This window comes from Pseudomonas sp. S44 (assembly GCF_016624805.1).
GTDB lineage: Bacteria > Pseudomonadota > Gammaproteobacteria > Pseudomonadales > Pseudomonadaceae > Aquipseudomonas > Aquipseudomonas machongensis.
Window position 1 is genome coordinate 1 of the sequence record NZ_JACVTY010000016.1, and the last position, 115,343, is coordinate 115,343.

General features: G+C 62.9%; 98 protein-coding genes and 3 pseudogenes (1 of these 101 running past the window's edge). 40 read left to right on the top strand and 61 right to left on the bottom strand.

The window, feature by feature from the left end; all coding sequences use genetic code 11:
- The 5 genes and pseudogenes from IAE40_RS13800 to IAE40_RS13825 form a co-directional block, all read right to left on the bottom strand.
- On the bottom strand, positions 1-248 hold a 248-nt coding region (locus IAE40_RS13800; protein WP_200603375.1), incomplete at its 3' end, for a hypothetical protein.
- 724 nt (positions 249-972) lie between these two features.
- Positions 973-1,356, bottom strand: a pseudogene (locus IAE40_RS26085) (hemagglutinin repeat-containing protein); the annotation flags it as partial.
- Positions 1,357-1,428: 72 nt separating this feature from the next.
- Positions 1,429-1,674 (bottom strand): hypothetical protein, encoded by a 246-nt coding sequence (locus tag IAE40_RS13815; protein WP_155738197.1) that lies wholly within the window; start codon positions 1,672-1,674, stop codon positions 1,429-1,431.
- Positions 1,671-15,923, bottom strand: coding sequence for a two-partner secretion domain-containing protein (locus IAE40_RS13820; protein WP_200603376.1), 14,253 nt, complete (start codon positions 15,921-15,923; stop codon positions 1,671-1,673). The genes IAE40_RS13815 and IAE40_RS13820 overlap by 4 nt, the downstream gene beginning before the upstream one ends.
- Before the next feature lie 27 nt (positions 15,924-15,950).
- Positions 15,951-17,609: a ShlB/FhaC/HecB family hemolysin secretion/activation protein gene (locus tag IAE40_RS13825; protein ID WP_234465146.1), complete on the bottom strand. Its 1,659-nt coding sequence runs from the start codon at positions 17,607-17,609 to the stop codon at positions 15,951-15,953.
- Positions 17,610-17,805: 196 nt separating this feature from the next.
- On the opposite strand from IAE40_RS13825, the gene IAE40_RS13830 reads away from it, so the two are divergent.
- Complete coding sequence (locus IAE40_RS13830) at positions 17,806-18,078, top strand: hypothetical protein (protein WP_200603378.1); 273 nt, start codon at positions 17,806-17,808, stop codon at positions 18,076-18,078.
- Positions 18,079-18,258: 180 nt separating this feature from the next.
- On the opposite strand, the gene IAE40_RS13835 is transcribed toward IAE40_RS13830, so the two are convergent.
- Positions 18,259-19,581 (bottom strand): DEAD/DEAH box helicase, encoded by a 1,323-nt coding sequence (locus tag IAE40_RS13835; protein WP_065861475.1) that lies wholly within the window; start codon positions 19,579-19,581, stop codon positions 18,259-18,261.
- A 140-nt stretch (positions 19,582-19,721) separates the two neighbouring features.
- Between IAE40_RS13835 and IAE40_RS13840 the strand changes: the two genes are divergently transcribed.
- The 4 genes and pseudogenes from IAE40_RS13840 to IAE40_RS13855 form a co-directional block, all read left to right on the top strand.
- A complete protein-coding gene (locus tag IAE40_RS13840; protein ID WP_054893287.1) occupies positions 19,722-20,996 on the top strand; it encodes a mechanosensitive ion channel family protein in 1,275 nt (424 codons plus the stop codon).
- Positions 20,997-21,421: 425 nt separating this feature from the next.
- Positions 21,422-22,666 (top strand): MFS transporter, encoded by a 1,245-nt coding sequence (locus tag IAE40_RS13845; RefSeq protein WP_200603420.1) that lies wholly within the window; start codon positions 21,422-21,424, stop codon positions 22,664-22,666.
- Between the two features lie 7 nt (positions 22,667-22,673).
- Positions 22,674-23,927: an arsenic transporter gene (locus IAE40_RS13850; protein ID WP_200603379.1), complete on the top strand. Its 1,254-nt coding sequence runs from the start codon at positions 22,674-22,676 to the stop codon at positions 23,925-23,927.
- Positions 23,928-23,950: 23 nt separating this feature from the next.
- Positions 23,951-24,178, top strand: a pseudogene (locus tag IAE40_RS13855) (mechanosensitive ion channel family protein); the annotation flags it as partial.
- A gap of 134 nt (positions 24,179-24,312) precedes the next feature.
- On the opposite strand, the gene IAE40_RS13860 reads toward IAE40_RS13855, so the two are convergent.
- Entirely contained in the window at positions 24,313-24,534 is a 222-nt protein-coding gene (locus IAE40_RS13860) for a hypothetical protein (RefSeq protein WP_200603380.1), read from the bottom strand.
- An 865-nt stretch (positions 24,535-25,399) separates the two neighbouring features.
- On the opposite strand from IAE40_RS13860, the gene IAE40_RS13865 reads away from it, so the two are divergent.
- From IAE40_RS13865 to IAE40_RS13880, 4 genes are all read left to right on the top strand, one after another.
- A complete protein-coding gene (locus tag IAE40_RS13865; RefSeq protein ID WP_153772366.1) occupies positions 25,400-26,308 on the top strand; it encodes a hypothetical protein in 909 nt (302 codons plus the stop codon).
- On the top strand, positions 26,305-26,787 hold the full coding sequence (locus IAE40_RS13870; RefSeq protein ID WP_153772365.1) for a hypothetical protein: 483 nt from the start codon (positions 26,305-26,307) through the stop codon (positions 26,785-26,787). Before IAE40_RS13865 ends, IAE40_RS13870 begins: the two co-directional genes overlap by 4 nt.
- Entirely contained in the window at positions 26,774-28,822 is a 2,049-nt protein-coding gene (locus IAE40_RS13875; protein ID WP_153772364.1) for a hypothetical protein, read from the top strand. The genes IAE40_RS13870 and IAE40_RS13875 overlap by 14 nt, the downstream gene beginning before the upstream one ends.
- A gap of 268 nt (positions 28,823-29,090) precedes the next feature.
- Complete coding sequence (locus tag IAE40_RS13880; protein WP_234465147.1) at positions 29,091-29,660, top strand: hypothetical protein; 570 nt, start codon at positions 29,091-29,093, stop codon at positions 29,658-29,660.
- Between the two features lie 249 nt (positions 29,661-29,909).
- Here the strand turns inward: IAE40_RS13880 and IAE40_RS13885 are convergent, their stop codons facing one another.
- The 7 genes from IAE40_RS13885 to IAE40_RS13915 form a co-directional block, all read right to left on the bottom strand.
- Positions 29,910-30,179, bottom strand: a complete 270-nt coding sequence (locus tag IAE40_RS13885; protein ID WP_200603381.1) for a DUF3077 domain-containing protein — start codon at positions 30,177-30,179, stop codon at positions 29,910-29,912.
- A gap of 113 nt (positions 30,180-30,292) precedes the next feature.
- Positions 30,293-30,535: a hypothetical protein gene (locus IAE40_RS13890; protein WP_200603382.1), complete on the bottom strand. Its 243-nt coding sequence runs from the start codon at positions 30,533-30,535 to the stop codon at positions 30,293-30,295.
- A gap of 582 nt (positions 30,536-31,117) precedes the next feature.
- Positions 31,118-32,488: a chromate efflux transporter gene (gene chrA / locus IAE40_RS13895; protein WP_200603383.1), complete on the bottom strand. Its 1,371-nt coding sequence runs from the start codon at positions 32,486-32,488 to the stop codon at positions 31,118-31,120.
- Positions 32,481-33,422 carry a chromate resistance protein ChrB domain-containing protein gene (locus IAE40_RS13900; protein ID WP_200603384.1) on the bottom strand — a complete coding sequence of 314 codons (942 nt, stop codon included), beginning with the start codon at positions 33,420-33,422 and terminating at the stop codon, positions 32,481-32,483. Before IAE40_RS13900 ends, chrA begins: the two co-directional genes overlap by 8 nt.
- Before the next feature lie 402 nt (positions 33,423-33,824).
- Entirely contained in the window at positions 33,825-34,760 is a 936-nt protein-coding gene (locus tag IAE40_RS13905; RefSeq protein ID WP_200603385.1) for an AEC family transporter, read from the bottom strand.
- 7 nt (positions 34,761-34,767) lie between these two features.
- Positions 34,768-35,643 (bottom strand): carboxylate/amino acid/amine transporter, encoded by an 876-nt coding sequence (locus IAE40_RS13910; protein ID WP_200603386.1) that lies wholly within the window; start codon positions 35,641-35,643, stop codon positions 34,768-34,770.
- 331 nt (positions 35,644-35,974) lie between these two features.
- Positions 35,975-37,024: an NAD(P)H-dependent flavin oxidoreductase gene (locus IAE40_RS13915; RefSeq protein ID WP_200603387.1), complete on the bottom strand. Its 1,050-nt coding sequence runs from the start codon at positions 37,022-37,024 to the stop codon at positions 35,975-35,977.
- 263 nt (positions 37,025-37,287) lie between these two features.
- Here IAE40_RS13915 and IAE40_RS13920 point away from each other — a divergent pair, with 263 nt between their 5' ends.
- The gene (locus IAE40_RS13920; RefSeq protein ID WP_200603388.1) at positions 37,288-38,175 is read left to right on the top strand and encodes a LysR family transcriptional regulator; all 888 of its coding nucleotides are present in this window, start codon (positions 37,288-37,290) and stop codon (positions 38,173-38,175) included.
- A gap of 101 nt (positions 38,176-38,276) precedes the next feature.
- Here IAE40_RS13920 and IAE40_RS13925 read toward each other — a convergent pair whose 3' ends face one another.
- Complete coding sequence (locus IAE40_RS13925) at positions 38,277-38,876, bottom strand: FMN-dependent NADH-azoreductase (RefSeq protein WP_153772355.1); 600 nt, start codon at positions 38,874-38,876, stop codon at positions 38,277-38,279.
- Between the two features lie 110 nt (positions 38,877-38,986).
- Positions 38,987-39,301, bottom strand: coding sequence for a 3-phosphoglycerate kinase (locus IAE40_RS13930; RefSeq protein WP_200603389.1), 315 nt, complete (start codon positions 39,299-39,301; stop codon positions 38,987-38,989).
- A gap of 49 nt (positions 39,302-39,350) precedes the next feature.
- On the opposite strand from IAE40_RS13930, the gene IAE40_RS13935 reads away from it, so the two are divergent.
- The 4 genes from IAE40_RS13935 to IAE40_RS13950 are packed head-to-tail and all read left to right on the top strand — an operon-like array spanning position 39,351 to position 43,539.
- Positions 39,351-40,274: a LysR family transcriptional regulator gene (locus IAE40_RS13935; RefSeq protein ID WP_200603390.1), complete on the top strand. Its 924-nt coding sequence runs from the start codon at positions 39,351-39,353 to the stop codon at positions 40,272-40,274.
- 13 nt (positions 40,275-40,287) lie between these two features.
- Positions 40,288-41,100: an alpha/beta fold hydrolase gene (locus IAE40_RS13940; RefSeq protein ID WP_200603391.1), complete on the top strand. Its 813-nt coding sequence runs from the start codon at positions 40,288-40,290 to the stop codon at positions 41,098-41,100.
- Positions 41,094-41,651 carry a peptidylprolyl isomerase gene (locus IAE40_RS13945; RefSeq protein ID WP_200603392.1) on the top strand — a complete coding sequence of 186 codons (558 nt, stop codon included), beginning with the start codon at positions 41,094-41,096 and terminating at the stop codon, positions 41,649-41,651. The genes IAE40_RS13940 and IAE40_RS13945 overlap by 7 nt, the downstream gene beginning before the upstream one ends.
- A gap of 55 nt (positions 41,652-41,706) precedes the next feature.
- The gene (locus IAE40_RS13950; protein WP_153772351.1) at positions 41,707-43,539 is read left to right on the top strand and encodes an ABC transporter ATP-binding protein; all 1,833 of its coding nucleotides are present in this window, start codon (positions 41,707-41,709) and stop codon (positions 43,537-43,539) included.
- A gap of 87 nt (positions 43,540-43,626) precedes the next feature.
- Here IAE40_RS13950 and IAE40_RS13955 read toward each other — a convergent pair whose 3' ends face one another.
- Positions 43,627-44,754 carry a GNAT family N-acetyltransferase gene (locus tag IAE40_RS13955; protein WP_200603393.1) on the bottom strand — a complete coding sequence of 376 codons (1,128 nt, stop codon included), beginning with the start codon at positions 44,752-44,754 and terminating at the stop codon, positions 43,627-43,629.
- Between the two features lie 264 nt (positions 44,755-45,018).
- Between IAE40_RS13955 and IAE40_RS13960 the strand changes: the two genes are divergently transcribed.
- The gene (locus tag IAE40_RS13960) at positions 45,019-46,263 is read left to right on the top strand and encodes a putative porin (RefSeq protein ID WP_200603394.1); all 1,245 of its coding nucleotides are present in this window, start codon (positions 45,019-45,021) and stop codon (positions 46,261-46,263) included.
- A 126-nt stretch (positions 46,264-46,389) separates the two neighbouring features.
- Here the strand turns inward: IAE40_RS13960 and IAE40_RS13965 are convergent, their stop codons facing one another.
- The 3 genes from IAE40_RS13965 to IAE40_RS13975 all read right to left on the bottom strand — a co-directional run bounded on the left by IAE40_RS13965 (position 46,390) and on the right by IAE40_RS13975 (position 52,080).
- Entirely contained in the window at positions 46,390-47,511 is a 1,122-nt protein-coding gene (locus IAE40_RS13965; RefSeq protein WP_054893303.1) for a beta-ketoacyl-ACP synthase III, read from the bottom strand.
- 211 nt (positions 47,512-47,722) lie between these two features.
- Positions 47,723-51,628: an ATP-dependent RNA helicase HrpA gene (gene hrpA / locus IAE40_RS13970; RefSeq protein WP_200603395.1), complete on the bottom strand. Its 3,906-nt coding sequence runs from the start codon at positions 51,626-51,628 to the stop codon at positions 47,723-47,725.
- A gap of 203 nt (positions 51,629-51,831) precedes the next feature.
- Positions 51,832-52,080, bottom strand: a complete 249-nt coding sequence (locus IAE40_RS13975; protein WP_200603396.1) for a hypothetical protein — start codon at positions 52,078-52,080, stop codon at positions 51,832-51,834.
- 455 nt (positions 52,081-52,535) lie between these two features.
- On the opposite strand from IAE40_RS13975, the gene IAE40_RS13980 reads away from it, so the two are divergent.
- Together IAE40_RS13980 and IAE40_RS13985 are read left to right on the top strand one after the other, a co-directional pair.
- Positions 52,536-53,900, top strand: coding sequence for a glutamine synthetase family protein (locus tag IAE40_RS13980; RefSeq protein ID WP_054893306.1), 1,365 nt, complete (start codon positions 52,536-52,538; stop codon positions 53,898-53,900).
- A 31-nt stretch (positions 53,901-53,931) separates the two neighbouring features.
- On the top strand, positions 53,932-55,239 hold the full coding sequence (locus IAE40_RS13985; protein WP_063543710.1) for an NAD(P)/FAD-dependent oxidoreductase: 1,308 nt from the start codon (positions 53,932-53,934) through the stop codon (positions 55,237-55,239).
- Positions 55,240-55,281: 42 nt separating this feature from the next.
- Here IAE40_RS13985 and fadD1 read toward each other — a convergent pair whose 3' ends face one another.
- Both fadD1 and fadD2 read right to left on the bottom strand, forming a co-directional pair.
- Entirely contained in the window at positions 55,282-56,979 is a 1,698-nt protein-coding gene (gene fadD1 / locus IAE40_RS13990) for a long-chain-fatty-acid--CoA ligase FadD1 (RefSeq protein ID WP_186666884.1), read from the bottom strand.
- A 445-nt stretch (positions 56,980-57,424) separates the two neighbouring features.
- On the bottom strand, positions 57,425-59,113 hold the full coding sequence (fadD2, locus tag IAE40_RS13995; protein WP_063543708.1) for a long-chain-fatty-acid--CoA ligase FadD2: 1,689 nt from the start codon (positions 59,111-59,113) through the stop codon (positions 57,425-57,427).
- 201 nt (positions 59,114-59,314) lie between these two features.
- On the opposite strand from fadD2, the gene IAE40_RS14000 reads away from it, so the two are divergent.
- Together IAE40_RS14000 and IAE40_RS14005 are read left to right on the top strand one after the other, a co-directional pair.
- Positions 59,315-60,259, top strand: a complete 945-nt coding sequence (locus tag IAE40_RS14000) for an alpha/beta hydrolase (protein WP_054893310.1) — start codon at positions 59,315-59,317, stop codon at positions 60,257-60,259.
- 33 nt (positions 60,260-60,292) lie between these two features.
- Positions 60,293-60,763 (top strand): MaoC family dehydratase, encoded by a 471-nt coding sequence (locus IAE40_RS14005; RefSeq protein ID WP_054893311.1) that lies wholly within the window; start codon positions 60,293-60,295, stop codon positions 60,761-60,763.
- Between the two features lie 23 nt (positions 60,764-60,786).
- Here IAE40_RS14005 and IAE40_RS14010 read toward each other — a convergent pair whose 3' ends face one another.
- The 5 genes from IAE40_RS14010 to IAE40_RS14030 form a co-directional block, all read right to left on the bottom strand.
- Positions 60,787-62,034, bottom strand: coding sequence for an RNA polymerase sigma factor (locus IAE40_RS14010; RefSeq protein WP_200603397.1), 1,248 nt, complete (start codon positions 62,032-62,034; stop codon positions 60,787-60,789).
- Between the two features lie 42 nt (positions 62,035-62,076).
- On the bottom strand, positions 62,077-62,421 hold the full coding sequence (locus tag IAE40_RS14015) for a YciI family protein (protein WP_063543704.1): 345 nt from the start codon (positions 62,419-62,421) through the stop codon (positions 62,077-62,079).
- Positions 62,422-62,445: 24 nt separating this feature from the next.
- On the bottom strand, positions 62,446-62,871 hold the full coding sequence (locus IAE40_RS14020; RefSeq protein WP_197889920.1) for a YybH family protein: 426 nt from the start codon (positions 62,869-62,871) through the stop codon (positions 62,446-62,448).
- Positions 62,872-63,020: 149 nt separating this feature from the next.
- On the bottom strand, positions 63,021-63,353 hold the full coding sequence (locus IAE40_RS14025; RefSeq protein ID WP_197889922.1) for a type II toxin-antitoxin system HicB family antitoxin: 333 nt from the start codon (positions 63,351-63,353) through the stop codon (positions 63,021-63,023).
- Between the two features lie 90 nt (positions 63,354-63,443).
- Positions 63,444-64,397: a threonine dehydratase gene (locus tag IAE40_RS14030; RefSeq protein WP_200603398.1), complete on the bottom strand. Its 954-nt coding sequence runs from the start codon at positions 64,395-64,397 to the stop codon at positions 63,444-63,446.
- Between the two features lie 75 nt (positions 64,398-64,472).
- Between IAE40_RS14030 and IAE40_RS14035 the strand changes: the two genes are divergently transcribed.
- Positions 64,473-65,843, top strand: coding sequence for an aminotransferase-like domain-containing protein (locus IAE40_RS14035; RefSeq protein WP_197889933.1), 1,371 nt, complete (start codon positions 64,473-64,475; stop codon positions 65,841-65,843).
- A 3-nt stretch (positions 65,844-65,846) separates the two neighbouring features.
- On the opposite strand, the gene IAE40_RS14040 is transcribed toward IAE40_RS14035, so the two are convergent.
- On the bottom strand, positions 65,847-66,101 hold the full coding sequence (locus IAE40_RS14040; protein ID WP_054893315.1) for a DUF2790 domain-containing protein: 255 nt from the start codon (positions 66,099-66,101) through the stop codon (positions 65,847-65,849).
- Between the two features lie 221 nt (positions 66,102-66,322).
- Between IAE40_RS14040 and IAE40_RS14045 the strand changes: the two genes are divergently transcribed.
- Entirely contained in the window at positions 66,323-66,772 is a 450-nt protein-coding gene (locus IAE40_RS14045; RefSeq protein WP_200603399.1) for a GNAT family N-acetyltransferase, read from the top strand.
- Here IAE40_RS14045 and def read toward each other — a convergent pair.
- The 3 genes from def to IAE40_RS14060 all read right to left on the bottom strand — a co-directional run bounded on the left by def (position 66,727) and on the right by IAE40_RS14060 (position 68,584).
- Positions 66,727-67,263: a peptide deformylase gene (def, locus tag IAE40_RS14050; RefSeq protein ID WP_065861448.1), complete on the bottom strand. Its 537-nt coding sequence runs from the start codon at positions 67,261-67,263 to the stop codon at positions 66,727-66,729. The two genes, IAE40_RS14045 and def, sit on opposite strands and share 46 nt — an antisense overlap.
- Entirely contained in the window at positions 67,263-68,219 is a 957-nt protein-coding gene (locus tag IAE40_RS14055; protein ID WP_054893318.1) for a YihY/virulence factor BrkB family protein, read from the bottom strand. Before IAE40_RS14055 ends, def begins: the two co-directional genes overlap by 1 nt.
- A gap of 185 nt (positions 68,220-68,404) precedes the next feature.
- Positions 68,405-68,584, bottom strand: coding sequence for a CsbD family protein (locus IAE40_RS14060; RefSeq protein ID WP_063543694.1), 180 nt, complete (start codon positions 68,582-68,584; stop codon positions 68,405-68,407).
- Positions 68,585-68,801: 217 nt separating this feature from the next.
- Between IAE40_RS14060 and IAE40_RS14065 the strand changes: the two genes are divergently transcribed.
- Both IAE40_RS14065 and IAE40_RS14070 read left to right on the top strand, forming a co-directional pair.
- On the top strand, positions 68,802-70,274 hold the full coding sequence (locus tag IAE40_RS14065; RefSeq protein WP_200603400.1) for a right-handed parallel beta-helix repeat-containing protein: 1,473 nt from the start codon (positions 68,802-68,804) through the stop codon (positions 70,272-70,274).
- 126 nt (positions 70,275-70,400) lie between these two features.
- On the top strand, positions 70,401-70,781 hold the full coding sequence (locus IAE40_RS14070) for a hypothetical protein (RefSeq protein ID WP_200603401.1): 381 nt from the start codon (positions 70,401-70,403) through the stop codon (positions 70,779-70,781).
- Here IAE40_RS14070 and IAE40_RS14075 read toward each other — a convergent pair whose 3' ends face one another.
- Complete coding sequence (locus tag IAE40_RS14075) at positions 70,782-71,618, bottom strand: CvfB family protein (protein ID WP_200603402.1); 837 nt, start codon at positions 71,616-71,618, stop codon at positions 70,782-70,784.
- 124 nt (positions 71,619-71,742) lie between these two features.
- Here IAE40_RS14075 and IAE40_RS14080 point away from each other — a divergent pair, with 124 nt between their 5' ends.
- Complete coding sequence (locus IAE40_RS14080) at positions 71,743-72,603, top strand: DUF6279 family lipoprotein (RefSeq protein ID WP_197889939.1); 861 nt, start codon at positions 71,743-71,745, stop codon at positions 72,601-72,603.
- Positions 72,604-72,724: 121 nt separating this feature from the next.
- Here IAE40_RS14080 and aceK read toward each other — a convergent pair whose 3' ends face one another.
- Positions 72,725-74,440: a bifunctional isocitrate dehydrogenase kinase/phosphatase gene (aceK, locus tag IAE40_RS14085; RefSeq protein ID WP_200603403.1), complete on the bottom strand. Its 1,716-nt coding sequence runs from the start codon at positions 74,438-74,440 to the stop codon at positions 72,725-72,727.
- A 151-nt stretch (positions 74,441-74,591) separates the two neighbouring features.
- Here aceK and IAE40_RS14090 point away from each other — a divergent pair, with 151 nt between their 5' ends.
- Positions 74,592-75,467 carry a DMT family transporter gene (locus IAE40_RS14090; RefSeq protein ID WP_200603404.1) on the top strand — a complete coding sequence of 292 codons (876 nt, stop codon included), beginning with the start codon at positions 74,592-74,594 and terminating at the stop codon, positions 75,465-75,467.
- Between the two features lie 23 nt (positions 75,468-75,490).
- On the opposite strand, the gene IAE40_RS14095 is transcribed toward IAE40_RS14090, so the two are convergent.
- From IAE40_RS14095 to cysK, 4 genes are all read right to left on the bottom strand, one after another.
- Positions 75,491-76,372: a DMT family transporter gene (locus IAE40_RS14095; protein WP_200603405.1), complete on the bottom strand. Its 882-nt coding sequence runs from the start codon at positions 76,370-76,372 to the stop codon at positions 75,491-75,493.
- 113 nt (positions 76,373-76,485) lie between these two features.
- Positions 76,486-76,647 (bottom strand): hypothetical protein, encoded by a 162-nt coding sequence (locus IAE40_RS14100; RefSeq protein ID WP_234465148.1) that lies wholly within the window; start codon positions 76,645-76,647, stop codon positions 76,486-76,488.
- A 121-nt stretch (positions 76,648-76,768) separates the two neighbouring features.
- A complete protein-coding gene (locus IAE40_RS14105; protein WP_063543682.1) occupies positions 76,769-77,704 on the bottom strand; it encodes an aspartyl/asparaginyl beta-hydroxylase domain-containing protein in 936 nt (311 codons plus the stop codon).
- 164 nt (positions 77,705-77,868) lie between these two features.
- Entirely contained in the window at positions 77,869-78,843 is a 975-nt protein-coding gene (gene cysK / locus IAE40_RS14110) for a cysteine synthase A (RefSeq protein WP_063543680.1), read from the bottom strand.
- A gap of 135 nt (positions 78,844-78,978) precedes the next feature.
- On the opposite strand from cysK, the gene IAE40_RS14115 reads away from it, so the two are divergent.
- The 3 genes from IAE40_RS14115 to IAE40_RS14125 all read left to right on the top strand — a co-directional run bounded on the left by IAE40_RS14115 (position 78,979) and on the right by IAE40_RS14125 (position 82,298).
- Positions 78,979-80,052 (top strand): DUF748 domain-containing protein, encoded by a 1,074-nt coding sequence (locus IAE40_RS14115; RefSeq protein WP_054895019.1) that lies wholly within the window; start codon positions 78,979-78,981, stop codon positions 80,050-80,052.
- 211 nt (positions 80,053-80,263) lie between these two features.
- Entirely contained in the window at positions 80,264-81,109 is an 846-nt protein-coding gene (locus IAE40_RS14120; protein ID WP_054895020.1) for an AAA family ATPase, read from the top strand.
- Between the two features lie 10 nt (positions 81,110-81,119).
- On the top strand, positions 81,120-82,298 hold the full coding sequence (locus tag IAE40_RS14125; protein WP_054895021.1) for a vWA domain-containing protein: 1,179 nt from the start codon (positions 81,120-81,122) through the stop codon (positions 82,296-82,298).
- A 111-nt stretch (positions 82,299-82,409) separates the two neighbouring features.
- Here the strand turns inward: IAE40_RS14125 and IAE40_RS14130 are convergent, their stop codons facing one another.
- From IAE40_RS14130 to IAE40_RS14145, 4 genes are read right to left on the bottom strand one after another with little or no spacing between them, the layout of a single operon-like run.
- Complete coding sequence (locus IAE40_RS14130) at positions 82,410-83,327, bottom strand: biotin-dependent carboxyltransferase family protein (protein ID WP_200603406.1); 918 nt, start codon at positions 83,325-83,327, stop codon at positions 82,410-82,412.
- On the bottom strand, positions 83,324-84,019 hold the full coding sequence (gene pxpB, locus IAE40_RS14135) for a 5-oxoprolinase subunit PxpB (protein WP_200603407.1): 696 nt from the start codon (positions 84,017-84,019) through the stop codon (positions 83,324-83,326). Before pxpB ends, IAE40_RS14130 begins: the two co-directional genes overlap by 4 nt.
- Before the next feature lie 10 nt (positions 84,020-84,029).
- Positions 84,030-84,806, bottom strand: coding sequence for a 5-oxoprolinase subunit PxpA (locus tag IAE40_RS14140; protein WP_200603408.1), 777 nt, complete (start codon positions 84,804-84,806; stop codon positions 84,030-84,032).
- Between the two features lie 9 nt (positions 84,807-84,815).
- Positions 84,816-86,102, bottom strand: a complete 1,287-nt coding sequence (locus IAE40_RS14145) for an MFS transporter (protein WP_200603409.1) — start codon at positions 86,100-86,102, stop codon at positions 84,816-84,818.
- Positions 86,103-86,252: 150 nt separating this feature from the next.
- Between IAE40_RS14145 and IAE40_RS14150 the strand changes: the two genes are divergently transcribed.
- The gene (locus IAE40_RS14150; RefSeq protein WP_063543670.1) at positions 86,253-87,164 is read left to right on the top strand and encodes a LysR family transcriptional regulator; all 912 of its coding nucleotides are present in this window, start codon (positions 86,253-86,255) and stop codon (positions 87,162-87,164) included.
- 181 nt (positions 87,165-87,345) lie between these two features.
- Here the strand turns inward: IAE40_RS14150 and IAE40_RS14155 are convergent, their stop codons facing one another.
- The 3 genes from IAE40_RS14155 to IAE40_RS14165 are packed head-to-tail and all read right to left on the bottom strand — an operon-like array spanning position 87,346 to position 89,167.
- Positions 87,346-87,867 (bottom strand): DUF2937 family protein, encoded by a 522-nt coding sequence (locus IAE40_RS14155; protein WP_065861438.1) that lies wholly within the window; start codon positions 87,865-87,867, stop codon positions 87,346-87,348.
- A 9-nt stretch (positions 87,868-87,876) separates the two neighbouring features.
- Positions 87,877-88,644, bottom strand: a complete 768-nt coding sequence (locus IAE40_RS14160) for a class II glutamine amidotransferase (protein ID WP_054895027.1) — start codon at positions 88,642-88,644, stop codon at positions 87,877-87,879.
- 16 nt (positions 88,645-88,660) lie between these two features.
- Complete coding sequence (locus tag IAE40_RS14165) at positions 88,661-89,167, bottom strand: hypothetical protein (RefSeq protein WP_054895028.1); 507 nt, start codon at positions 89,165-89,167, stop codon at positions 88,661-88,663.
- A gap of 170 nt (positions 89,168-89,337) precedes the next feature.
- Between IAE40_RS14165 and IAE40_RS14170 the strand changes: the two genes are divergently transcribed.
- Together IAE40_RS14170 and IAE40_RS14175 are read left to right on the top strand one after the other, a co-directional pair.
- Complete coding sequence (locus tag IAE40_RS14170) at positions 89,338-91,380, top strand: S9 family peptidase (protein WP_200603410.1); 2,043 nt, start codon at positions 89,338-89,340, stop codon at positions 91,378-91,380.
- Positions 91,381-91,479: 99 nt separating this feature from the next.
- Positions 91,480-91,953, top strand: a complete 474-nt coding sequence (locus tag IAE40_RS14175) for a cyclic nucleotide-binding domain-containing protein (RefSeq protein WP_063543662.1) — start codon at positions 91,480-91,482, stop codon at positions 91,951-91,953.
- Here IAE40_RS14175 and IAE40_RS14180 read toward each other — a convergent pair.
- Positions 91,950-92,219, bottom strand: a complete 270-nt coding sequence (locus tag IAE40_RS14180) for a hypothetical protein (RefSeq protein ID WP_054895031.1) — start codon at positions 92,217-92,219, stop codon at positions 91,950-91,952. The two genes, IAE40_RS14175 and IAE40_RS14180, sit on opposite strands and share 4 nt — an antisense overlap.
- Positions 92,220-92,351: 132 nt before the next feature.
- Here IAE40_RS14180 and IAE40_RS14185 point away from each other — a divergent pair, with 132 nt between their 5' ends.
- Together IAE40_RS14185 and IAE40_RS14190 are read left to right on the top strand one after the other, a co-directional pair.
- Positions 92,352-92,723 (top strand): YajD family HNH nuclease, encoded by a 372-nt coding sequence (locus IAE40_RS14185; RefSeq protein ID WP_054895032.1) that lies wholly within the window; start codon positions 92,352-92,354, stop codon positions 92,721-92,723.
- A 73-nt stretch (positions 92,724-92,796) separates the two neighbouring features.
- Entirely contained in the window at positions 92,797-93,267 is a 471-nt protein-coding gene (locus IAE40_RS14190; protein WP_054895033.1) for an RNA methyltransferase, read from the top strand.
- A 33-nt stretch (positions 93,268-93,300) separates the two neighbouring features.
- Here the strand turns inward: IAE40_RS14190 and IAE40_RS14195 are convergent, their stop codons facing one another.
- From IAE40_RS14195 to IAE40_RS14220, 6 genes are all read right to left on the bottom strand, one after another.
- Positions 93,301-94,212, bottom strand: coding sequence for a DMT family transporter (locus IAE40_RS14195; protein WP_200603411.1), 912 nt, complete (start codon positions 94,210-94,212; stop codon positions 93,301-93,303).
- A 353-nt stretch (positions 94,213-94,565) separates the two neighbouring features.
- Complete coding sequence (locus IAE40_RS14200) at positions 94,566-96,056, bottom strand: aldehyde dehydrogenase (RefSeq protein ID WP_200603412.1); 1,491 nt, start codon at positions 96,054-96,056, stop codon at positions 94,566-94,568.
- 1 nt (position 96,057) lies between these two features.
- On the bottom strand, positions 96,058-96,960 hold the full coding sequence (locus IAE40_RS14205; protein ID WP_197889971.1) for a dihydrodipicolinate synthase family protein: 903 nt from the start codon (positions 96,958-96,960) through the stop codon (positions 96,058-96,060).
- A gap of 64 nt (positions 96,961-97,024) precedes the next feature.
- Positions 97,025-98,353: an MFS transporter gene (locus IAE40_RS14210; protein WP_197889973.1), complete on the bottom strand. Its 1,329-nt coding sequence runs from the start codon at positions 98,351-98,353 to the stop codon at positions 97,025-97,027.
- 186 nt (positions 98,354-98,539) lie between these two features.
- Positions 98,540-99,859, bottom strand: coding sequence for an NAD(P)/FAD-dependent oxidoreductase (locus IAE40_RS14215; protein WP_197889975.1), 1,320 nt, complete (start codon positions 99,857-99,859; stop codon positions 98,540-98,542).
- Between the two features lie 95 nt (positions 99,860-99,954).
- Complete coding sequence (locus IAE40_RS14220) at positions 99,955-100,677, bottom strand: GntR family transcriptional regulator (protein WP_153774407.1); 723 nt, start codon at positions 100,675-100,677, stop codon at positions 99,955-99,957.
- A 285-nt stretch (positions 100,678-100,962) separates the two neighbouring features.
- Between IAE40_RS14220 and IAE40_RS14225 the strand changes: the two genes are divergently transcribed.
- On the top strand, positions 100,963-101,304 hold the full coding sequence (locus tag IAE40_RS14225) for a YgaP family membrane protein (RefSeq protein ID WP_054895034.1): 342 nt from the start codon (positions 100,963-100,965) through the stop codon (positions 101,302-101,304).
- Positions 101,305-101,405: 101 nt separating this feature from the next.
- On the opposite strand, the gene IAE40_RS14230 is transcribed toward IAE40_RS14225, so the two are convergent.
- Positions 101,406-102,614 (bottom strand): hypothetical protein, encoded by a 1,209-nt coding sequence (locus IAE40_RS14230; RefSeq protein ID WP_200603413.1) that lies wholly within the window; start codon positions 102,612-102,614, stop codon positions 101,406-101,408.
- Between the two features lie 40 nt (positions 102,615-102,654).
- Positions 102,655-103,104 (bottom strand): YcgN family cysteine cluster protein, encoded by a 450-nt coding sequence (locus IAE40_RS14235; protein ID WP_197889979.1) that lies wholly within the window; start codon positions 103,102-103,104, stop codon positions 102,655-102,657.
- A 147-nt stretch (positions 103,105-103,251) separates the two neighbouring features.
- On the opposite strand from IAE40_RS14235, the gene IAE40_RS14240 reads away from it, so the two are divergent.
- Entirely contained in the window at positions 103,252-103,845 is a 594-nt protein-coding gene (locus tag IAE40_RS14240) for a nitroreductase family protein (RefSeq protein ID WP_054895037.1), read from the top strand.
- Between the two features lie 54 nt (positions 103,846-103,899).
- Here the strand turns inward: IAE40_RS14240 and IAE40_RS14245 are convergent, their stop codons facing one another.
- From IAE40_RS14245 to IAE40_RS14260, 4 genes are all read right to left on the bottom strand, one after another.
- Positions 103,900-104,832 (bottom strand): D-2-hydroxyacid dehydrogenase, encoded by a 933-nt coding sequence (locus tag IAE40_RS14245; protein ID WP_063543652.1) that lies wholly within the window; start codon positions 104,830-104,832, stop codon positions 103,900-103,902.
- A gap of 73 nt (positions 104,833-104,905) precedes the next feature.
- Positions 104,906-105,199, bottom strand: a complete 294-nt coding sequence (locus IAE40_RS14250; protein WP_065861425.1) for a YcgL domain-containing protein — start codon at positions 105,197-105,199, stop codon at positions 104,906-104,908.
- On the bottom strand, positions 105,196-106,329 hold the full coding sequence (rnd, locus tag IAE40_RS14255) for a ribonuclease D (protein ID WP_054895050.1): 1,134 nt from the start codon (positions 106,327-106,329) through the stop codon (positions 105,196-105,198). The genes IAE40_RS14250 and rnd overlap by 4 nt, the downstream gene beginning before the upstream one ends.
- A gap of 103 nt (positions 106,330-106,432) precedes the next feature.
- Entirely contained in the window at positions 106,433-108,070 is a 1,638-nt protein-coding gene (locus IAE40_RS14260) for a phosphoethanolamine transferase (protein WP_200603414.1), read from the bottom strand.
- 277 nt (positions 108,071-108,347) lie between these two features.
- Here IAE40_RS14260 and IAE40_RS14265 point away from each other — a divergent pair, with 277 nt between their 5' ends.
- Complete coding sequence (locus IAE40_RS14265; RefSeq protein WP_054895041.1) at positions 108,348-108,584, top strand: YdcH family protein; 237 nt, start codon at positions 108,348-108,350, stop codon at positions 108,582-108,584.
- A gap of 54 nt (positions 108,585-108,638) precedes the next feature.
- On the opposite strand, the gene IAE40_RS14270 is transcribed toward IAE40_RS14265, so the two are convergent.
- Positions 108,639-109,808, bottom strand: coding sequence for a trans-sulfuration enzyme family protein (locus IAE40_RS14270; protein WP_065861421.1), 1,170 nt, complete (start codon positions 109,806-109,808; stop codon positions 108,639-108,641).
- Between the two features lie 152 nt (positions 109,809-109,960).
- Here IAE40_RS14270 and IAE40_RS14275 point away from each other — a divergent pair, with 152 nt between their 5' ends.
- The 3 genes from IAE40_RS14275 to IAE40_RS14285 all read left to right on the top strand — a co-directional run bounded on the left by IAE40_RS14275 (position 109,961) and on the right by IAE40_RS14285 (position 112,486).
- Entirely contained in the window at positions 109,961-110,419 is a 459-nt protein-coding gene (locus IAE40_RS14275) for an Lrp/AsnC family transcriptional regulator (RefSeq protein WP_054895043.1), read from the top strand.
- Positions 110,420-110,563: 144 nt separating this feature from the next.
- Positions 110,564-111,568, top strand: coding sequence for a GTP 3',8-cyclase MoaA (gene moaA, locus IAE40_RS14280; RefSeq protein WP_081255212.1), 1,005 nt, complete (start codon positions 110,564-110,566; stop codon positions 111,566-111,568).
- A 21-nt stretch (positions 111,569-111,589) separates the two neighbouring features.
- A complete protein-coding gene (locus IAE40_RS14285) occupies positions 111,590-112,486 on the top strand; it encodes a bestrophin family protein (protein WP_200603415.1) in 897 nt (298 codons plus the stop codon).
- A 69-nt stretch (positions 112,487-112,555) separates the two neighbouring features.
- On the opposite strand, the pseudogene IAE40_RS14290 reads toward IAE40_RS14285, so the two are convergent.
- Positions 112,556-112,687, bottom strand: a pseudogene (locus tag IAE40_RS14290) (molybdenum cofactor biosynthesis protein); the annotation flags it as partial.
- A 181-nt stretch (positions 112,688-112,868) separates the two neighbouring features.
- Between IAE40_RS14290 and IAE40_RS14295 the strand changes: the two are divergent.
- On the top strand, positions 112,869-113,756 hold the full coding sequence (locus IAE40_RS14295; protein WP_197889987.1) for a LysR family transcriptional regulator: 888 nt from the start codon (positions 112,869-112,871) through the stop codon (positions 113,754-113,756).
- Between the two features lie 6 nt (positions 113,757-113,762).
- Here IAE40_RS14295 and IAE40_RS14300 read toward each other — a convergent pair whose 3' ends face one another.
- Positions 113,763-114,623 (bottom strand): alpha/beta fold hydrolase, encoded by an 861-nt coding sequence (locus IAE40_RS14300; protein ID WP_234465149.1) that lies wholly within the window; start codon positions 114,621-114,623, stop codon positions 113,763-113,765.
- 80 nt (positions 114,624-114,703) lie between these two features.
- Positions 114,704-115,343: the 3' portion of a LysR family transcriptional regulator gene (locus IAE40_RS14305; RefSeq protein WP_200603416.1), read on the bottom strand. The gene runs 251 nt beyond the window's last position; only the last 640 of its 891 coding nucleotides appear in the window; its start codon lies beyond the right edge, outside the window — the gene reads right to left on this strand; its stop codon occupies positions 114,704-114,706.

Below are 115,343 nucleotides of genomic sequence, written 5' to 3' on the forward strand. Positions count from 1 at the left end.
CTGCGCTTTTTTTTAACCTCTGCCACCTTTGACTTCACCCATATCCCTAAAGCGACTGGAACCCCGCAAGACAATCCAACAAGAATAGACTTATGAATCTCCTCCCAACCAAATACCCAATAATCAAACTTATAATAACCAATAATCGACCCTACAAGGTGCCCCAACACCCCAACTCCAAGAAAAAACAATACAGAATACACCAACAACATAGCCATCAACAAAAACCCAACTCTTTCCAGCTTCACTTTATATCTCCTACAGAACCGAGCTTGGTTACAGCACGTAGAGGCATACCTTTCACCGTTTCTCCTCTTTATCTCTGGAGGCTTTACGTTCTTTATGGTCTTTCAGCCGAGTCAGCCCCCATATGCCCACCGTAGCAAACACCGTGTAGATTAAAGCTCCAGGAACCAGCCGGAAAATTTCCGACCACTCAAACATCCAACTGCCTATCTTAAAAAAATTTATTGCCGCCCCTAGAACAACCCCCATAACACTCACTAGCATAAACCCTAAAAAACAGTAAAAAAACAGCAACAGAAAAGCCTGAAAACTTGATTTTGGCCTAATCATTTGCCCTCTCCCAAAGATCCCACTTTTCCTCCAGTGACTTCTGAAGTAACAGAACCAAACATATTACCTAAAACATCAGCCGAATTTCCTACGTATGGCTTCAGCTGGCCAGACACCACCTGCCCAGTTCTGAAACCCACTACCCCGCCTAATATTGCTCCCAGAAGTGAATACGTCGGATCTCCACCCCTGATCAAACTTACTAAATAAGAGCCACCCGCCCCAGCACCGAGAGTGAACCCTAACCCTCTGCCTTGAGTGGCCCCTCCAACAGTAGCGGCAATTGATGCATCCACGTAACTAAACGGCTTATCGGTTGATGGCTGATAACCGATATTTGCTCCGCCGGAAATTGCCGCACCTGATACGACACCTGCAACACCGGTCGCTGGCGCCACTCTCCTGATGCAAGTCCTTGACCGCCTCGAACGTCACCGCGCCGCCACCGTCAATGGTTAGGTCATTACCCGAGGCAAGCTTCGCCCCCTGGTACAACTGATCGCCGCCGCTCTTGAGCGTCAGGTCGCCACCGCTGCTAACTTCGCTGCCCAGCGCCTTGACGTCGGTGACTTAGTCGCGCTGGGTCTGCTTGCTGCCCCAGCCGTCTTTCTTGCTCATGTCGTACAGCGAGCACTGGCTGTCGTTGGCCGCAGCAGCCAGGGTCAGGTCGCGGCCGGCCTGCAGGGCCAGGTCGCGGCGTGCCTCGACTTCGCTGACAACCATGCTCAGGTCCTCGCCTGCTGTGGCGGTGAGGTTGCCGCCTGCGCTGATCTCGCTGCCGTACTACCCGCACGCGCCAGTTTTCATTGAGCCATATAGGTCAAGAAAATTCATGAGCAGCGATTATAAAGATCAACGCCCACGACCATCCTTCATATATGACAAAACACAAATTCCAACCCCAACCGGCACTGCATATGCAATCGCACCGGGAAGCTCTCCAGGAACATCAGACCAACCAAAACTCCACACTCCAAAATTGTAGTAATTAATTGACGAACCTAAAAACCTTGAAGCAACACCAACTAAAAAAAACGCACCTATTAAATATATAAATAGCAAAATGAACGCTTGCAACCTTGATCGAGGCTTAATCACTTCCCATCTCCTAACGAACCTATCTCACCACTTACTTTTTCAGACGCGAAGGCACCGATGGCGCTTCCAGTCACCTCTGCGGAGTTCTTGAGGTATGGCCTAAGCTTTCCTGTTAGAGTCTGACCAGTTTTTAGACCTGCTACACCGCCTAAAGCCGCTCCGAGGAGAGAGTATGTCGGCGACTCGCCTTTGATTAAACTACCCAAATAAGCTCCAACCACTCCTGCACTTAGGGTAAAACCTGCCCCGCGACCTTGAGTTGCACCACCCACAGTGGTAGCAATGGCGGCATCCACATAACTAAACGGCTTATCCGTAGACAATTGATAGCTAATGTTAGCACCACCGCCAATGACACCGCCCATCGCTGCGCCAGCTAGTCCTGCCGGAGGCGATAAAGCCGTGCCCAACACAGCTGGAGAATACACCCAACCAGCTACATAATCATGACCTGGGCCTTTGTACCCATCGCTTCTAGCCAAGGACTGGAGCGCATCAGAAATCTGCTCGGGTGTCTTGCCTTGCTCAGCCATATATGCTCCTAAGCTGGCAGCTTCCGCCCCCCAACTTCCCCCTGGATGTAAAAAGTCATTATAGCGCTGAGCGTTTCCAGCCACCCAACTGGCGGTTTCAGGGTTCCCATTACCCAGGGCTCCTGCCAAAACCCCAATAATCTGGGCGGTCGCCACCTTGAACTGGTCGTCCGTAGCAAACCGTGAATCGAGATACTTGCCTAGACCTGCACTTGTAGCCGCCGTGAGCCCCTGCGCTGCCGCACCTGCCAGTGCCCCTGTTTTGAAGTCTCCTCCCTTGGCGGATGACAGCGCACCACCCAAGACTGCGTGCATTAGGATTTTTTGTGCAGAGCCAGGACTGACGTTGAGATAATCAGCCAAATCGCCGACCTGTTTATTACCGAAGGCCGCCGCCAAATCCAATCCTTCAGACACAGCAGCAGCCCCAAGATTATCTTTGAAGCTGCCTCCATTTATCGCTGTGTTCACACTGCCAGCGACCAAAGCATGTGTGCTGCTACGAAGGATGTTCTGGCTGACCGAATTCCAATCCAACACACCAGAGCTATACCCTGGATTATTGATGCCATTGGCACTCAGAACCAACGGGCCGTCGGGATTCCACCCCGCAACTGCTGTGTCTATTCCACTCAAAATTCCGCTTGTCACCATCTGCGTAGCGTATCCCTTTATGGCCTTGCTGCTGGTTGCCGCTTTTAGGCCAGCACCAATGTCTCCACCACCGTTTATGGTTCCTACTGCAAAGTTACTGGCCATGGCACCTGCAAGAGGACCAAGGTAGACGCTCGCGACGATCGAAATAATCAGGGCGGGTGCTGCTCCCAGCCCTGAATTTTTGTAATCCCAACTGTCGTGAATTTCTTTTACTACGCGCCAATCCACTTGTCCGCTGGCCTCGGCCTGCTTGATCCACGCCAGCTGGGGTTCTGCTCGGACCATTGCATCAATCGTTTGGCTGACGGTGTTTTGGTCAATTTGCTTAATATCAATATTTATTTTGCCAGCGGCCCGAATCGCCAATTCCCCCTGGGTTACCATCAAGGTCTGGCGCAGCGTCTCATCAGTACTTCCCTTGCCTTTGGCGCTGGTCCACGCCAGATCCGACTTGCTCTTCTCGTGACTCTCCTGATGCAGGTCCTTGACGCCCTCGAACGTGATCGCCCCACCACTGGCCAAGGTCAGGTCTTCACCGCTATCAAGCTTCGCCGCCTGATAGCGCTGGTCGCCGCCGCTCGCCAGCGTAACAGCGCCTGCCGCCGAGACTTCGCTGCCAACATGCCGCACATCGGTGACTTCGTCGCGCTTGGTCTTCTTGCTGCCGAAGCTGCCTTTGCTCTTCTTGTCGTACAGGGAGTAGTCGCTATCTGTCTCGGCGAGCAACGACAGTTGCTCCCTGGCATACAGGTACGCCTCGTCCCCGGCACTCACGCGGCTGGAGATCAGCGTCAGGTCCTTGCCGGCGGTCAACGCAACATCGCCACCAGCCTTGACCGAAGTACCGACCTGGCTGACGTGGTCTTCCTGGCGGGTGACTTTCTTGGTCTTGCTGTAGAAGTTCGACTCGTTGGCCGCCGAGGCCAGGGTCAGGTTCTCCAGTGCATCGACCGCAACATTGCGCCCGGCCTCCAGGGTGCTGGCGATGGCGGTGAAATCGCGACCGGTACTCAAGGCCAGGTCGCCGCCTGCGGTCACCTGCGAGCCGTATTGCTGCGTGGTCTGCGTGCGGTAGTTGGAGCCTATCTGCGTGCTGTCGACCTGCTGCGCCGAGGTGATCAGCAGATCGCGCCCGGTGCGGATATCCAGGTCGGCTCCAGCACTCAATACACCGCCACTATTGATCAGGTCGCGACCAGCATGAATCGAAAGGTCATTGGCTGCCTCGATACGCGCGGCACTGTCGACGAAGTCAGCACGCTTGCTGTACGCACCGGCACCGCTGGCATGGCTGCTGACGCTGCGCTCGTTGACCACATCGCCGCTGAGGCTGGTGAGGCTGACGTCGCGGCCGCTGATCAGGCCGCCGGCACCATTGACGATGCGGTTGCCAGCCAGCAGGTCCAGACGGCTACCGGCCTCGATCAGGCCGCTGTTGTCGAGGTCGTGGCCGGCGCTGGCGGAGAGGTTGTTGCTGGCCCGCAAGGTGCCGCTGTTGTCCAGGTTCTGGCCGGCGACCAAGGTCAGGTCGTTGCCAGCGATCAGGGCGCCGTTGGGCGCCAGACGGTTGTTGGCGTGGGCCAGGTACAGCACCGGCACCAGCACCTGCTCGCCCATCACCTCGTGCTGTTCGAGCCAGACGATGTCGTGAGTCAGGGCGGCGACCTGCTCGGCGCTGAGGCTGACGCCGACCTGGAGATCGAGCTGGTTCTTGCTCGTCAGAGCGTTGTCCATCAGGTGGCGGTACAGGGCCTCGCCGTCGGCCTGGCCATCGATGAATTGCTGACCGGTGCGGGCGACCACCGCCTGCTGGATCAGACGCTGCTCGTAGAAGCCGTCGCCCAGGCGCTTCCAGCTCTGGTCAGGGTCGTAGCCGAGGTTGCCAAGCAGATAGTCCGAGCTCATGAACTGCTTGAGGTCGGTGAGTACCGGATTGGTCTCGATCAGATACTTGTGCGGCTGCGGGGTGCCAGTATTGGCCGGAACGCCCTGCACCCGCGGGATGCTCTGCGCCGCGGGCAGTGTCATGGCGGTGGAGACGGTGCTGGCGACGGTGGGGAGGGCCTGCTGGAGCGTCGGCGCGGCCACCGACGTCATTGCCGGGAGGCTGGTGTCGCGCGCAACGATGGTCTCGGTGGAGGGCTGGCCAAGCGTGATCGGCGTGCTCGGCCCAGGCTGTGCAGTGGACCAGTGCAACCCGTCGGCGGCCCCTCCTACCTGGCTCGACGTGCCTTGGCTGGCGGCCACTTCGCCGCTGCGGCTGGGCAGTGTACCCGGCCCCTGGGCCTGATCGATGGCCGCCACGCGCACGTTGGTGGCGCCCGGGTCCAGACCTGCGGCCTGACGCTGATGCGCCTGCAGGGCGCGGTCGCTGCCAGCGACGGCGGCCAGCTCGGCGAGGTCGACGCTGCGCCCCTGCACAAGCGGCGTGGGCTGCTGGCGCTGTTGCAGGTCGATGCTCGCGCTGCCCAGTTGCCACTGGGTCGGGACGCTGGACGTAGCGCTGGCCTTGGCCTGGTTGGCAGCCTGGGCGCTGAGGCGGAACAAGCCGTTCTGACCGGTAGGCAGGCTGAAGCCGGGCAGGCTCAGCGGGTTGACCTGCTGCTGGGCGAGGTCAGGCGGCAGTTGCTGATGAATCGTGACGATGGTCGGCTGGGTCGCGCCGGAGACTGTAGTGTCCGAAGACCGCTGGCTGATGGATGACGCGGTGTTCTGCACCACGATGTTGCTGATGTCGTTGCTGGCGGTCAGCCTTGCCTTGCCACCGGCCTGGATGATCGCAGGGGCCACGGGGGCGCCACCCTCGACCTTGATCTTGTCATCGATCCCGATGAACACACCCGGGTCGAACTTGTCGACCAAGGCCTTGAACGCCACCGGATCGAACGGCCCAGATTGCGGATGGGCCTGATCGTAGGCGGCCACCGCATCGATCATTTCGTAGAAGTAACGACCGGCGATCTTCACGTCCTTGCCGATCTGATGGCGGTCAGTCCCCGAAGCCGAACCGCCGGCCACATTGGAGATATTGGCACTGTCGATGGCCAGGTCGTTGACGGCGGAGATCAGGCTGAATTCGTTGTTCAGTGCAGTGCTGGCAATCGTCAGGTTACGGCCAGCCATCAGCATTGCCATGGGCGAATCTTCATGCACAACGGTGGAAACCGTCTGCGAGATGAACGCCGGCCCGCGCACCCACTTGCCGCCAGGGCGACCGCAATGCTGGACGCAGTAGATGCTGATCGAACCGCTGGTCACCTGCGTGTCCGAACGGAATTTTTCACGCTTGTTGATCACGCTGGCGGCCTGCAGGTCGATATCACCCGCCGCTTCGATACTGGCAGAGCTGTTGAGCACGCTGTTTGCCCGCGTTCCGCCCGTCACACCGCCGACCAGCAGATTGCCGAGGCTGTAGACATCGGCGTATTCGTTGCTGAAAGCGCCCACCTGAAGCCTCATGTTCTGGCCACTGAACATGAAACCACGGCTGCCATCGGCAGCCTGGACGTTGCGCAAGTCCTGGCTGACGACCGTCAAGTCCTGCGAGGCGGCCAGGGTACCGACGTTGGTCATGCTCCCGGCCAGCATTTCGAAGTTGCGTGCCGAGGTCAGGCGGCCTTGGTTGGACACTTGACCGGCTACTGCGATACGCGTGTTGTCGCCCCCGGCGATACTGCCGGTGACGCCAAGCTCTAGCTGCCCGGCATCGATGCCCAGTTGGCCAAGGCTGGCGATGCGACCATTACCGGCATAGCGTCCGCCAAGGTGCAGGTCGAGGCTGCCATCACTGATGATCCGGCCGTCGTTGAGCCAATTGCCGCCACTTCCCGACAGCCGCTGGGTCGCCAGCAACTGCCCGGAGGCTGTCTGGGTCAGCTCGCCGACGTTGAGCGTCAGCCGCGCGGCCTGCAGCACACTGCTGTTGGTCCAGCTGGCCGCCTCCAGGGTCAGGCCGCCAAGGGTGGCAATGTCACCGCCGGCATTGCTGAGGTTGGCCATGCCGATCTGCAGGTCGCCACTGCCACCGTGCAGCAGGCGGCCCTGCTGGTTGAGGAAGGTGCCGGCCTGCAGGTTGAAGTCCTGGCTGCCGATTTCAAGGGCGCCAGTGCGGTTGTCGAGCAGCCCGGTAACCTGCAGGCGGCTCTGGGCGCCGCCAAGGCTGCGCAATTGGCCGCCCTGGTTGTCGAGGGTGGCAGCGACCAGGCCCAGGCGGCTGTCACTTTCGATGATTCCTGCGCGGTTGTACAAAGCACCGCCAAGGGTCAAGTCCAGCGCTTGACCGGCGAGCTTGCCACCGGCGCTGTTGTCCAGCGCAGTCGCCTCGAGGGTGACCTGGCCCTGGCCGTAGAGCCCGCCATTACGGTTGTCCAACTGTTGAGTACGGATAACCAGAGGCCCTGCCTGCGCCGCCAGACGACCGCCCTGGTTGTTCAGGCCGCCGAGGGCATCGAGGTTGAGCTGGCTGGCCTGCAGCGTGCCGCCTTGGTCGTTGCGCAAAAGGCCAGCGACCTGCGCCTGCAAAAGCCCGTGAAGGCTGGCCAGCACACCGCCGCGGTTGTCCGTGCTGCTGGCCGACAGCGCCAGCGGGCCCTGCTGGGCGATCAGTTTGCCGCGCTGGTTGTCCAGCACTTGCTGCAGGCGCACATCGAGCGCCTGGCCGGCCTGTACCGCACCGCCCTGGTTGGTCAGGCTGGCGGCTTGCAGGCTGACGCTGGCGTCACGGCTGGAGATCAGGCCGTCCTGGTCGTTGGCCAGGGTGTCGGCGAGCGTCACGGCTACCGCGCCGTTGGCGGCCAGGGTGCCCTGGGCAGAGTTGTCCAGACGGCTGCCTGCCAACTGCAGGGTGCCCTGGCTGGCCAGTTGACCACCCTGGTTGAGCAGCGTCGCGTTGCCTAGCACCTGCAAGGCGCTGGTCGCGAGCAGCTGACCCTGGGCGTTGTTCAGCAGACTGGCCAGGTCCAGGCTGAGCAAGCTCTGGCTGATGACGTTGGCGCTGCGGTTGTCGAGGCTGGCGGCCTGGATGAGCAGGTCGCCACCGGCATCGATGCGGCCCTGACGGTTGTCCAGGGCGCCGAGCAGGTGCAGGCGCTGGAGTCCGCCGCTGGCCAGGTAGCCGCTACGGTTGTCCAGCGCAGCCGCGTTCAGGCGCAGCGCGCCCTGGCTGACCAGGGCGCCACCGCTGCTGTTGTCGAGGTTGGAAGTGACGCTCAGGTCCAGATCGCCGGCGCGACTGGAGAGCGTGCCCTGGTTGCGGTTGTCCAGGCTGTCGGCACTGACCGACAGGCCCTGCCAGCCGGAAACCAGGCCGCCCTGGTTGCTCAACACGCCGCTGCCGACACCCAGGCGCTGGGCCGAAATCAACCGGCCGCCGTCGTTGTTCAGGGTCCGTGCTGCCAGGTCGAAGCCCAGGTCGCTGGCGATCTCGCCACGCTGGTTATCCAGGTCGCGCAGGTTGGCCAAGGTCAGGGCACCCTTGGCGCGAATCAGCCCGTCGCGGTTGTTCAGGCCGCCGCCATCCAGGCCCAGCAGCAGGGCCAAGGTGCTGTCGCCGAGCAGGCGTCCGCCCTGCTGGCTGAACTGGCGTGCCTTGATCTGCAGCGCCGCGCCAGCGGAAAGTTCGCCCCCGTCGTTGTTGACGTCGGTGGCTGTCAGATCCAGACCTGCCTGGCTGTTGATCAAGCCTTTGTTGCCGTTGTCGAGTTGGCCAGTCACGAGGGTCAGTCGTTCTCTGGCAAGCAACTGACCGCCTTGGTTGGCCAGGCTCGCGCTGTTCAGCACGAGTGCGCGACCGGCATTGAGCAGCCCGCCACCCTGGTTGGCCAACTGACCGGCAACGTCCAGTTGCAGATCGCCGCGGCTGGTCAGCAGGCCCGCGCCGTTGTCCAGGCTGGCGGCGCTGACCGAGAGGCTGGCGGCGGCGATCTGGCCCTTGAGGTTGGCCAGGCTGCGCGCGACGATCAGGTTCAGGCCTTGGTTGCCGAGCAGGCGACCGTTGCCGTTGTCCAGTTCGGCGGCCGCCAGGGTGAAGGCGTTGGCACTGGAAATTTCACCGCCACGATTGTCGACCCGGCCAAGGCGCGTAAGCAGCAGTTGACCTGGGGTGTTGATCAGCCCGCCCTGGTTGTCGAGGGTGCCGCCGGCCAGATCGATTGCCACGCCGCTGGCGCTATAAAGCGTGCCGCCATGCTGGCGCAGGCTGCCGAGGTTGGCCTGCAAGGCCTGCTGACTGGTGATGCGTCCGCCACTGTTATCGAGCTGGGTAGCCTCGATGCGCAGGCGATCGGCACTGCTCAGGCGGGCGCCGGAAAGGTTGTCGACGCTGGCGGCGCTAATACTCAGCAGGCCCTTGGCGCTGACCGTACCAGCGTCGCGGTTGTCCAGGTGCGCCGCACTCAGTTCCAGGCCCGCGTCGCCCAGGATCTGTCCCCCGGCGTTGCCCAGCGTGCCCTGGCTGCGCAACAGCAGGTCGCCGGCACTGGACAGCACGCCATGATTGTTGTCGATGCTTGCGGCGCTGACGCTCAGCGTGCCGTCGCTGTCCAGACGCCCATTCTGGTTGAGCAGGCCGTCGTCCAGCTCGACACTCAGGTCGGCGCCGCTGCGCAGTGTGCCGCCGGCGTTGTCCAGCCGCGTGCCGGTGAGGGTCAGCGGCCCCACGCTGGACACCAGCCCCATGGCGTTGAGCAGAGTGTGCTGCTCGATGACCAGCGCGCCCTTGGCCAGGATCAAGCCAGCGCCGTTATCCAAGCGCTGCCCGCTCAGGCGCACTTCGCCCTGCCCGGAGACTTCGCCAGCGCGGTTGTCGAAGGCAGCGCTGTGCACGGTCAACAGGCTCTTGGCGGCGAGCAGGCCTTTGTCACGGTTATCGAGGGTGTCGGCCTGCAGGTTCAGCGTAGTGTCGCTGGCAATCTGGCCAGCCTGATTGTCCAGGCTGCCCAGGCGCGCTTGCAGACCCGATCTGGCAGACAACTGGCCTTTGCCGTTGAACACGCTGCCGGCCACCAGTAACAGCTTGCCGTCAGCCTGTAATGTGCCCGCTGCGTTGCCCAGCAGGCCGTCGACCTGCACCTGGAGATCGCCGCGGCTGCTGATCAGACCGGCGCCGTTGTCCAGGCCGGCAGCCTGCAACTGCAGGCTGCGCGCACTGACCAGGCCGCGCAGGTTGTCCATTTGCCGGGCGATGCGCAAGGTCAGGCTGGCGCCGGAGAGCAGCTTGCCACCGGTGTTGTCCAGACCGTCCGCGGCCAGCTCGAAGCCGACCAGACTGGAGATCTCGCCATCGCGGTTGTCGACCTGACCAAGGTTGTGCAGCAACAGGCTGCCCGGGCCGCGGATAAGCCCGGCACTGTTGTCCAGCACACCGCCGTTGAGGTCCAGGTTCAGGCCATCGAGGCTGAACAGTTCACCGCCGTGCTGATCGAGACCGCTGACGCTGGCCTGGACCTGACGTCCGGCCAAGGTGCCGGCCTGGTTGCCGACCTGCCCGGCGCGCACTTGCAGCAGTTGCCCACTGCTGATCAGGCCGCCCTGGCCGTTGCTCAAAGCACCGCTGCTCAGGCGATTGTCACCCTCGGCGGTGATGCGGCCGTGGTCACGGTTGTCGAGGCTGGCGCTGGCCAGTGTCAGCGCCGCGTCGGTCTCGATGGTGCCGCCGCGGTTGTCCAGCGCCTGGATGCCCGTGAGGGACAATTCACCATGGCTGGAAAGCTGGCCTGCCTGGTTGAGCAGTTGCCCGCCTTCCAGGATCAGGCGGCCAGCGCTGTCAAGGCGTCCGCCGCGGTTGTCCAGCAGCGCCTCGGTCAGTGGCACGCCGCTGTTGTCGAGCACCAGGCGCAGAGCCTGCCCGGCAGCGATCGAGCCGCCCTGGTTGTCTACCCGCGCAGCACGCAATTCGATCTGCTGGGCGAATACCAGCGCCGTATTGCGGTTGAGCAGGCGCTCGACGGTCAGGGCCAGACGCGTGCCGGCGATCAGCTTGCCACCGTCGCTGTTGTCCAGCTGTGTGCCGCCCAGAGTAGCCTGCGCCAGGCTGCTGAGCTGGCCACCACGGTTGTCGAGCATACCGACCTGCAGGTCGAGACCCGTGTTGCCGGCGATCAGGCCACCGCTTCGGTTGTCGGCATTATCGCCGTGCAGGGTGAGCCGACCTTCGGCGATCAACTCGCCACCCTGCTGCTGCAGGGTGGCAATACTGGCGTCGAGATTACCGCGAGTGGCGATACGGCCCCTGCTGTTGTCGACCTGGGCCAGGCGCAGATCAAGTGGCCCGCCGGCGCTGAGCAGGCCTTCGCGGTTGTCCAGCGCGGAACCTTGGTAATCCAGGCGGTCCTTGCTGCGCGTCACCCCCTGGCGGTTATCGAAGCGGTCGACCAGCAGTTGAAACAGGCTGTCGGCATGCAGCAGGCCAGCCTGATTATCGACGCTGTTCGCCTGCAGGCTGAGCAGTTGCTTGCCGGAGACGACGCCGCCACGGTTGTCCAGACGGCCCAGGGCCAGGTCGATCAGGCCACGGGCACGCAGTTCGCCAGCTTGGTTGTCGAACAGGCCGGTGCTGCGTACGTGCAGACTGCCGTCGCTGACCAGGCTGCCCTGCGCGCTGTTGTCCAGGCCCGCGCTCTCGACCTGCAAGGCGTTGCCGGCAGCCAGGGTACCGCCGCGGTTGTCCAGTGCGTCGCTCAGGGTCAGGGTCGTGCTGTCGTCGCCCAGTACGGCGCCATCCTGGTTGTCCAGGCTGGCAGCGCGAACCTGGGTCTGCCCGCTGCTGGACAGCTCGCCGCCGCGATTGTCTACCTCGGCAGCCACCTGCAGGTCCAGGCGTTGCCCGGCGCCGAGAGTGCCGTGCTGGTTATCCAGCGTGCCGGCCACCACCTGAAGCTGGTCGGCCTGTACCAGGCCCTGGGTATTGCGCAACTGTTGCGCCACACGGATGAGCAGTGCGTCATCGCTGATCAGTTGGCCGCCACCGTTGTCCAGACGCTGGGCGACCAGCTCGAAACTGCGCGCGCTGGAGATCTCGCCTGCGCGGTTGTCGACCTCGCCAAGCTGGCGCAACAGCAGTTGGCCGGCGGTGTGGATGAGGCCCTGACGGTTGTCGAGCCGCGCGCCGCGCATGTCGACGGTCAGGGCGGTGTCGCTGAGCAACTGTCCGCCGCCTCGCTGGTCGAGCCCGATGAGTTCGGCCAGCAGTGCACCCTGACTTGTGACGCGACCGCCGTTGCGGTTATCCAGATTGACGCCGATGAGGCTGAGGGTCGCGCCACTGGTAACGCGACCGGCCTGGGCGTTGCTCAGTTCAGCCAGTTCCAGGCGCAACGGGCCCTTGCCTTCGAACAGGCCGCTGGCACTGTTGTCCAGGCGCTGGCCAAGCAGCTCGATGCCGGCCTCGGCGCTGACCATGCCGCCCCGGTTGTCCACCTGACCGAGCACCAGGGTCAGGGCATTGCCACTGAGCAGACGCCCAGCGCGGTTGTCCAGGTACTCGCCGCTCAGGCTCAGGCCGGCCTTGCCCAGCAATCGCCCCTGGGCCTGGTTGTCGAGGCTGCCGGCGCTCAATTGCAACTGAGCGCCGGCTGCGAGCAGGCCGCCACGGTTGAGCAACCCGGCAGCGATACGGGCGCGCAGGCCCGCATCACTGGTCAGTTGCCCGGCGCTGTTGTCGAGGCTGCCGGCGTCGAGCGTCAGCGGCCCGCCGGCCTGCAACGTGCCGTTCCGGTTGTCCAGGTGCGTCGTCAACTGCAACTCGGCATCCTGCTCGACCTGCAACAGGCCCTGGCGGTTGTCCAGCTGGCCAAGTCGCGCATTCAGGTGCGCAGCACGCACTTCGCCCTGGCGGTTGTCGAGGCTTTCAGCCTGCAGGTCCAGGCGCTGAGTGGCGGCGAGCACTCCGGCGTTGTTGATCAGTGCCGTGCTGTGCAGATCGATGAGCGGTGCAGCCAGGCGCCCGCCGACGCTGTTGTCCAGGGCGCGAGCGATGCGCAAGGTGAGTGCTTGCTCGGAGAGCAGTTTGCCGCCCCGGTTGTCGAGGTTGTCAGCCAGCAGTTCGAACGCCCGCGCAGAGGAGATCTCGCCGCCGCGGTTGTCGACCTGAGCCAGTTGTCGAAGCAGCAACTGGCCAGGTGCATTGATCAGGCCGCCCTGGTTGTCGAGCAGACCGCCGCGCAGGTTCAGCAGCAGATCGGCTCCACTGAACACTTGCCCGGCGTTGTGCATTTGCGTGGCGCTGACCTGCAATCTCTGACCAGCATGCAGGCGCGCGGCAGTGCCGTTGTCCAGGCGTGCGGCATTCAGGCTCAGATGATCGGCGGCGTACAGTTGCCCACCGGTGTTGTCGAGGTCACCGCTGTCGATATTTGCCGACTGACCGGCGATCACGGCGCCACTGCGGTTGTCCAGCACAGCGGCGCTGGTCAGGGTCAGTGCCGCATCGGTCTGCACGCGACCGGCGCGGTTGTCGAGGCGGCCGAGGTGGGCATCGAGGGTCTGCCCGCCGAGGTTGCCGCGCTGGTTGTCGAGCGCGCCCTGAACGCTCAGGGTGAGCCCTTGACGGGCCTGCACACGGCCATCGAGGTTGAGCACGTCACCGGCGCTCAGGTCCAGCTGCTCGGCACTGATCAAGGCGCGACTGTTATCGAGTACGGCGGCGATACGCAGGATCAGCGCACCCTTGGACGACAGGCTGCCATCCTGGTTGTCGAGGCTGTCGGCGGCGAAGGTGAAACCGCTGCTGGCATGCATCTCGCCGTGACGGTTGTCCACGCTCGCCAGATTGCGCAACACCAACGCACCTGCACTGTGCAGGCGCCCGCCAGCGTTGTTCCAATGACCATGCAGCAGATCGAGGGTGAGTGCCTGATCGGCGTCCAGGCGCCCGCCTTCACTGTTGTCCAGACTGGCGCTGCTCAGGCTCAGGCTCTGCTGGCTGGTCATGCGTGCGCCACGGTTGTCCAGCGCGAGCGCCTGAACGTCGGCGGCCAGGACCGCGCTGGTCAGCCCGCCACGGTTGTCGAACCGGCCCTTGACCTGTGCAGCCAGGGTGCCACGCGCCTGCAGGGTACCCTGGCCATTGAGCAGTTCGGCGGCAGTGAGCGCCAGCCCTTGTGCCGCGATCAGGCCTGCGCCGTTGTTCAACTGCTCGACAATCGCCAGTTGCAGGTCGGCGCCGCTCAGCAACTTGCCACCGCGGTTATCCAGCTGGCGCGTGGCAAGCTGGTAGCCCTGCGCCGAGGAGATCTCGCCGGCGCGGTTGCCAACGCTGCCCAAGCCCAGCAGCCGCAGCGTACCAGGGCTGCTGATCAAGCCGCCGTCACTGTTCTCCAGGTGCCCGCCGCGCAGGTCCAGGCTCAACGCCTGGTCGGCGTGCAATTGGCCGCCGCCGCGCTGGTCGAGGCTGCCGGCCTGCACATCGAGCTGGCCAGTGCTGGCGATGCGTCCACCGTCACGGTTGACAAGGCTGCCCGCCTGCAGGCGCAGCTCACGGTCGGCGGCCAGGGTACCGGCGCGGTTATCCAGTGCGCTGCTGGCGGTCACAGCCAGTTCGCGGCCGGCACTGATACGCCCGCTGTCATTGTCCACCTGCTGCGCGGCAATGGCCTGGCGCTCGCCAGCGGCGAGCTGCCCGGCGCGGTTGCTGACCCGGGTGGCGGTGATCTGCTGGGCACGCGTGGCAACGACCTGCCCGCCCTGATCGTTGATCAGGCTGGCAGCCTGCACAGTCTGGTCGCGGCCTGCCAGAACGCGGCCCTGGGCGCTGTTGTCCAGCACACCGACGTGGCTGCGCAGGTCTTGGGCGGCGCTCAGCGTGCCGCCGCGGTTGTCCAGCGAGCCACGAATGTCGGCGTTCAGGTCACGGCTGGCAACGATGCTTTTGCCGGTATTGACCAGCGCACCAGCGGCCAGGTCGATATCGCCTTGGGTATTGCGGCTGCCGTCGGTGTTGACCCCGCTCTCGATCACGCCCAGGTTGCTCAGGCTGCCGGCAGCCTGGACCTGCAGCTTGCCGCCTGCGGTCAGCGCCTGACGATTGACCACTTCGGCACTGCTGAGCACTTCGACGCGCGACGCGCCATGAACCGGCCCCTGGAGATCGACACCTGCCGCCCGCACCACCACCGCGCCGCTGGCGCTGGCCTGGTTCAGGGTGAGCTGCCCGTTGGCATCGAGCTGGATGTCGCCGCCGCTGGCGGCCATCTGGCCATCGAGCTTGACCCCTACGCCGGCTTCGGTGCCCACCAGCTTGATGGCCCCGGCATACATGCCGCCCAGGGCAGAGCTGTCGATAGCCAGTGTCGGCTTGGCGCCACCCTCTTCGGCTCGAGCCGTCGCCGCGAGCGTTCGGGCATCGACATCGTTGCGTCCGGCGACGATATCCAGGCGCTTGGCCTGCAGCCCGGCATTGATCTGCGCACTGCGGGTGATGATCTCGAAGCGGTCAACGTTGCTGGCATTGAGCCCGGCACCTTCGATCGCCACGCTGCCCTGCTCCACCTGGTAGCGGGTCAATTGACCGTTGTCGATCACCGGCGTACCCGTAGTCAAGGTCACCTGGGGCGTGTTGATGAAGCCGCAGCCATTACAGCTGATGCCATGCGGGTTGGCGACGATGACATGGGCCGACTGCCCCGCCACCTCCGTATAGCCGCGTAGCTGGCTGGAGTTGGCGCCGTTGACTTCATTGAGGATGATGCTCGCCGCCGTGCCCTGCAGGTTGGGGTTGCCGACGATGATGCCGCCCAGTTGCGTCTGCTGCGTACGGCTGGTGGCGTTGTTGAGGATCAGCCCCTGCTGGCCGACGTTGTAATCGCTGAACTGGTTATGCGAGAGGCCACTGCCGTTGGGCGCGGCAATATTGACGATCGGCACGCCGTTGCCCGCCTGACCGACACTGGTATTGCCGCCGCTGACCATCACCCCTTCGGCAGCCTGCGCCCACAGTGGCTGCCAGAACATGACGTTGGCCAACAGAAAGGCCAGCGCGCGCTTGGACACACCGCAGAATTGCAGGCGGGGTTGCAGGCGCGCCGAAGGCTGGCGAACCAGGAAGGTGAAAAGGCGAACGTCCATGTGTTCTCTCGGGGCTCAAAGCACGAATCAGATGAAGAAATCGAGACGCAGGTATACCGGATGCTCCTTGTCGGGCAGGGCATCCGGGCGTTCGAGGCTGCGGGCAAAAGTCACACTGGCCGCCAGGTGACGGCCCCGGGCGAACAGCTCCAGCGAATGGCTGCTGGCACGGCCATGGCGGTCGCCGTTGTAGCGGTCGTTGCGGATCACACCCAGGTCGTAGCCCAGGCCCATCCCGTATTCGGCAATCACCGGCTGTGCGACGGACCAGGTCACCGGGCGCGTCCAGCGCAGGTCGCTGCGCCAGTAGGCGCCGCTGTCGCCGGACAGCGACTGGTCCTTGAAACCACGCACAGACGACAACCCGCCCAGGCTTATGCGCTGCGGGCTGAACAACACGTCCTCGCTGCGCTGGGCAGTAGCCAGGCTGGTAACGCTCAACTGCTCGCCGAATACCTCAAAGCCCTGCACGTAACTGACCGTCGCGGTGTACTTGCGATAGCGCGCCACCGGCTCGCCAGGTCGCGGATTGCCGTTGCCCTGGGCATCGAAGGCACCTATGCCCTCCTGCGTGCCCAGGTCGAGGTTGACGAAGGCCGTGCCCAGGCGCCGACCGTGGTTGATGCCGAACTGCGCTTCGCTCAGACGATTGCTGCTGGCTCGCAGCAGGCTGTCTTCGATGTAGTTGCGGGTGCGCAGATGGGCAACGCCCAGGTTGACCGAGGTCTTGCTCGTGGCGTCGCGATGCAGTACACGATCGACGCGCAATTGATGATTCTGGCTATCGCCGGTCTGTTTGAAGTCGAAGCCGTTGGCCTGGCCTACGGAGCGGTAGTCGGACGCGCTGTAGCTGTACGAGAAGTTCCACCAGCCCCAGGGCAGGCTGTAGGCCAGTACCCCGTTCTTCGCCCCCTTGGTGTGATCGCTGACCACATCGTGGGCACCGCGTAGCACCAACTGGTCGGCCAGGCCCAGCGGGCTGTCCCACTCGAAGCCTAGGTTGACCTGCTGCTCGCCGGTGCTGCGTTGGCCTTCGTTGTTGCGCGACAGCGAAGCCCGCCAGGGCTTCTGCGCCTGATTGCGTACGAGCACCTGACTGCCACCCACCGCCTCGCCAGGGACCAGCTCCATCTGCGCCTTGTTCGAAGGCAGACGGTTGAGCTGGTCGACCATCTGCTCGATCTCACGCAGGTTCAGACGCTCACCAGGCGCGCCGGGAAAAGCCATGGCCAGCTCCCGATCGCTCAGCCTGCTGTCGGGAGCTGCGCGCAAACTCTCCAGGCGCCCCTCTACCACCAACACCTGCAGGTGCCCGGTGGACAGGTCCTGCTGCGGCAAGTAGGCGCGGCTGGTCACTTGGCCACGATCCAGATAATGGTTGGTGATGACCTTGAGGAGCTCGTTGAGCTGGCTGACACCCAGGCACTGACCAATGAACGGCTTGAGCAGGCGCTCGCGCTCGGTCTCGGTGAGGCTGTCGGCACCCTTGAGGGTGATGGTGCGAATGGTGAAGCAGCGGCTGTCATCAGGCGCCGGTACGGCACTCGGCGGCGCCGTGCTGCCGGGCAGGTTGCGCAGCTCTTCGATGCGCCGCTGCTGCTCTTGCAGCAGGCGATCCTGGCGGTCACGTATAAGTTCCTGCTCCAGCGGCGAGGCCGCCAGGGCAGGCATGCTTGCAGTCAGCATGAGGATCGCGCTGAAAAGGCGTGTGCGAAACCCTGTCGCCATGTTCCAGTCCCTGGGCGGTGAAAAAGTGGGGACGGAGGATACAGAGATGGCCTTTTGACGTCAATTTGCCATCACATCAATGGCAAACGCCTACATGCTGAACCTTTGCTGGCCGACCAGACTCCACCGATAGACTGCACAAGGAGCAAGCGCCATGAACGTTATATGCCGCATCACCCTGCTCGTCACCCTGTCCTGCGCCCTGCCCGCCTGGGCCTGCACACCGGAAGAAGCCACGCAAAAGCGCGAGGAACTGGCCAAGCTGGTGACTCAGCTGACCGAGCAGAACCCGCAGAAGGCCAAGGAGATAAATGACGAGCTCCAGGGTATGGAGCTAGGGACGGCGAGCAAGGACTTGCCGGACAAATGCCAGCTGATCGACAAGCGGGTGAAGGAGTTGAAAGAGGCGGAGCAAAAGGCGGGCTGAATCAAGCAGCCTGACAGCCTTTGTGGGAGCGGGGTTCGGCGCCCCGACTTGTCCCGCGATCGGACGCGACACGGCCGCAAACCAGGCAGCCGGGATGTTTCTGGAACACCACGGTGACTGGGTTACGGCCGCTTCGCGCCCGATCGCGGCACAAGGCCGCACCCACAGGGGTGGGGGGCGTTATTCTGCCTTCGGCGTACGCTTCTTCAGCGGTGCCAGGCCATCGGAGCTGGCCAGCGGCGCGTTCGGGCGCGGCTTGGCGGTCGGTTTACGCTTGGCGGCGGTCTTCTTCTCGCCGGTCTTCTTGTCGACCTTTTTCTTCTTCGCGCCCACTGCCTTGCCCGAAGCCTTGACCTTCTTCGGCCCGCTGTAGGTGCCCTTGACCTCCTTGATGACGCGGCGCTCGAACTGCTGCTTGAGGTAGCGCTCGATGCTCGACATCAGGTTCCAGTCGTTGTGGGTGATCAGCGAGATCGCCAGGCCTTCGCCACCGGCACGGCCGGTACGACCCACACGGTGCACATACTCGTCACCACTGCGCGGCATGTCGAAGTTGATCACCAGGTCCAGGCCATCGATGTCCAGGCCACGGGCCGCCACGTCGGTGGCCACCAGCACCTTGGAGCTGCCCTGCTTGAAGCGCTCGATGGCCAGCTTGCGGTCCTTCTGGTCCTTCTCGCCGTGCAGGACGAAGGCCTTCACATCCTTGGCCACCAGGTGACCGTAAATGCGGTCGGCCAGGGCGCGGGTGTTGGTGAAGATGATCGCCTTGTCGAAGGTCTCGTTGGCCAGCAGCCACTGCACGATCGCTTCTTTATGCTGGTCGTGGTCGGCGGTGATGATCTGCTGACGGGTGCCTTCGGCCAGTTGCGAGACGCTGTTGAGCATCAGGTGCTCAGGGTCTTTCAATACCTTGCCGATGATGTCGCGCAGCGCCGCACCGCCGGTGGTGGCGGAGAACAGCAGGGTCTGCTCGCGGTTCTCGCACTCCTTGCACAGGCGCTCCATGTCTTCGGCAAAGCCCATGTCGAGCATGCGGTCGGCTTCGTCAAGGATCATCACCTGCACGTGAGAGAGGTCGAGGTTGCCGGCATTGAGCTGCTCGAGCAGGCGACCTGGGGTGCCGATCAGCACGTCCGGCACCTTGCGCAGCATCGCCGCCTGTTCCTTGAAGTCTTCACCGCCGGTGACCAGGCCGGACTTGATGTAGGTGAACTGCGAGAACAGTTGCACCTGCTTGAGGGTCTGCTGCGCCAGCTCGCGGGTCGGCAGCAGGATCAGCGCACGGATCTCGACCCGTGGCCCGCTCAGGTCGACCAGGCGGTTGAGCAGCGGCAGCACGAAGGCGGCGGTCTTGCCGCTGCCGGTCTGCGCCGTGACCCGCAGGTCACGCCCTTGCAGGGCCAGGGGAATGGCCGCCGCCTGCACCGGGGTCGGCTCGACAAATTTCAGCTCGGCCACGGCTTTGAGCAGGCGTTCGTGCAGGGCGAATTGGGAAAACACGGGTGTACCTCAGACAGATGCGGACAATTCGGTTGCATAGGGTAACGTTTTCCGCGGCTGTAGCCGAATATCTTTTGGCAACATTCGCGGTTTCCGCGCTCTAATGGCGCTCCGTTCGACCCACTGAATGCATTGATTACATGGATATCCAACGAATCTGGCACGACACCCTGGACCTCTGGGGCACCCTCGACCAACACCCAATGCTGCACGCCTCCCTCGGTGTGCTGGTCCTGCTGCTGGTCTCGCTGCTGGTCGGCCGCCTGGCGCGCTTCCTGCTGCTGCACAGCACCCGCCTGCTGGCCCGCCAGCCGCCGCTGCGCTGGCTCGACGACCTGCGCCACAACAAGGTCTTCCACCGCCTGGCGCAGACCACGCCGTCACTTATTCTGCAGTTCGGCCTGAAACTGGTGCCGGAGCTCTCGGCCACCGCCCAGCATTTTCTTGGCAACCTGGCCCTGGCCGTCACCCTGCTGTTCCTCACCCGCGCCCTGTCGTGCCTGCTCGACGGCCTGCTGGACATCTACGCCCGCACCGAACACGCCCGCACCCGCTCGATCAAGGGCTATGTGCAACTGGCGAAGATGGTGCTGTGGGTGTTCAGCGCCATCGTCATCGTCGCCACCCTGATCGACCGCTCGCCGCTGTTGCTGCTGTCGGGCCTGGGTGCGATGTCGGCGGTACTGCTGTTGGTATACAAGGACACCCTGCTGTCGTTCGTTGCCAGCGTGCAGTTGACCAGCAACGACATGCTCCACGTCGGCGACTGGATCGAAATGCCCCAGGTCGGCGCCGACGGTGATGTGATCGACATCACCCTGCACACGGTCAAGGTGCAGAACTTCGACAAGACCATCGTCTCCATCCCCACCTGGCGCCTGATGAGCGAGTCGTTCCGCAACTACCGCGGCATGCAGCAGTCTGGCGGGCGTCGCATCAAGCGCAGCCTGTTCATCGACGCCACCGGCGTGCGCTTTCTCACCCTCGAAGAAGAACAGCGCCTGGGCGGCGTACGCCTGCTCGGCGACTACCTGGCCACCAAGCGCAAGGAGCTGCACGACTGGAACGAAGCCCAGGGCCTGGTCGCCGAACTCTCGGCCAACCGCCGCAAGCTGACCAACATCGGCACCTTCCGCGCATTCGCCCTGGCGTACCTGAAGAACCATCCCGACGTGCACCCGAACATGACCTGCATGGTCCGCCAGATGCAGACCAGCGCCGAGGGTGTGCCGCTGGAGATCTACTGCTTTACCCGCACCACGGTGTGGGCCGAGTACGAGCGGATTCAGGGGGATATCTTCGATTACCTGCTGGCGGTGTTGCCGGAGTTTGGGTTGAGTCTGTATCAGCAGCCTAGCGGTAGTGATATGCGCTCAGGGCTGGCGGCGCGGGTTGAGCGGATGAGCGAGGCCTAAAAAGCGCTCCCCCTATGGATGCGGCGGTTCGGCGCCCCGACTTGCCCCGCGAAGGGGGCGCAAAGCGGCCCTCTGCAATGAAAAGCCGCATCCGATAGCCAATGGAAGCTCAAACTCTTGGGTTTCCACCTAAAAGCCGCATAGCAGCTCGCGCCTCCCTGCCAGTACCTCGCTTGCGCAACGCGTAGCCGCACTTATCGGTTGCCCCGTTTAAGCCGCAAATGATCTGCGTGCTGAGCGATCGTGTGCCGAACCATTTGAGCAAGTCCTATGTCAACGACAGAGCCGCGTACAGATAGGGGCGCGCTGGCCTACAGTGCAGGAAGTGCGTTGGACTGATGGGCATCAGACAGCTGCTTTATCAGGCCTGCGCGCGTCCAGTAACTGCCCATCGCGCTCCCCCCTTGTTTTTAGAGACTGCGTCCATGGAACACTCAAGCTGCGCCGCTTCGCACGACCGTGCCCTTGACTGGCTGAACTTCTTCCTGGCTGACGTGCGTGACGGACTCGGCCCCTACCTCGCCATCTATCTGCTTGCCGTGCACCAGTGGCAGCCGGCGAGCATTGGCCTGGTGATGAGCCTGGCAGGCATCGCTGCACTGGTGGCGCAAACTCCGGCTGGAGCCTTGATTGACCGCACGACAGCCAAACACGCGGTGGTCGTGACCGCCGCCGTGCTGGTGACCGGCAGCTGCCTGCTGCTGCCGTGGATTTCGTCGTTCGCCGGGGTGGCCTTGACCCAGACGATCGGTGCCATAGCAGGCTCGCTGTTCGCTCCGGCGATTGCCGCCATCTCGCTGGGCATCACAGGCCCCAAGGCCTTTACGCGAAGGGTGGGTCGCAACGAGACGTTCAACCATGCGGGCAATGCCTGCTCAGCATTGCTGGCCGGTGGCTTGGCGTATCTGTTCGGCCCGGTGGTGGTGTTCTATCTCATGGCGGTCATGACCGTAGCCAGCATCGTGGCGATGTGGCGTGTGCCAGCAGCCGCCATCGACCACCAGGTGGCTCGCGGCCTTGTCCATGGTCCGGGTTGTGCTGAAAACCTTGCCAGGTTCTGGGTCCTCCTGCACAACCGCACGCTCTTGGTATTCGCTGTGTGCTGCGCGTTGTTCCACTTGGCCAACGCGGCGATGCTGCCGCTGGTGAGCCAGAAGCTATCGCAAGTCGACCTGCGCTTGGCCACTCCACTCACATCCGCTTGCATCGTCGCAGCGCAGTTGGTGATGGTGCCGATGGCGCTGCTGGTAGGGGCAAAGGCCGAGACCTGGGGGCGCAGGCCGTTCCTTCTGGCCGGCTTTTTCATCCTACCGCTGCGCGGAGCCCTGTACGTGGCGTCCGACAACCCATTCTGGCTGGTTGGCGTGCAATTGCTCGATGGAATCGGCGCAGGCATCTTCGGAGCATTGTTCCCGATCGTGATCAAGGATTTGACCGAAGGCACCGGGCGCTTCAATTTCAGCCTTGGCGCGCTGACGGCGGTGTTCGGACTGGGCGCTGCGCTCAGCCCTGGGATTGCCGGGCTGGTTGTTCAAGCAGCCGGCTACGATGCGGCATTCCTGACCTTGGCCGGCATTGCCGCGGTCGCCTTCGCAATAGTGCTGATGGCGCTGCCGGAGACTCATCCGGGCGTCGCGCCATCGCCCCTGCCTACCCCTGCCGGAAACTAGACGCCTCATGCCTCACAGCGAAAACGCCCCGATCATCTGGACGATAGCCGCTCTGGCAACCTGCGGTGTCATCCTGCGCCCCTGGCGGATCCCGGAATACGTCTGGGCCATGGGCGGTGCGCTGCTACTGACAGGCCTGGGCCTGATCACACCGCGCAGCGCTCTGGCGGCAGTGGCCGAAGGCGGCGACGTGTACCTCTTCCTGATCGGCATGATGGTACTGGCCGAGCTTGCACGCCAGGAGGGGCTGTTCGACTGGCTGGCCCGCTACGCGGTCCGCCACGCCCGAGGTTCGGGGCAAAGGCTGTTCGACCTGGTATTTCTGGTGGGTACGCTGGTCACCGTGTTCCTGTCCAACGATGCAACGGCGGTGGTATTGACTCCCGCGGTGTATGCGGCGTGCAAGGCTGCCAAGGCCGAGCCTTTGCCCTACCTGTTGATCTGCGCCTTCATCGCCAACGCCGCCAGTTTCGTGCTGCCGATTTCCAACCCGGCCAATCTGGTAGTCTTCGGCAGCCAGATGCCCCCGCTACTGGAGTGGCTGAGGCAGTTCAGCTTGCCATCGCTTGCGGCAATCGCTGTGACCTATCTGGTGCTGCGCCTGACCCAACGCCGGCAGATCCGCCAACCGCTGACCCTGAATGTGGATAACCAGCCGCTGTCTCCGGGCGCCCGTCTATGCGCAGTGGGCATCGTGCTCACGGCAATTCTGCTGCTGGGAGCCTCAGCGCTGGACCGGGCACTAGGCCTGCCGACCTTCTGTGCAGGCGTGGCAACCACAGCACTGATCCACTTACGCCAGCGGCGTAGCCCGATGCCGGTGCTACGCCATGTGGCGTGGGGCGTGCTGCCGTTGGTGGCGGGCTTGTTCATACTGGTCGAAGCTGTCGCCCAGACCGGCCTGATAGTGCAGCTTGCCCAGGAGCTGGCTGCTCTGGCCGCAGACTCGACGATCGGGGCGAGTTGGGTGGGAGGCGTGGGCGTGGCCATCGCCAGCAACCTGATGAACAACTTGCCGACTGGACTGATAGCCGGGTCCATGGGTTCGCTGGTGCCCCTGCCGCAGCAGGTGACCGCTGCGCTGCTGATCGGCGTCGACCTGGGGCCGAACCTGTCGATTACCGGATCACTGGCCACCCTTTTGTGGTTGGTGGCGATCCGTCGCGAAGGGGCGCATGTCAGCGCCTGGAACTTTTTGCGCCTAGGGCTGCTGGTGATGCCTCCTGCACTTGCAGCAGCACTGCTGGCGCTTTGGGTGTGAGTCAGTGCGTACGTGCTCCCACGTCCTGCATGGTCCGCCAGATGCAGACCAGCGCCGAGGGTGTGCCGCTGGAGATCTGCTGCTTTACCCGCACCATGGTGTGGGCCGAGTACGAACGGATCCAGGGGGATAGCTTCGATTACCTGCCGGCGGTGTTGCCGGAGTTTGGGTTCAGTCTGTATCAGCAGCCTAGCGGTAGTGATATGCGCTCAGGGCTGGCAGCGCGGGTCGAGCGAATGAGCGAGGTCTGAAGCCCCTGTGGCGAACTTTGCGGGATCAACTGTCTTGTTCCGGCCCAATCCCTGTAGGGGCGGCGGTTCGGCGCCCCGACTTGTCCCGCGAAAGGGCCGCAAAGCGGCCCCCTGCAATCAAAAGCCAAGCATCACTAGCCAGGCTCTCCCACCAATTCAATCACCCTCCCACACTCCTCCGCCGTCAACCGACTGATGATGCGGATCGCCTGATGAATCCCCGCTGTACCTCGAACACCCAATTGCGGATTGTGCTCGCACTCCAGCAACTCATCCTGCTGAGCCAGGGCCTCGCCCAGTAGCTCCAGGGTCCACGCGTAAGATTGGATTGTGGAAAGCCGTTCATGGTCAGTCATGAGGCACCTGCTTCGCTTCGCGGGTGAGCGGGCTGTGAGGGAGGTAGAAACGATGGGATCGCGATACCGAAACCGGTAAGCAGTGGCGGAGCGCGAATGCGAGGATCCTCGACGGATGTGCAGTGGTCATGCATGAGTTCCTTTCGTTGTGGAACTGCCACCGCTCGCGGCCAAGCAAGTTGAGGTGGCAGCAGTACGCGGGTTGGCCGACCGGGACGAAAGGAGCCCGGCACACCCGAAGGTGTCCCGCGCACCACTGCCATGACTCGACATCACGGGCACAAAAAAAGCGCCTGCGATGACGATTTGGCGCTGATGCGCCTTTCGATTCCGACCGGCCAAGGTCGTATCGCCGATGCTTCGGCGACTGAGGGAATTTAGCTGGGTGTGGGGGATGGTGCAAGTTGGGAATGGTGAGGGAGAGAGGCGTATCGATACGAAAGTGATTGGATTCAATGGTTGGGCTGCTTTAGAGCCCCCCATCGCTCCCATTCATCTCCAAGTTTCGACCCCATTAAAAGGGCCTTGCAGAATGATGGAGGATGCTCAAAGGGCTTTACCTCATATGAGAAAGCTACCCTCTGGCGCATTGAGGTATGAAAGCCCCCAAAACCGGTCAATCTTGAACGACAGTTTTCGACCCATAGCTGCCTGTCAGCAGCTTAGTCAAAGAGCTTGTCGCATACGGCCCTTCTCGACTAATCTTGCATAATGGCATTGAGCCTGTTCCAGTTAATGAAATCATGAGTTATAGAGAATGGATTCTTCCAAACGCCAAAATACTTTCTATCAAATAAAAATCTCTAGCTCCTCTTTTGAGGCGTGCCATTTTACAGACCTATGTAGTCGGCATGACGGGTAATTTATGGAAATTAGTCCTAACAAAGTCTGGGAAAGAAAGGAATGGGAAGAGCATATAAATGATCTGCTCAGAATAAAGCATGGTCAAGAAAACTATGTCCCCATACCAGACCGGCATAATGGCGATGCTGGGATTGAAGGTTTTTCCTTTTGTGGCAATGCTTATCAAGCTTTTTGCCCGGAAGAGCTCTGCACCATGGAGCAGCTTTATGATAAGCAGCGCGATAAAATGACAACCGATATAAGCAAATTTATAGAAAATAAAAAAGGAACCTTGTCAAGCATACTGGGCGGAACGAAAATCAAACGTTGGATTCTGGTCGTACCTAATCACCTCTCGAAACATCTGAATGCCCATGCATCCGCTAAAACTGCCGAAGTTATCAAGGCTAAATTGGCTTACGTTGACAATAACGATTTTCATGTATTGGTTTGGGATAGAAATACATTTAAGAGTGAAGAGGCAGAGCTGCTCGAGCAGGGAGTTAGGGTTCTTAGGTTAGAGCGAGAGACGGTGTCTGATATTGAGGTCAATGCGTTCCAGACGGATAAGTCAGATTTTGTAAATAACGTAGAGGTAAAGCTAACCAAGCTAAAGCCAGCATCTCCTGCTCAAATTGAGAAAGCGAGAGATGTTATGCTTAAACAGGCGATCTACGCTCAAAATATGCTTGGAAACTTAAAGCAAGAATACCCAGAGTATCACTCTCAAATTGCCTCCGGGGTTATAGAGAGAGAGGAAAGGTTACATATCGAATATTTTGAAAGCCAACAGAAAAGTCCGGCCCAGCAAATAACTGCCCTCAAAGAAGTTTTAGCAAAAAAGAGTAAGCTCCACGAAGACAACTTAGACTGTATTGCTGCTGGAACGGTGGCTGACTGGCTTATGCGCTGTAATTTGGACTTTGAATGATGGATATTCTCGACACCGTACCAAGCAAAGTTGTCTTTCGCCAGAGCGGAACTCCAGTAGAGCCGGAATTCAGGCCGCTATGGAGGCTTTCTTTAATTGCGCTAATTTTGCTTAAGCTGAGCTCCGGAAACAAGGCTGGCGCCAAAAAAATACAAGCTCTTAGTTCCATAATTTCATCCAATGAAAAGCGCAAGAACTATTCCTCTGAGGTCCAAGATCTATTCACTAGTGTTAATGTTAGGTTTGACCCGCTTGTAGACCGAGCTATTGATATAGGGTTGGGTGAGGGGATTTTCGAGCTGGAGCCGTCGAAAAGTGTAAAACTGTCGGATAAGGGCATGGCTTTTGCAAAGGCAATCGATACAGACAAGGACGTTTTTATAAAGGAAAAGGAGTTTATGAAAAATTTCAGCAAATCTTTCTTTACCGACGCTGTCGTAGACAAACTCATATCTGGTGATTTCCGTGAGCAAGCTTAAGATAAATAGGCTGAAAATAATATCCAGAACAAACGAAGGGAATTTTGGTGCGGACATCCCTTTTTCATACGGCCTGAATATTATTAGAGCTGACAACACCCTCGGCAAATCCACCTGCGTTCAGAGTATTGTATACGCACTAGGATTAGAGGGCAACTTAGGCCCGAGTAGAAAGAGCCCTTTAAAGTCAGCTTTGACTACGAGACTAAAAAAAGCGGACGGATGCTATGCGCTAGTAACAGAATCAAAAATCTATCTAGAAATCTCCAATATTAACGGCAAGGTAATCACAGTCGCCAGGAGTAGTATAGAAGAGAAAAACAGAATTATATCGGTATATGAAAAATCGATTAACGAAATAAATTTCCTTTCCGACTCTACCTTCTCTGATTTCTTTGTTAGAGATCCAGGCTCGGCTGCTAGAGAGCGCGGGTTTCATAATTTTCTTGAGAAATTTCTTGATATAGAAGACCCCCAAGTTGTCAAGTACGATGGAAGCACTTGTCCACTTTATCTGGAATCGATATTTTCGGTAAATTATGTCGAGCAAACTAGGGGGTGGGGAGGGATCCTCAACGTGCTTCCAACTTATCTTGGCATTAAAGATCTGGCAAGTCGGGTTCTAGAATACAATCTAGCCTTAGATATTCAAGAAAACAATCGAAAGAGACAGCTGTTAGCTGTCAAGAAAAATGATCTTGAGGCTACTTGGGCACTATCTGTCGAGAGGCTAGTATCCGCAGCGAAGCAGGTATATGCATTCGCTGACTCGTCTATAAGTGATGAAATAGGAAAGCAAGATTCAGTAAACAGCACGACTAATCTCTATGTATTAGACCCTCAGTTACAAAAGATTAATCTTTTTGATCATCTTATTGCTCTGAAGTCGGAACTATTAGCCCTTAAGAAAGAGTCCACCTCAAGTGAAGGGCACGGTTTGAGAGTTCAAACACAAGAAAAAGAACTTGGCCTTTTAATGAATAGACTCTCAGAAGAGGAGTCCGCCATCTCAATATTGCTATCAGATATTGATATCAGCGAGGACTATGTACGTTCGATAGAAAAACGCATCTCGTCAGTTAAAGAAGGGCTACGAAAGTATCGAGATATAAAGAAGATACAAGAGTACGGATCTACTGAGAGCTTCAAGTTTTTGGAAGGCCAGTGCCCCACTTGCAATCAACCTATTCAAGACTCGTTGCTTCCTCACATGCACAATCAGTCAGCGCTAGGGATAGACGACAATATTAAATATTTGGAAAAGCAAGTATCTGTCTTCGAGTCTCTTAGGAAGGGCGAAGAGAACAAGGCCTTAGCTAAGAGAACTTTAATACTCAGGGCGCAAGACAGGGTCAATTTCACCAGATCTGAAATCCGTTCATTAAAAGAAAGCCTTATCGATGTTAAAGGTGCTCCATCAAGGGCGCAGCTCAGAAAGGAAATTTTACTAGAGGCAAAAGTAGAGGCTATCGAGAGAACCCTGAATATTGAGTCCGAAATCAAAGAAAAATTGATATCCACAAAGTTAGAATGGTCAAATGTAGCGGGTGCAATTTCTAAATTACCCTGGGATGGGTTTAGCCGAAATGACTATATAAAACTCAGTGTGCTAACTGAGCAATTTAAGGAAAATCTAAGCGACTTTGAATACAAAAGTACATCTATAGAAGACTTTGAGATCTCAAAGCGGACCTATAAGCCTGCTATTGACGACGTTGATCTGGGATCAGAGGCATCTGCGAGTGATAACATTCGAGTTATTTGGGCATATTTGTACTCCTTGCTGACGTTAGATTTTCATCTGAATGGGCTTACCACAAATCACTTAGGGGTGCTAATGCTGGACGAACCGCGCCAGCAAGAGACAAAAGAAGTCAATTTCAAAACTTTTATTGAGAGAGCATCTGAAACGCGTAGTATGGAGCGACAGGTCATAATTGCAACTAGCGAAAAACATGACGACTTGAAGAAAATGATTGAAGGATTGCCTGTTAATGTAATTGATTTCCAAGGACCTCTAATTTCTAAAATTTAAATCGGATATAATCATGAAGGCGAACGAGCGTCGCGCGGGCAAAGCAACGCTCTGCTGCTGCTTTGCGTCAGAGCACAATAACGACAGTAATTTTTTAGGCGAGAAAAACTGCCCAAAAAAGATATTGAGAGCCCGGGCATGCAGTATAGGACGTGCCGCTCTTAATTCTACCGAACGCAACCTGCCACTCACGATGCCAAATCTAGCCATAGCTAATTCATTTTGATTTAAGATCATCCAGTCACCCGCCTTTTGAGATGGAAAGAAAATGCAACTGCCCCTTCCCGAGACGATAAAGCGCACCACGCACCTGATTCAAAGCATGATGGGCTTTTGGAAGGAGGCTTACGGTTGGGCCCCAATCGAGGCAGCAGAACTGCTGAATAAATCGATGCTCGAATGGCAGAGTTCGCTGGCAGAGGAATTGTCAACATGGTGCGGTAGCTTGAGCGATGGCCAGCTCATTCTTGCCTGGGTCAACCTAGGTGCTTTAGTCGAAGGTCAGATGAAGCTATTTTTGTCTGTGTACTACAAGGAGTACCTGTCGGATGCTTGTGCCATAAAAAAGAAAAATGGAGCTATCGAAGATCCAGACGGAGTAACGCTGGAGCCGCTAATTCTCTTTTTCAGGCAAAAAATCTGGTCACCGGAGGAAGATTGGGAGCCATGGATTCGGATGGTTCAACAACGTAGAAATGCAATTCACGCTTTCAAGGCAAAAACTATCGGCACTACCGAAGAGCTACACACTGCATTAGAGAAACTCCTTGAGTTTGTGAGGTTTATAAACGGCCGGCTACCGTATCCCGATCCTAATTACGCTCCTCGAGAATACTGAGTGAACATCAAACTAACTTAAGGACGAAAGGTCGCTCTGGGTCGAGAGCAGTCACTTACGAGCAACCGCTATTCATCCAAAGCCACCGCGCGCGTCCAAGCCTATTTCAGACGCCCTAACTCCCCCGCATCCCGCGCAGGCCCCGCGATCACCGGCATAGCCGGTGCCATGCACCGCGGTGCTGCCATCGCGGGACCAGCCCGCTCCCACAACCAACCCAACCCAACTCCAGGTCCGATAAACCCGCTTTTACCGGCGCATCCCCAGCTCCGCATCGTCCATCAATGCCTTGGCCAAGGCACTCAGGTAATACGAAGCCCAGACCAGCTGCGGGTTCTCATCCATCACCCCACTCAAGGTCATGTCACGCACATACCCCATCAACTCCGATGCCTGCTCACGCGCTCGCTCGCATGGGATGCCCGGCTCGATGCAGAACAGCGGCTGGGTCATGCCCTTGCCTTGGTAGAACCGTGTTGTGCCGACGGTGGTGTTCGGTATGGTGTCGTTTCTATCCATCTCTTCATCTCCCTGAAAACCTCGATGCTCGCTGAACAACTCTGTTGTGAAAGTGGCGGTTCGGCGCTCCGACTTGCCCGCGAAGAGGCCAGCCCCGCCACATCCCATTCAACTCAGTGGGCCGTCTGCGGCTCTGCCGGCATCTGAATCTGTATCAAAGCCGACTCCAGCAAAATCCTCAGCGCGTCCATTTCATGAATGGCAGCCATTATCAGGAGCGAGACGGGTGACTTAGGTTGGAGGAGGACAGCTTGATGAGCCACGGTTTGCGCGCAGAGTGCGTACTCGGTGGCTTGGATGATGGTGTCTTCGAGGGAGTGATTATTGTGAGGTGGGTCGGGAACAACCTTCAGCATGACTACGTCCTTTCAGAGATGCGGTCACCTGCCTGCTGTCAAACAGAAGGGTGGCAGCTGTACGTGGGTTGACAGACCGGCGGACATAGCAAGTTCCGGCGCACGCAAGCGTGCCCGCACGTACAGCTGCCATAAAGGGAAGCTGCAAGCCATGTACCATCACAGCCTGTCAAAGCTGTGTCGTTGATGTGAACGACGCGCTGAGACTAGAGCGCTGCCCGAGGGGCCGCAACGGAAAAAAGGCGGTAGGAGTATCTTTGGGAAATGGACTACACGAAAGGCGCATTTTCTGATTTTCGAACAATGAAACACGCTTCTGATGAAGCCCAAGGCCTCCACCAAACACCGCCCCCACACACTCCGCCTGCTGTCAGTCGACTTACGATGCGGTGCGCTGTGGATCCCTGACGTACCAATTTGTAAAAACTCCTGACCGATCGTGTCCCTGGAGTGGATTATCGCTGACTGATTCAAAGGCCTCCAACTGCATGTAACGTCGTTGCAGGCACCATTCGTTGATCGTTCTGCTCCTGTGAACGTCGTTAAAAGACACCGCAACCGGCCTTACGGCCCCCTCCGGCTTCATAAACGCAACATGTGCACTGCCAGACCCGCCAGTGCGCAGGCAAACAGCACCTGTATCACACCGCGCTTGAAGCGAAACAAGGCAACTGCTGCAGCAACCGCGATCACCGCAGATGGCCAGTCGAACACCCCGCTGAAGCCCTTCGGCCAAAGCACGTGATAACCGAAAAACATGGCGAGATTCAGGATCACCCCCACTACTGCGGCCGTTATCCCCGTCAGCGGTGCGGTGAATTTCATCTCGTTGTGAGTTGACTCCACCACCGGGCCGCCAGCAAGGATGAAGATGAACGACGGCAGGAAGGTGAACCAGGTGACGAGGCTCGCGGCGACTGCGCCGGCAACGAAGGGGTGTTGCGCACCGAACATCGGATGCACGTAGCCTCCGACGAAGCCGACGAAGGCAACAACCATAATCAGTGGCCCAGGCGTGGTTTCCCCCAAGGCGAGGCCATCGATCATCTGGGTTGGTGTCAGCCAACCGTAGTGCCCGACAGCACCTTGGTAGACATAAGGCAGCACAGCGTACGCACCGCCAAAGGTCATCAGTGCAGCCTTGGTGAAGAACCAGCCCATCTGCGTCAGAGTGCCATCCCAGCCAAACGACAGCGTCAGCAGTCCCATGGGCAGGACCCATAGCCCAGCACCTATGAGCAGCAGGCGTAACAGATGCCCCAAGCTGAAACGGGCATGTTCAGGTGTCGGGGTATCGTCATCGATCAAGGCAGGGCCATAGCTGTTCTTCGCCCCCCCATGACCGCCACCGATCACGAATTTGCCTGGGGCGAAGCGACCACCTGCATAGCCGATGAGGGCTGCCGCCAGCACGATCAACGGGAACGGCACGTTAAGCGCGAAAATGGCTACGAACGAAGCACCGGCCATGGCCCACAGCCAACCATTCTTCAGGGCTCGCGATCCAATCCGATGGGCTGCGTGGACGACAATGGCCGTGACCGCCGGCTTGATGCCATAAAATATCCCCGCGACGATCGGAACCTCGCCAAAGGCGACGTAGATCCAGGACAAACCAATCAGGATGAACAGCGAAGGCAGCACGAACAATGCACCGGCAATCACCCCGCCCCAGGTTCGGTGCATGAGCCAACCGATGTAGGTGGCGAGCTGCTGCGCCTCAGGCCCTGGCAGCAACATGCAGTAGTTCAGCGCGTGCAGGAAGCGCTTCTCGCTGATCCATCGCCGGCGCTCAACCAGTTCCTGGTGCATGATGGAGATCTGCCCGGCGGGCCCACCAAAGCTGATGAAGCCCAACTTGAGCCAGAACAGGAAGGCTTCATACAAGCTGATCGGCTGCTGAGCCGATTGCGATGGCGGCTGTTCGCCCACTGCGGAGGTGGTCTCAACCATTTTGCGCTTCCTCACTCGCGAAAGCCGTCAGCAGGCCATCGAAGATGCCCCCGGCGACGGTTGTCAGTTGATCGTCATCGCCAATGCTCTCTCTCAGGCCGGCGAGAACACGCTCGATACCCGGTGCCTCGGCAGGTTGGTTGCCTCCCACATCCAGGTAGTGGACGACGCCTGCCAGGCGTGTCAGACCTGGCTGCTGAACGGCAAAGCTCTCGATGAGGGTTTCGAATGAAACCCGCTTGCCAACGTGGCTGAACCTGGCCCCGTCAAAATCAAAGCCGAGCGCTTCGCTTGGGCAGTCGCTGGGACTGTCCAACCAAATGAATTGAGCGTCGGCATCGATGAAGCGACGGATCAGCCAGGCACAGGCCAGCCGGTCCACCCACGGGCGTTTTCGCGTTGCCCATCGGCGACCCTGGTATTCGCTGCGCTCCAGCTGGTTGATGGCCTCATAGTGCGCACTCGGTTCATCGGAGGACAGTGCCCTGCTAATCGCGGTTTCAAGCTCCTGCAGGGCCGAATCAGCTTGAGCCTTGAGCGCGCCTGGGAAGAAGTCGATCGCCGCCAGCTGGCTGAAGGCCTTCCTGAGCTTGCGCACCTGCCGGGCTATCTGCAGCGCATTGTCCGGTGAGAGGTTAGCCCGGCAGCCTGCGATCTCCTCCAACAGCTTGGCGTACTCGTCGCTTCGGTCGAATAGCCCGCTGAAGCGCTCTTCGCGTTCAGACAACGACAGCAGAAATGCCGTGCCGTTGATGGCCAGCACATCTCGCTCCACGGCTTCGAATGTTTCGCGGCCCGCGCTTTGTTCGGGCAGCAGGTACACACCATCACGCAGCACAGCTGCACCAGAGGCCTTCAGGGTTCTCCAGGCACGCATACGCTCGGTGGCGTTGGCCGTTGGCAGCCCAAGGATCAGTAATGACCATAAAATCATGTAGAGATATCAACGTAAGTTGTACTTATCTCTACATTAAACGAGATTTATCCAAAAGCAATGGTATCCATCGAGCGTGCTGAACAGGATCGAAAGCTGTCAGTCACGAGCCACTACCCATCCGACACTGCCGCTCGCCTCCAAGCCTGTTCAGACTCTCGAAATCCCCGCATCCTGCGCCGGCCTCTGTAGGAGCGGGCTTGTCCCGCGATTGTTCGGCGCTCCGACTTGCCCGCGAAGAGGCCAGCCCCGCCACAGCCAATTCAACTCGGTGAGCCGTCTGCGGCTCTGTCGGCATCTGAATCTGTATCAAAGCCGACTCCAGCAAAATCCTCAGCGCTTCCATTTCATGAATGGCAGCCATTAACAGGAGCGAGACGAGCGGCGCCTTTTTCGTGTCTGTCAGCCCGCCACACCAAGCAGGTACATGAGCCCGGTCAGGGTCAGCAGCGAAGCCACCGTCGACAGCAGGATGGTGCGCGAAATGAGCCCCGCCTCGCGGTTGTAGTACTCGGCCAGCATGAACGGCCCGGTCCCGGTCGGCAGCGCCGCCAGCAGCACCGCCGAGGTCGCCCACATGGTCGGCAGGCTGAACACCTTGAAGGCCAGCACCCAGGTCAGCGCCGGTTGCCCGATCAACTTGAGCCCTACCAACGGCCAGGGGCTGGCCTGCGCGCCGCTGCGTTTCTGCGCCAGGAATGCTCCCAGCGACACCAGCGCGCAAGGCGTGGTGGCCAGGGCGAGCATGTCGAGAAAGTGCATCACTGGCTCGGCCAGGCCCAGGCCGGACATGGCCCAGGCGGCGCCGGCCAGTGGCGAAATCACCAGCGGATTCTTCGCCAGCGCCTTGGCCACCAGCAATACGGCGCGGCCGATCTGGCGTTCTTCCTGCAGGCCGATCTCGATCAGGGTCAGGGAGATCGCGAACACCAGGCAGACCACGATCAGCGACGAGATCAATGCCGGTTGCAACCCTGGCTGGCCGAACAGCAACAGGCACAGCGGGATGCCGATGTAACCGGTGTTGGCATAGCCTGCGCTCAGGCCATCGATGCTCGAAGCCACCAGGCTGTGGCCGCTATACAGGCGCCAAGCGAGGGTGATGAAGAACATTGCCAACGCACCGGCGCCGAAGGCGACGATGAAGCCGGGGTGCCAGATTTCGCTCCAGGTCGCGGTGGCGGTCACCTTGAACAGCAGCGCCGGCAAGCACAGCCAGACCACCATGCGGTTGATTTCGGCGGCGGCCTGTTCGCCGAGCTTGCCGGTCTTGCGGCACAGGTAGCCGACCAGGATCAGGGCGAAGATTGGCGCGACGATGACCAGGATGGTATGCATGGGCGCCTCAGGCCTTGCTGGCCAGCGCCGGGCTGCGGCGGTCGCCCAGGCGACTCAGCCACACCGAGGCGAGGATCACCGCACCGCCGATGAACAAACGCCCCAGCGGCTCATGCTGATTCCAGATCAGCAGGTTGAGCAGCAGGCCCACCGGCACGTGCAGGTTGTTCATCACCGCCAGGGTGCCGCCGGAAACCAGGCAGGCGCCCTTGTTCCACCAATACAACCCCAGCGCGGTCGGGCACAGGCCGAGGAACAGCAGCACCAGCCATTGCACGTCGGTGCTCGGCAGGTGCTGGGCGTTGCCGAACAGCAGGAAGGCCGGCAGCACGACGATCAGCGCGCCCAGGTAGAAGTAGCCAAAGCGCTTGTAGTGCGGCAGGTCGCTGGGGTGGCGGACGATCAGGTGACGGTACAGGACCTGCCCGGCGGCGTAGGTGAAGTTGGCCAGTTGCAGGAGCAGGAAGCCCATGAAGAACTCGCCGCTGATGCTGTCGAAGCGGATCACGGCGGCGCCGGCCACCGCGACCAGGGCCGCAAGCAGCGCCCAAGGGTTGAAGCGGCGGTTCAGTGCATCTTCGATGAGGGTGACGTGCAGCGGGGTGAGGATGGTGAACAGCAGCACTTCAGGCACGGTGAGCACGCGAAAGCTCAGGTACAGGCAGACATAAGTGATGCCGTACTGCAGCGCGCCGATCAGCAGCATCGAGCGCATGAAGCGCGGTTCGACCTGGCGCCAGCGGGTCAGCGGCAGGAACACCAGCCCTGCCAGCAGTACCCGCGCCAGCACGGCGAAGTAGCTGTCGACATGGCCGGCCAGGTATTCGCCGATCAGGCTGAAGGAAAACGCCTGGATCAGCGCGACGATAATCAGGTAGCCCATGGTTGCCTCTCGTGGATCAAGGCGGCGACCTTAGCGGGTACGGGGTGTTCTGGGCAACCGGGAGGAAGATGAAGATGCGGCGGTGGATGGCACCGGCTGTGCCGGTGTTCGCGGGCCCAGCCCGCTCCCACAACTCACATCCGTGGTTGCCACAGCGCTCTTGTAGGAGCGGGTTTACCCGCGAACACCGGCGAAGCCGGTGCCATCCACTGCGGCGACCTTTTCGCGGGCAAGTCGGAGCGCCGAACCGCCGCTTCCACAGGGGATTGGGCTGGTCTTTAAATTTTGAACAAGACAGTTCCACCACAGCCTTTCAGCCAGAGCTTGCCTGTCAGCGCTGCGCGTCGAGCTCGGCCATCAGCACTTCGACCAGCTGCTCTGCCGGCATGGCCCGCGCCCGATAGGCGCCGGTACCGGCCCATTGTGCAGCGAAGTCGCTGCAGCCCTGGGCAGTCGCCACGCTATTGAGCGCCTTGTTGGCATCGTAGGCGCGGGGATAATCCGGCACGCCCGCAGCGCTCTTCACCTCGAACGCGCGGTTGACCATACCCCGCGCAGGCCGTCCGGAAATTGCACTGGTGATCTGCGTCTGCCGCGCCCGTGGCCCGGTCAGCGCCTCACGATAGGCCGCGTTGGTCGCCGATTCCGGGCATAGCAAGAACGCTGTACCCAACTGCGCTGCACAGGCGCCCTGCGCGAACGCCTTGGCGATGTCTGCGCCGTCCATGATCCCGCCGGCCGCGATGATCGGCAGTTGCACGTGATCGGCCAGCACGCGTACCAGCGCCAGGGTGCTCAATTCATCATCATGTTCCTGGTCGAAGATTCCGCGGTGGCCGCCCGCTTCGTAACCCTGGGCGATCAGTGCATCGACCCCGGCTCGCTGTACCTGCAGCGCCTCCTCCACATTGGTCACGCAGGCCAGCAGCACGATACCGGCCGCCTTGAGCGCCTCGATGAACGACTGCGGCGGCAGGCCGAAATGAAAGCTCACCACTGCCGGCTTTTCTTCCAGCAGCATCTGCAGCATCTCGGGGTCTTCGACGAACGAGCGATAGATTTCCCGCAGGCCCTTCGGCGGCTGGGCGTGAAACTCGGCAAAGCGCGCTTCGAGCGCTTGCAGCCAGGCATCCTCGCGCACGTCATCTCGCAGTGCAGGGCGGTGGCAGAACAGATTCACGTTGAACGATGCTCGGGTCAGCGCGAAGGTTTCGCGTATGGACTGGCGAGCCTGCTCGACCGAGCACGCGCCGATCGCGATCGACCCCAAACCACCCGCATTCGATACCGCCGCCGCCAGCGCTGGCGTAGAAACGCCCGCCATGGGCGCCTGGATGATGGGGAAACGGATGTTCAGCAAAGCCTGGATGTCAGTGGTCATTGAGGTTGCTCATCATGGATTGCTCATCGCTGCCCAAGCGATGGCGGGGGGCTCATGGCGGGCGCGCGTGTCCGTTGGCGTGGAGCGAGCCCAGGGTTGACCTTAAGCGCACCCATGGATTTTCACAAATGATGATAAATGATGAGTTCCATCACTGATCGTGAAGCAGCAGACGGGACCGGTTGCCTCCAAGCCACTGGATAACCGTGCATGAAATGATGCATAAACATGCCATCAATCATAATCAGTGATAGGTAGACCTCATGGAAATGCGCCAGTTGAAGATTTTCTGCGCCGTGGCCGACCTGGGCAGTTTTACCGCGGCCGCAGCCAGGATCAACACCGTGCAATCCAACGTGACCATGCGCATCAAGGAGCTCGAGGCGGAGCTCAACCGCGAGCTTTTCATCCGCAGAAAATCCGGCGTCGTGCTCACGGCCGCGGGCGAGACGTTTCTCAGGTACGCACGGCGCATCCTGCAACTGACCGAAGAAAGCCGCAGCGCCCTGCTCGATACCGGCGTCCCCAACGGCCCGCTGCGCCTGGGCTCGATGGAGACCACCGCCGCCATTCGCCTGCCGAACATCCTCACCCGCTACCGCGAGCAGCATCCCGATGTGCAACTGTCGTTGCTTACCGGCACCACTGCCGAACTGATCAAGGCCATCGAGTCCCACCGGATCGATGGCGCTTTCGTCGGAGGGTTTCACCAGAATCCGATGCTTGCCCAGCAAGAGGTGTTCAGCGAGGAACTGGTGCTGGTCAGCAGCGACCAGTTCGATTCGCTCGACAGCTTGATGGCGCGAATGCCCTCGCAGACAGTGCTGGTGTTTCGCAGCGGCTGCTTCTACCGCTCTACCTTGGAGAACTGGTTCTACCGGGTTGGCCTGGTGCCCAACCAGATCATGGAGATGGGCACCCTGGATGGCATCCTTACCTGCGTGTCGGCCGGAATGGGCGTGACCCTGTTGCCCAGGTCGGTGACGCAGAACTGCAGCGTGCGCCATGCAATTCGCTGCCATGAACTGCCAGCGGAATTCTCCCGCGTGTCCACGGTATTCATCCGTCGCCAGGATTCGCTGCCGACTTCGGCGATGAGCGCCTTCATGGAGATGGCGCAGCAGCGCAGGGAAGTTGCGGATCTGCACTGAGCCTTGCGCGCAAAAAAAAGCCCGGTCATTCGCATGACCGGGCACATACACCCAAAGGAGCAACAGGTGTCAGGGTTGGGAATTCGTGGATGCCTCGCGCTTCAAGCCACTGCGGCCAGCTTCGCCTTGGCCTGGTTCAGGCCTTTCTCGTGGAAATCGCCACTCATGTTCAGGCCCTCGGCGTGAATGAAGTTCACCTCGTGGATCCCGATGAAGGCCATCACCTGGCGCAGGTAGGGTTCCTGGTGATCGCTGGTAGCGCCGGTATGGATGCCGCCACGGGCGGTCAGGACGATCGCACGCTTGCCGTTGAGCAGCCCCTGCGGCCCGGTCGGGGTGTACTTGAAGGTGATGCCGGCACGCAGCACATGGTCGAGCCAGGCCTTGAGGGTGCTGGGGATGGCGAAGTTGTACATGGGCGCGGCCATCACCAGTACGTCGGCGGCCAGCAACTCATCGGTCAGCTCGTTGGAACGGGCCAGCGCTTCGATTTCAGCCGCGCTGCGCTGCTCTTCGGGCTTCATCCAGCCACCGAGCAGGTTGGCGTCCAGGTGCGGCACCGGGTTGACCGCCAGGTCGCGGACCTTGATCTCGTCGGCAGGATGCGCCGCTTGCCACTGCTGGATGAAGTCGCGGGTCAGTTGACGGGAAACGGAATCCTGCTGGCGGGCGCTGCTTTCGATGATCAGTACGCGGGACATGGGGTGCCTCCATCGGCAAAAAGGGTTGCGATTCGATGGAGGTGAGATTAAGGCTTGACCTATCGATAAAAAAGCGTAAAAAGTGGGTTCAATCTATCGATTAATCTGTTTTATTCAGGTTTGCAGTTCAGGTCGATGCGCAGCTTGATGATCTGCCGGTTGAACTTGGCAGTGACGTCGACGCTCTTGCCGGCCGGCACATTGACCCGACGCACCCTGGGTGCTTCCGGGCCGTTGCGCATCGTGACCTTGCAGGCAGCCGGCACCTGCCCATAGTTGTTCAGGCTGATGCTGCCGATGTCGTAGGCAGTGTCGTACGCGGTGTAGTCGAGCTTGACCCCTTCGATCTCCTTTTGCACATCGATGGGATAGGCCATGGCGCTCAGGGGCAGGGACGTCAGCAGTACCGCAAACCATTTCTTCATTTCGCGCTCTCCTTGTAGTGAGCGCAGCTTAGGACAACAGGAGCCGAAGATGAAAGCGCCGCGCGTGACCCTGGATCAATGGCGGACCCTGCAGGCGGTCGTCGATCACGGCGGCTTCGCCCAGGCCGCCGAAGCCCTGCACCGCTCGCAATCCTCGGTGAGCTACACCGTGGCACGCATGCAGGAGCAACTGGGTGTGCCGCTGCTGCGTATCGACGGGCGCAAGGCAGTACTGACCGAGGCCGGCAGCGTGCTGCTGCGTCGCTCGCGGCAACTGGTCAAGCAAGCAAGCCAGCTCGAAGACCTGGCTCACCACATGGAACAGGGCTGGGAGGCCGAAGTGCGCCTGGTGGTCGATGCCGCCTACCCCAGCGCCCGCCTGGTGCGTGCGCTCAGCGCCTTCATGCCGCAAAGCCGCGGCTGCCGGGTGCGCCTGCGTGAAGAAGTGCTGTCCGGGGTCGAGGAAGTACTGCACGAAGGCATCGCCGACCTTGCCATCAGCAGCTTCAACATTCCCGGCTATCTGGGCGCCGAGCTGAGCGCGGTGGAGTTCATCGCCGTCGCCCACCCCGAGCACAGCCTGCACCGCCTGGGCCGAGAGATCACGTTCCAGGACCTGGAAAGCCAGTTGCAGGTGGTGATCCGCGACTCTGGCCGCAGCCAGCCACGCGACGTCGGTTGGCTAGGCGCCGAACAACGCTGGACCGTCGGCAGCCTGGGCACCGCGGCGACCTTCGTCGGCAGTGGCCTGGGCTTTGCCTGGCTGCCCCGGCACATGATCGAACGCGAGCTGCGCGAGGGCCTGCTAAAGCCTCTGCCGCTCGATCAGGGTGGCAGTCGCCACCCGCTGTTCTACCTTTACTCGAGCAAGGAAAAGACCTTGGGTCCGGCCACGCAGATCCTCATCGAGCTGCTGCGCAATTTCGACACCGCGCCACTGGACGTGCCCTTCGCAGCCCCCCCGCAAGCCTGAGAGGACCGCGCCCATGGCCTGTTTCGAACGTGATGGATGCCTGCTGCACTATGAGGAACATGGCCAGGGCGAGCCCCTGGTACTGCTGCACGGGCTCGGTTCGAGCAGCCAGGACTGGGAACTGCAGGTCCCCGAGCTGAGCCGTCACTATCGGGTGATCCTGATGGACATCCGCGGCCACGGCCAGTCGGCCAAGCCTCGCCACGGCTACCAGATCAAGACCTTCAGCGAAGACTTGCTGGCCTTGCTCGACCATCTAAACACTGGCCCGGTGCACTTCGTGGGCTTGTCCATGGGCGGCATGGTCGGCTTTCAGTTTGCCGTCGACCATCCGCAGTGGCTGCGCAGCCTGTGCATCGTCAACAGCGCCCCCGAGGTCAAGCGCCACAATCTCGAACACTGGATCTGGTGGGCCAAGCGCTGGAGCCTGGCACGCCTGCTCAGCGTCGAGACGGTCGGCCAGGGCCTGGCCGCGCGCCTGTTTCCCAAGCCCGAGCAAGGCGAACTGCGCCGCAAGATGGCCGAGCGCTGGGCGCGCAATGACAAGCGCGCTTATCTCAAAAGTTTCGACGCCATCGTCGACTGGGGCGTGCAGGAACGCATCGGGCAGATCCAGTGTCCGACCCTGGTGATTGCCGCCGACCACGACTACACCCCGATACAGCAGAAAGAACGCTACGTTGCCCTGATGCCCCACGCGACACTGGCGGTCATCGAGGATTCGCGGCACGCTACGCCCCTGGACCAACCCGAGGTCTTCAACCAGACCCTGCTGCGCTTTCTCGCAGCCGCATCCACCTCTCAAGGATCATTGAGCCCATGCTGAAGAAACTCCTGCTCACCGCCTGCTCGTTCGCCTTCGCCGCCAGTGTCATGGCCTCCGACAAGACCCCTCACGTGCTGCTGGACACCAGCTTCGGCCAGGTGGAGATCGAACTGAACGCCGAAAAAGCGCCGATCAGCACGAAGAACTTCCTGGCGTACGTCGACAGCGGCTTCTACAACAACACCATCTTCCACCGCGTGATCCCGGGCTTCATGGTCCAGGGCGGCGGCTTCACCGACCAGATGGTGCAGAAGAGCACCAATGATCCGATCCGAAACGAAGCCAGCAACGGCCTGCAGAACACTCGCGGTACGCTGTCGATGGCGCGCACCTCGGATCCGAACTCGGCCACCAGCCAGTTCTTCATCAACGTGGCCGACAACGATTTCCTCAACCCTGGTCGTGACCGTGGCTACGCGGTGTTCGGCAAGGTGACCAAGGGCATGGAGGTGGTCGACCAGATCGTCAACTCCCCCACCACCGTCAAGAAAGGCATGCGCGATGTACCGACCGATCCGGTCTACATCAAGTCGGCCAAACGTATCGACTGATCGCGGGTCTCACAGGATGTGAAGCCGCCCGCGAGCGGGATCAACAGGAGTTTCCATGCTGTACCGTCGCTTCGAGCAACTGATCGACATTTTCCGTGAGGCGCCCAGCGAGGCGCCGCCGAGCACGGTCTGGCCGTTCTACCTGTACTACCTGCGTCAGGTCTGGCCGAGCTTTCTCGCCTTGCTGGTGGTCGGCCTGGTCGCCTCGCTGATCGAGGTGGCGTTGTTCAGCTACCTGAGCCGGATCATCGACCTGGCCCAGGGCACGCCCAACATCAACTTCTTCAGCGAGCACAGCACCGAGCTGATCTGGATGCTGGTGGTCGTGCTGGTGCTGCGGCCGGTGTTCTTCGGCCTGCACGACCTGCTGGTGCACCAGACCATCAACCCGGGGATGACCAGCCTGATCCGCTGGCAGAACCACACCTATGTGCTCAAGCAGAGCCTGAACTTCTTCCAGAGCGACTTCGCCGGGCGCATCGCCCAGCGCATCATGCAGACCGGCAACTCGCTGCGCGACTCGGCGGTGCAGGCGGTGGATGCGCTGTGGCACGTGCTGATCTACGCGATCAGCTCGCTGGTGCTGTTCGCCGAGGCCGACTGGCGCCTGATGATTCCGCTGCTGGTATGGATCGTCGGCTATATCGCCGCGCTCTACTACTTCGTGCCACGGGTCAAGGAACGCTCGGTGGTGTCGTCTGACGCACGCTCCAAGCTCATGGGGCGGATCGTCGATGGCTACACCAACATCGCCACCCTCAAGCTGTTCGCCCACACCGACTACGAACAGCAGTACGCCCGCGAAGCGATCAGCGAGCAGACCGAGAAGACGCAACTGGCTTCACGGGTCATCACCAGCATGGATGTGGTCATCACCACCCTCAACGGCCTGCTGGTGGTCGCCACCACTGGCCTGGCACTGTGGTTGTGGAGCCAGTCGCTGATCAGCGTCGGCGCCATTGCCCTGGCCACCGGCCTGGTGATCCGTATCGTCAACATGTCCGGTTGGATCATGTGGGTGGTCAACGGCATCTTCGAGAACATCGGCATGGTCCAGGATGGCCTGCAGACCATTGCCCAGCCGGTTTCGGTCACCGACACGCCCAATGCCCCAGCATTGAAAGTAAGCCGTGGTGGTGTGCGCTTCGACGATGTGGACTTCCACTACGGCAAGGGTGGCAAGGTCATCGATGGGCTGAACCTGGATATTCGCCCGGGCGAGAAGATCGGCCTGATCGGCCCGTCCGGCGCGGGCAAGTCCACGCTCGTCAACCTGCTGCTGCGCCTGTACGACGTGCAGGGCGGACGCATCCTCATCGATGGCCAGGATATCGCCCAGGTCAACCAGGCCAGCCTGCGTGCGCAGATCGGCATGATCACCCAGGACACCTCGCTGCTGCACCGCTCGATCCGCGACAACCTGCTGTATGGCCGGCCGGACGCAAGCGACGAGGAAGTCTGGGAGGCGGTGCGCCGCGCCCGGGCTGACGAGTTCATCCCGCAGTTGTCCGACGCCCAGGGCCGCACCGGCTTCGACGCCCATGTGGGCGAGCGTGGGGTCAAGCTCTCCGGCGGCCAGCGCCAGCGCATCGCCATTGCCCGCGTGCTGCTGAAGAATGCGCCGATCCTGATCATGGATGAGGCAACCTCGGCGCTGGACTCGGAAGTCGAGGCGGCGATCCAGGAGAGCCTGGAAACCCTGATGCAGGGCAAGACTGTGATCGCCATCGCACACCGCCTGTCGACCATCGCCCGGATGGATCGGCTGGTGGTGCTGGAGAAGGGGCGTATCGTCGAGAGCGGCAGCCATGCCGAGCTGCTGGCTCAGCAGGGGTTGTACGCCCGGTTGTGGCATCACCAGACGGGCGGGTTCGTCGGAGTCGATTGATATCGCCTCAAGGGCCTTTTCGCGGGTAAACCCGCTCCCACAACCTGTGGGAGCGGGTTTACCCGCGAAGCATCCAACACAACCCGCTCACTCCTGCCGATAAGGCAACATCTCCCGTGCCTGCTCGGCATAGGCCCTCACTCCGTCTCGCTCCTGGGCCAGGAACTCATCCACCGCCCGCCGCAGCCCCGGATGGCGCAAGTAGTGCCACGAGCGCGTCAGCACCGGCTCGAATCCGCGAATCAGCTTGTGCTCCCCCTGGGCCCCAGCGTCGAACCGCTGCAACCCTTCGGCAATCGCATAATCCATGCCCTGGTAGAAGCAGGTCTCGAAATGCAGGCGGTCGAATTCGTCCAGGCAGCCCCAGTAGCGACCATAGAAACTGTCGCCTCCGACCAGGCTCAAGGCCATGGCCACGTCGCGGCCGCTCTGCCGTGCGACCACCACCCGCAGCGCCTCGGGCATGCGCTCGGCCAGCAGGCTGAAGAACTCGCGGGTCAGGTAGGGCGCACGTCGCCGCACCGCATAGGTGTTGGCATAGCAGCGGTAGACGAAATCCCAACGCGCCTGGTCAAGCTCATCGCCACGCAGCCACTGGAAGTCGATGCCCTGCCCGGCCACCTGTTCGCGCTCCTTGCGCATCTGCTTGCGCTTGCGCGAACTGAGGGTGTCGAGAAAGTCCTGAAAGTCCCGGTAACCACGGTTGCGCCAGTGGAACTGGCAGCCCAGGCGCTCCATCCAGCCCGGCTGGGCGAGCATTTGCTGGTCCAGGCCGCTGTCGGTGAAGTTGATGTGCGCACCGGACAGCTCACCCTTGACCAGGTACTCCGGCAACGCCTGCAACAACAGCAGGGCGTCAGCGGGGTCCGCGCTCAGCAGTCGTGGCCCGCTGACCGGGCTGAACGGCACTGCCCCGAGCAGCTTGGGGTAATAGGCGATACCCGCACGCTCACAGGCATCGGCCCAGCCATGGTCGAACACGTACTCACCGAACGAATGCCACTTACGGTAGGCCGGCAGTAACGCCCGCACCTCGCCGTCACGCTCCAGCACCAGGTGCTCGGCGGCCCAGCCGGTCTGGCGGCTGACGCTACCGCTGTCTTCCAGCGCACTGAGAAAAGCATGGCTGAGGAACGGCTGGCCGGCAGGCACCAGCGCGTCCCAGGACAGTGCCGGCAGATCACGCAGGTGGGCAAGGCTGTAGAGGCTGGTCACGACGTCGGCTCCCTGAACACAGGTCGCCAGTATCGCCAAAGGCGCCGGATCGCTCAAATGACGATGACTGTTCTTATAACCATGTGAGTAATTACTTAACAGCAGTGCCACTAAATAGACATTATTCTGTAATCCCCCCTCGCAATACTTGCGCCTGTTTTTCGGATGCCGAGAACCTGTCTAGTCAGGCCTTTTCCGGAGACATGCCAACTTGGGGGTGGGCGCACAAAAGCCTCCCCATACTTTTCCAATAGGGAGAACCTTATGCGTCTTGTTTCTACACTTACCGGAGTTAGCCTCACCGGCATGATGCTGGCCCTGAGCGCCCCGGCCAGTGCTGCAGTCGACGCCAAGCTGCTCGAAATGCTCCGCGCCAACGGCTCGATCAACCAGGCGCAGTACAGCGAACTGCAGGCCGATCTGGCAAAAGAAACCAAGGAAAAGGCCGACCAGAAGGCACAGTCCGAGCGCCTGAGCTCCTTCGAACAGAAAGTGGCATGGGCCGCCAAGACCCAGATCAAGGGTGACGTGCGCCTGCGTTACGAAGACGTCAACGTCGACAACCCACGCAGCGGCAGCGGCAACCAGGACCGCGAGCGCGTCCGTGCCCGCGTCGGCTTCTACAGCGAAATCAACCCGCAGGTCGACGCTGGCGTGCGTATCGCCACCGGCAGCAGCGCCGATGGCCGTTCGACCAACCAGAGCCTGGACAACTACTTCGAAAAGAAATCGCTGTGGGTCGACCTGGCCTACCTCGACTGGCACCCGACCGCCATCCCGAACCTGCACCTGATCGGCGGCAAGATGCAACAGCCTTGGGTGAGCATGGGCGACATCATCTGGGATAGCGACCTGAACCCTGAAGGTGTGGCTGTCACCTACAAGACCAACCTGGGCGGCGCCGAGCTGTTCGGTAGCGCCGGTCAGTACACCCTCAAGGACAACGTCGACGGCGACGGCGTGCAGTTCAAGCACGACGCCCAGCTGTACCACGGCCAGTTGGGTGCTCGCTTCGCACCGGTTGATACCCTCAAGGTCACCGTTGGCGGCAGCATCTACGGCTACGACAACGACAAGGAATCTGCCGCTCTGCGTCAGTTCGGCAACACCACCACCGAGTTCAACCTGGTGGAAGGCTTCGGTCAGATCGACTTCACCGGCTTCGCCATCCCGCTGGCAGCCTACGGTCAGTACGTGAAGAACACCGACAGCACCGACGGCGAAGACAAGGCCTGGCTGGCGGGTGTGAAGACCAAGCTCGGCGCCTGGAGCCTGGACTACAACTACCGCGACGTACAGCGCAACGCTGTGGTCAGCGCCTTCACCGACTCCGACTTCGGCAACGGCTTCACCGGTAACCGTGGTCACAAGTTCAAGGTCGGTTACGAAATCGACAAGAACTTCGCTGTCGGCGCGGCTTACCTGATGGCCAAGACCGACCGTTCGCAGCTGCCGAACACCGACGCGGACGTCGACACCCTGCAGGTCGACCTGGAAGCCAAGTTCTAAACGAACGCTCCCCTGCGTAGCTCAGCGGGAAGCGCCGACCCCATCCGGCGCTTCCCGCTTTTTTTCGTCTGCTGAAAATACAGCGGCCTTTTCACGGGCAAGCCCGCGAAAAGGCCGCCGCCGTTATCAGCGCTTGCGCAGAATCACACTACCAATCGAATACCCCGCCCCGAACGAGCTCAGCACCGCCACCGATCCTTGCTCCAGGTCATCCTGGTACAGGTGGAAGGCAATCACCGAGCCGGCCGAACTGGTGTTGGCATAACGGTCGAGAATCACCGGTGCCTCCTGCTCGCTCACCTCACGCCCCAGCAGCTTCTTGACGATCAGGTGGTTCATGCTCAGGTTGGCCTGGTGCAGCCAGAAGCGCTTGACGTCGGAAGGCTGCAGGTCGTTCTCGGCCAGGTGCTTGCCGATCAGCTCGGCGACCATCGGGCAGACTTCCTTGAACACCTTGCGTCCTTCCTGCACGAACAGCTTGTCGCGGGTGCCTTCACCCTCCTCCGCCGCACGGTTGAGGAAGCCGAAGTTGTTGCGGATGTTGTTGGAGAACGAGGTCAGCAGCTTGGTGCTGACGATGTCGAACTGATGCTTCGATGTGGCCTGGTCGGCGCGCTCGAGCAACACGGCAGTGGCGGCATCACCAAAGATGAAGTGGCTGTCGCGGTCACGGAAGTTCAGGTGGCCGGTGCAGATCTCCGGGTTGACCATCAGGATCGCCCGGGCCTGGCCGAGCTGAATGCTGTTGGCGGCGTTCTGGATACCGAAGGTGGCCGAGGAGCAGGCCACGTTCATGTCGAAGCCGAAGCCCTGGATACCCAAGGCCTGCTGCACTTCGATGGCGATCGCAGGATAGGCGCGCTGCAGGTTGGAACAGGCGACGATCACCCCATCGACGTCGGCAGCGGTACGACCGGCGCGCTCCAGCGCCTGGCGGGCTGCAGCCACGGCCATTTCGCAAAGAATGGAGTACTCGTCATTGGAGCGCTCGGGCAGGCGTGGCTTCATGCGCTGCGGGTCGAGGATGCCGGCCTTGTCCATGACGAAGCGGCTCTTGATGCCTGATGCCTTTTCGATGAACGCCGCGTCGGACAGCGGCGCCGGCTCGACCTCGCCACGCTCGATGGCGGCGGCGTTGTCTGCGTTGAACTGTTGCGACCAGGTGTTGAAGGATTCCACCAGTTCTTCGTTGGAGATGCTCTGGGCCGGGGTATACAGGCCGGTGCCGCTGATCACGACGTTGTGCACGGTCGTTCCTCTGGTCTGTGGCCTGCGCCTGGCGGGCGTTGGCCGGGATGGGCTGTGATTAATGGCACTTTAGTGCCAACTTGAGATCGTCAGCGAGGGCTGCGCCCTCGATCGCGGGGCAAGCCCGCTCCCACAAAGTGAGAGCGGGGTTGTCCCGCGATGGGCCGCAACGCGGCCCAAATTGCACCAATATTGCCACAACTCAAGGAATTTAGGCTTCCACCAAACTCCACTGCTTGCTCAATCGCTTATCGGAAACCGCCACTTTCGTCCCCAACTGCTGCGCGAACAGCGACACCCGGTATTCCTCCAGCAACCAGCGATACAGGGTCAGTTCGGCGTCACGCTTGCCCTCCTGGGCATGCTTGTCGGCGCGGGTCTTGTACTGCGTCCACAGGTTGCCCAGCTCGCCGCTCCAGACCCGGTCCTTCTGCACCTGCGAGCCCAGCTTCTCCAGGCGCAGCTCGATGGCCTTCAGATAGCGCGGCAGTTCCTTGAACCACTGCGACGGCGTCTCGCGCACGAAGCCTGGGTACACCAGGTTGCCCAGTTGCTGCTTGATATCGTTCAGCGCCACCGCCTGGCTCAGCTCGATCTTGCCCTTGAAGCGCTTCTGCAGGCCATGCCACAGCTTGAGCACTTCCAGGGTCTGGCGTGCCAGCCGCTCGGCATGCTCGGTCCAGTCGCCACGCTTGCGTTCAGCGAGCGAGGCCAGCGCGGCGCCGTCGCGCGGCAGTGGCGTCTCGCCTTCGAGCACACAGCTGTCGAGGCTGGCCAGCAGGATATCCTCGACCAGCGATTCGACCCGGCCCAGCTCGCGGTACAGCAGCCCCAGCTCGGTCAGCCCCGGCAGCTTGCCGCGCAGGAACTTGGCAGGCTCGGCCAGCTGTTGCAGCAACAGGCGCTGCAGCGCGCGGCGGTGCTGGAATTCGGCTTCGGCCTGGGTCGAGAAACGCCCCTCGCGCACCGCGCCGTTGTCTTCCACCAGTGCTGGATACACCGTCAGCGAAAGGCCGGCGATCTTCTGCTGGGCAGTCTGCGCCACCTGGGCGAAGGCCTTGGCCTGCACCGGCTGTTCGGTTTTCTCGCTACGTGGCAACGCCAGCGCGGCCTGGCTGGCAGCGGCGAAGCGCGCGGTCAGCTCGGCCAGGTCGCGGCCTTCGCCGAGGAACTTGCCCTGGCCGTCGACCACCTCGATGTTCATGCGCAGGTGTCCTTCGACCTGCCCCGCCGATTCGGCCCACGCCTCGTCCGAGACGCGCGCGCCGGTCATGCGCAACAGTTCCTGGCCCAGGGCCTGCGGCAAGGCGCCCTGGCCGAAGGTCATGCGCGACAACGCCGCCTTGACGAAGTCCGGCACCGGCACGAAGTTCTTGCGCAAGGCCTTGGGCAGATTGCGCACCAGGGCCACGCACTTGGCCTCCAGCAGCCCCGGCACCAGCCACTCCAGGCGTTCGCCCGGCAGGTTCGGCAACAAGGGCGCTGGCACCCGGACGGTGACACCGTCGCGCGGGTGATTGGGTTCGAAGTGATAGCTCAACGGCAGGCGCAGGTCGCCCACCTGCAGGTGGTCCGGGTACTGCGCGGCGGTGACTTCGCTGGCCTCACGGGCGAGCACGTCCTCTTCGCGCATGATCAGCAGGTTGGCGTCCTTCTGGCTGTTCATCCGATACCAGCTGTCGAAGGTCGCGGTCTGGTGGATCTCTTCCGGCAGGCGCGCCTCGTAGAAGGCGTACAGCGTCTCTTCGTCGGCCAGGATGTCACGACGGCGGGCCTTGGCTTCCAGCTCATCGAGCTGCTCGAGCAGGCGCTTGTTGGCCGACAGGCACTTGGCCCTGGACTGGATCTCGCCACCGACCAGCCCCTCGCGGATGAACAGCTCGCGCGAGGTCACCGGATCGATCGGACCGAAGTGCACCGGGCGTCGACCGACCAGGATCAACCCATACAGCGTGATCTGTTCATAGGCGACCACCTGCCCGCGCTTCTTCTCCCAGTGCGGCTCGAAATGGTTCTTCTTGATCAGGTGCCCGGCCAGCGGCTCGATCCAGTCCGGCTCGATCTTGGCGACCATGCGCGCATACAGCTTGGTGGTTTCCACCAGCTCGGCCGCCATCACCCACTGCGGGCGCTTACGGCCGATGCCGGACGAAGGGTGCACCCAGAAGCGTCGCTGGCGCGCGCCCTGGTAATCACCCTCTTCGGTCTTGTGGCCGATCTGGCTGAGGAGACCGCTGAGGATCGCCTTGTGCATGCGCTGGTAATCGGAGGCATCCTTGTTCACCGCCAGCTGCAGGTCACGGCAGATCAGCGACAGCTGGCGATGCGCATCACGCCACTCGCGCAGGCGCAGGTAGCTGAGGAAGTTCTTGCGGCACCAGTTGCGCAGCGGGTTGGCGGTCAGCGCCTGGCGCTGCTCCTCGAAGCCGCGCCACAGGTTGACCAGCGCGGCGAAGTCCGAATCGACATCTTTCCACTGCGCGTGCGCCTGGTCAGCGGCCTGCTGGCGCTCCGGCGGACGCTCGCGCGGGTCTTGTACCGACAGCGCACTGGCGACGATCAGCACTTCCTGCAGGCTGCCCTGGCGGGCACCTTCGAGCAGCATGCGGCCCAACCGCGGGTCGATCGGCAGGCGCGCCAACTGGCGGCCCAGCGGGGTGAGCTGGTTCTCGCGGTTGACCGCCGAGAGCTCCTGCAACAGGTTGAAGCCGTCGCTGATGGCCTTGCCATCCGGCGGCTCGATGAACGGAAACGCGTCGATCTCGCCCAGGCGCAGGTGCAGCATCTGCAGGATCACCGCCGCCAGGTTGGTGCGCAGGATCTCGGGGTCGGTGAACGCTGGGCGGCCGTTGAAATCATCTTCGCTGTAGAGACGGATGCAGATACCCGGCTCGACCCGCCCGCAACGGCCTTTACGCTGGTTGGCGCTGGCCTGCGACACCGCCTCGATGGGCAGGCGCTGGACCTTGGCGCGGTAGCTGTAGCGGCTGATGCGCGCGGTACCGCTGTCGATCACGTAGCGGATGCCCGGCACGGTCAGCGAGGTTTCGGCAACGTTGGTCGCCAGCACCACGCGTCGGCCACTGTGGGACTGGAAGATTTTCTGCTGCTCGGCCGGGGTCAGGCGCGCGTACAGCGGCAGGATCTCGGTGTGGCGCAGCTGCGCCTTGCGCAGGATCTCGGCGGCATCGCGAATCTCGCGTTCGCCGGGCAGGAACACCAGCACATCGCCCGGGCCCTTGCCCTGGCTGCGTTCGTGCTGGGCGATTTCATCCAGCGTGGCGAGGATCCCCTGGTCGACCGTGAGGTCGTCCTCGACCTGGTTGCCCTCCTCGTCCTGCTCGCTGGTCAGCGGGCGGTACCAGGTGTCCACCGGGTAGGTACGGCCGGACACCTCGATGATCGGCGCGCCATCGAAGTGCTTGGAGAAGCGCTCCAGGTCGATGGTCGCCGAGGTGATGATCAGCTTGAGGTCGGGGCGCCGGTGCAGCAGGGTCTTGAGGTAGCCGAGCAGGAAATCGATGTTCAGACTGCGCTCGTGGGCTTCGTCGACGATGATCGTGTCGTAGCGTTCGAGGAAGCGGTCGTGCTGGGTTTCGGCCAGCAGGATACCGTCGGTCATCAGCTTGACCAGGGTGTTGGAGTCGCTCTGGTCCTCGAAGCGCACCTGGTAACCGACCAGCGCCCCAAGGGGTGTGCCGAGCTCTTCGGCAACCCGCGTCGCCACGCTGCGCGCGGCGATCCGGCGCGGCTGGGTATGGGCGATCAGGCCATGACTGCCGCGGCCCAGCTCCAGGCAGATCTTCGGCAACTGGGTGGTCTTGCCGGAACCGGTTTCGCCAGCGATCACCAGCACCTGGTGCTCGGCCAGGGCTTTCTTGATCTCGTCGCGCTTGGCGGCGATGGGCAGGCTGTCGTCGTAGCGGATGCTCGGCACGCTCTGCTGGCGCGCGGTGACCTGGGCGCAGGACGCCTGGACCTTCTCCACCCACTGCGCCAGCTTGCCCTCGTCGGGGCGCTTGCGCAGCTCGTGCAGTTGCCGCCGCAGGCGATGGCGGTCGGCGATCATGGCGTGGTCGAGGTTTTGCAGCAGTTTGTCGATGGCGTGGTCAGTCATGGGGCTTTCTGATGATGCAGGTGAGCCTGCTTTTGCATGATCGGCATTCTTGAGGATGCGCGATTGTCGCAGATTTGGCGGTTCTCTGCTGCCTGTACCGGCCTCTTCGCAGGCGAGCCCGCTCCCACAAGGACTGAGCTGGTTATCAGATTTTGAACAAGACAGTTACCCCCTACGCGAGCGTGCACCCCGGCAATTTCCGATCAGCCCCGATCCCGTTCGAAATACCGCGAACGCTTGAACAGCAGTCGTGTGCCAGCCATCGTGAAAAAGACGGTCCAGATCAAACCGTCGAGCAACAGGTTTTCGTGCTTACCCAGTTTCGTGCAACTCGTAATCGCTGCTGCCATGAAAACCAGATACATGAACACTCGGAGCCTGCTAGACCGGAACAGCCAGTCGACGCCTACCGCGAGAATGCAGATGAAGCCAACTGCAAAGACGTCAGCCATCACTACCCCGGATTAAATGATCAGCATCAGGCTTCTGGACTGTGGCCCCCTATCCATTACGGTCTGAACACCTCGTAGGACTACTCCGAAACCCAATCACCAAGCGGCGCAAATGTTTAGCCAGCTCTGGAGTGAACGTCGCCATTCACTGCTTTAATCAACCTTACCCACCATGTGAGTATCCAGGGCATGATTCCCGACCCGATCACCGCGCCCCCGATGTCACGCCCTTCGCTGCCGAAGGTCAGGGCCCGCGCCGGTGAAAATCCGCTGGTCCACGTCATCCTCGCCTTCTGGGCCCTGTGGCACTGCCGCCATGCTCGCCCGCCGGATACCTCGCTCGCTGTCCATTGACGCCTACCGCAGCCCCGCGGCTGCCTGAATCCGTCCGACGCGCCGCGCCAACCCGCGGTGGTCTTGTGCGCCCCTGAACGACAGGGGCGCGAGCGAGCCCCATGCACTTTGCCAACCCCGAGCAAGCCCGCCGTTTCCTGGCCGAAAACCCCGACATCGACCTGATCGAACTGTTCATCCTCGACGCCAACGGCGTGCCGCGCGGCAAGCTGCTGCACCGTGACGAGCTGATGGCGGTGTATGAAAGCGGCCGGCCGCTGCCCAGCACCATCCTTGGCCTGACCCTCAATGGCGACGATGTGGAAAACTCGGGCCTGGTCTGGGATGTCGGTGACATCGACTGCCGCGCCTACCCCCTGGACGGCAGCCTGGTACGCCTGCCTTGGCGCCGGGTGCCGACCGCCGCGGTGCAGGTCAGCATGCACCCCAGCGAAGGCCTGCCCGCCAGCATTGCCGACCCGCGCCATGTCCTGCTGCGCACCATCGAGGCCCTGAAGGCCGACGGTTATCACCCGGTGATGGCCTGCGAGCTGGAGTTCTACCTGCTCGACCAGCAGCGCGATGCCCAGGGCCGCCCGCAACCGGCGCTCGACAGCGACGGCGGCCGACCACGCAGCACACAGGTTTATGGCCTGCGTGAGCTGGAACAGATCGAGCCCTTCCTCGCCGACCTGTATGCCGCCTGCAAGGCCCAGGGTATTCCGGCACGCACGGCGATTTCCGAGTATGCCCCCGGCCAGGTGGAAATCACCCTGGAACACGGCGATGCGCTGGCAGCGATGGACCAGGCCGTGCGCTACAAGCGCCTCGTCAAGGGCGTGGCCCATGCCCACGGCATGCAGGCCTGCTTCATGGCCAAGCCCTTCGCCCAGATCGCCGGCACCGGCATGCACATGCACCTGAGCCTGGCTGACAGCGAAGGCCGCAACCTGTTCGCCAGCGAAGACCCGGCCGGTACGCCGCTGCTGCGCCAGGCCGTGGCGGGCATGCTGCGCCACCTGCGCGATTCGCTGCTGCTGTTCTGCCCCAACGCCAACTCGTTCCGCCGCTTCCAGGCCAACAGTTATGCGCCGCTGGCGCCGACCTGGGGTGTCGACAACCGCACCGTGAGCCTGCGCGTACCCGGCGGCCCGGCACCCAGCCGACACATCGAGCACCGTATCTGCGGCGCCGATGCCAACCCTTATCTGGCTGCCGCGGCCATTCTCGCCGCCACGCACCAAGGCATTCGCGAACAACTGGACCCTGGCGCTCCGGTCGAGGGCAACGGCTATGCCCAGGCCACCGAGCACCTGCCCACCGACTGGCTCACCGCCCTCGATGCACTGGAGCACTCGGTTTGGGCTCGCGAAGCGCTGGGCGATGCGTTCCTCGGGGTATACCTGAAGGTCAAACGCGCCGAATACCGCCAGTTCATGGCCGAAGTCAGCGAACAGGACTGGCGCTGGTACCTGCACCAGGCCTGAGCCCTACCCTATTCAGAACAAGGAACATCCCATGAACGCAGCACTGAACAACGGCCCGGCCCAGCGCGCACCGTCCTACTACAGCGCCACCCTCAACGACCGGACCGAGTACCCGACGCTCAACGGCACCGAGCAGGTTGATGTGGCGATCATCGGTGGCGGCTTCACCGGCGTCGCCACCGCCGTGGAGCTGGCAGAGCGCGGCCTGAAGGTCGCCATCGTCGAGACCAACCGCATCGGCTGGGGCGCCAGCGGGCGCAATGGTGGCCAGGTGACTGGCAGCCTGTCCGGCGACGAGGCCATGCGCACCCAGATGCGTGACCGGCTCGGCAGCGAGGTAGACGATTTCATCTGGCACCTGCGCTGGCGCGGGCACCAGATCATCGAGCAGCGCGTGGCGCGCTACGGCATCCAGTGCGACCTCAAGCGCGGCCACCTGCATGCCGCAATGAAGCCGTCGCACCTGGAGGAACTGCGCGCCTTCGAAGCCGAGGCCCAGCGCCGTGGCATGGGCGACCAGGTGCAACTGCTCGACCGCCAGGGCATCTCGCGCCACCTGCAGAGCCCGCTGTACCTCGGGGCACTGAAGAATACGCGCAACCTGCACCTGCATCCGCTCAACCTGTGCCTGGGCGAGGCGCGGGCTGCGCACAGCCTCGGCGCGCTGATCTTCGAAAATTCGGAAGTGCTGGATATCGTCCACGGTCCGAGTCCGGCAGTGGTTACCGCCAATGGTCGAATCGAGGCGCGCCAGATCCTGCTGGCGGGCGATGTGTACCACAAGCTCGAGCAGCGCCAGCTCAAGGGCAAGATCTTCCCGGCCATGGGCGGGATCGTCACCACCGCGCCGCTGGGCGAGCTGGCCGAGCAGATCAACCCCGAGGACCTGGCGGTGTACGACTGTCGCTTCGTGCTCGACTACTACCGCCTGACCGCCGACAAGCGCCTGCTGTTCGGAGGTGGCGCCAACTATTCGGGGCGTGATTCGCGGGACATCGAAGCCGAGCTGCGCCCTTGCATCGAGCGCACCTTCCCGGCGCTCAAGGGCGTGCCGATCGAATTCAAGTGGAGCTGCGCCATGGGCATCGTGGTCAACCGCATCCCACAGCTGGGCAAGCTGTCGGACAACGTCTGGTACTGCCAGGGTTACTCCGGGCATGGCATCGCGACCAGCCACATCATGGGCGAGATCATGGCCGAGGCGTTGACCGGGACGCTGGAGAAGTTCGACACCTTTGCCGCGTGCAAGCACATCAAGGTGCCGATGGGGGATTTGCTGGGCAATCCGCTGCTGTCAGTGGGGATGTGGTACTACCAGATGCTGGAAAAGTTGCGCTGAAACCAAAACCGGCCCGCTCTTGCAGGAGCGGGCCGGTGTGAATCAGGCGATCTTCTTCAGCCCCAGCTTCTTCATCTCTTCGTCGCGCAACTCACGACGCAGGATCTTGCCGACGTTGGTGGTCGGCAGGGCATCGCGGAACTCGATGAACCGCGGCACCTTGTAGCCGGTGACGTTGGCACGCATGTGCTCCATCACCTGCTCCTTGGTCAGCGTGACACCCGGCTTGGCGACGATGAACATCTTGATCACCTCGCCCGACTTCTCGTCCGGCACGCCGATCGCGGCACACTGCAGCACGCCCGGCAGGGAGACCAGCACGTCTTCCAGCTCGTTGGGGTACACGTTGAAGCCCGAGACCAGGATCATGTCCTTCTTGCGGTCGACGATGCGCATGTAGCCGTCGGGCTGAATCACCGCGATGTCGCCGGTCTTCAGCCAGCCTTCGCTGTCGAGGATCTCGGCGGTGGCGTCTTCGCGCTGCCAGTAGCCCTTCATCACCTGCGGGCCCTTGATGCACAGCTCACCGACTTCTCCCAGCGGCAGTTCCTGGCCGCTGTCGTCGATGACCTTGCACAGGGTGGACGGCACCGGGATACCGATGGTGCCGATCTGGTTGGCTTCGGACGGGTTGACCGCCGCCACCGGGCTGGTCTCGGTCATGCCGTAGCCTTCGCAGATGGCGCAGCCGGTGACCGCCTTCCAGCGCTCGGCCACGCTCAGTTGCAGGGCCATGCCACCGGAAAGCGTCACCTTCAGCGCCGAGAAGTCCAGGCTGCGGAAGGTTTCGTTGTTGCACAGGGCGACGAACAGGGTGTTCAGCCCGACGAAACCGCTGAACTTCCACTTGCCCAGTTCCTTGACCATCGCCGGCAGGTCGCGCGGGTTGCTGATCAGCACGTTGTGGTTGCCGATCAGCATCATGGCCATGCAATGGAAGGTGAACGCATAGATGTGGTACAGCGGCAGCGGCGTGATGATGATCTCGGAGCCTTCCTGCAGGTTCGAGCCCATCAAGGCGCGGCACTGCAGCATGTTGGAGACCAGATTGCGGTGGGTCAGCATCGCGCCCTTGGCCACACCCGTAGTGCCGCCGGTGTATTGCAGCACAGCCACGTCATTGGCTTGCGGGCTGGCCTCGATGACCGGCTGGCCGCGGCCCTTGGCCAGTGCGTCGTTGAAGCGCACCGCCTGGGGCAGGCTGTAGGCCGGCACCATCTTCTTCACATACTTGATGACGCTGTTGATCAGCACGCGCTTGAGCGGTGGCAGCAGGTCGGCCACCTCGGTGACGATGACATGCTTGACCTGGGTCTTGGGCAGGACCTTCTCGACCAGGTGCGCCATGTTGGCCAGGCACACCACGGCCTTGGCACCGGAGTCGGTGAACTGATGCTCGAGTTCACGCGCGGTGTACAGCGGGTTGGTGTTGACCACGACCAGGCCGGCGCGCATGGCACCGAACACAGCGACGGGATATTGCAGTACATTGGGCAGTTGCACGGCGATGCGATCGCCGGGCTTGAGGTCGGTGTGCTGTTGCAGCCAGGCCGCGAAAGCGCCGGACAGGGTATACAGCTCGCCGTAGGTGAGGGTCTTGCCGAGGTTGCTGAACGCCGGTTTGTCGGCGAAGCGCTGGCAGGATTGCTTCAGTACGGCCTGGATGTTGGGGAATTCGTCAGGATTGATTTCCGCCGTAATTCCGGCTGGGTATTTATCCTTCCAAAAATGTTCGATCATGGAAGCCCACTCCTTTAGCAACAGCGAATTCTTCACGCGTCGATGCGTTTATTATTGATATGAGATGAAGGGATTCATTGCAAACCGCATCATCTGAAAGCGCGCCGAGAGTAACAGCTTTGCCTGGGGTCGCCTAGAGGGCTTAGCAAGCCTCAACAGTCACCAAAGTGACTCAATGAACTCTATAAGTCATTTCTAGAGTATTTAATCAAAATGTCGCATTGCGGTGCGTGCGGCAGTCGACTCGGTCCCTGTAGGAGCGGGCTTGTCCCGCGATCGGGCGCGAAGCGGCCGCAAGCCAGGCAGTCGAGATCGTCCTGATAAATCTCGGTGCCAGGTTCTACGGCCGCTTCGCGCCCGATCGCGGGACAAACCCGCTCCCACAGGGATTGGGCTGGACTTTAAATTCTGAGCAAGACAATTGCTCCCACAGATGCGCTGGATTTCAGGCGATGTCGCGCAACTCCCGACGCAGGATCTTGCCTACCGGCGTCATGGGCAGTGAATCGCGCAGCACGATGTGCTTGGGCACCTTGTAGCCGGTGAAGTTGGCCTTGCAGAAGGTCTTGAGCTCCTCGACGCTGACACCGCCCGCCCGAGGAACCACGAACAGTTTTACCGCTTCGCCGGAGCGTTCGTCGGGCACGCCGATCACCGCGCAACTGGCCACCTGCGGGTGGCCCATGACCACGTCCTCGATCTCGTTGGGATACACGTTGAAGCCCGAGACGATGATCATGTCCTTCTTGCGGTCGACGATGCGGGTGAAGCCGTCCGGGTCGATCACCGCGATGTCACCGGTCTTGAACCAGCCGTCGGCATCCAGCGCCTGGGCTGTCGCCTCCGGCTGTTGCCAATAGCCCTTCATCACCTGCGGCCCCTTGATGCACAGCTCGCCGCGTTCGCCCAGCGGCATCTCGTTGCCGTCGTCGTCGATGACCTTGAACGCGGTGCCGACCACCGGGATGCCCACCGTACCCAGCCGCGCCAGTTGCCCGTAGGGGTTGGTGCTCGCCACCGGTGAGGTTTCGGTCAGGCCGTAACCCTCGACGATGCGACAGCCGGTCAGGCTCTCCCAGCGCTCGGCGGTGGCCTTGACCAACGCTGTGCCGCCCGAGTTGGTGACCTTCAGCGCCGAGAAATCCAGCGACTTGAAGCCCGGGTTGTCCATCAGCGCGACGAACAAGGTGTTCAAGCCCAGCAATGCTGAAAAGCGCCACTTGCCCAGCTCCTTGATGAAGCCCGGAATGTCGCGCGGATTGGTGATCAGTACGTTGTGATTGCCCGTGACCATCATGCACATGCAATTCGCAGTGAAGGCATAGATGTGATACAGCGGTAGCGGCGCGATCATCACCTCCTGCCCTTCCTTGATCAGCGGCTGGCCGTCGGGCCCGTGCTGGGCGAAGCAGGCCAGCACCTGCAGCATGTTGGCGACCAGGTTGCCGTGGGTGAGCATCGCGCCCTTGGCCAGCCCCGTGGTGCCGCCGGTGTATTGCAATACGGCGACATCCTCGAGCGTCTGCACCACCGGCTTGTACGTGAGTTCACGGCCCTCGCGCAGTACCTGCTTGAACGACACGGCCTGGGGCAGGCGGTAGGCCGGCACCATCTTCTTCAGCTTGTCGACCACCGTGTTGACCAGCCAGCCCTTGGCGGCCGGCAGCAGGTCGCCCATCTTCGCCTCGATCAGGTATTCGATGCCGGTGTCGGGCAGCACCGTCTGCACGCGCTGGCCGAACATGTTCAGGTACACCAGCGCACGGGCGCCGGAATCCTTGAACTGGTGGCGCATCTCGCGCTCGGTGTACAGCGGGTTGGTGTTGACCACGATCAGCCCGGCGCGCATCGCGCCGAAGACGGCGATGGGGTATTGCAGGACATTGGGCATCTGCACGGCGATGCGATCACCGGGCTTGAGGTCGGTGTGCTGTTGCAACCAGGCCGCAAAGGCCGCCGAATGGCGCTCCAGCTCGGCATAACTGAGGGTGACGCCGAGGTTGCTGAACGCCGGGCGGTCGGCGAAGCGCTTGCAGGAACGCTCGAACACTTCGACGACGGATTTGTAAGCAGTGATGTCTATGGTGGAAGGCACGCCCGCCGGGCGCTTGTCATTCCAGAAGTCGGCTTGCATTTATTGTTGTTCCTCAGCCTGAACCGTCCATGACCTGATTGCCCAACGGCAAAAAGGCGTTGAGCCGACGTTAGCAGGTAAGCCGGAGGTGGCAAATACGCCAAGGCCTGCCATTAACATTGTGAATCTTATTTGTGCCCCTGCTGCAATCCTGGTCATTGTGCATACACTGAGCTCAATCCCGTGCACAAAGGATTTTCCATGGCCCACGACGCCTTCTGGCTGCCCGCCAGCGAGCACTGCAGTCTGTACGTCCACCAGTGGCTGCCGCAGACGCCGGTCAAGGCCGTGGTGCTGCTGGCCCATGGCATGGCCGAGCACGCCGGGCGCTACCGGCGCCTGGGCCATGCGCTGAACGATGCCGGCTTTGCCCTGTTCGCCCCTGATCTACGTGGCCACGGCCGCACCGCAGAGCTAGGTAGCCTCGGCCTGTTCGCCCACCACCACGGCTGGAACACGGTGGTCAACGACCTGGGCCTGCTCAGCCAGCACATCGGCCAGCAGTTCCCCGGCACGCCGCTGTTCCTGTTCGGCCACAGCATGGGCAGCTACATCGCTCAGGCGTACCTGCTGCACCACAGTGGCAGCCTGCATGGGGCGGTGCTCAGCGGCTCGAACTTCCAGCCGGCTGCGCTCTATCGCGCAGCACGCCTGATCGCCCGCCTGGAGGCCTGGCGCCAGGGGGTGGAGGGCAAGAGCGCGCTGATCGACTGGCTGTCGTTCGGCTCGTTCAACAAGGCCTTCAAACCCAACCGCACGGCGTTCGACTGGCTCAGCCGCGACCCGGCCGAGGTCGACGCCTACGTCGACGACCCGCTGTGCGGCTTTCGTTGCAGCAACCAGCTGTGGCTCGACCTGCTGCAAGGCCTGGCACAGATCAGCCAGCCGCGCCATCTGGCGCAGATCGATCCGAACCTGCCGATGCTGGTGATCGGCGGCGAATGTGATCCGGTCAGCGCTGGCAAGCGTCTCACCCACCTGGCCAACGCCCTGCGCGCGACCGGCAATCGCCATGTACAATTGCGCGTCTACCCGCAGGCACGCCACGAAGTGCTCAACGAAACCAATCGCGACGAGGTCACCCACGACATCATTGCCTGGCTGGAGCAGGCGCTGGCCCTTGGCCGCCCTGCCCGCAGCGAATGATGTGCACCACCTCGTCCCTCCAAGGAAGCCCTGATGACCCAGGTCACCAACACGCCCTACGAAGCCCTCGAAGTCGGCCAGAAAGCCAGCTATGAAAAATCGGTGGAAGAACGCGACATCCAGCTGTTCGCCGCCATGTCCGGTGACCACAACCCCGTGCACCTGGACGCCGAGTTCGCGGCCAAGAGCATGTTCCGCGAGCGCATCGCCCACGGCATGTTCAGCGGCGCACTGATCAGCGCTGCGGTTGCCTGCACCCTGCCAGGCCCCGGCACCATCTACCTGGGGCAGAAGATGAGCTTCCAGAAGCCGGTGAAGATTGGCGACACCCTGACCGTACGCCTGGAAATCCTCGAGAAGCTGCCCAAGTTCAAGGTGCGCATCGCCACCAACGTGTACAACCAGAACGACGAACTGGTAGTCGAGGGCGAGGCCGAGATCCTGGCACCCCGCAAGCAGCAGACGGTGGAGCTGGTATCGCCGCCGAACTTTGTTGCCGGCTGACCGAGCAGTATCCTGTCGCGGATCTACCTGCGACAGGGCTCCAACGCCCTGAGGCAGCGCTCGATATGCCGCCGCTCGGGTTCCTGGCGGGCCAGCGCCAGCGCCCTGACCCACGCCTCCCGGGCCTGCTGCACATGGCCCAGTTGCCCGTGCAACTGAGCCCGGGCCGCATGGGCCAGATGGTAGTCGAGCAACTCGCCCCGCCCCAGAATCGCCTCCACCTCTGCCAGGCCCGTCGCCGCGCCGTCACGACTGGCCAGCGCCACTGCGCGGTTGAGTTCGATCACAGGTGACGGCCAGTGCCGCAGCAGCACGTCATACAGGCCGACGATCTCTGCCCAGTCGGTCTCCTGGGCGCTGGCGGCCTCGGCATGCACCGCAGCGATCGCCGCCTGCACGCTGTAGGGCCCGATATCACGGCTGCCCAGCGCATGACGCACCAGGGCGCACCCCTCCTCGATCTGTGCCTTGTCCCACAGGCTACGGTCCTGCTGGTCGAGCAGCACCAGCTCGCCTTCGCCATCGGTGCGCGCCCGCAGCCGCGAGGCCTGCAACAGCATCAACGCCAGCAGGCCGAACACCTCCGGGTCTGGCAGCAATTGCGCCAGCAGCCGCCCCAGCCGGATCGCCTCGTCGCACAGGTCGCGCTGCACCAGGTCTTCCCCTGCCGATGCCGAATAGCCTTCGTTGAACACCAGGTAAATCACCCGCAACACACTTTCCAGGCGCTCGGCCAGTTCGCCCATCGCGGGCACCTGGTAGGGAATCCGTGCATCGCGGATCTTGGCCTTGGCCCGCACGATGCGCTGGGCGATGGTCGAGGGCGACTGCAGGAACGCGCGGGCGATCTGCTCGGTGGTCAGGTCGCACACCTCACGCAGGGTCAAAGGCACCTGGGCATCGGCGGACAACGCCGGGTGGCAACAGGTGAAGATCAAGCGCAAACGGTCGTCAGCGAGCAGTTCCTCCTCGCTCGGATCCTGCGCCGGGTCTTCGAGTTGCATGATCAGCTGTGCCTGCGAACGGTCGAAACGGGCGCGGCGGCGCAAGGCATCGATGGCCTTGAAACGCCCGGCCGAGACCAGCCAGGCCCGCGGGTTGGCCGGCATGCCGTCGCGCTGCCAGCGTTCGACGGCAATGAAGAAGGCATCATGCAGGGCCTCCTCGGCGAGGTCGAAATCACCCAACAGACGGATCAGGGTCGCCAGGATGCGCCGCGAGTCGCGGCGGTAGATAACCTCGACCTGGGCATGCAGCTCATCACCCGTCATCGTGTTGCGGTCCGCGGCGTCATCTTGGCTGACCTCCCGTCATCAGGGTTGCAGTTCGCGCACCGGCCTCACTTCGACACTGCCGACCCGCGCCGCCGGAATACCTTTGGCGATGTTCAGTGCCTCGTTAAGGTCGCGGGCATCGACCAGGTAGAAGCCGGCCAGTTGCTCCTTGGTTTCCGCAAAGGGCCCGTCGGTCAGGCTCATCTTGCCAGCGCGCATGCGCACGGTGGTGGCCGTCTGCACCGGCTTGAGCGCCTCGGCCGCAAGCATCCGCCCTGAGCCGTGCAGGGACTCGGCGTAAGCCATGCACTCGGCGTCTTCGGGGCTGTCGGGCAGGCTGTGCAACAGCCCCTCGTCACAATAGACCAGGCACAGGTATTTCATGATCGTCTCCAGCTGACGGGCGGTTCAGGGCTTGAGGTCGAAGCGAGCCTTCTGGGTTTCCATGTCGAACGGTGCCGACCAGTGCTCATGGATCACCTGCCAGCGCCCTGCACTACGACGATAGCCCACCGTGACGCGCATGAAGCCGCACTGGCTTTCATCGTCGGCCGGGCCGCAGCGGTTGAGCCAATGCGCCAGGGCCAGGTCGCCATCGGCCTGAACGTCCAGCTCGGCCACCTCGAAGACCATCGGACCGGTGCAAAAGCCCATGCACATTTCCCAATGCGCCTGGTAGGCAGCCTTGCCCTTGAATTGCAGGGCCTGAATGGCGTCGAAGGCAACGATGTCATCGGCATAGGGCGCGACGATGGCCGGCAGGTCGCGCTCGCGCACAGCCTGGATCCAGCCTTCGATGAGTTGACGGATTTCGGTTTCGGCGGCGGTATTCATGGGGAAGCCTCCAGCAGGTCATCAGTGGGTGGCGCCGAGTGTTTGCGGCGCCTTCACTGATGGTCGACTGGGGATGGGAGGAATCGACAACGCTGGAAAACTTTTTGCGGTTTTCCGTTATCGGCCTGTGCCGACGGGCCTTCGCAGGTTCAAGCCCGCGCCGCCTGCTCGAACACTTCGTCGGCCCATTGGTTGAGACTCTTGCCTGCAGCTCGCGCTGCGACACTTGCGGCAGCGTGCACTTCAGGACGAATACGCAGCATCACTTTGCCGGAGGCCGGTTTTTCCGGGGCAATGCCCTGCTCGGCACAATCCGCCAGATAATCTTCCAAGGCTTGAGCGAAAGCTTCGTGCAACGCAGGCACCGAGCTTGCGTGAAAGCTGATGATGTCACGCATCCCCAGTACACGGCCGACGAACAGGTCGTCGCGGTCGTCGTAATCGATGCGGGCAACATAGCCCTTGTAGCGCATGCAACTCATATCCCAACTCCCGCCCTATAGAAAGTGCTATCAAATTAAGATATCACCACTCTCGCCGATACTGATTCAGGATTTTTCGTTGCGCACTCTCTACCCAGCCAACACCTGCGCATAACGCGCGCGGTCCACGTTGGCCCCGCTCAACACCACCGCAACCCTCCTGCCCTGCTGGCGTTCGCGCTCCTGCAACAGTGCGGCCAGCGCTGCGGCGCCCGCGCCTTCGGCGGTGTTGTGGGTGGTCTCGTGGTAGAGGCGCATGGCCTGGGCGATTTCGTCATCGCTCACCCGCACGATCCGCGCGGCATGCTCGCGCACCAGGGCGAAGGCCTCCGGGTGCGGCACGCGGCAGGCCATGCCGTCGGCAAAGGTGTCGGCGGTGGCCGTGGTGACGATACGCCCCAGCTCGAAGCTCTGTGCATAGGCATCCGCGGCGCTGGACACCACGCCAACGATCTCGGTCCGCAGCCCCAGGAGGTTGCGCGCCTGGATCAGCCCGCAGATGCCCGAACCCATGCCGATCGGCACATACACGGTGTCGAGCTCCGACACGGCCTCGAACAGCTCCAGCGCATAGGTCGCCACGCCGCGTACCAGCTCCGGGTGGAACGAGGGCACCATCCGGTAGCCGCGCTGTTCAGCCAGCTGGGCGGCGTACTCACGGGCCACGTCGAAATCGACACCGTGCTCGATCAGTTCCGCACCCAGCGCACGCATGGCGGCGTTCTTCTCCCGCGAGTTGCCTTCGGGCACCACGATCACCAGCGGCAAGCCTGCCTGGCGCGCCGCCAGGGCCATGCTCTGGCCGTGATTGCCGCGGGTGGCGGTGACCAGCCCCGGAGGCACATCACCGCTGGCCAGCAGCGAGCGCACATAGACCAGCCCGCCGCGCACCTTGAATGCGCCAGTCGGCGCATGGTTCTCATGCTTGACCCACAGTTGGCAGCCGACCCGCTCGGCGAGCAACGGCCAGACGTGCTGTGGCGTCGCAGGCACATGCTGGTGAACGAAATCAGCGGCTTCGCGCAGCGCTGTGAGGTCGAACATGGCGATCATCCTTCATCGAGGGCAGTTGCGACGATCCTGAGCGCCGGGCATTGTATGGGTCAAACCTTATATTGCATGGGTAGCAATTTCGTGTGGACCCCGGAACTGATCGACGACGCCCAACCCCGCTACCTGGCACTGGTCGATGCCATCGCCGCCGCCATCGAACGCGGTGAGCTCAAGGTAGGGGAACGCCTGCCGCCACAACGGCGCCTGGCCTGGAAGCTGGGGCTCAACCCGAGCACCACCCAGCAGGCTTATCGCGAAGCTGCCGCGCGACATCTGGTGGCCGGCGAAGTCGGGCGAGGTACCTACGTATTGGCGGGTAGCAAGGAAGCAACGCTGTTTCGCCTCAAGCAGCACGACCGGCATTCGTCGCTGATCGACCTGTCGACCAACGTACCCGTGGCCGATCCGCACCCGCACGACCTGCAGCACAGCCTCCAGGCATTGCTGCAGGCGGACGACCTCAACCTGCTCGATCACTACCTCGATCATGACCAGTTGCTGCTCGCTCGTCTGCACGGCGCACGCTGGCTGGCCCAGCGCGGGCTGACGCTGGGCGCTGACGACCTGCTGCTGTGCGGCGGCGCCCAGCAAGGGCTGGCCTGTGTGCTGCAGTCGCTGTGCCAGCCTGGCGAGGCGGTCATGGTCGAAGCCCTGACCGCACCAGGGATAAAGGCTGCGTGCCGCCAGTTGCGCCTGCCAGTGCATGGCGTGGCCCTGGATCACCAAGGGCTGCGCCCGGATGAGCTCGACCGGGTGACGCGGGCCACCGGCGCCAAGGTGCTGGTGACCACACCCACCCTGCACAACCCCACCGGGGCGTGCATGGGCGACAGCCGTCGCCAGGCCGTCGCCGAGGTGGTGAAGCGCCACGGCCTGCGGGTGATCGAGGACGATGTCTATGGCGCGCTGAGCGAGCGGGCGCCCTTGTACCCCTTGCTCGACGGTCAGGGGATACTCGTCAGCAGCTTGTCCAAGACGGTCGCGGCGGGGCTGCGCCTGGGCTGGATCGCCGCACCGGCATCGGTGCTGGAACACATCGACCCGCATGCCCGGGCCACGCACTGGCCGGTATCACCGCTGAACCTGCGCATCGCCTGCCAATGGATCGCCAATGGCACAGCCGCGCGGCGACTGGCTTGGCAACGGGAGGAAATCGGGGAGCGCTGGCGCCTGGCGCGGCGGGTATTCGGTGAAGCGATGCGTGCTCAGGATGAACCCTCGCCGCATGTCTGGGTGAACACCCCAGGGCCTGCTGAAGCTTTGGTAGGGGCGTGCCGGGCACGGGGGGTCGAAGTGGTGCCGGCCAGTGTCTTCGCGGTGGGGGGCGATGAAGTGAGGGCAGTGCGGATCAGCCTGTCGGCCGCCACCAGCCGCGCGCAGCTCAAGCAAGGGCTGGACGTCGTGCGCGCGGTACTTGGCGAGCTGGCAGGCAGATAGCACTCACCCCTGCTGGCAACCCTCGCCCATGGCTCGGTACTGAATGGTGTGCACCTGACCCTGATGATCTTCATAGGTCATGGTTGCCGGCACCACCTCGCAGACATCGGGGATGGTCGACAGATTGATCACCCGCTTGATATCCAGGTTCATCGAGTAATCGTACTGCACCGGGGGCTGGGTCTGGGTGGTCTTGGCCTCGTCCGCGAGGGCGAGCGAAGACATCCCGACCAATGCAAGAATGAGTAATGTTTTCATGAGTCTGTGGCCTTGAAAGCAATCACGTTGATCGATTGACTTCTTATGCCGTCACTGGCGCGGAGAAGTTGTCATCGTCGGCGATGACACGAAGCACCGATCCCGCATCGTCGTACTGCAGAAGGGATGAGTGAAATTCTACGCCCGCCACCGAATACTTGAACCCTGCAGTCGGATATTCACCCTTGCCAGATTTGCAACAATCTGCGACAAAGCCCCCCATGACCCTGCCCGAATTCCTCCCGCTCTGCCGCTCGCAGCGCCGCCTGCTCGACCACTTCTACCGCCAGCACGGCTCGCGCATGCGCGCCAGTGCAGAGGGCCAACTGTGGGTTGCGCGCGCGCAGGCGATGGTGGGTGCACTGAACCTGACGCCCGTCGCCGACGGCCACTGGCTGACCGGCCTGTTCGTGGCGCCGCAGTGGCGTGGCCAGGGTGTTGCCGCAGGGCTGGTCAGCGCAGCGCTGGCCAACAGCACAGGCCCGACGTGGCTGTTCTGCCACCCCGAACTGCAAAGCTTCTATGCGCGGCAGGCTTTCACAATGGCGAGCGCCCTGCCCGCCGAACTGGCCTCGCGGCTGGCCCGCTACCAGCGCAGCAAAACGCTGGTAGCGATGGTGTGCGCTCAGTCGTCGGCAACGTCGAGCCCGGGGAACAGCACATCGGTGTAGCCGAAGCGGGCAAAATCCTGGATCCGCGATGGGTAGAGCCGCCCGATGAGGTGGTCGCATTCGTGCTGCACCACCCGCGCATGGAAGCCATCGGCGAAGCGGTTGATCGGGGCCCCCTGGGGGTCGAGGCCCTCATAGCGGATGTGCTTGTAGCGGGGCACGACACCGCGCAAGCCCGGCACCGACAGGCACCCTTCCCAACCCTCCTCGAGCTCGGTGGACATCGGCGTGATCAGCGGGTTGAGCAGGATGGTCTGCGGCACGGGCTCGGCGTCCGGATAGCGCTCGCTGCGCTCGAACCCGAAGATCACCAGTTGCAGGTCGATGCCGATCTGCGGCGCGGCCAGGCCGACACCACCGACGTGGCGCATGGTCTCGAACATGTCGTCGATCAGTTGCTGCAGCTCTGGGCTGCCGATCATGTGCTCGGGCACGGGCGGTGCGATGCGCAGCAGGCGCTCATCGCCCATCTTGAGGATGTCACGGATCATCAGGGGTTCGGCTCACGGGTCTGGGGTTCGGCATGCGCGGGATGCTCATGGCCGAGCACAGTGATGGTCTCCTTCGGCTGCTCGCCGTCGAATTCCTTCTCGCCGGGGTTCTTGCCTTCAGCCGACATGTGCTCGATCACCGCATTCATCTCGGCGCCCAGCAATAGCACGGCGGCGGAGATATAGAAATACAGCAACAGCACGATGATCGCCCCGATGCTGCCGTACATGGCGTTGTAGTCGGCGAAGGTCTTGACGTAGTAGGCAAAGCCCAGCGACGCGACGATCCATACCACCACCGCCAGTACGGAGCCTGGGGTGATGAAGCGGAATTTCTGCTTGACGTCGGGCATCACGTAGTAGATCAGCGCCACCGCCACCATCATCAGGATGATGATCGCCGGCCAGCGCAGCACGGTCCAGATGGTGACGATCACTTCCTGCAGGCCGACTTGGGCCGCGATCCACTCCATCACCTGCGGCCCCAGCACCATGAGTGCGGCGGCGGCCAGCAGCATGCCGGCTATGCCGATGGTGTAGAAGATCGACAGCGGGATGCGCTTCCACACCGGGCGGCCCTCGGGCACATCGTAGGCGGCGTTCATGGCGCTCATCATCAGGCGCACGCCGGCCGAGGCCGTCCACAGGGCGATGACGATACCCACCGAGAGCAATCCGCCCTTCGATTGCTGCAACTGGTCGATCACCGGATTGACTTGCTCGAGTGCCTGGGGCGGCAGCACCAGTTCCGATTGCAGGCGCAACCAGGAGAAGAAGTCGGGCAGGTGCAGGAAACCGATCAGCGCGATCAGGAACAGAATGAAAGGGAACAGCGAGAACAGCATCTGGTAGGCCAGTGCCGAGGCATAGGTGGACATCTCGTCATCGAGGAATTCCTTGACGGTGCGCACCAGCACGCGGTGCAGAGGCAGGCCCTGCAGGGCGGGAAAAATCATAGCGTCTCCTTTCGCCGCTTGATCGTCGTGGTTGCAACTGTGCAGACAAGTCTAATAGACCACGCGCACCGCGTACTGCTCACTGGCGAAATCAGGAAAACGGCTACGGCGGACGTTGGGGCAACACGGTAAGGCCTCATGGGCGCAAACGGCGCGCCCACAAGGCCCTGTGCATCAACCGCGGTTCAAGGCTTTTTCACCGCATCCTTGACCTTGCCCACCGCCTGCTGCCCTTCGCCCTTGAGTTCCTGGGCCTTGCCCTCGGCACGCAGCTTGTCGTTGCCGGTCACTTTACCGACGCCTTGCTTGATGTTGCCAACCGCTTCGTTGGCCAGGCCCTTGGCTTTGTCTTTAGTGCCGCTCATGGCGAATCTCCTGCAAAAAAGAGACACGTGAACCGTGTCGACAAAAGGTGGACCGGTTCGCTTGCGCAAGAGTTTCAACAATTTTTCGGGCACCAAGCCGAACGGCAAACAGCGGGCGAATACCGCACCGAATTGTCCCAGCGCCGCTGCGCACTCGGAAGGCGCAGCTCTAGAATCCGGCCATCCATAAAAACAACAGTTCGTGGAAACCTTGCACATGCGATTGATGCCCCTATTCGCGGCCATGCTGCCGTTACTTCCCCTGCCCGCCCTCGCCGCCGCCCCGGCCGCCGTGCAAACCTTGCGGGTCGAGCGCTACACCGACGACGACCAACCCGGCACCCTGCGCTGGGCCCTGGAAACCAGCAACCGCAATCCCGGCCACTACCGCATCGACATCGCCGCGGTCGGCGAGCCGCCCTATGTGATCCGCCCGAGCCGGCCACTGCCGGAAATCAAGGGCCCGCTACGCATCACCGGCCTGGCCTGGGCACGTGACGGCCAGTACATCGCCATCGACGGCGCCGGCTATATCAAGGACCAGGGGGTACGCACCTGCCCTGGAGCCTTGCCCGGCCAGTTCGGCACCAATGTACGCACCACCACCAACCCCGGCCTGGTGCTGCGGGACACCCAGGGCGTGCACCTGAGCGGCCTGGAGGTGCGCAACTTCTGCATCGGCATCCTGGTCAACCGCGCCAGCGGCAACGTGATCGAAGACAACCGCATCGTCGCCAACAAGGGCGGGGCCGGGATCATGCTCACGGGCGATGACGGCGTGGGCAACCCGACGGCCACCACCACGGTCAACAACAAGGTGCTGCGCAACCAGTTGATCGACAACGGCGACGGCCTGGAGCTGACCCGCGGCGCCGCCTTCAACCTGGTGGCCGACAACCTGTTCCGCTCCACCGACGCCAACCCCGAGCCCTCCCAGGGCATCGAGATCCTGCTGGGCAACGACAACAGCGTGGTGCGCAACCGCTTCGAGAACTACTCCGACGGCCTGCAGATCAACTGGGGCAAGCGCAACTACCTGGGCGCCAATACCTTCACCGGCAACTCCATCGGCATCAGCGTGACCGGCGAGGGCAACATCCTCGACGGCAACCTGATCCACGGCAACCGCATCGGCGTGGCCCTGCGTCCGGAGCCGGAAGTCACCGCCACACGCGTCACTGCCAACCGCATCTGGGGCAATGGCCTGGATATCCGGCGCTGCGAGGCGGGTGGCTCGTGCGTAGCGGACCAGCGCACCGGCGCGATCATCTTCGGTGTGCCAGCCCAGGCCCACGCGCTGTACGTCGGCTCGCGCGGTGTCGGCGCGGAACTGGCGAAGAAGGACCAGGCGATCATCTGCGATGGCAGCGGGCAACCCCAGCCGTGCCAGCCGCTGCCCAATCACAATCAACAGGCGCCGCGTCTGACCGGGCTTGCCGGGCATGTGCTGCAAGGTGAAGTGCAAGGGCCGGCATCCAGCCTGTTGCGCATCGAAGTGTTCGGCAATGCGGCAGCGGATGGGCGGGAAGCGGAGCAGTATCTGGGCGAGGTGTTGGTCGGCAGCGATGCTCAGGGCAAGGCACGGTTCGAGAAGACGCTGGATGCCATTGCGGGGCTGAACAGCTTTACCGCGACGGTGACCACAGCCGATGGCGCGACCTCGGAGTTGAGCCAGCCGTTGCGGCGCTGACGCTCAAGGCCTCTTTGCGGGCAAACCCGTGAAGAGGCCGGCGCAACCCACCCCGCAACCCTTGCCGCGCCCCGCGCCACCCCGCACAATGTCAGGCCTTTCTGGCGTCAACCCGCAGGAACCTGCATGAAACTCGACAAACCCACCGCCATCGCCCGGCGCAACCAAGCGCTGAACCGGCCGGTGCTCGACCGCGACAACACCCTGTTCGCCATCCTCGACAAGAAACGCAACCTGTGGTGGTTCGAGGTACCGGTGGCATTGCTGCGCAAAGGCCAGCCCGACTGGGTCAACCTGCTGCTGCACACCCCGGAAACCGACGAACTGCAGCACTTGAAAGTGCCGGTCAACTTCCTGCGCGCGCATCAGGAACAGATGGAAGTCCGCCACCCCGGCAAGCGTCGCTCGACCATCAGCCTGGCGCTGAGCGCCGACCGCGACTCGCTGCTGTGCGACACCCGCCCAGGCGGTGAGCAACTGGACTTCAGCACCTTCGTGCAGGCCTGATCAGGCCCGCTCGATACGATCGTCATGGATGACGATCAGCCCTTGCTTGAACAGCCCGCCGATGGCCTTCTTGAAATTGCCCTTGCTGACGTTGAACAGCTTGGCGATCACTTCCGGGGCGCTCTTGTCGCACACCGGCAGCACGCCTCCGGCTTCGTCCAGGCGCTTGAGGATCTGCTCCTGCAGGCTGTCGGCCAAGGCCGCGCCCACCGGCTGCAGGCTCAGGGCGATCTTGCCGTCGTGGCGCACTTCCTTGATGAAGCCCTTCTCGTGCATGCCCGAGCGCAGGAACTTGAACACCTCGTTCTTGTGGATCAGGCCCCAGTGGCGGTTGTTGATGATCGCCTTGAAGCCCATCGGCGTCTCGCCCGCCACCAGCAGCTCGACCGGCTGGCCCGCCTTGTAGTCGGCCGGCGTACGGTCGAGGTAGCGGTCCAGGCGCGCGGTGGCGGTGATGCGCCGGGTGCGCTTGTCGAGGTAGGTGTGCACCACGCAGTAATCGCCGATCTTCAACTGCTGCGCCTCTTCCGAATAGGGCATCAGCAAGTCCTTGGACAGGCCCCAATCGAGGAAGATGCCGGCGCCGTTGATGTCCTTGACCTTGAGACTGGCGAACTCACCGACCTGCACCTTGGGTTTCTCGGTGGTGGCGATCAGCTGGTCTTCGCTGTCGAGGTAGATGAACACGTTCAGCCAGTCGTCGAGCTCAAGCTCGGCGTCCTTGGGAAAGTAGCGCCTGGGCAGGAGGATCTCGCCGTCGGCGCCGCCGTCCAGGTAAAGACCGAACTCCACGTGTTTCACGATTTGCAAACTGTTGTAACGCCCAAGCAGAGCCATTTCCGATGTTCCTCAAGACAAGGCGGCTATTCTACACCTGAAGCTGCCCGGCTGCCCGATCCGTGGGAACCGCCGAGCGCGGCGCGCATCTATTGCCTGGCAAGCAACCTGCAAGGATTCGCTCATGCCTGTCCGTCTGCCCAGAGCCCTGCTGCTCATTCTCGCGTTTGCCCTCACGCTCGCTGCCTGCAGCCGTATCGACCTCGCCTATCGCAACCTCGACCGGCTGGTGCCCTGGTCGCTGGGCGACTACCTGGACATGAATCGCCAGCAGAAGGCCCTGCTCGACGAACGGCTCAAGGGCCACCTGGCCTGGCACTGCAAGACACAACTGCCCGGCTACCTCGACTGGCTCGACAAGGTGCGCCTGATGGTCGCCAACCAGGCCGTGACCGACCAGGCCCTGCAGCAGCGCACTGCCGAGGCGCGCCAGGCCATCGGCCGGGTCGCTGAAGAGATCACCCCCTCCGCCGCCGAACTGCTGCGCGGCATGAGCGACGCGCAGGTCGGTGAAATGCGCAAGGCATTCAGCGACGACATTGCCGAGCGGCAGAAGGAATACGTCGACACCCCGCTACCCAAACAGATCCAGGCCCGTGCCACGCGCATGGAGAAACGCCTGACGCCGTGGCTGGGCGAGCTCAATGCTCGCCAGCGCCTGCGGGTGATGACCTGGTCCCAGGCCCTCGGCGATCAGAACAGCGAATGGATCGCCAATCGCCAGGCCTGGCAGCAACAGTTGGTGCTGGCCATGGAACAACGCCACTCGCCAGCGTTCGAGCCCCGCCTGGCGCAGTTGCTGCAGCGCAAGGAGAGCCTGTGGTCACCGGCCTACCGCATGGCCTTCGAGAACACCGAGCTACAGGCCCGCAGCCTGCTGGTCGACCTGATGCAGCAGAGCAGCCCGGCGCAGCGGCAGTTCCTGCTGGACCGGCTGGCCAAGGTACGTCGTGACTTCAGTGAGCTGAAGTGCCTCAAGGGCTGAAGATTGGTGGTGGCCTTTTCGCGGGCAAGCCCGCTCCCACAAGCCCCCACTGCCCTTGAGTTCAGTGGGGGCTTGTGGGAGCGGGCTTGCCCGCGAAAAGGCCACCACCGACTGATACCCCTCACCTGCCCCTGCGCCGATAGGGAAACACATCGATCACCTTCCCTTCCCGTATCGCCCCCTGCAATCCCTGCCAGTAGTCCGCGTCATACAGCTCCCCATGCAGCCGGCTGAACAACCGCCGCTGGCCAATATCGGCGAACAGGAACGGCGGAAACTCCTCGGGAAACACATCGTGCGGCCCGATCGAATACCACGGCTCGCCAGACATCTCATCCTCCGGGTAGCGCGGCGGCGGGATATGGCGAAAATTCACCTCGGTGAGATAGCTGATCTCGTCGTAGTCATAGAACACCACCCGCCCATGCCGGGTAACGCCGAAGTTCTTCAGCAGCATGTCGCCGGGAAAGATGTTCGCCGCCGCCAGTTGCTTTATCGCCAGCCCGTAGTCCTCCAAGGCTTCGAGCACCTGGGCCTCGCTGGCCTGCTCCAGGTAAAGGTTCAACGGCGTCATGCGCCGTTCGGTCCAGCAGTGGCGGATCAGCACGCTGTCACCCTCCACGACCACCGTCGAGGGCGCGACCTCCAGCAGCTCGGCCAGGCAATCGGCTTCGAACTTGGCCACCGGGAAGCGAAAATCGGCGAACTCCTGGGTATCGGCCATACGCCCCACGCGGTCGACACTTTTCACCAGGCGGTATTTTTCGATCACCGTGGCTCGGTCGACGGTCTTGGAGGGTGAAAAGCGGTCCTTGATGATCTTGAACACGGTATTGAAGCCCGGCAGGGTGAACACGCTCATCACCATGCCGCGCACGCCGGGCGCCATGACAAAACGGTCGTCGGTACTGGCCAGATGATTGATCAACGCGCGGTAGAACTCCGACTTGCCATGCTTGTAGAAGCCGATCGAGGTATACAACTCGGCAACGTGCTTGCCCGGCAGGATGCGCTTGAGAAAGTTGACGAACTCCGCCGGCACCGGCACATCGACCATGAAGTACGAGCGGGTGAACGAGAAGATGATCGACACCTCGGCCTCATCGGTGATCAGCGCATCGGCCTCGATGCCATGACCCTCGCGATGCAATAGCGGGATCACCAGCGGCCACTGCTCGTCACGGGTGTACAGACGCCCGACCAGATAGGCGCCCTTGTTGCGGTACAGCACCGAGGAAAACAGCTCCACGGCCAGCGCCGGGTCCTTGCATACCCAGTCGGGCAGGCATTCACGCAGCCGCTCCTCAAGGCGCGCCAGGTCGGCGTCGAGGTCGCCATAGGGCACCTCGAAAGCCTGGTCGGCAAGGATCGCCCGCAACAGACCACCCAGGCCGTCGCGCAACTGATAGGTGCGGGTCTGTGCCGCGCGCTCGTGGCCGCGCATGGCCGGGCGGGTGGTGTGGATGAACATGCAGCCGTCGCTGATCAGGTCGTGGCTGAACAGGCTGCAGAACAGCGAGTTGTACCAGGTCTCGGCCAGCTCATCGTCCAGGCGCGGGTCGATCAGGCGGATGTAGGCGCTCTTGACCAGCGGCCAGTGCTCCACGTCCAGCAGCAGCGAGGCGTCGAAACCTTCGCGCAGCCAGCCGTTGACCTCGGCGACCTTCTCCTCGTACAGGTTGATCCGCGCAGCAGCGGCCTGCTGGATCGCCTGCCATTGCGCCTGTTCGAAACGCTCGCGGGCGCCCAGGGTGATGCGGCGAAAGTGTTCTCGGTAGTTGTCGAAGCCATCGAGGATCATCCGGGCGATGGCTGCGGCGGGCCAGGGCTGGGGCATGGTGAGAGGCTCGGTGGGTGGCGGAATGAAAAGAGCTTAGTCGGGTGTCGGTCTTTTCGCGGGCCAACCCAATTGCCAAAGCAAGAAAGCACAAGAAACGCCCCGGCACCTGACGTACACTCGCGCCCCTGCCCAGAACCCGGAGATACCCGTGAGCCCCATCGCCCTCGCCCGCCTGCTGACCCTTGCTGCCGTCTGGGGTGCGAGCTTCCTGTTCATGCGCATCATCGCCCCTGAACTGGGTACGGTACCGACCGCCTTCTTTCGCGTCTCCATCGCCTGCCTCGGCCTGATCGGCATCCTCGCCGCAGCCAGGGTGCGCTGGGACTTCCAGGGCAAGCTCGGCGCCTGCCTGGTGCTGGGCATGATCAACTCGGGTATTCCGGCGACCTTCTATTCGGTCGCCGCGCAGGTACTGCCAGCGGGGTATTCGGCAATCTTCAACGCCACCACACCCCTGATGGGCGTGCTGATCGGCGCGTTGTTCTTCCGCGAAAGCATGACCCTGCCCAAACTGTGCGGGATCTTCCTTGGCCTGTTCGGCGTCGGCATCCTCAGCGGTGCCGGCCCGGTGGCGCTGGACATGGCCCTGGTGCAAGGCGCCCTGGCATGCGTTGCGGCGACCACCTGCTATGGCTTCGCCGGCTTTCTCGCCAGGCGCTGGATCGGCGGCCTGGACAGCCGCCTGTCGGCCCTGGGCAGCATGCTGGGAGCGACCTTGCTGCTCAGCCCGCTGTTTGCCTGGAGCGCACTGACCCAACCACCCGCCAGCTGGGGTGGTTGGTCGGTGTGGCTGTCGTTGCTGGGCCTGGGGCTGGTGTGCACGGCCTTCGCCTACATCCTGTACTTCCGCCTGCTCAACGAGATCGGACCGGTCAAGGCCAGTACCGTGACCTTCCTGATTCCGGTGTTCGGGGTGCTGTGGGGGGCGTGGTTGCTGGATGAGCCCCTGTCGATGGCGCACCTGTATGGCGGGATCCTGATTGCCGCAGCACTGTGGTTGGTGCTGCGGCCGGCGCGTGCCTGAAACCGTACCGCCGCAGGCGGTATTCAGGCCTCGGCCATCTTTACCCCAGGCTTGCGGAACACGAACAGCAAGCCCACCACGATCAGCCCCATCCCCAGCAGGCTCAGCGGCGCCAGGCGGTTACCGAAGATAAGGAAATCCATCACTGCGGTCACCGCTGGCACCAGGTAGAACAGGCTGGTGACATTGACCAGGTTGCCTCGGGCGATCAACCGGTAGAGCAGCAGCGTCGCCAGCAACGACACCACCAATCCCATCCACAGCAGAGCGCCGACGAAGCTGGCGCTCCATTCGACATGCAGCGGCTGGAACGGCGCAAACACCGCACACAGGACAAACCCTGCCAGGTATTGCAGCGGCAAGGTTCCCATCGGGTTGTCGGTGATGCGCTTCTGCAGGATCGAGCCAAACGTCATGCTGGTCAGCGCCAGCAAGGCAAACAGCATTCCGGCGAGGGAAACCCCACCCAGGTTGATGCCCTGGTAGACCACCATCACCAACCCGCCAAGCCCCAGACCCAGGCCAAACAAACGGCTCCATGAGCGCTGGCGCTCCATCAGCACCACGGTGAGGATCGGTTGCACCCCCATGACCGTGGCCATGACACCAGGGGTGACGTGGGTGTTGAGCGCCAGCAGGTAAAAGATCTGGTATGCGCCGAGCAGCACGCAACCGGTCCCCAGGGCGCGCAGGATACCGCCGCGACTGCGCGGCCAGCGCAATCTCAGCAAGGGGTCGATCAGCAACAGCCCTGCCAGGGCCAATGCCGAACGCAGCAGCAGGAAGGCGAAGGGGCTGGCCTGGGCCAGGCCGAGCTTGGAGACGATCGCCCCGCTGCTCCACAGCAGGACGAACAGGCTGGTGGTGGCCGCCGAGGCCACGGATGCTTTCGAAAGGACAGACATGTATTGCCACCTGAATATTGGGCAAGAGCCAAACGGTGGGCGCGCTTCAGCGAGGAAAGAGGCCGACCGTGTTCAGTAGGTTGCGAGTGCGCTTGGGCCGGCGAGAACGCCGATCAGCCCAGCACGACCACGCAGCGGGGCGGGGATACGCCGCCGACGACGCCACTGACAGGTGGTGGGTAGTGACTGATCATGGCCGGCTGCTGGCTGCCACGCACGACAACGCCCGCGACAGGCGCGAGAACGAAGGCAGTGGTGGAAGGGGTGGCTGGCATGGACAGGTCTTCGGGGAAGATGAATGTTTCGGAATATATCCGTGAATGCGGAGCTGGGCAACACCCTAGGGTGATCGGACGGCCTTCTTCGCGGAAAGCCCGCGAAGAAGGCCGCAGCGAATCAGAACAACCAGCGATACAGCAGATAGGCCACCACCACCGCCAGCACCGGCCGCAGGATGCGGTAGGCCTTGGGGTTGGAGCGCTTGAACTGCTTCACATGAGTGCTGATGCGGTTGCTGAAGCGCTTGCTCCAGGCGTAGGCCTGATTGATCCCGCCCACCCGCTCGTCGTCGGTGTTCTGCGGCGCGGTGGCGCGGCCCAGGAACGCGCTGACCTTGCGGTTGATGCGGGTCATCAGCGGGCTGTTGAGCGGACGCTCGACGTCGCAGAACAGGATCACCCGCGTCACGTCGGTTTCGTTCTTCACCCAGTGCACATAGGTTTCATCGAACATCACATCTTCGCCGTCACGCCAGGCGTAGACCTGGCCGTCGACGTAGATGCGGCAGTCGTCGGAGTTGGGCGTGGACAACCCCAGGTGATAACGCAGGGAGCCGGCAAACGGATCGCGGTGCGGGTTCAGGTGGCTACCGCCAGGCAACAGGGCGAACATTGCACCCTTGACGTTGGGGATACTGCTGACCAGCTCGACGGTACGCGGGCACAGTGCCTCGGCCGACGGCAGTGGCTTGTCGTACCATTTCAGGTAGAACCGCTTCCAGCCCTTCTTGAAGAACGAACCGAAGCCGGCGTCGTTGTCCTTTTCGGCTGCGCGGATATACCCCTCGTCGAACAGGCGCATGGCCTCTTCGCGGATCTCCTGCCAGTTATCCTTGAGCACATCCAGCTCGGGGAAGCGCTGACGGTCCAGGTAAGGTTTGGAAGGCACACCGGAGAACAGGTACATCAGGCTGTTGTAGGGAGCGAACAGCGCCGAATGGTTGACGAACTGGCGCAGTACCGGCAGGCGTGCCTTGCCGCGCAGGTGCACGAACAGCACACTGCCGAAGAACACCAGCAGGACACCCGCCTTGGCGACGAAGGAAAAGGTCATGCAACACTCCTTGAGGGGAAATCAGGCCATCCCCAGATAGCCGGACATGATAAACCCATCGAAGGCTGCTGCAAGTCACAAGCGGCAAGCGCGAAGATGAAGATCAAGGTCGCTTGACCCGGATCAGCACTCCTCGGCTTGCTGACTGCGCTGTGGACCTGACGTTACTGCTGGTTTTCCTGCTCGCTGAACATGTCGCTGAACAACATGCTCGACAGGTAACGCTCGCCCGAATCCGGCAGGATCACCACGATGGTCTTGCCCTGCATCTCCGGCTTTTCTGCCAGGCGCACTGCCGCCGCCATCGCCGCGCCGCAGGAAATGCCGCACAGGATCCCCTCCTCCTGCATCAGGCGGATGGCCATGGCCTTGGACTCTTCATCGGTGACTTGCTCGACCTGGTCGACGACCGACAGGTCGAGGTTCTTCGGCACGAAGCCTGCGCCGATGCCCTGGATCTTGTGCGGGCTGGGCTTGAGTTCCTCGCCGGCCAGGGTCTGGCTGATCAGCGGCGAGGCCACCGGCTCCACGGCCACCGACAGCACCGGCTTGCCCTGGGTGTGCTTGATGTAGCGCGACACGCCGGTAATGGTGCCGCCGGTGCCGACACCTGCGACCAGCACGTCAACGGCGCCGTCGGTGTCGTTCCAGATTTCAGGCCCGGTGGTCTTCTCGTGAATTGCGGGGTTGGCGGGGTTTTCGAACTGACCTGGCTGGAAGTACAACGCAGGATCGGATGCGACGATCTCGTTGGCTTTCTCGATCGCCCCTTTCATGCCCTTGGCAGGGTCGGTCAGCACCAGCTCGGCGCCCAGCGCCTTGAGCACCTTGCGCCGCTCCAGGCTCATGGAGGCCGGCATGGTCAGCATCAGCTTGTAGCCGCGCGCCGCAGCGACGAAGGCAAGGCCGATGCCGGTGTTGCCCGAGGTGGGCTCGACAATGGTCATGCCCGGCTTGAGCTTCCCGCTGCCTTCGGCGTCCCAGACCATGTTCGCGCCGATCCGGCACTTCACCGAATACCCTGGGTTGCGCCCTTCGATCTTGGCCAGGATGGTCACCCCGCGCGGGGCGATGCGGTTGATCTGCACCAGCGGCGTGTTGCCGATGGAGTGGGCGTTGTCGGCGTAGATACGGCTCATGGCAGGGGTCCTTGAATCGTTGGAAACAGGCGGGAAAGCCTCAAGGGTAAGCCTGCCCCGGCAGCCCGTAAAGCCCGTTCGAACCAAGCCCGGCGCCTGGCGGTCAACCGCACAACCTGCCCTGGAGAGCTTGCGATGAAAGCCCGTTATCGCTGGCCGCTGATCGGCCTGGCCGGCCTGATCGTGCTGCTGGTCGCCCTGCACCTGGCCCTGCCCTACCTGGTTCGCGACTACCTCAACGAAAAGCTCGCCGACATGGGCGACTACCGCGGCGAGGTCGCCGACGTCGACCTCGCCTGGTGGCGCGGCGCCTACCAGATCAACGGGCTGAAGATCGTCAAGACCACCGGCAAAGTGCCCGTGCCGCTGCTCGATGCGCCACTGATCGACCTGTCAGTCAGTTGGCATTCGCTGTGGTACGACCAGGCCGTGGTCGCCGAGGTGGCGTTCGTGCGGCCCGAGCTCAACTTCGTCGATGGCGGCAGCAAACAGAACTCGCAGACCGGCCAGGGCACCGACTGGCGCCAGCAACTGGAGAAACTGCTGCCGATTACGCTCAACGAAGTGCGCATCGAAAACGGCACCCTGACCTTTCGCAACTTCAACTCCAAGCCGCCGGTGGACCTCAAGGCCACACAGCTCCAGGCCAGCATCCGCAACCTGACCAACGTGCGCGACGAAAAAGGCCGACGCGACGCCAGCTTCGAGGCCGACGCGCTGATTGCCGGCGATGCCAAGGTCGAAAGCCGCGCCACCTTCGACCCGTTCAGCGACTTTGACGACTTCGAATTCCGTCTGCGCGCCACCGGCATCGAACTGCGCCGGCTCAACGACTTCGCCAGTGCCTATGGCAAGTTCGACTTCAATGCCGGGCATGGTGACGTGGTGATCGAGGCCCAGGCCGAGAACGGTAGGCTCAATGGCTATATCAAGCCGTTGCTGCGCGATGTCGATGTGTTCGACTGGCAGCAGGATGTCGAAAACAAGGACAAAGGCTTCTTCCGCTCGATCTGGGAGGCGGTGGTCGGTGCCAGTGAAACGGTGCTGAAGAACCAGCCGAAGAATCAGTTCGCCACCCGCGTCGAACTCAGCGGCAGTGTCCATCAACAGAACATCAGCGCATTCGAGGCGTTCCTGCAGATATTGCGCAATGGTTTCGTCCAGGCATTCAACGCCCGCTACGAGCAGCCGCCGCCCAAGACTGACTGAAACGCGGGTGACGGGCCATTCAGCGACTGAATACCCGGTCTGCGTTTGCAGCGGCCTGGGGCCGCGTTATAGTCGGGGCACATCATAGACATGAGTTCTCGGTGTCGGCCTTTTCGCGGGCAAGCCCCCTCCCACAAGGTACCCTCCCCCTGTGGGAGCGGGCTTGTCCCGCGATGAGGCCGCCATCGACACCCCGCAGAGGATCGGCTCCATGAAATTCGAAGGCACCCGCAACTACGTCGCCACCGACGACCTGAAGCTGGCGGTCAACGCGGCCATCACCCTCGAACGCCCGCTGCTGGTCAAGGGCGAGCCAGGCACCGGCAAGACCATGCTGGCCGAGCAATTGGCCGAATCTTTCGGTGCACGCCTGATCACCTGGCACATCAAGTCCACCACCAAGGCCCACCAGGGCCTCTACGAGTACGATGCGGTGAGCCGCCTGCGCGACTCGCAACTGGGCGTGGACAAGGTCCACGACGTGCGCAACTACCTGAAGAAAGGCAAGCTGTGGGAAGCCTTCGAGGCCGATGAGCGCGTCATCCTGCTGATCGACGAGATCGACAAGGCCGACATCGAGTTCCCCAACGACCTGCTGCAGGAACTCGACAAGATGGAGTTCTACGTCTACGAAATCGACGAGACCATCAAGGCGAAACAGCGCCCGATCATCATCATCACCTCCAACAACGAAAAAGAGCTGCCCGACGCCTTCCTGCGCCGCTGCTTCTTCCACTACATCGCCTTCCCCGACCGCGAGACCCTGCAGCGCATCGTCGATGTGCACTACCCGAACATCAAGCAGTCGCTGGTCAGCGAGGCGCTGGACGTATTCTTCGACGTGCGCAAGGTGCCGGGCCTGAAGAAGAAGCCCTCCACTTCCGAGCTGGTCGATTGGCTCAAGCTGCTGATGGCCGACAACATCGGTGAGGCGGTGCTGCGCGAGCGTGATCCGACCAAGGCCATCCCGCCGCTGGCCGGTGCCCTGGTCAAGAACGAACAGGACGTACAACTGCTGGAGCGCCTGGCCTTCATGAGCCGTCGCGGCAACCGCTGAGGGGCTGGCCATGCTGCTCAACCTGTTCAATGAAATGCGCGCGGCCAAGGTGCCGGTGTCGGTGCGCGAACTGCTCGACCTGCTCAACGCCCTGCAACAGCGCGTGGTATTCGCCGACATGGACGAGTTCTACTATCTGGCGCGGGCAATCCTGGTCAAGGACGAGCGCCATTTCGACAAGTTCGACCGCGCCTTCTCGGCCTATTTCAAGGGCCTGGAAAACCTCGACCGCCACCTGGAAGCGCTGATCCCCGAAGAATGGCTGCGCAAGGAGTTCGAACGCTCGCTCAGCGATGAAGAGCGCGCGCAGATCCAGTCGCTCGGCGGGCTCGACAAGCTGATCGAGGAGTTCAAGAAGCGTCTCGAGGAGCAGAAGGAACGCCACGCCGGCGGCAACAAGTGGATCGGCACCGGCGGCACCAGTCCGTTCGGCTCCGGCGGTTTCAACCCCGAAGGCATTCGCGTCGGCGAGGCCGGCAAACGCCAGGGCAAGGCGGTCAAGGTGTGGGACCAGCGCGAGTACAAGAACCTCGACGACCAGGTCGAGCTGGGCACGCGCAACATCAAGCTGGCCCTGCGCCGCCTGCGCAAATTCGCCCGCGAAGGCGCCGCCGAGGAGCTCGACATCGACGGCACCATCGACCACACCGCCCGCGATGCCGGGCTGTTGAACATCCAGATGCGCCCGGAGCGGCGCAACACGGTCAAGCTGCTGTTGCTGTTCGATATCGGCGGCTCGATGGATGCCCATGTGAAAGTGTGCGAAGAGCTGTTCTCGGCCTGCAAGACCGAGTTCAAGCATCTGGAGTACTACTACTTCCACAACTTCGTCTACGAATCGGTGTGGAAGAACAACCTGCGCCGCACCTCCGAGCGGTTTTCCACCTTCGATCTGCTGCACAAGTACGGCGATGACTACAAGGTGGTGTTCGTCGGCGATGCGGCGATGGCGCCGTACGAGATCACCCAGCCGGGCGGCAGCGTCGAGCACTGGAACGAAGAGGCCGGGTACGTGTGGATGCAGCGCTTCATGGAGAAATTCAGGAAGATCGTCTGGATCAACCCCTACCCCAAGCAGACCTGGAACTACACCGCGTCCACCCAATTGGTGCGCGAGCTGGTCGAAGACCGGATGTTCCCGCTGACCTTGCAGGGGTTGGAGGAAGCGATGAGGTATCTGTCCAAGTAGCCTGTACCGACCCTATCGCGGGGCAAGCCCGCTCCCACAGGTCCCCTACCGCCCCTGCGAACAGTGGGGAACCTGTGGGAGCGGGCTTGCCCCGCGATAGGGCCCGATAGCTCAGGCCCAGCGCTGCAGATACCCCTGCTGCTGCCGCCACGCCGTCTCCTGCACCACCGCCCTGAACCGCACCACCGCCCCTGGCATGCACTGCGCCAGCTGTGCCAGCGCCAGTGGCGTCAAGGCCCCCAGCCGCGGATAGCCGCCGATGGTCTGGCGATCATTGAGCAGCACGATCGGCTGCCCATCCAGCGGCACCTGCACCGCCCCCAAGGGAATCCCCTCGGAAATCATCGGCGCACCCTGGTAGACCAGTTGCGGCCCCAGCAGGCGGCTGCCCATGCGATCGGCACGGCTGTCCAGCGTCCAGTCGCTGTTGAAGGCCTCGAACAGGCTGGTGCCGCTGAAGTCGCCGATCTGTGCGCCCATCACCAGGTCCAGTACCGGCTTGGCCGGATATTCCGGGCGCAGGGCTTCGGGCACTTCACGCAAGGCCAGTGCGCCCTCGGCAAAGCGCAGAGCCTGCCCCTTGGCCAGCGCCTCGCCGCGCCCCTCGATGCCCCCCAGCGCTTCACGCGCCACCGTCGAACAACTGCCCAGCACGGCTTCGCCCACAAAACCGCCAGGAGCGGCCAGGTAGGCACGCACACCCTGGCGTGGTTGCCGCAGCGTCAGGCGTTGGCCCTTGTGCAGGGCGAAGCTGCGCCAGGGCGCCAGCGGCTGGTCGTCGACCCTGGCGTCCAGGTCGGCGCCGGCCAGGGCCAGCACACAGTCCTGCTCGGCGAGCAGGCTCAAACCACCCAGCGCCACCTCCACCACTGGCGCGTCCAGGGCGTTGCCCAGCAGCCAGTTGGCCCAGTTCATCGCCACCCAGTCCAGCGCCCCGCCCTGGGTCACGCCCAGATGCCGCACACCCAGGCGCCCGGCGTCCTGTAGCTGGCACAGCGCGGTGCTGGCTTCGATCCTCAACTGCGTCATGCCAGCGCCTCCAAAGGACGGTCATCGCCGCCCAATGCCATGAATTCGGTGTGCGACACCGCCACGAAACGTACCCGGTCACCCGGCTGCAGCAAGCTGTAGCCATCACGTTCGCGGTCGAACAGACGCACTGGCGTACGCCCGATCAGGTTCCAGCCACCCGGCGACACCGCAGGATAGGCCGCCGTCTGCCGCTCGGCGATGCCCACGCTACCGGCTGCAACGCGCTTGCGCGGTGTGCTCAGGCGTGGCGTGGCCAGGCGTTCGTCCACCAGCCCCATGAACCCGAACCCCGGTGCAAAACCCAGGGCGAACACCGGGTAGTCACGCGCGCAGTGCAGGCCAATCACCTCGTCTTCGCTCAGGCCGCTGCGCGCAGCCAGCAGCGCCAGCTCCGGGCCGACACTGGCGTGGTACCACACCGGAATCTCGTGACGCCGACCACGGTGGCCTGCATCCGGCTGCAAGCCTTCCAGCGCCTGGCCAATTCGCACGCGCGCCTCCCCTGGCGCCAGGTTCGACTGCAACATCAGGGTGGTGTAGGACGGTACCAGGTCGACCAGGTGCTCACCGAACGCTGCACGCAGGCGCTGGTTGGCGGCGAGGATCCACGGCATGTTGGCCTCGTCGATGGTGTCGAACAGCCGCACCATCAGGCTGTCGATCGCCACCACTTCGATACGTGGCTTCATCGCGACATCCTCATGCCTGTAACGCATCGAGGGCCTGGCGGATCTGCCGTACCGCAGCCACCGAGCTTTCGTTGTCGCCATGCACACACAAGGTGGCGGCATCGAGGCGCAGCGCGCTGCCGTCGTTGGCCACCAGTGCCTCGCCACGCGCCAGGCGCACGGCCTGTTCGACCACCAGGGCCGGGTCATGGTGCACGGCGCCGGGCAGGCGGCGCGACACCAGGTGGCCGCTGGCGGTGTAGGCGCGGTCAGCGAACGCTTCGAACCACAACGGCACCCCGATCTCGTCGCCCAGGGCCTGTGCAGCACTGTCGTCGGCGGTGGCCATCAGCATCAGCGGCAGGCCTGCGTCGTAGGCGGCCACGGCTTCGAGCACCGCACGCAACTTCTGCGGGTCGGCCATCATGTCGTTGTACAGCGCGCCATGCGGCTTGACGTAGGCCACACGACCACCGAGCACCTTGCAGATGCCGTCCAGGGCGCCGATCTGGTAGTGCAGCAGGTCGCGAATCTCGTCGTCGCTGCAGGCCATCGAACGGCGGCCGAAGCCGACCAGGTCCGGGTAGGCCGGGTGCGCGCCGATGGTCACGTCATGCTGCAGCGCCAGGGCCACGGTGCGGCGCATGGTGCCGGGGTCGCCGGCATGGTAGCCGCAGGCGATGTTGGCGCAGTCCACGAAGGGCATGACCTCGGCATCCAGGCCCATGCGCCAGTTGCCGAAACTCTCGCCCATGTCGCAATTGAGAAGCAGGCGATTCACCTGTCGAACTCCTGTTGTGCTGTTCATAGGTCTACCTTAACGCGCCTTCAGTTCTTTGCCGCGGGTTTCTGGCAGGCTCAGGGCGGCGACGATCACGATGCCATAGGACACCGCAGCGAATGCGCCGATGCCCAGGCCCAACGGGATCTTCTCGCCGAGCAGGCCGATCAGCAGCGGGAACATCGCCGCCAGCACCTTGCCGACGTTGTAGCAGAAGCCCTGCCCCGAGCCGCGGATGCGCGTGGGGAACAGTTCGGTGAGGAAAGCCCCCATGCCGCTGAAGATGCCCGAGGCGAAGAAGCCCAGCGGGAAGCCCAGCCACAACATGACGCCGTCACTGACCGGCACCTGCGTGTACAGCAGGACGATGACGAACGAACCCACCGCGAACAGGATGAAATTCTTGCGACGCCCCAGCAGGTCGCTGAGGTAGGCGCTGATCACATAGCCGATGTAGGAACCGACGATGACCATGGCCAGGTAGCCGCCGGTGCCCAGCACGCTCAGGCCGCGCTCGTTCTTGAGGAAGGTCGGCAGCCACGAGGTGATGGCGTAGTAGCCACCCAGGGCGCCGGTGGTCAGCAACGAAGCGCGGATCGTGGTCCAGAGCATGCCGGAGGCGAAGATTTCGTAGAAGTGCGAAGGCGCTTCGGGCTTTTCTGCACGCCTGGCTTCGCGGTAGACCTCCGGATCCTTGACCATGCGGCGTACGAAGATCACGAAGATCGCCGGCAACAGCCCGAGCAGGAACAGTGCACGCCAGGCCTGTTCGGCCGGCAGCCAGGAGAACAACAAGGCGTAGAGGATCGCGGTCAGGCCCCAGCCGATGGCCCAGCCCGATTGCACCATGCCCACTGCCTTGCCGCGGTCCTGGGCACGGATCACCTCGCCGATCAGCACCGCACCGGCGGTCCACTCGCCACCGAAGCCAAAGCCCATCAAGGTGCGGGCGATCAGCAGCTGCTCGTAGCTCTGGGCGAAGCCGCAGAGGAAGGTGAAGAAGGCGAACCACAGCACGGTCAGTTGCAGGGTGCGTACGCGGCCGATGCGGTCGGAGAGAATACCGGCGACCCAGCCGCCGATGGCCGAGGCGATCAGGGTGCTGGTGTGGATCAGGCCGGCCTCGGCGGTGCTGATGCCCCAGATCATGATCAGGGTGGGGATGACGAAGCTGAGCATCTGCGTGTCCATGCCGTCCAGGCCATAGCCAATCTTGCAGCTCCAGAAGGTACGTCGTTGCTGGGAGTCGATGTCACGGTACCAGGCAAAGGGCCCGCCCGAAGATCGGGCGGGTGCCTGCTGCTGTACGCCGGTGGGGTTCATGGATGCCTCGGCTTGTTGGTATTGTTTGAGGAACGACTGCGTGTTCGCGGCCTGGACGCTATTGTTCAAAGCCCGCGCAACCTGCGTCCAACGAGAAAAACCGTCGGTCTGGAACAAGAAAACCTGATCGCCCAGCCTTGCGAGCACACGATGAACCTGCGATTTCTCGAAACCTTCGTCTGGGTCGCCCGGCTCAAGAGCTTTCGCCTCACCGCCGAGAAGCTGTTCACCACCCAGGCCTCGGTGTCCAGCCGCATCGCCGCACTGGAGGCCGACCTTGGCGTGAAGCTGCTGCTGCGCGACTCGCGCGGTGTCAGCCTGACCCCGGAAGGCAGCAAGGTGCTGGAGTACGCCGAGCGCATGCTCGACACCGCCAAGGCGATGAAACAGTCGCTGGGCGGCGAACGGGCGGTGGTCGGCCGGATCCGCCTGGGGGTCATGGACACGGTGATCCACACCTGGATGAGCGCCTTGGTGGCCGAGTTGACCGAGCGCTACCCGCAAGTGGAAATCGAGCTGGTCGCCGACACCTCGCTGAACCTGCGCGACCAGTTGCAGAAGGGGTTTCTCGACGTGATCCTGCAGACCGACCTGCTGCGCCAGGAAAGCATCCGCAGCCTGGACCTGGCGCGCTATCCCATGGGCTGGATCGTCGCCACCGGCTCACCGCACCATCGTGACTATGCGTCGCTGGCAGAACTGGCGCGCGAGCGGATCATCACCTTTTCGCGCAACTCCCGGCCGCACCAGGAGGTGTTCAGCCTGCTGCAGAGCGCGGGGAGCGAGACGCCGCGGCTGAACTGCGTGAACTCGGTGTCGGCGATCACCCGGCTGCTGCGCGACGGCTTCGGTATCGGCGCCCTGCCCCCGGCGCTGGTCGCCGCAGAGCTGGCACGCGGCGAGCTGGTGTTGCTGACCGGGCTGCAGCCACCGCCTAGCCTGGAGTTGGTGGTGTCGTGGCAGACCGGGGTGGAGCTGGTCGATGAAGTGGTAGGGTTGTGCCGGCAGGTGCTGGGGCGCTATGCGCAGGATGTGGGGGGGCAGCGGATCGTGCTGGTCTGAGCCGGGAGTGTGTCAGTCCCGGCCTCATCGCGGGACCAGCCCGCTCCCACAGGGGTTGAGCTGGCCTTTAGATTTTGAACAGGACAGTAGCTCCCGCAAGGTCCAACATTGTGAGAGCGGCGGTTCGCCGCAGCGACTCGTCCCGCGGTGAGGCCCGCCCCGGCAACGAACTACCTGCAACCTAGCGCCAGCTTTCCTTCACCGCCCGGCGCCGCCCGCCCAGGATCACCCAGCCGATCCCCAGCAACACGCTCTCGACCAGGAATGCCAGCAGGAAGCCGCTGGCGATCCCCCAGCCGATCGCCTCGGGCACCAGCAGGATCTGGTAGCTGTAGCCCTTGAGCGTCTCTTCACGCAGTTGTGGATCGGCCTGCACCAGCACATGCCAACTGCGGCTGGCCCAACTGCCTTGCAGCGCCTGCCATTCGTTTTCCAGCAACTGGTTGCGAATCACCAGGCTTTCGATGCTGTTGGCGTCACTGTTGAACACCGGGTCGTCACTGGTGCGGTAATGGCGCACCAATGCCTGCAGGTCGCCGTTGAAGAAGCGCTCGGCAGTTTCCTGGAAGCCCGCCAGCGCTTCGCGCGACTCGAGCATGTGGGCCTCGACCCGCTGGCTATAGTCCTTGACCAGGCCGGGCACCTGGACACCGGCCAGCAGGCCGAAAGTGAACAGCAGCAACCGCAGGTAACTTCTGAACATGCTCTGTCCTTAGCCTTTGGCGACGCACTCGCCGTGCCGCCACAGGGCCCATTGACCGGGCTCGTAACGCTGCCAGGTCTCGTTTTCGGTCAGGGCCTCGGTGGCGATCACCGTGACCACGTCATTGGGCGTGGTTTCCGATTGAAAATCCACGATCAGGTCGACATCTTTCAACCGCGCGGCACCAAAAGGCGCGCGCCGGGTGATATGTACCAGCTTGGTCGAACAGAAGCAGAACAGCCAGTCGCCGTCGCTGAGCAGGCAGTTGAACACGCCCTTAGCACGATATCCGGCGCAGGCCTCGACCAGCACCGGCAGCAGCGCCTCGACCTCCACCGGTTCGGGGAATGCCGCACGCACGCGGTTGAGCAGGTCGCAGAAGGCGGCCTCGCTGTCGGTGTCGCCGACCGGGCGGTAGAACGTCTTCTCGCCACTGAAATCGGCGAGCTGGCCGTTGTGCGCGAAGCACCAGTTGCGGCCCCAGAGCTCACGCACGAAGGGGTGGGTGTTGGACAGGCAGACCTTGCCGACGTTGGCCTGGCGGATATGACCAATAACCACTTCGCTCTTGATCGGGTAACGCTGCACCAGGTTGGCCACCTCCGACTCGCTGCTCGCGGCCGGGTCCTGGAACAGGCGCAGGCCACGCCCTTCGTAGAAGGCGATGCCCCAGCCGTCTCGGTGCGGACCGGTACGCCCGCCACGCTGCATCAGGCCGGTGAAGCTGAAGACGATATCGGTGGGAACATTGGCACTCATGCCCAGCAATTCACACATTGGCGAGGGCTCCGTCCTAGATCCGTGGCTCGACGCGGCCGCCACCATTGCCCGGGCGACGCACCGGAGCGGCAGGAGGCTCTTCACGGTAGCGATCACGACGATCGGCGACGGGCGCGTCGGCCATCACCGCATCGTCTTCGGCCGCCTGGCGCTTGGCAGCGGCCTCGGCCTTCTCGCGGCGCTCGCCAGCCCGTTTTTCCAGTGGCCAGCGCACCAGCACGAACAGCAGGTAAAGGCCGAAGGCGATCATGCCGTACATCGCCAGGTCCGAGGCCGCGCGCCAGGCGTTGTTGCCCACCTTGAACGCCAGGTCCAGGGCGGTAATGGCAACGGCCGGGGCAAAGCTGTCCTTGACCGGATCGACAATGGTGGGGGTGAACAGCAGCACGGCAACGATCACCCGCAGCGGCTCGCGCAGCCAGCGCCACATCCAGCCGGTCAGCTTGAAGGCCACCAGCAGGCAACCCAGGGCGGCGACAGCGTAGAGGCCCCAGGCCAGTGTGTAGTCTTGTTCGATCATGGTGTCCGTGCAAGGCAGGCAAAGAGATGCCTATGATAAACACTTTTACGGGCACAGGCGCCTCTTCCCTCTTGAAGCCTGAGCGCCCTCTTCGCGGGCAAGCCCACTCCCACAGACCGGCGATGCTCGCGAAGATACCGGCACAGACGCCACCAGACCACGGACATCCCATGCATACCAGACCCAAGCCCCCCATCGCCCGCCCTGCCCAAGCCGCCGATCCCTACGCCTGGCTGCAGGAGCGCGACGCCCCAGAAGTGCTGGCCTACCTGGAGCAGGAAAACACCTACCAGCAAGCCTGCCTCGCCGACCAGGCCGAGCTGCGCGAACAGCTGTTCGAAGAGATCAAGGGCCGCATCCTCGAAACCGACCTGTCGCTCCCCTCCCCCTGGGGCCCGTACCTCTACTACACCCGCACCACGGCGGGCGACGAATACCCGCGTCACTATCGCTGCCCGCGCCCGGCCGATGACAGCAACCGCGTCGACGAAAGCGCCGAGCAACTGCTGCTCGACCCCAATGCCCTGGCCAACGGCGGCTTCCTCGCCCTGGGCGCATTCAATGTCAGCCCCGACCATCGCCTGCTGGCCTACAGCCTCGACACCAGCGGCGACGAGGTCTACACCCTGTACGTCAAGGATCTGGACAGTGGCAGCGTCGCCACCCTGCCCTTCGACGACTGCGACGGCAGCCTGACCTGGGCCAACGACAGCCGCACGCTGTTCTTCGCCGAACTGGACGACACCCACCGCCCGTGGCGCCTGCGCCGCCACACATTGGGTGAAACCGACGCGAGCACCGTGTTCGAAGAGCCGGACGGGCGTTTCTTCCTGCACTGCTACCGCGCAAGTTCCGAACGCCAGCTGGTGCTGCTGCTCAACAGCAAGACCACCAGCGAAGCCTGGGTGCTCGATGCCGCCACGCCACAGGCCGACTTCACCTGCCTGGCGCCGCGGGTCGAGGGCCACGAATACTTCCCCGACCACGGCCAGCTCGACGGCCAGTGGCGCTGGTTCATCCGCAGCAACCAGGACGGCATCAACTTCGCCCTGTTCCACGCGTCGGCCGACCAGGTGCCCAGCCGCGCGCAATGGCAGGTGCTGGTGCCGCACCGTGACGACATCATGCTCGAAGGCCTGAGCCTGAACGCCTCGGCACTGTCACTGAGCCTGCGTGAAGGCGGCCTGCCGATCATCGAAGTCCGCCCCCAGGGCCTGCCGGCCTATCGCGTCGAACTGCCCGACGCCGCCTACAGCCTCTACGTGCAGGACAGCCTGGAGTTCTCCAGCACACGCATCCGCCTGCGCTACGAAGCGCTCAACCGGCCGGCCCAGGTCCGCCAACTGGAGCTGGCCAGTGGTGAGCAGCAGGTGCTCAAGCAGACCCCGGTACTCGGTCGCTTCGATGCCGACGACTACGTCAGCCAACGCCTGTGGGCGACCGCCAAGGACGGCACCCAGGTGCCGATCAGCCTGGTGCGCCGCCGTCAGGACCTGGACCGCGAGGTGCCGCTGTACCTCTACGGCTACGGCGCCTATGGCGAGAGCCTCGACCCCTGGTTTTCCCACGCCCGCCTGAGCCTGCTCGAGCGCGGCGTGGCCTTTGCCATCGCCCATGTGCGCGGCGGCGGCGAGCTGGGTGAGGCCTGGTACCGGGCCGGCAAGCAGGAGCACAAGCAGAACAGCTTCGACGACTTCATCGCCTGCGCCGAACACCTGATCGCCCAGGGCGTCACCCGCACCGAGCAACTGGCGATCAGCGGCGGCAGTGCCGGCGGCCTGCTGATGGGCGCAGTGCTCAACCAGCGCCCTGAGCTGTTCCGCTGCGCCATCGCCGAGGTGCCTTTCGTCGATGTGCTCAACACCATGCTCGACCCCGAGCTGCCGCTGACCGTCACCGAGTATGACGAGTGGGGCAACCCCGAGGAGCCTGAGGTGCATGCACGTATCAAGGCCTATGCCCCCTACGAGAACGTCAAGGCCCAGGCTTACCCGGCCATCTTGGTGGTGGCCGGCTACAACGACAGTCGCGTGCAGTACTGGGAGGCGGCCAAGTGGGTGGCGCGCCTGCGCACCTGCAAGACCGACGACAACCTGTTGCTGCTCAAGACCGAAATGGGCGCCGGCCACGGCGGCATGAGCGGACGCTACCAGGGGTTGAAAGACGTGGCCCTGGAGTATGCGTTCGTCTTCAATGAGCTGGGCGTGGTGTAAATCGCGTTTCTTGTTGTCATAGAGTTCTCGCATACCCTGTGGCCTCTTCCACAGGGTATGTGGAAGCTCCCAAATACCGGACAACACGAAGAACAACACATGCCCGACCCAAGCCTCCTCAGCGCCGAAATCCGCGACATGCTCATGGACTGCGGTTTGTTCGACAGCCTGCAGCCCAGCGACTTCCAGGCCGTCGCCGGTTACTTCGCCATCACGGCGATGACCGAGGGCCAGACCATCTTCGCCGAAGGCGACGCCGGCACCTTCATGTGCATCCTGCACCGCGGCGTGGTGTCGGTGCGCAAGACCGACGGCAACGGCCAGCAAGTCGAGATCGCGACCTTGCGCAAGGGGCGGGCTTTCGGCGAAATGGCCGTGCTCGACGGCGAACGGCGCTCGGCCAGTTGCGTGGCGGCCAGTGATTGCCAGTTGCTGACGCTGGGCAAGGACTCGCTGGACAAGATGCTCAACGACGCCCCGCGCATCGCCGCGCGGATCATCCGCGCCCTCGCCGTGGCGTTGTCGAAACGCTTGCGGATGCAGGACGGCCAGCGCCTCTCGCAACAGGTCTAGTCGTTCTTTTTCGGTGGATCCTGGGACAGCCCTGGTAACGGCTGGTCCTTCGGTGGGCCAGGCAGCGGCATCGGCGGCAGCAACGGCGCGCCGGGCTGGCTGCTGCCGGCCTTCGGTGGCGTGCTCGGGGTGATCTGCGGATAAGGCGTGGGCGTCGGCGTACCCGGTGCACCTGGCACCGGGGTGATGCTTCCCGAAGGCTGCCCGGCGGCATCAGCCAGCGGGGCGGCAAGCAGGAGCAGCGTGGCAAGGATCACAGGCAACATCGGTAACCTCCCGTCCGGAACCTGCCTACAGGCTACGCCCAATCGCACGTTTTCGCCTGTCCGTCGGGCCCGCAGGCGCGCTAGACTCAATGCCATAACCGTCATTGCCCTGATAACGAAAAAGGTAACACCATGAGCTCGGCCTCCAACTCCGCCGCCACCGCCCGTCTCGACCGCATCCTCGCCGACGCCAAGCGCGACAAGGAAATGGGCTACCGCGACAAGGCACTGAAGATGTATCCGCACGTCTGCGGGCGCTGCGCCCGCGAGTTCTCCGGCAAGCGCCTGTCGGAACTGACCGTGCACCACCGCGACCACAACCACGACAACAACCCCCAGGACGGCTCCAACTGGGAGCTGCTGTGCCTGTACTGCCACGACAACGAGCATTCGCGCTACACCGACCAGCAGTATTTCGGCGAAGGCTCGCTGAGCACGCCGAAAACCAATGTCGCCACGCACAACCCCTTCGCAGGCCTGGCCGCCCTGATGAAGAAGGACTGACCGTCGATTCATCCGCCCACGGCGTCGGCTAGCCCGTATAATCGCGCTCTTTTTTTGCGAAGGGCCCCGACTCGTGGCGAACAAACGGTACAGCTGCATCGGCCTGTTCAACCCAAAATCCGCTGAAAACGTAGGCTCGGTGATGCGTGCGGCGGGCTGCTACGGCGTCAACTCGGTGTTCTACACCGGCAAACGCTACGAGCGCGCCCGCGACTTCGTCACCGACACCAAGCGGGTGCACTACGACATCCCGCTGATCGGCATCGACGACCTGCAGCGCATCATCCCGCTGGGCTGTACGCCAGTGGCAGTGGAGCTGGTCGACGGCGCACGGCCACTGCCCGAATACACCCATCCGGACCGGGCGATCTACATCTTCGGCCCGGAGGACGGCAGCCTCGACGAAAGCGTACGCGCCTGGTGCGAAGAAACCATCTACATCCCCACCCAGGGCTGCATGAACCTGGCCGCGACGGTCAATGTGGTGCTGTATGACCGGCTGGCAAAGGGCCTGAATACTCGCTCCGGCCCCAAGTTCAAGTAACCGGGAGCCGGGCTGCAGCGCAGCCCGGCAACCTCACGTCATCCGCTCGCTGGCAGGTTTGCCCCAGGCCGACAGCAGCGTCGCCAGAATGATCAACCCTGCCCCCGCCAGCATCCGCAGCGACGGCACCTCGGCGAACAGCACCCAGGCGCAGGCGATCGCATACACCGGCTCCAGTGCAAGGATCATCCCCGCACTGCGCGCCGCCAGGCCCTTCAGGCTCTTGACGAACAGGTACTGCGAAAGGCCCGTGCAGAACACCCCGAGCAGCGCCAGGTAGATCCAGTCCGCCGTCTGCAAGCCCTGCCCCACCAGGTTTTCCAGGGCCACCGGTAGCACCAGCACCGCCACCATCAGGTTTTGCCAGAACGCCACCTGCACGGCCTTCAAGCCACTGGCCCAGCGCCGGTTGGCAATCGCCAGCAAGGCGAACGACAGGCCCGAAGCCAACCCCCAGAGCAAACCCAGGGTGCCCTGGTCGAGCAGGTCGAAGGTCGGCACCACCAGCACCAGGCCCAGGCTCACCAGCGCCAGCAGTAGCCATTCGCGCAGGCGGATACGCTCGCCAAACACGATGCAATCAAGCAGAGCGATGAACGCCGGGAAGCTGGCAAAACCCAGGGTCGCTATCGCCACACCGCCGATCTTCACGGCAATGAAGAAGGTCACCCAGTGTGCGGCCAGCATGGCCCCGGTGAACAGCAGCACGGCGGCGCGACGGCGGTCCAGCCCCCTGAACAAGGCTCGCCGCTGGAGCAGCGCGACCAGCCCCAGGGCAAGCACGGCGAAGGCGGCGCGACCAAAGGTGATGACACTGGCATCGGCCTGGATCAGGGCGCCGAGGATGCCGGTCAGGCCGAACAGCACTGCGGCGACATGCGCCAGGACCAGGGCGTTGCGGTGCGACAGTGCAGGGCTGAGCCCGCGGGTTTGGGAGACGATCATGGGCAGTGAACTCGCAAAAAAATGAAAAATGGCGCACGCAGTCATTCCCCCGGGGCCTGTGCACGGGTTCGATTCTGTTGGGGGAATGTGTGGCCTGCGGTGATCCGCCAGGCCTGCAGCGCCGCAGCCTTGTCTGGCTCTTGCGAGCCGTGCTGCTTATTCGCTGTTGTTGCAGAAAGGGGTTGGGGTGGGTGTTGGCCTTTTCGCGGGCAAGTCGCAGCGGCGAACCGCCGCTCCCACAGCTGATCTCCGTTGGGTTAACTGTGGGCGCGGGCTTGCCCGCGAAAAGGCCAACACCCACCCCCGACAACAAAAGCACTGAACTCCGTCAGAACAGCGCCCTGTCGCTCAATTCACGAAGCGTTGATCCAGATGGTCTTGAGCTCCGTGTATTGATCATGCGCCCACACCGACTTGTCGCGCCCGCCAAATCCGGACTCTTTGTAGCCTCCGAACGGCGTCGAGGCATCGCCCTCGCCAAAGCAGTTCACCGTCACCACCCCCGCGCGGATCTCCCGCGACAGACGCAGCGCGTTGCGCAGGCTGCCGGTGTAGGCCGAGGCCGCAAGGCCATAGACCGTATCGTTGGCAAGCTCGATGGCCTCCTCAAGGGTCTCGAAACTGGTCACGCTCAATACCGGCCCGAAGATCTCCTCGACGAACAACCGGTCATTGCGCGCCACGCCGTCGACGATAGTCGGCTGCACGAAAACCCCATCCCGGGTCTCGCCGCCCTGCACCACTTTGAGGTTGTGTTCGGCGGCATGCTCCAGGTACGAGCGCACCTTCTCGAAGTGCGACCGGCTGACCATGGCGCCCAGGCGATTGTCGGGGTCCAGCGGGTCGCCCAGCTTCCAGTCCTTCAGGTGCTTGCCGATCAGGCCCAGCAGCTCGTCCTTGACGTCCTTGTGCACGATCAGCCGCGACGATGCCGAGCAGTTCTCGCCCATGTTCCAGAACGCACCGGCAGTGACGAACTGCGCCACTTCGTCCAGGTCCTCGCAGTCGTTCATCACCACCGCCGGGTTCTTGCCACCCAGCTCCAGCACGATGCGCTTGAGGTTGGATTCGGCGGCGTACTTGAGGAACAGCCGCCCGGTGTCGGTGGAGCCGGTGAAGCTGACCATCGGGATGTCCATGTGCCGGCCGATGGCCTCGCCCACTTCCCGCCCGCCGCCAGGCACCAGGTTGAACACACCCGCCGGGATCCCTGCCTGGTGCGCAAGCTCGACCACACGCAAGGCGCTGAGGGTGGTTTCCTTGGCCGGCTTGACCACGATCGAACAACCGGCGGCCAGCGACGGCGCGATCTTCCACGCCAGCATCAGCAGGGGGAAGTTCCAGGGCAGCACCAGGCCGACCACACCGATGGCTTCGCGCACCACCATGGTCACGGCGGCACTGCCCGTCGGGGCGGTGCTGTCGTAGATCTTGTCGATCAGCTCGGCGTGCCAGCGCAGAGTGTGGATGGTCTCCGGCACATCGACGTTCTGGCATTCACTGACCGGCTTGCCGCTGTCCAGGCTCTCCAGCACCGCCAGTTCATGGGCGTTGTCTTCGAGCAACTGGGCGAACTTCAGCAGCACATGCTTGCGCTCGCCCGGCTGCAGCCTGGACCAGCTGCCGGCCTCGAACACCCGCTTGGCGGCGGCGACGGCCAGGTCGACGTCCTGCACATCGCAGGCGGCGACCTCGGCCAGTACCTTGCCGGTGGCCGGGTTGGTGGTCACGAAAGTGTTGCCCGAGATCGCGTCACGGAATTCGCCGTCGATGAAGGCCTGGGTACGCGGTTGCAGTTCGGCGGCGATGGCTGCGTACTCGGCTTTGCTCAGCAGTTCACTCATCTCAGGCCGCTCCGGTGATCTGCGCGATGCTGCGCTTGAGCTCGCTGACCACCGCCTGCAACGCCTGCTTCTCATCGGCGTTCAGGTCTTGCAGCGGCTTGCGCACACCGCCGGTGCGCAGGCCGTTGAGCGCGCAACCGTACTTGATCGACTGAACGAACTTGCCGCCTTCAAGGAAGTCCATCAGCGGCATCATCGCCGCCATGATGCGGCGGCCCTTGGCAAAGTCCTTCTCGATCACGCAGGCCTCGTAAAGCGCCACATGCTCGCGCGGGATGAAGTTGGAGCCGGCGCAGACCCAGCTCTGTGCACCCCAGGCGAAGAACTCCAGGGCCTGGTCGTCCCAGCCACAGGAAACCTGGATGTTCGGGCGCTTGATCGCCAGGCGGTGCAACTGGTTCATGTCGCCTGAACTCTCCTTGATGGCCACGATGTTCTTCACATCGGCCACGGCATCGAAGAACGCCTCGCCCATGCTCACGCTCATGCGGCCCGGGTAGTTGTAGAGCATGATCGGCAGGTCGGCCGCGGCGTCCACCGCCTTGACGTGCAACGCAATCTCCTCCTGGGTCGGCAGCGCATAGGGCGGCGTGCCGACCAGCAGCGCATCGGCCTTGATCTCTTTGGCGTGCTTGGCAAAAGCCACGGCGTCCTCGGTGCGGATGCCGCCAGTGCCGACGATCAGCGGTAAACGACCGTTGAGCACGTCCTTGGCCTGGGCCGCGAGCTCGATGCGCTCCTGGGCGGTGTGGGCGTAGTACTCGCCCGTGGAGCCGCCGATGATCACGCCGTGGATCTTCGAGTCAAGCAGATACTCCAGTACGTCGGCGAAGCCCGACTTGTCGATCGATCCGTCAGCGGCCAAGGGGGTGATGGCAGGGGTATAGATACCTTCGAATTTCATTAGCGGTTCTCCTGTGGATGCAAAGGGTCAGTCCGCGCCGACATGGCGGCGCGAGGTAGATGGATCAGGTCAGGGATGCCGCCTGCTGCAGGTTCAGCGAGCGGGTTTCGGGGGCCAGCGCCCAGGACACGGCCAGGCCCAGCAAGGTGACCGCCGCAGCGGCATACATGGTGAAAGCGATGCCGTAGCTGTCCAGGACCATGGGCACCAGCCAGGTCCCGATCGCTGCACCGACGCGTGACAGCGACGTGCCGACGCCGACAGCGTTGGCGCGGATCTCGGTGGGGAACAGCTCGTTGGGGTACACCAGTTGCAGCACCTGGGCGCCACCGATGAACAGCGCATAGGCGCCGAACAAGGTGAGGATCAGCAGCTCGGAGCCGGCGTGGAACACGCCCAGCCCCAGCAGCGCCAGGCCCGACCAGAAGAAGCTGTGAATCAGCATGCTGCGCCGGCCCATGGCGTTGATCAGGCGGGTGGCGATGATGCAGCCGACCACGAACAGCAAGGTAATGGCCACCGAGCCGAACGATGCCCAGTCGCCTTTGAGGTTGAGTGCGCCGAGCACCTTGGGCGCGAAGGCGTATACGGCAAATACCGGGATCACCGAACACGACCAGAACACGGCGACGAACATCATGCGTTTGCCGTAGCCGGAGTGCATCAGGTCGAGGAACGACAAGCGTTTCTGTACCGGCTCCTCTGGCAGATTGCGCAGGGAAAAGTCATGGCCGTACACACTGCGGATCACCGCCTCGGCCTCGTTCGCCCGGCCCTTGCTCAACAGCCAGCGTGGCGACTCGGGCGTGCCGATGCGGATCATGAACAGCAGGGCTCCGATCAGCGCCGGGCTGGCCAGCACCAGCCGCCAGGCGTCGTCACCACCCTGACGCAGCAGGAAGTCCCCCAGGATGTAGGCGAACGCAGCGCCGGCGAACCAAAGAATGGTCAAGGTCGCCAGGCGCGGCCCACGATTGCGCTTGGGCAGGAACTCCACCAGCAGCGAGGTGGCCACCGGGTACTCGATGCCGACCGCCACCCCCACTACGAAGCGCAGCAGGAACAGCGCCAGCGCCGACTCCACCCAGAACTGGCTGAGCGAGGCGAGAATGAACAGGGTCGGGCCGACGAAAAACACCCGCTTGCGGCCGAAGCGGTCAGTCAGCCAACCGCCGAGAAAACCGCCGAAGAAAATACCGATCAGTGCGGACGCGGCAATCATGCCCTGCCAGAAACTGCTCAGTGACAGCCCGGCGGTCATCTGCACCATGGCCACGCCGATGATGCTCAGTACATAGCCATCGACGAACGAGCCACCGCCCGAACGCACGGTGAGCCATTGGTGAAAGCGATTAAGCGGTACGTCTTCGATTGATACATTGTGAGTTGTCATTATTGTCTCCTGCCATCATCAAACGCAGGCCGTTTTCAGGACGAGCGAACCCGCGACACTGAAAAAGACTTTCAGCCCCGTGAGCTCGAAGTTGCACTTCGAACCGAAACAGCACGCAATAGAAACCGCAGGCCGGGCATAAAATACCCAGCGAATATCAAGTTGTTTATAACGCTTTAATTGAACTCAGCTTTCTTGTCCGGCGCGGTACTGGCCCCACTTCAGGTTGAAATTCAGGCCCAGCGAAACCAGCGGCGCCGGTGGGTTGGCACAAGGGCCCGGTGCATTGAGCACAAACTCGATCAATTCATTTTTCTCGCCCGCCAACCAGTCGGCCAGTAACTTGCCGGTGGCGGTGCCGCGGGTCACGCCCAGGCCATTGCAACACAGGGCGGCGTAGACATTGGATGACAACTCGCCGAAGTAACCCATGTGATTGCGCGACATCGCCAGGGCACCGCCCCAGGTATATTCGAATGGCAGGTCAGGCAACATCGGGAAACGCCGGGCGAACGCATCGCGATGACGCACGGCAAAGCGCTCCAGGTACTTGCTGTTGGCGCGCCCATCGGGGTTGAAACTGAAACTGTTGCGGATCAGCAGGCGGTTGTCCGGGGTGCGTCGCACCGTGGTCCCGAACGGATCGGCCGGAATCACGCCCCAATAGGGCTTGCCGCCGAGTCGCGCCTGCTCTTCTTCGGTCATGGGCCGGGTCAGGCTGGCATAGGTGAACACCGGCAGCATCCGCCCCTTGAGGAAGCCGAAGCTCATGCCAAAGGCATTGGTGGTGAGCACCAGCTTGTCGGCGGTAATCGAACCCTGGGCGTGCTTGAGCACGGTCTTGGCGCCGTACTGCACCTCGGTGATCGGTGTGTGTTCGTAGAGGGTGACGTTGGCCGGCAGGTTGTCGGCCAGCCCCTTGACCAGCGCCGAGGGCTGGATCAGTGAGGTGCCCGGGGTGAACAGGGCCTTGCGATAGAAGTCGGTGCCGATGTGTTCGGGCAACTCGTCCGCCTCGAGCATCTGGTACGGTTGGTCGAGCCGGTCCAGGCCCCGACGATACGCGTCGAGTACCGCGACGCCGCGCGGTTCGATGGCCGCCTGGTACTTGCCACAGTGTTTCATCTGGCAATCGATGCCGTGGCGCTCGACCAGTTCCTTCAAGAACGATTGGCCACTGAGGTTGAGCTTCATGGTCTTGCGAGCGATACCGATATCGCCGATGTAGTCCTCGGCACCGATGTCATGGGGCAGGTCGATGGCGAAACCGGCGTTGCGCCCGGACGAACCGAACCCCACCTCCTGGGCTTCGAGCAACACGACCTGGTCATCAGGAAAGTGCAGTGCCAACTGGCGCGCCGCGGCAAGCCCGGTAAAACCGGCACCGACCACGACCCAGCGCGCGGCACTGTGGCCGCGATGCGGTGCCTGGATACGGCGTCCCTTGCTCAGGTGATACCAGCCACAGCGGCTGTCGTCGGCGGGCAACGAGGCGATCTTGGTCATTTCAGGAACCCGATATTGTTGTTAGCGTCTGTTCCTCATCACGCCCGTCCCTCCCGGCGTCCTGCCAGTACCTGGGATGGCGATGAGTGCTGCATCTACAAGGCCAGTACCACTTCCATTCCCTGGGGCGCCGCGTATTCGGCCATGCGGCGACGGGACAGCTCGAAGTGCTCGCGCACCAGCTGCCCGGCAGTTTCGGGGTCGCGGCGCTCGATCGCCTCGATCATCTGTTCGTGTTGCACGCAGGCCAGTTCGAGGTCGCGCTGCATGTCATCGGTGGTCGGGTGGCGATAGAAGATCTTGCCCAGGCGGGTGTGGTCGATGAGCAAGCGACGCAGGCTGGGCATCAGGTAATCGTTGTGCGCCATCTTGCCGATTTCCAGGTGGAAGGCGTCGTTGTAGAGCACGCGGTTTTCCACATCCTTCTGTTCGATCGCCTCGCGAAACAGCGCCTGGATCGCCTTGAGCGCTTCGATCTCGCCGGCGGTGGCGTGGGTCGCGGCCAGTTGCGTGGTGGCGATGTAGATCAGCGGCGCGGCGAGGAAGAAGCTGTGCAGCGAATCGTGGTTCATCGCCGCCACCCGTGGTGCGCGGTTGGCTTCGAGCTCGATATAGCCCTCGGCGGCCATCTGGCGCAGCAATTCACGTACCGGTGGTCGCGACAGCCCGAACTCGTCACTCAGGGCCAGTTCATCCACCACTGCGCCAGGCACCAGCTCCATGCTCAGGATGCGCCGGCGCAATGCTTCAGCGAGCACGCCCTTGCGATCGAGCGGCGCTTCTCCGGTGAGTGGATGGACATCAGAACTGGCTTTCATGGCGGCCTTTTTGTTGGTCATGGGTCACTGTCTACAATTTGTATAATGAATATAGAGCGCCGTTAGACAATGTGTCTACAGCTATTTCGATGAGCGGTCTGCAGGGTTGCAGGCGGTCGGTATTTGACCATACCTGCATGTCTGAGCGAGACAAACCGGGGTCTGGAAAAGACATTGCACACGGCCGCGACGCCCTGCAGGCAATGAGCGAATCCGACAATTGCACTGAACGCCAGGGCCGCGGACAGGGTCAGCTGCTTTACCAACCCACAAGGAGACCTACCCATGCTCGATATCCATTCGGCGTCAGACAGGCATGACCACAACGTCCAGGGCTGGGAGCGCGTCAGCTCACTGGCAGGCGGTGCCCTGATGATCAGCAAAGGGATGCGCCACGGCGGGCTGATCGGCTTGTTGCAGGTAGCGGTAGGCGGCATGGCGCTGGCCCGCGGCATCAAGGGCCATTGCGCGACCAAGGCCTGGTTCCACAAGCATCGCGCGGAGTACAACCGGTTGCATGCCGATATCGAACGCGGGGCAGCTGAGTTGAAGGCACTCAAGGCCAGCGCCGAGGCGGCGACCCGCACGGTGACGGTGACCGGTAAGGATCCGTTGGCTGGGGTCTGAATCGGCGGTGGCCTCTTCGCGGGCAAGCCCGCTCCCACATATCCCGAGAACACCGCTGAACCTGTGGGAGCGGGCTTGCCCGCGAAGAAGTCACCACCGGCTCAACGCAACAACTTGCTCTCCAGCACCTCGGACTCGCGCCCCAGCACGCTCTCGCTGATCTGGATGAACTCTTCTGTACTGACACTGGCCATGCGCATCAGCGCACGAGTGATGTCGTCCAGCGAGCGCTTGTTGTGGCTGTGCAGGCGAATCTCGCGGTCGAGCGCCTGCAGCAACAGCACGCCCCTGGCCACCTGCATTGCGTCGGCCTGCTCGGTGCGAAGGGTCTTTACCTTGGCGCCGTCCTTCTGCAACCGCGCCTGCAACGCCTGGTAGCGGTCATCGCTGATGCCACCGGCGCGGCGCAGCACTTCGATGGCGTAGTAGTCGGTCAGGCTCTCGCCCAGCCAGTCACTGCGATCACGGTCGTCGATCTGCGCGAACAGTTGCACCAGCTCACGCAGCAGCGGGCTGCTGCCGCTCTCGCCGATCAGTGGGCGGGTGCTGTGCAGGTACAGCGAGTTGCGCGAAGCACGCGCACCGCGCCACATGTCGTCGCGGGCACCGACCACCAGCAGCTTGGGCGGATTGCGCGGGAACACCGCCTGCAACTGCGGCCAGACGAAGGTCATCAGGGTGAGGGTATCCATGCGCCGCATGCCCTGCCCCTGCGGTGCGGCGACCGTCACCTCGGTATCCCCCAGGCGTGCGCGGCGGCTGCCGAGGTTGCCGGCGAGCATCCAGCCAGTGGGGCGATCGAACAGGCGCGAGACGTTGTCGATACGGAATTTCTGCTTGCCGATGCGCGGCCAGGCTGTCTCGACGCTCTGCCAGCCCGACGGCAACTCGAAGGCCAGGCGTGTCACCAACTCGGTGCCATCCTGCTGATCGAGACGGGCCGGGGGCACGAGCTGCTCGCCGCGAAACAACGCCCAATGCGGCGTGATGCGTGCTTCATGAGCGCTGCCATGGGGCTTCACATCGAGCTGCACGCGGTAACTGAGGCTGCTCTTGCCTGCTCCGGGGTGCCAGACGCCACGGTCCTGCTGCACCTGCCACTGGCCGTCCGCCTTGAAATCGCTGTAGGCGCCCTGCCTGCCCAGGTCGAAGTCCAGGCTGCGCACCGGCGTGCCCTCGGCCAGGGTCAGGCGCACTTCGGCCTGGCCCGTCTGGGGCAGCAGGCGCACCTGGTAATCCAGATCGACCTTCTTCGCCCAGGCCGGGAAGCTGGCCGACAGGGCCAGTAGCAACAACAACGGGCGACGCATACAGAAACTCCTTGTTCCCCAGAGGCGCAGGCCAGGCGGATCAGCCGGCGCGAAATATCAGGTGGTCTTCCCAGTCGTCTTCGTCGACATCGTTCTCGCTGAGCATCCGCCCGGACTGGGAAATGCGCTGCTCATGGACCTGCTCACGGTCACCGCAGACCAAGTGGTGCCAGGCCGGCAGGTCCTTGCCCTCGCTGACCAGGCGATAGCCACAGGTGGTCGGCAGCCATTTGAACTGGTCGGCCTTGCCCGGCGTGAGCTGGATGCAGTCGGGCACCTGGTCGAAGCGGTTGGGGTAGTCGCTGCACTGGCAGGTGTTCATGTCCAGCAGTTTGCAGGCGATACGCGTGTAATAGATGCTGTTGTCATCCTCGTCTTCGAGCTTCTGCAGGCAGCATAGCCCGCAGCCGTCGCAGAGCGACTCCCATTCCTGCGGATCGAGCTGGTCGAGGGTCTTGCGCCGCCAGAAGGGCGCGGGGTCGGCGATCATCACACGTTTTCCTGCAATCACTTTGAAGGCCGCGGCGCGCGGCGGCGCCAGTCTAGAGCCTGGCCCGACGCAATGCCATACCGCTTGTCAGTGCCGAACGGACGCAGTAGCGTTCAGGCTTTCCCTCTTCCTTTCGCAGGAGCCCGCATGAGCGCCAATCCCCGCATCGCCGACTATGCCATCAACGAGCAGTTCATCAACCGCTGGTCACCCCGTGCGTTCAACGCGGAGCCGATCAGCGAAGAGACCCTGCTGAGCTTCCTCGAAGCCGCGCGCTGGGCGCCATCGGCCTACAACTCGCAGCCCTGGCGCTTCCTCTATGCCCGCCGCGACACGCCGAACTGGGAGCGCTTCCTGGAGTTTCTGGTGCCGTTCAACCGCAGCTGGGCACAGCAGGCCTCGGCGCTGGTGCTGATCCTCTCCAAGACCACCTTCACCGCGCCTGGCGCCAGCGAAGAGACTCCTGCCCTGTGGCACACCTTCGATACAGGTTCGGCCTGGGGCCACCTGGCGCTGCAGGCGAGCATCAGCGGCTGGCACACCCATGGCATGGCCGGGTTCGACCAGGAGCTGGCGCGCAAGGAACTGAAGATCCCCGAAGGTTATGTGCTGCACGCGATGGTGGCGATCGGCAAGCTGGGCGACAAGGCCAGCCTGATCGAAGCACTGCAGGCCCGTGAAGTGCCGAGCCCGCGTCGACCGCTGAGCGAGTTGGCGGCCGAGGGTGATTTCAGTCTCTAAGACTGGGCTGGCCCTATCGCGGGACAAGCCTGCGATAGGGCCAGCAGAAGCACCTCAATACCCGCGCGAGAAATCCACTTCCCCGCGCAACCCCTGCCCCGCCGCATAGGCCCGGACGTTCTCGACGAACAAGCGCACCATCGCCACCGGCGAGGTCGGTGCCGAACTGTGGCCGGTCAGCAGCAGCCCCCAGGCGGTCCAGAACGGATGGCGCTGGGGCAACGGCTCCTGGCGGCAGACATCGATCACGGCACCCGCCAGGTGCCCGCTCTTGAGTGCCTCGACCAGGTCGGCATCGACCACCGCCACACCACGCCCGGCGTTGATGAACAGCGCGGTCGGCTTGAAGCACTGGAACAGCGCGGCATCGTACAAGTCATGGGTGGCCGGGGTATCCGGCAGCAGGTTGAGCACGTAATCGACCTCACCGACCAGCCGCGGCAACGCATCCAGCCCCGCCACTTCGACGAACGGCGCCTGCTCGCGTGGGCTGCTGGCCACGCCATACAGGGTCACGCCAAACGGCAGCAGGAACTCGGCCACCCGCTGGCCGATGTCGCCGGTGCCAACGATCAGCACCTTGCGCCCTTCCAGGCTGTTGCCCGGCCGGCCGTCCCAGCGCCGCTCGACCTGGCTGACCAGGCGCGCCAGCACATCGCGCTCGTGAACCAGCATGTAGGTCAGCATGTACTCGGCCATGACCTGGCCGAAGATGCCCACCGCACGGGTCAGGCGATAGTCACGCGGCAGGCCGTCGGCCAGCAGCGGCGTGATACCCGCCCAGGTGGACTGCATCCAGGCCGGCTTGTGGCCCTGGCGCAGCAGGCTGGCGACCAGGTGCGGCTCGCCCAGCCAGATCGGGCATTCAGGGGCGTGGCGCGACAATTCGGCGGAATCGCCACTGGTCAGGACCTCCAGGTCCGGTGCCAGCTCGCCCAGCAGGCGAGCGTAAAGGGCATGATCCTGTTCAGCGATCAGAACGCGCATCTCGATGACAACCTTGCAGAACGACGAAAGCGGCCCGTCGAGGGCCGCCTGTTGATAGGGTTCGCGCCCCGGCTCAGGCCGGATCGTTGCGCCGCAGCAGCTCTTCGGGCAGATGCTCGATGTAGTCGTCGTCCGGTGGCGGCATCTGCAGGTGATAACCCTGGTTGTCGAGGTTCTCCAACACCTTGACGATGTCCTCGCGGGCCAGCTTGCGCTCGGGGGTCAGCACCAGGTCGAAGGCATGCACCGGCGTACCGAAGAACGGCAGCAGGCCCTCGGGCACGCGCTCCAGGCCCTCGGCCTTGAGCACATACAGGTACATCTCGCGCTTGCGCGGGCTTTTGTAGATCGAGCAGATACGTTTCATCGAGTCTCTCCGGCGCCTGCCAGATCATCCAGCAGGGCCTGGCCCATCCGCTCACGGCGCCAGCCGCGCAGCGAATCGGGCAATTGATAGGGGCCATTGGGGTAGCCGCTCTTGAGCAGGGCTTCCAGGGCCTTCTTGCGCAGCATCAGCTCAGGGGCGATCTGCAGGCGCTCGCCTTCGGCCTGGCCGATGGCGCGCAGGCGCTTGAGAATGCCGGCGGCTTCGATCGGCAGCGGCTCGGGCAGCACCGCGGGCCATTGCTCGGCAGGCTGGCTGGCGGCGTTCTTGATCAGCTTGAGCAGCGTTTCGCCGTCCTGGCGGATGGTGCGCGGGTGCATCTCCTCGATCTTGGCCAGCGCCGACAGGCTGTCGGGCTGACCCTTGGCCATGGGCCACAGCGAGTGCTCCTTGAGGATCCGGCTGCGCGGTACATCGCGGCTGCGCGCTTCACGCTCGCGCCAGGCGCAGAGCTCGCGCAGCACCGCCAACTGCTGCGGGCCGAGTTTCCAGGCCAGCTTGACGTCGCGGTAAAGGGTTTCGGGCTCGACTTCACGGCGCATTTGCGCCACCAGCTCGGCGCCGTCCTCCAGCACCCAGGCGTACTTGTCATCCGACAGGCGCGGACGCAGGGCAGTGAACAGCTCGGCCAGGTGCACGGCATCTTCGGCGGCGTAGCTGACCTGGGTTTCGGACAGCGGACGCTGCAACCAGTCGGAGCGCGTCTCGCCCTTGGGCAACTCGATGCCCAGCACGTCCTGGACCAGACGCGAATAGCCCATCGAGAAACCGATATTCAGGTAGCCCGCGGCCAACTGCGTGTCGAACAGCGGCTGCGGCAGCTTGCCGGTCAGGCGCAGCAGGACTTCGAGGTCTTCGCTGCAGGCGTGCAGTACCTTGACCACGCCGCTGTCTTCGAGCAATTCGCCCAGTGGCTGCCAGTCGCGGATCAGCAGGGGGTCGATCAGGTAGGCGCTTTGGCCATCGCCGACCTGCACCAGACCAGCCTTGGGATAGAAGGTATCGACCCGCATGAATTCGGTGTCGACGGCCACGAACGGCAGCGTACGCCACTTCCGGCAGAGTTCGGCCAGGGTCTGGTCGTCACGGATCCAGTGTATTTCGATGGCCACAAGGCTCTCCCACAAACATTGGCGCGCAGTATATACGGCGCGGGCACTGCTCGTGAAACCCGGGCCATCCATGGTGGCGATCAGCGGTAGCGCTGGCGCGCGATCAGCTCCTGGCCGTCAGCCAGGGGCGACACCCCGCAAACATGTCCAGCGACTGCTGGTACACCTCGGTACGCACCTGCAGCAGGCCGAGCATCGAGTGGAACAGGTTGTCCTGGCTCAGCGGCGTGTCACGCATCTTCGACAGGCAGTCGGTATCGACGGCGAAGTCCTGGCGGTAGCTGTCGGAGAACCAGGCCAGCAGCGGGATGTGTTTCTGCTGGTCCGGGGCGAGCATGTACGGGGTGCCATGCAGGAACAGGTTGTATTCGCCCAGCGACTCGCCATGGTCGGAGAGGTAGATCATGGCGGTGTCGACCTTGTCCTGGTGCTTGCGCAGGGTGTCGATCAGCGACGCCAGCACCTCGTCGGTGTAGACCAGCGTGTTGTCGTAGCTGTTGACGATGTCCTGCTGGCTGCACTGGTTCAGGGCGTTGCTGCGGCACACCGGAGTGAAGTGCTCGAAGCCTGCCGGGTAACGCTTGTAGTAGTCAGGGCCATGGCTGCCCATCTGGTGCAGCACCAGCACGGTATCCTTGTCGAGGCTGTCGAGCAGCGCATCGAGGTTCTGCAGCAGGATCTGGTCGTGGCACTCGCCATCGGCGCACAGGACCGGGTCCTTGGCGCTGGTGAGGTTGACGTAGTTGAATCGATCGCAGGTGCCTTTGCAGCCTGACTGGTTATCGCGCCACTGCACCTCGATGCCGGCACGCCCGAGGATATCGAGCAGGCCCTCGCGGCGGCTGGCCAGGCTCGGGTCGTAGTCCTTGCGTGCCATGCCGGAGAACATGCAAGGCACCGACACGGCCGTCTCGGTCCCGCACGAATGCACATCGGTAAAGCCCAGCAGGCCAGCCTCCTTCGACAGGCGTGGCGTGGTATCGCGGCCATAACCCAGCACACCGAAGTTCTCGGCGCGGGCACTTTCACCCACCACCAGCACGGTCAGCGACTTGCGCTCGTGCTTCTGCCAGGCGGCATCGCGATGGGCATCTTCGCCGTATTTCTGGAAGGGTTTGGCAGCGCTGCCGAGCTTTTCGCTGGCATAGCTGAACGACGCCCCGACGATATTGCTCGGGGTGAGCATCAAGTGCAGTTCGTGGTGATTGCGAAACAGCGACGACAGGCCCTGGTAATTGACCAGCCCGATCGAGCCCAGGGCTGCGACGCAGGCGCCGCTGACGATGAGCTTGCCCAGCAGTTCGCGGTGCCAGGGGCGGTAGGCAATGCGTGCCTTCCAGAGCAACAACGACGGCACGACGCCCAACCCCAGCATATAGAGTGCGAACTTCAAAGACAGCAAGTCACGCACTTCTTCGATGTTGGTTTCGGCGACATTGCGGAACATGCCGGCATCAATAAGTACGCCATATTGATTCATGAAGTAGGCGACACCGGCGCCACTCATGAACAGCACAATCAATACCGGTTTCAATACATACTTGAAGGCCAACAACGTCAATATCAGATTGAAGGCGAACAACATCAGTACGGCAAACGCCAGGCCTAGCCACAGCCCAACCATGCCGGGGGGCAGGATGGTCTCCAGATGCTCCCAGAGGAACAGATTGAGGCCGATCAACAGGTAAAGGCTGGCCAGCAGCGTGACCCACTCGGTCCGCAGTGATTTGATTTTCAACATGGCGTTCGCAATCAGAGTTTAGAAGCGACCAGGCGTACCCGGGCGGGCACCTTGGGAAGTTGGCCGAACTGTAGAAAGCGTAGCATCAATTTTTTGTGAAAAAGACGCCAACAATCGGTTGTGATGCGTCTTTCATGATTAATTAAAGTTCATTCAGCTGCCATTCAGCAGCGTGGCGACGCTGCCGCCTCATCCGGCGAACCGCTCCCGCTGTCGGCAAAGGCAGCTATCCTGAAGGATCAGGATTCTTATCAACCCCTGAAACAGAGGTGAAGAGATGCCAGTCCCGCACGATCTGCTAGCCGACCTGCACATTACCGAAGACAAGTTCCAGGCCCTGATCGACAAGGATCAGGACCTGCACAAGCTGCACAAGGAATACAACGCCAAGGACAAGGAAGTGCTGGCCGCCGAAGGCAACGGCACCAACGACGAGGCGGTCAACCGCCTGCGCAAGGAACGTCTGCTGATCAAGGACAAGATCGAACGGATCATTCATCCGCCCAAGGGTTGAGGTCGTTCGTTGCAACGCCGTCGCGGGACAAGTCCGCGATGGCGTCAGCCGCCGTTACGCAGAGGCCGCCGCCTGCAACCCCGCCTCGAGGTCGTCGATCAGGTCGCGGTAATCCTCGATCCCCATCGACAAGCGCACCAGATTCTCGCTGATGCCCATCACGCCCTTCTGCTGCGGGCTGAGCGAGTTGTGCGACATGGTCCAGGAATGGTTGATCATGCTCTCCACACCGCCCAGCGAGTCGGCCAGGACGAAGATCGACAGCGCCTCGACCAGGCGGTTGACCGCCGCCCGGTCACCCTTCACACGCAGCGCCACCACCGCCCCGCCAGTGCGCATCTGGCGCTGGCACAGCGCATGCTGCGGATGGCTCGCAAGCCCGGGGTAGAACACCTGCTCGACCTGCGGGTGCTGCTCCAGGTACTGCGCCACGCGCAGGGCGTTGGCGCTCTGGCGCTCCATGCGCACATCGAGGGTCTTCAGGCCGCGCAGGGCCAGGTAGCAGTCGAACGGCCCCTGGATCGCACCCACCGCCATGCTGATCTTGCGCAGGCGCGCCAGCAGTTCATGATTGCCCGCCACCACCACCCCGCCGGTCAGGTCGGAATGGCCGCCGATGTATTTGCTCGCCGAGTGCATCACCAGGTCCACCCCCAGGGTGATCGGCTGCTGGTTCCATGGCGAGCAGAAGGTGTTGTCGATGCAGGTGAGGATGCCGCGCTCGCGGGCCAGGTCGCACAGCGGCTTGATGTCCACCAGGTGCAGCAGCGGGTTGGTCGGCGATTCCAGCCAGATCATCTTCGTATTCGGACGAATCGCTGCGGCGACGGCGTCCAGGTCGTTGAGGTCGACATAGGTGGTGGTCAGCCCGGAGGTGTGTGCCCGGTAGTCCTCCATCAGGCGGAAGGTGCCGCCATAGACGCCATTCATCACTACCACGTGGGCATCCTTGGGCAGCAGTTCGAGCACCGTGGCGGTGGCACTCACGCCCGACGCGCAGGCAACCGCACCGACACCCTCTTCCAGGGCTGCGACACAGGTTTCATAGGCGTGGCGGGTGGGGTTGGAAACACGGCTGTAGGCGTATTCGGGATTGTCGTCCAGGCCGCGCTTGATGAACGAGCTGGAGGTGACGATGGCCGGGAAGATAGCGTTGTCGGCGACGCTGGACTGCTCGCCGGCGTGAATGGTGCGGGTGGCGAAATTGCGCGGTTTTTCGGCCATGGTCGGATCCGTTGACTGAAGGGGGTCAGGTAGAAAACCGCCACTATCGCATATCCCGGTCCGACCCGCTGCAACGGCGCCGGGCGTAGCAAGAGATTCCCCGATTGAGCTACTCTCGAGAAACTTTTTCTGCAAAGCAGGCCCCTATCGCCATGGACAGTTTCGACCAGCACATCCTCACCCTGCTCCAGCGCGACGCCTCGATCTCCCTCAAGGACCTGGCCGAGGCGGTCAACCTGACCACCACGCCCTGCTGGAAACGAGTCAAGCGCCTGGAAGACGAAGGCTATATCCGCGGCCGCGTCGCCTTGCTCGACCCCGAGCGCATCAACCTGGGCCTGAGCGTGTTCGTCCAGCTCAAGACCCAGCGCCACGACAGCGCCTGGCTCGAGCATTTCGCCAGGACCGTGACCAGCTTCGAAGAAGTGATGGAGTTCTATCGCATGTCCGGCGACTGGGACTACATGCTGCGGGTGGTGGTCAGCGACATCGCTGCCTACGACCGCTTCTACAAGAAGCTGATCACCAGCACCGACGGGCTATCGAACATCACCTCCAGCTTTGCCATGGAACAGATCAAGTACACCACGGCGTTTCCGGTGTATCGGTGAGAAGGTCGCAGTAGCGGTCTGATGCGCGCTCACTGATCGCTTGATAGACCAGACCTATCAAACGGTCGGGCAAAGCAATTTGACGCCCGTGCCTGCAGGTTATAGCGTGGACATTACCCCCACCCCACCCTTCCGAGCGCGAACGTGGAACACAGCAGCCAGGCCCTGATCGACGGTTTCAACCGGAAAATCGACTACCTGCGAATGTCGGTGACCGACCGCTGCGACTTCCGCTGCGTCTACTGCATGGCCGAAGACATGCAGTTCCTGCCCCGCCAGCAGATCCTCAGCCTCGAAGAGCTCTACCAGGTCGCCGAACGTTTCGTCGCACTGGGCACCCGCAAGATCCGCCTGACCGGCGGCGAGCCGCTGGTACGCCAGGGCATCGTCGACCTGTGCGGGCGCATCGCCGCCCTGCCCGGCTTGCGCGAGCTGTGCATGACCAGCAATGGCTCGCAGCTTGGCCGCCTGGCCCAGCCGCTGTTCGACGCCGGCGTCACACGCCTTAACATCAGCCTCGACAGCCTCGATGCCCAACGCTTCAAGGCCCTGACCCGCACCGGCGACCTGGCCCAGGTGATCGCCGGCATCGACGCTGCGCGCCAGGCAGGCTTCCGCCGCACCAAGCTCAACTGCGTGGTGCTCAAGGGTCGCAATGACGATGAAATCGTCGACCTGGTGCGCTTTGCCATCGACCGCGAACTGGACATCACCTTCATCGAGGAAATGCCCCTGGGCGTGATCAGCGAGCACGAGCGTGGCGAGTCGTTCTACTCCAGCGACGATGTGCGCGAGCGCCTGGAGCCGCACTTCACCCTGATCGAATCGGCCGAATCCTCCCAGGGCCCGGCCCGCTACTGGCGACTGGCCGAAGCGCCGCAGACGCGGGTCGGCTTCATCTCGCCGCACAGTCACAACTTCTGCGCCACCTGCAATCGTGTGCGCCTGACCGTCGAAGGCCGGTTGCTGCTGTGCCTGGGCAACGAGCACTCGATGGACCTCAAGCAGGTCCTGCGCAGCCATCCCGATGACAGCGAGCGCCTGGAACAAGCGATTCGCGAGGCCGTGCACCTCAAGCCCTACCGCCATCACTTCGAGGTGGGTGGCGAGGTGCAGATCCTGCGTTTCATGAACATGACCGGCGGCTGATCGGCCGTCTCTGGAACCGCCTTGATCGTCCATTCCAACACCGACATGCTGCGCATGCTGTTCACCCTGCGCGGCTCGATCGTCAAGCGCATCGCCCTGCGCTGCCTGATGGTGACCTTGCTGGCCGCCCTGATCGTGCTGGTCGAGCGACGTTACCCAGCGCTGTTCTACCCGGTCAGCGCCACGCCCTTCACCCTGCTCGGGTTGTCGCTGTCGATCTTCATGAGCTTTCGCAACAACGCCTGCTACGACCGCTGGTGGGAGGGGCGCAAGGCGTGGGGACGAATGGTCATCGAGACCCGCTCGTTCATCCGCGAAAGCGTGATGATCGCAGATCCGGCCCTGCGACGTGAGCTGCTGCGCAGCCTGTGCGGCTTTGCCCATGCGCTGAACGCGCGCCTGCGCAACGAGGACGAACTGCACGCCGCAAGGCCCTGGCTAGCCGAGGGCGCAGTCGTCACCGAGCACAATGTCTGCGACGGCATCCTGCGCGTAATCGGCGCGCACTGTGCGCGACTGGCCGAACAGCAGCACATCAGCGAATTCCGCTACACCCTGCTCGAGCAACGTCTGCTGGGGCTTTCCGAGGTGCAGGCGACCTGCGAGCGGATCAAGGGCACGCCGCTACCGTTCCCCTATACCCTGCTGCTGCACCGCACCATCTACATCTTCTGCCTGCTGCTGCCGTTCGCCCTGGCCCAACCGCTGGGCTGGCTGGCGCCGCTGTTCACCACCATCGTCAGCTACACCTTCCTTGGCCTGGATGCGATCGGCAACGAGCTGGAGGATCCGTTCGGCCGCGACGAGAACGACCTGCCCACCGACGCCATGGTGCGCACGCTGGAGCGCGATGTGCTGTCGGCGCTGGGCGAGCCGCTGCCACCGGTGCTGGAGCCGGTGAAGCATGTGTTGAGCTGAAGCAAGCCCTCTCCTGTAGGAGCGGGCTTGCCCGCGAAGAGGCCCGCCAGACCAACACACCGCTAACGATCAACCCCGACTCTCACACGCCCCCACCGCCTTCAGGTGCGGCACGAAGTTGCACGGCCGATGCCGCGCATCCAGTTGCTCCACCAGAATGCCCTCCCACGCGGTGCGGCAGGCGCCGGTCGAGCCCGGCAAAAGTACGGGTATCGCTGACCGTCAGCACGGCGATATTGAGCGGTACGAATACCGCATCCGGTTTGACACTCAGGGGTTTGTCTCCAAGGGGGATTTTGCGTCACGCTAGAGCCCTCGGGCGCATGCGTCCAATCGATACGACGTACCGTCCGATCAACACCCTCTATCGCCAGGCCGAACCATGGACATCAAGCAGCTCAAGTTCCTCATCGCCCTCGACCAGACCCGCCACTTCGGCCAGGCCGCCGCGCTGTGCCACATCACCCAGCCGACCCTGTCGATGCGCCTGCGCAACCTGGAGGACGAGCTCGACCTGGTGCTGGTCAAGCGCGGTCAACGTTTCGAGGGTTTCACCGAAGCCGGCGAGCGCATCCTGGCCTGGGCCAAGACCCTGCTCGCCGCCCACGACGGCCTGCAGGCCGAGGCTGCCAGTTGCCGCGGCCAGGTGGTCGGCAGCCTGCGCCTGGGCACCGTGCCGCTGGCCAGCTTCAACCCGATGGAACTGCTGCTGCCGCTGCGCGAGAAATACCCCGAACTGCACTTCCAGCTGAGCTCGCTGAGTTCGGAGCAGATCATCGACGGCCTGAGCCGCAACCAGCTCGACCTGGGCATCTGCTACCTCGACCAGGTCAATGTCAATTTCTTCGAGGTGGTCGAGCTGGGTATCACCACCATGGGCCTGCTGCACGACACCCGGCACTTCCAGTTCGACACCGAGCAACTGCGTTGGGAAGAACTCGACGGCCTGCCGCTGGGCCTGCTGAGCAAAGGCATGCACTACCGCCAGTCGCTGGACCTGAGCTTTCGCAGCCGCGGCCTGGAGCCCCAGGCCGTGCTGGAAAGCGACTCGACCTTCCAACTGATCCAGGCACTGAACGCCGGCATCTGCTGCGCGGTGATGCCGCTGGACTGCGGCCTGGAAGATCTGAGCGAACACCTGCGCATCATCCCGGTGGCCGACGCCAGCATTCACAGCCCGGTGGGCCTGCTGCTGCGCCGCAGCGAACCGCGCTCGGCCATCGCCGAACAGTGCTTCAACGAAGCGCGGGCACTGTTCAGCGCAGGCTGAGCCTGCTCAGCGCTTGGCCAGGAAATCCAGCATCACCTTGTTGAACACCTCAGGCTTCTGCAGGAACGCAAAGTGGCTGGTGCCCTCGATGAACTGCAGCTTGGCACCGGGAATGCTCTTGGCGATATAGCGGGTGTGATCAGGCTTGATCGCCTCGTCGTGATCGCCGTCGACGATCAGGGTCGGCGCCTTGATGGTCGCCAGTTGCGCCGGCGTCCAGTTCGGTTGCTGCTGGTACATCTGGGCCAGCGCGGCATTGAGCTTTTCGAAACCGTCCGGCGTTGGCGACAACTGCTTGTACTCCTCGGCGGCACGGGTGATGAAGGTGCCGAAAGCAGGCTTCTTGTCGGCATCCGGGAAGGCACCGGTCGGGTCGGTGTTGGCGCCGAAGGCGATGATCCGGCCGACCTTGTCCGGGTAACGCATGGCCAGGTCCAGCGCGGTGATGCCACCGTCGCTCCAGCCCACCACATCGACCTTGTTCAGGCCCAGCTGTTTCATCAGCCCGACCACGTCATCGGCCATGGCGTCGTAGCTCAGCGGCAGGCCATTGGCATTGCTGCGACCATGGCCACGGGTGTCCACCGAAATGACCTGGTAATGCGTCGACAGCGCCTTGGCCTGGCCGGCCAGGTAGTCGGCATTGGCCGGGCCGCCATGCAGCAGGAACACCGGCGTGCCCTTGCCTTCGATGTGGTAGGCGAGCTGCACGCCATTGACCTCGGCGGTCTTGAACGGCCCTGCAAGGTGTGGCGTGGGCGGCAGGACCTCCCAGGTTTCGGCAGCCTGGGCGGTAGCACCGAGCATGGTCAGGCCAAGGGTGCCGAGAAGCAGAGTGCCGCGGGCAAGGGTACGCAGGTGGGGCATGGTGACGACTCCGGTCGTTGGGGGTTTCAGCTCGTAAACGCGCGCCACGCCGGTTTATTCCGTCACATCTCGTCACCCGGTCAGCGACCTTGCCCCAACTGCGCCGCCAACCACTGCGAAAACACCCGCACCCGCGCCGACAGTTGTCGGCTCTGTGGGTACACCACCGACACCGGCATCGGCGGTGGCGGGCAGTCCGGCAACAATTCGCGCAGGCTGCCGGCCGCCAGTTCATGGACAATCCGGTAGCGTGGTACCTGAACGATCCCCACCCCCGAAAGCGCCGCGCCGGTGTACAGGTCAACGCCGGTCACCGAAACCCTCGCGGGCAACAAACGCTCCACCACCTCACGACCGACCCTGAACTCCAGGGGCACCGCCCGCCCGGTGGCGCTGGACAGGTAATCCACCGCGAAATGCTGCTGCAAGTCGTCCAGCGTGGCGGGCGTGCCGTGCTGCGCGAGGTACTCGGGGCTTGCCACGGTCACCTGTTCCAGGCTGGCAACCTGTCGGCCGATCAACGACGAATCCTGCAGCAGGCCCGCCCGCAGCACGCAATCCACCCCTTCGCGCACCAGATCGACCAGTCGGTCGTCCTCACCGATGTGCAGGGTGATGTCCGGGTACTGCGCCAGGAACCCACCCAGCGCCGGCATGACGAAATGCTTGGCCAGGGTGCCCTGCAGGTTGACCCGCAGCAGGCCCTTGGGAGGGGCGTTG

Bases quoted from the DNA above. Each gene is read 5' to 3' on its own strand.
- IAE40_RS13820 (WP_200603376.1), bottom strand. From the start codon at position 15,923: ATGGACGTTCGCCTTTTCACCTTCCTGGTTCGCCAGCCTTCGGCGCGC.
- IAE40_RS13825 (WP_234465146.1), bottom strand. From the start codon at position 17,609: ATGCTGACTGCAAGCATGCCTGCCCTGGCGGCCTCGCCGCTGGAGCAG.
- IAE40_RS13830 (WP_200603378.1), top strand. From the start codon at position 17,806: ATGAACGTTATATGCCGCATCACCCTGCTCGTCACCCTGTCCTGCGCC.
- IAE40_RS13840 (WP_054893287.1), top strand. From the start codon at position 19,722: ATGGATATCCAACGAATCTGGCACGACACCCTGGACCTCTGGGGCACC.
- IAE40_RS13845 (WP_200603420.1), top strand. From the start codon at position 21,422: ATGGAACACTCAAGCTGCGCCGCTTCGCACGACCGTGCCCTTGACTGG.
- IAE40_RS13850 (WP_200603379.1), top strand. From the start codon at position 22,674: ATGCCTCACAGCGAAAACGCCCCGATCATCTGGACGATAGCCGCTCTG.
- IAE40_RS13860 (WP_200603380.1), bottom strand. From the start codon at position 24,534: ATGACTGACCATGAACGGCTTTCCACAATCCAATCTTACGCGTGGACC.
- IAE40_RS13865 (WP_153772366.1), top strand. From the start codon at position 25,400: ATGGAAATTAGTCCTAACAAAGTCTGGGAAAGAAAGGAATGGGAAGAG.
- IAE40_RS13870 (WP_153772365.1), top strand. From the start codon at position 26,305: ATGATGGATATTCTCGACACCGTACCAAGCAAAGTTGTCTTTCGCCAG.
- IAE40_RS13880 (WP_234465147.1), top strand. From the start codon at position 29,091: ATGCAACTGCCCCTTCCCGAGACGATAAAGCGCACCACGCACCTGATT.
- IAE40_RS13885 (WP_200603381.1), bottom strand. From the start codon at position 30,179: ATGGATAGAAACGACACCATACCGAACACCACCGTCGGCACAACACGG.
- IAE40_RS13890 (WP_200603382.1), bottom strand. From the start codon at position 30,535: ATGCTGAAGGTTGTTCCCGACCCACCTCACAATAATCACTCCCTCGAA.
- chrA (WP_200603383.1), bottom strand. From the start codon at position 32,488: ATGGTTGAGACCACCTCCGCAGTGGGCGAACAGCCGCCATCGCAATCG.
- IAE40_RS13900 (WP_200603384.1), bottom strand. From the start codon at position 33,422: ATGATTTTATGGTCATTACTGATCCTTGGGCTGCCAACGGCCAACGCC.
- IAE40_RS13905 (WP_200603385.1), bottom strand. From the start codon at position 34,760: ATGCATACCATCCTGGTCATCGTCGCGCCAATCTTCGCCCTGATCCTG.
- IAE40_RS13910 (WP_200603386.1), bottom strand. From the start codon at position 35,643: ATGGGCTACCTGATTATCGTCGCGCTGATCCAGGCGTTTTCCTTCAGC.
- IAE40_RS13915 (WP_200603387.1), bottom strand. From the start codon at position 37,024: ATGACCACTGACATCCAGGCTTTGCTGAACATCCGTTTCCCCATCATC.
- IAE40_RS13920 (WP_200603388.1), top strand. From the start codon at position 37,288: ATGGAAATGCGCCAGTTGAAGATTTTCTGCGCCGTGGCCGACCTGGGC.
- IAE40_RS13925 (WP_153772355.1), bottom strand. From the start codon at position 38,876: ATGTCCCGCGTACTGATCATCGAAAGCAGCGCCCGCCAGCAGGATTCC.
- IAE40_RS13930 (WP_200603389.1), bottom strand. From the start codon at position 39,301: ATGAAGAAATGGTTTGCGGTACTGCTGACGTCCCTGCCCCTGAGCGCC.
- IAE40_RS13935 (WP_200603390.1), top strand. From the start codon at position 39,351: ATGAAAGCGCCGCGCGTGACCCTGGATCAATGGCGGACCCTGCAGGCG.
- IAE40_RS13940 (WP_200603391.1), top strand. From the start codon at position 40,288: ATGGCCTGTTTCGAACGTGATGGATGCCTGCTGCACTATGAGGAACAT.
- IAE40_RS13945 (WP_200603392.1), top strand. From the start codon at position 41,094: ATGCTGAAGAAACTCCTGCTCACCGCCTGCTCGTTCGCCTTCGCCGCC.
- IAE40_RS13950 (WP_153772351.1), top strand. From the start codon at position 41,707: ATGCTGTACCGTCGCTTCGAGCAACTGATCGACATTTTCCGTGAGGCG.
- IAE40_RS13960 (WP_200603394.1), top strand. From the start codon at position 45,019: ATGCGTCTTGTTTCTACACTTACCGGAGTTAGCCTCACCGGCATGATG.
- hrpA (WP_200603395.1), bottom strand. From the start codon at position 51,628: ATGACTGACCACGCCATCGACAAACTGCTGCAAAACCTCGACCACGCC.
- IAE40_RS13975 (WP_200603396.1), bottom strand. From the start codon at position 52,080: ATGGCTGACGTCTTTGCAGTTGGCTTCATCTGCATTCTCGCGGTAGGC.
- IAE40_RS13980 (WP_054893306.1), top strand. From the start codon at position 52,536: ATGCACTTTGCCAACCCCGAGCAAGCCCGCCGTTTCCTGGCCGAAAAC.
- IAE40_RS13985 (WP_063543710.1), top strand. From the start codon at position 53,932: ATGAACGCAGCACTGAACAACGGCCCGGCCCAGCGCGCACCGTCCTAC.
- fadD1 (WP_186666884.1), bottom strand. From the start codon at position 56,979: ATGATCGAACATTTTTGGAAGGATAAATACCCAGCCGGAATTACGGCG.
- fadD2 (WP_063543708.1), bottom strand. From the start codon at position 59,113: ATGCAAGCCGACTTCTGGAATGACAAGCGCCCGGCGGGCGTGCCTTCC.
- IAE40_RS14000 (WP_054893310.1), top strand. From the start codon at position 59,315: ATGGCCCACGACGCCTTCTGGCTGCCCGCCAGCGAGCACTGCAGTCTG.
- IAE40_RS14005 (WP_054893311.1), top strand. From the start codon at position 60,293: ATGACCCAGGTCACCAACACGCCCTACGAAGCCCTCGAAGTCGGCCAG.
- IAE40_RS14010 (WP_200603397.1), bottom strand. From the start codon at position 62,034: ATGACGGGTGATGAGCTGCATGCCCAGGTCGAGGTTATCTACCGCCGC.
- IAE40_RS14015 (WP_063543704.1), bottom strand. From the start codon at position 62,421: ATGAAATACCTGTGCCTGGTCTATTGTGACGAGGGGCTGTTGCACAGC.
- IAE40_RS14020 (WP_197889920.1), bottom strand. From the start codon at position 62,871: ATGAATACCGCCGCCGAAACCGAAATCCGTCAACTCATCGAAGGCTGG.
- IAE40_RS14025 (WP_197889922.1), bottom strand. From the start codon at position 63,353: ATGAGTTGCATGCGCTACAAGGGCTATGTTGCCCGCATCGATTACGAC.
- IAE40_RS14030 (WP_200603398.1), bottom strand. From the start codon at position 64,397: ATGTTCGACCTCACAGCGCTGCGCGAAGCCGCTGATTTCGTTCACCAG.
- IAE40_RS14035 (WP_197889933.1), top strand. From the start codon at position 64,473: ATGGGTAGCAATTTCGTGTGGACCCCGGAACTGATCGACGACGCCCAA.
- IAE40_RS14040 (WP_054893315.1), bottom strand. From the start codon at position 66,101: ATGAAAACATTACTCATTCTTGCATTGGTCGGGATGTCTTCGCTCGCC.
- IAE40_RS14045 (WP_200603399.1), top strand. From the start codon at position 66,323: ATGACCCTGCCCGAATTCCTCCCGCTCTGCCGCTCGCAGCGCCGCCTG.
- def (WP_065861448.1), bottom strand. From the start codon at position 67,263: ATGATCCGTGACATCCTCAAGATGGGCGATGAGCGCCTGCTGCGCATC.
- IAE40_RS14055 (WP_054893318.1), bottom strand. From the start codon at position 68,219: ATGATTTTTCCCGCCCTGCAGGGCCTGCCTCTGCACCGCGTGCTGGTG.
- IAE40_RS14060 (WP_063543694.1), bottom strand. From the start codon at position 68,584: ATGAGCGGCACTAAAGACAAAGCCAAGGGCCTGGCCAACGAAGCGGTT.
- IAE40_RS14065 (WP_200603400.1), top strand. From the start codon at position 68,802: ATGCGATTGATGCCCCTATTCGCGGCCATGCTGCCGTTACTTCCCCTG.
- IAE40_RS14070 (WP_200603401.1), top strand. From the start codon at position 70,401: ATGAAACTCGACAAACCCACCGCCATCGCCCGGCGCAACCAAGCGCTG.
- IAE40_RS14075 (WP_200603402.1), bottom strand. From the start codon at position 71,618: ATGGCTCTGCTTGGGCGTTACAACAGTTTGCAAATCGTGAAACACGTG.
- IAE40_RS14080 (WP_197889939.1), top strand. From the start codon at position 71,743: ATGCCTGTCCGTCTGCCCAGAGCCCTGCTGCTCATTCTCGCGTTTGCC.
- aceK (WP_200603403.1), bottom strand. From the start codon at position 74,440: ATGCCCCAGCCCTGGCCCGCCGCAGCCATCGCCCGGATGATCCTCGAT.
- IAE40_RS14095 (WP_200603405.1), bottom strand. From the start codon at position 76,372: ATGTCTGTCCTTTCGAAAGCATCCGTGGCCTCGGCGGCCACCACCAGC.
- IAE40_RS14100 (WP_234465148.1), bottom strand. From the start codon at position 76,647: ATGCCAGCCACCCCTTCCACCACTGCCTTCGTTCTCGCGCCTGTCGCG.
- IAE40_RS14105 (WP_063543682.1), bottom strand. From the start codon at position 77,704: ATGACCTTTTCCTTCGTCGCCAAGGCGGGTGTCCTGCTGGTGTTCTTC.
- cysK (WP_063543680.1), bottom strand. From the start codon at position 78,843: ATGAGCCGTATCTACGCCGACAACGCCCACTCCATCGGCAACACGCCG.
- IAE40_RS14115 (WP_054895019.1), top strand. From the start codon at position 78,979: ATGAAAGCCCGTTATCGCTGGCCGCTGATCGGCCTGGCCGGCCTGATC.
- IAE40_RS14120 (WP_054895020.1), top strand. From the start codon at position 80,264: ATGAAATTCGAAGGCACCCGCAACTACGTCGCCACCGACGACCTGAAG.
- IAE40_RS14125 (WP_054895021.1), top strand. From the start codon at position 81,120: ATGCTGCTCAACCTGTTCAATGAAATGCGCGCGGCCAAGGTGCCGGTG.
- IAE40_RS14130 (WP_200603406.1), bottom strand. From the start codon at position 83,327: ATGACGCAGTTGAGGATCGAAGCCAGCACCGCGCTGTGCCAGCTACAG.
- pxpB (WP_200603407.1), bottom strand. From the start codon at position 84,019: ATGAAGCCACGTATCGAAGTGGTGGCGATCGACAGCCTGATGGTGCGG.
- IAE40_RS14140 (WP_200603408.1), bottom strand. From the start codon at position 84,806: ATGAACAGCACAACAGGAGTTCGACAGGTGAATCGCCTGCTTCTCAAT.
- IAE40_RS14145 (WP_200603409.1), bottom strand. From the start codon at position 86,102: ATGAACCCCACCGGCGTACAGCAGCAGGCACCCGCCCGATCTTCGGGC.
- IAE40_RS14150 (WP_063543670.1), top strand. From the start codon at position 86,253: ATGAACCTGCGATTTCTCGAAACCTTCGTCTGGGTCGCCCGGCTCAAG.
- IAE40_RS14155 (WP_065861438.1), bottom strand. From the start codon at position 87,867: ATGTTCAGAAGTTACCTGCGGTTGCTGCTGTTCACTTTCGGCCTGCTG.
- IAE40_RS14160 (WP_054895027.1), bottom strand. From the start codon at position 88,644: ATGTGTGAATTGCTGGGCATGAGTGCCAATGTTCCCACCGATATCGTC.
- IAE40_RS14165 (WP_054895028.1), bottom strand. From the start codon at position 89,167: ATGATCGAACAAGACTACACACTGGCCTGGGGCCTCTACGCTGTCGCC.
- IAE40_RS14170 (WP_200603410.1), top strand. From the start codon at position 89,338: ATGCATACCAGACCCAAGCCCCCCATCGCCCGCCCTGCCCAAGCCGCC.
- IAE40_RS14175 (WP_063543662.1), top strand. From the start codon at position 91,480: ATGCCCGACCCAAGCCTCCTCAGCGCCGAAATCCGCGACATGCTCATG.
- IAE40_RS14180 (WP_054895031.1), bottom strand. From the start codon at position 92,219: ATGTTGCCTGTGATCCTTGCCACGCTGCTCCTGCTTGCCGCCCCGCTG.
- IAE40_RS14185 (WP_054895032.1), top strand. From the start codon at position 92,352: ATGAGCTCGGCCTCCAACTCCGCCGCCACCGCCCGTCTCGACCGCATC.
- IAE40_RS14195 (WP_200603411.1), bottom strand. From the start codon at position 94,212: ATGATCGTCTCCCAAACCCGCGGGCTCAGCCCTGCACTGTCGCACCGC.
- IAE40_RS14200 (WP_200603412.1), bottom strand. From the start codon at position 96,056: ATGAGTGAACTGCTGAGCAAAGCCGAGTACGCAGCCATCGCCGCCGAA.
- IAE40_RS14205 (WP_197889971.1), bottom strand. From the start codon at position 96,960: ATGAAATTCGAAGGTATCTATACCCCTGCCATCACCCCCTTGGCCGCT.
- IAE40_RS14210 (WP_197889973.1), bottom strand. From the start codon at position 98,353: ATGACAACTCACAATGTATCAATCGAAGACGTACCGCTTAATCGCTTT.
- IAE40_RS14215 (WP_197889975.1), bottom strand. From the start codon at position 99,859: ATGACCAAGATCGCCTCGTTGCCCGCCGACGACAGCCGCTGTGGCTGG.
- IAE40_RS14220 (WP_153774407.1), bottom strand. From the start codon at position 100,677: ATGAAAGCCAGTTCTGATGTCCATCCACTCACCGGAGAAGCGCCGCTC.
- IAE40_RS14225 (WP_054895034.1), top strand. From the start codon at position 100,963: ATGCTCGATATCCATTCGGCGTCAGACAGGCATGACCACAACGTCCAG.
- IAE40_RS14230 (WP_200603413.1), bottom strand. From the start codon at position 102,614: ATGCGTCGCCCGTTGTTGTTGCTACTGGCCCTGTCGGCCAGCTTCCCG.
- IAE40_RS14235 (WP_197889979.1), bottom strand. From the start codon at position 103,104: ATGATCGCCGACCCCGCGCCCTTCTGGCGGCGCAAGACCCTCGACCAG.
- IAE40_RS14240 (WP_054895037.1), top strand. From the start codon at position 103,252: ATGAGCGCCAATCCCCGCATCGCCGACTATGCCATCAACGAGCAGTTC.
- IAE40_RS14245 (WP_063543652.1), bottom strand. From the start codon at position 104,832: ATGCGCGTTCTGATCGCTGAACAGGATCATGCCCTTTACGCTCGCCTG.
- IAE40_RS14250 (WP_065861425.1), bottom strand. From the start codon at position 105,199: ATGAAACGTATCTGCTCGATCTACAAAAGCCCGCGCAAGCGCGAGATG.
- IAE40_RS14260 (WP_200603414.1), bottom strand. From the start codon at position 108,070: ATGTTGAAAATCAAATCACTGCGGACCGAGTGGGTCACGCTGCTGGCC.
- IAE40_RS14265 (WP_054895041.1), top strand. From the start codon at position 108,348: ATGCCAGTCCCGCACGATCTGCTAGCCGACCTGCACATTACCGAAGAC.
- IAE40_RS14270 (WP_065861421.1), bottom strand. From the start codon at position 109,808: ATGGCCGAAAAACCGCGCAATTTCGCCACCCGCACCATTCACGCCGGC.
- IAE40_RS14275 (WP_054895043.1), top strand. From the start codon at position 109,961: ATGGACAGTTTCGACCAGCACATCCTCACCCTGCTCCAGCGCGACGCC.
- IAE40_RS14295 (WP_197889987.1), top strand. From the start codon at position 112,869: ATGGACATCAAGCAGCTCAAGTTCCTCATCGCCCTCGACCAGACCCGC.
- IAE40_RS14300 (WP_234465149.1), bottom strand. From the start codon at position 114,623: ATGCCCCACCTGCGTACCCTTGCCCGCGGCACTCTGCTTCTCGGCACC.